At 43.1% G+C, this 115,343-nt stretch carries 102 protein-coding genes and 2 pseudogenes (2 of these 104 only partly in view); 47 read left to right on the top strand and 57 right to left on the bottom strand.

Translation table 11 applies throughout. From position 1 onward, the window contains the following. Together CWD77_RS09960 and CWD77_RS09955 are read left to right on the top strand one after the other, a co-directional pair. Positions 1–1,803: the 3' portion of a cation-translocating P-type ATPase gene (locus tag CWD77_RS09960; protein ID WP_101073410.1), read on the top strand. Its footprint begins 897 nt before the window's first position; the window shows 1,803 of its 2,700 coding nt (coding positions 898–2,700); the start codon falls outside the window, past its left edge; it ends in the stop codon at positions 1,801–1,803. An 80-nt stretch (positions 1,804–1,883) separates the two neighbouring features. Continuing rightward, positions 1,884–2,504: a class I SAM-dependent methyltransferase gene (locus CWD77_RS09955; protein WP_101073409.1), complete on the top strand. Its 621-nt coding sequence runs from the start codon at positions 1,884–1,886 to the stop codon at positions 2,502–2,504. Between the two features lie 162 nt (positions 2,505–2,666). Here CWD77_RS09955 and CWD77_RS09950 read toward each other — a convergent pair whose 3' ends face one another. Continuing rightward, positions 2,667–5,873: a M16 family metallopeptidase gene (locus tag CWD77_RS09950; RefSeq protein WP_101073408.1), complete on the bottom strand. Its 3,207-nt coding sequence runs from the start codon at positions 5,871–5,873 to the stop codon at positions 2,667–2,669. Between the two features lie 305 nt (positions 5,874–6,178). On the opposite strand from CWD77_RS09950, the gene CWD77_RS09945 reads away from it, so the two are divergent. The 3 genes from CWD77_RS09945 to CWD77_RS09935 all read left to right on the top strand — a co-directional run bounded on the left by CWD77_RS09945 (position 6,179) and on the right by CWD77_RS09935 (position 9,117). Beyond that, positions 6,179–6,790 (top strand): phosphoribosyltransferase, encoded by a 612-nt coding sequence (locus CWD77_RS09945; protein ID WP_101073407.1) that lies wholly within the window; start codon positions 6,179–6,181, stop codon positions 6,788–6,790. A 45-nt stretch (positions 6,791–6,835) separates the two neighbouring features. Beyond that, the gene (locus CWD77_RS09940) at positions 6,836–8,245 is read left to right on the top strand and encodes a nicotinate phosphoribosyltransferase (RefSeq protein WP_101073406.1); all 1,410 of its coding nucleotides are present in this window, start codon (positions 6,836–6,838) and stop codon (positions 8,243–8,245) included. A 224-nt stretch (positions 8,246–8,469) separates the two neighbouring features. Beyond that, the gene (locus tag CWD77_RS09935) at positions 8,470–9,117 is read left to right on the top strand and encodes a peroxiredoxin (RefSeq protein WP_101073405.1); all 648 of its coding nucleotides are present in this window, start codon (positions 8,470–8,472) and stop codon (positions 9,115–9,117) included. A gap of 87 nt (positions 9,118–9,204) precedes the next feature. Here the strand turns inward: CWD77_RS09935 and cydC are convergent, their stop codons facing one another. The 6 genes from cydC to CWD77_RS09905 all read right to left on the bottom strand — a co-directional run bounded on the left by cydC (position 9,205) and on the right by CWD77_RS09905 (position 16,607). Next, on the bottom strand, positions 9,205–10,872 hold the full coding sequence (cydC, locus tag CWD77_RS09930; protein WP_101073404.1) for a thiol reductant ABC exporter subunit CydC: 1,668 nt from the start codon (positions 10,870–10,872) through the stop codon (positions 9,205–9,207). After that, positions 10,869–12,623: a thiol reductant ABC exporter subunit CydD gene (gene cydD / locus CWD77_RS09925; protein WP_101073403.1), complete on the bottom strand. Its 1,755-nt coding sequence runs from the start codon at positions 12,621–12,623 to the stop codon at positions 10,869–10,871. Before cydD ends, cydC begins: the two co-directional genes overlap by 4 nt. A gap of 3 nt (positions 12,624–12,626) precedes the next feature. Continuing rightward, positions 12,627–13,640 (bottom strand): cytochrome d ubiquinol oxidase subunit II, encoded by a 1,014-nt coding sequence (cydB, locus tag CWD77_RS09920; protein WP_101073402.1) that lies wholly within the window; start codon positions 13,638–13,640, stop codon positions 12,627–12,629. A 25-nt stretch (positions 13,641–13,665) separates the two neighbouring features. Then, positions 13,666–15,063 carry a cytochrome ubiquinol oxidase subunit I gene (locus CWD77_RS09915; protein WP_101073401.1) on the bottom strand — a complete coding sequence of 466 codons (1,398 nt, stop codon included), beginning with the start codon at positions 15,061–15,063 and terminating at the stop codon, positions 13,666–13,668. Between the two features lie 383 nt (positions 15,064–15,446). Continuing rightward, positions 15,447–16,103: an STING domain-containing protein gene (locus CWD77_RS09910; RefSeq protein WP_101073400.1), complete on the bottom strand. Its 657-nt coding sequence runs from the start codon at positions 16,101–16,103 to the stop codon at positions 15,447–15,449. A gap of 18 nt (positions 16,104–16,121) precedes the next feature. Then, on the bottom strand, positions 16,122–16,607 hold the full coding sequence (locus CWD77_RS09905; RefSeq protein ID WP_101073399.1) for a YybH family protein: 486 nt from the start codon (positions 16,605–16,607) through the stop codon (positions 16,122–16,124). Positions 16,608–16,926: 319 nt separating this feature from the next. On the opposite strand from CWD77_RS09905, the gene CWD77_RS09900 reads away from it, so the two are divergent. Genes CWD77_RS09900 through CWD77_RS15630 form a run of 4 tightly spaced genes read left to right on the top strand, consistent with a single transcriptional unit; the run spans position 16,927 to position 18,601 of the window. Then, entirely contained in the window at positions 16,927–17,532 is a 606-nt protein-coding gene (locus tag CWD77_RS09900; protein WP_101073398.1) for a hypothetical protein, read from the top strand. Positions 17,533–17,538: 6 nt separating this feature from the next. Continuing rightward, a complete protein-coding gene (locus tag CWD77_RS09895) occupies positions 17,539–17,844 on the top strand; it encodes a winged helix-turn-helix domain-containing protein (protein WP_101073397.1) in 306 nt (101 codons plus the stop codon). Continuing rightward, positions 17,841–18,035 (top strand): hypothetical protein, encoded by a 195-nt coding sequence (locus CWD77_RS09890; protein WP_101073396.1) that lies wholly within the window; start codon positions 17,841–17,843, stop codon positions 18,033–18,035. Before CWD77_RS09895 ends, CWD77_RS09890 begins: the two co-directional genes overlap by 4 nt. Positions 18,036–18,040: 5 nt before the next feature. Next, on the top strand, positions 18,041–18,601 hold the full coding sequence (locus CWD77_RS15630; protein ID WP_206017992.1) for a hypothetical protein: 561 nt from the start codon (positions 18,041–18,043) through the stop codon (positions 18,599–18,601). Between the two features lie 102 nt (positions 18,602–18,703). Here CWD77_RS15630 and CWD77_RS09880 read toward each other — a convergent pair whose 3' ends face one another. Further along, the gene (locus CWD77_RS09880; protein ID WP_101073395.1) at positions 18,704–20,500 is read right to left on the bottom strand and encodes a M61 family metallopeptidase; all 1,797 of its coding nucleotides are present in this window, start codon (positions 20,498–20,500) and stop codon (positions 18,704–18,706) included. A 337-nt stretch (positions 20,501–20,837) separates the two neighbouring features. On the opposite strand from CWD77_RS09880, the gene CWD77_RS09875 reads away from it, so the two are divergent. Continuing rightward, entirely contained in the window at positions 20,838–23,054 is a 2,217-nt protein-coding gene (locus CWD77_RS09875) for a carbohydrate binding family 9 domain-containing protein (protein WP_101073394.1), read from the top strand. 332 nt (positions 23,055–23,386) lie between these two features. Further along, a complete protein-coding gene (locus CWD77_RS09870) occupies positions 23,387–24,184 on the top strand; it encodes a dienelactone hydrolase family protein (protein ID WP_101073393.1) in 798 nt (265 codons plus the stop codon). A gap of 109 nt (positions 24,185–24,293) precedes the next feature. Here CWD77_RS09870 and CWD77_RS09865 read toward each other — a convergent pair whose 3' ends face one another. Together CWD77_RS09865 and CWD77_RS09860 are read right to left on the bottom strand one after the other, a co-directional pair. After that, a complete protein-coding gene (locus CWD77_RS09865) occupies positions 24,294–25,571 on the bottom strand; it encodes a dipeptidase (RefSeq protein WP_101073440.1) in 1,278 nt (425 codons plus the stop codon). Positions 25,572–25,646: 75 nt separating this feature from the next. Further along, complete coding sequence (locus CWD77_RS09860; RefSeq protein ID WP_101073392.1) at positions 25,647–26,903, bottom strand: sialidase family protein; 1,257 nt, start codon at positions 26,901–26,903, stop codon at positions 25,647–25,649. Between the two features lie 146 nt (positions 26,904–27,049). Here CWD77_RS09860 and CWD77_RS09855 point away from each other — a divergent pair, with 146 nt between their 5' ends. The 3 genes and pseudogenes from CWD77_RS09855 to tnpA all read left to right on the top strand — a co-directional run bounded on the left by CWD77_RS09855 (position 27,050) and on the right by tnpA (position 30,635). Beyond that, positions 27,050–29,047 (top strand): ABC-F family ATP-binding cassette domain-containing protein, encoded by a 1,998-nt coding sequence (locus CWD77_RS09855; protein WP_101073391.1) that lies wholly within the window; start codon positions 27,050–27,052, stop codon positions 29,045–29,047. Between the two features lie 3 nt (positions 29,048–29,050). Continuing rightward, entirely contained in the window at positions 29,051–29,719 is a 669-nt protein-coding gene (locus tag CWD77_RS09850; RefSeq protein ID WP_101073390.1) for a WbqC family protein, read from the top strand. Positions 29,720–30,171: 452 nt separating this feature from the next. Next, positions 30,172–30,635: pseudogene (tnpA, locus tag CWD77_RS15800) on the top strand (IS200/IS605 family transposase). A gap of 249 nt (positions 30,636–30,884) precedes the next feature. Here tnpA and CWD77_RS09840 read toward each other — a convergent pair. From CWD77_RS09840 to amaB, 4 genes are all read right to left on the bottom strand, one after another. Next, positions 30,885–31,352: a PH domain-containing protein gene (locus CWD77_RS09840; RefSeq protein ID WP_165779126.1), complete on the bottom strand. Its 468-nt coding sequence runs from the start codon at positions 31,350–31,352 to the stop codon at positions 30,885–30,887. Between the two features lie 71 nt (positions 31,353–31,423). Beyond that, positions 31,424–31,840: a DoxX family protein gene (locus tag CWD77_RS09835; protein ID WP_101073388.1), complete on the bottom strand. Its 417-nt coding sequence runs from the start codon at positions 31,838–31,840 to the stop codon at positions 31,424–31,426. A 121-nt stretch (positions 31,841–31,961) separates the two neighbouring features. After that, positions 31,962–34,574, bottom strand: a complete 2,613-nt coding sequence (locus CWD77_RS09830) for a serine/threonine-protein kinase (RefSeq protein WP_101073387.1) — start codon at positions 34,572–34,574, stop codon at positions 31,962–31,964. Between the two features lie 187 nt (positions 34,575–34,761). Continuing rightward, positions 34,762–36,282: an L-piperidine-6-carboxylate dehydrogenase gene (amaB, locus tag CWD77_RS09825; protein WP_101073386.1), complete on the bottom strand. Its 1,521-nt coding sequence runs from the start codon at positions 36,280–36,282 to the stop codon at positions 34,762–34,764. Positions 36,283–36,371: 89 nt separating this feature from the next. On the opposite strand from amaB, the gene CWD77_RS09820 reads away from it, so the two are divergent. Beyond that, complete coding sequence (locus tag CWD77_RS09820) at positions 36,372–37,142, top strand: TrmH family RNA methyltransferase (protein ID WP_101073385.1); 771 nt, start codon at positions 36,372–36,374, stop codon at positions 37,140–37,142. A 144-nt stretch (positions 37,143–37,286) separates the two neighbouring features. After that, complete coding sequence (locus CWD77_RS09815; RefSeq protein WP_101073384.1) at positions 37,287–38,621, top strand: PhoH family protein; 1,335 nt, start codon at positions 37,287–37,289, stop codon at positions 38,619–38,621. Between the two features lie 130 nt (positions 38,622–38,751). Here CWD77_RS09815 and CWD77_RS09810 read toward each other — a convergent pair whose 3' ends face one another. The 6 genes from CWD77_RS09810 to CWD77_RS09785 all read right to left on the bottom strand — a co-directional run bounded on the left by CWD77_RS09810 (position 38,752) and on the right by CWD77_RS09785 (position 45,522). Next, positions 38,752–39,990 carry a BaiN/RdsA family NAD(P)/FAD-dependent oxidoreductase gene (locus tag CWD77_RS09810; RefSeq protein WP_101073383.1) on the bottom strand — a complete coding sequence of 413 codons (1,239 nt, stop codon included), beginning with the start codon at positions 39,988–39,990 and terminating at the stop codon, positions 38,752–38,754. Positions 39,991–40,107: 117 nt separating this feature from the next. Next, complete coding sequence (locus CWD77_RS09805) at positions 40,108–40,863, bottom strand: FecR domain-containing protein (RefSeq protein ID WP_101073382.1); 756 nt, start codon at positions 40,861–40,863, stop codon at positions 40,108–40,110. A 17-nt stretch (positions 40,864–40,880) separates the two neighbouring features. After that, positions 40,881–42,014 (bottom strand): hypothetical protein, encoded by a 1,134-nt coding sequence (locus CWD77_RS09800; RefSeq protein ID WP_101073381.1) that lies wholly within the window; start codon positions 42,012–42,014, stop codon positions 40,881–40,883. 115 nt (positions 42,015–42,129) lie between these two features. Further along, positions 42,130–43,116: an NAD(P)H-quinone oxidoreductase gene (locus CWD77_RS09795; protein WP_101073380.1), complete on the bottom strand. Its 987-nt coding sequence runs from the start codon at positions 43,114–43,116 to the stop codon at positions 42,130–42,132. Continuing rightward, on the bottom strand, positions 43,094–44,593 hold the full coding sequence (locus CWD77_RS09790) for a lipopolysaccharide biosynthesis protein (protein WP_101073379.1): 1,500 nt from the start codon (positions 44,591–44,593) through the stop codon (positions 43,094–43,096). The genes CWD77_RS09795 and CWD77_RS09790 overlap by 23 nt, the downstream gene beginning before the upstream one ends. A gap of 2 nt (positions 44,594–44,595) precedes the next feature. Beyond that, the gene (locus CWD77_RS09785; protein ID WP_133120212.1) at positions 44,596–45,522 is read right to left on the bottom strand and encodes a glycosyltransferase; all 927 of its coding nucleotides are present in this window, start codon (positions 45,520–45,522) and stop codon (positions 44,596–44,598) included. 48 nt (positions 45,523–45,570) lie between these two features. Between CWD77_RS09785 and CWD77_RS09780 the strand changes: the two genes are divergently transcribed. After that, positions 45,571–46,404: a glycosyltransferase family 2 protein gene (locus CWD77_RS09780; RefSeq protein WP_101073377.1), complete on the top strand. Its 834-nt coding sequence runs from the start codon at positions 45,571–45,573 to the stop codon at positions 46,402–46,404. A gap of 39 nt (positions 46,405–46,443) precedes the next feature. Here CWD77_RS09780 and CWD77_RS09775 read toward each other — a convergent pair whose 3' ends face one another. From CWD77_RS09775 to gatC, 5 genes and pseudogenes are all read right to left on the bottom strand, one after another. After that, positions 46,444–46,734: a HigA family addiction module antitoxin gene (locus tag CWD77_RS09775; protein ID WP_101073376.1), complete on the bottom strand. Its 291-nt coding sequence runs from the start codon at positions 46,732–46,734 to the stop codon at positions 46,444–46,446. A gap of 10 nt (positions 46,735–46,744) precedes the next feature. After that, positions 46,745–47,026, bottom strand: a pseudogene (locus CWD77_RS15795) (type II toxin-antitoxin system RelE/ParE family toxin). 72 nt (positions 47,027–47,098) lie between these two features. Then, on the bottom strand, positions 47,099–47,956 hold the full coding sequence (locus CWD77_RS09765; protein ID WP_165779125.1) for an ATP-grasp fold amidoligase family protein: 858 nt from the start codon (positions 47,954–47,956) through the stop codon (positions 47,099–47,101). 8 nt (positions 47,957–47,964) lie between these two features. After that, positions 47,965–50,454 (bottom strand): hypothetical protein, encoded by a 2,490-nt coding sequence (locus tag CWD77_RS09760; RefSeq protein WP_101073374.1) that lies wholly within the window; start codon positions 50,452–50,454, stop codon positions 47,965–47,967. A 50-nt stretch (positions 50,455–50,504) separates the two neighbouring features. Next, on the bottom strand, positions 50,505–50,795 hold the full coding sequence (gatC, locus tag CWD77_RS09755; protein ID WP_101073373.1) for an Asp-tRNA(Asn)/Glu-tRNA(Gln) amidotransferase subunit GatC: 291 nt from the start codon (positions 50,793–50,795) through the stop codon (positions 50,505–50,507). Positions 50,796–50,974: 179 nt separating this feature from the next. Between gatC and CWD77_RS09750 the strand changes: the two genes are divergently transcribed. Further along, positions 50,975–51,466 carry a metallophosphoesterase gene (locus CWD77_RS09750; RefSeq protein WP_101073372.1) on the top strand — a complete coding sequence of 164 codons (492 nt, stop codon included), beginning with the start codon at positions 50,975–50,977 and terminating at the stop codon, positions 51,464–51,466. 69 nt (positions 51,467–51,535) lie between these two features. On the opposite strand, the gene CWD77_RS09745 is transcribed toward CWD77_RS09750, so the two are convergent. The 10 genes from CWD77_RS09745 to CWD77_RS09700 form a co-directional block, all read right to left on the bottom strand. Further along, a complete protein-coding gene (locus CWD77_RS09745; RefSeq protein WP_101073371.1) occupies positions 51,536–52,546 on the bottom strand; it encodes an isocitrate/isopropylmalate dehydrogenase family protein in 1,011 nt (336 codons plus the stop codon). Between the two features lie 79 nt (positions 52,547–52,625). Continuing rightward, the gene (tsaD, locus tag CWD77_RS09740) at positions 52,626–53,612 is read right to left on the bottom strand and encodes a tRNA (adenosine(37)-N6)-threonylcarbamoyltransferase complex transferase subunit TsaD (RefSeq protein WP_101073370.1); all 987 of its coding nucleotides are present in this window, start codon (positions 53,610–53,612) and stop codon (positions 52,626–52,628) included. A 144-nt stretch (positions 53,613–53,756) separates the two neighbouring features. After that, on the bottom strand, positions 53,757–55,685 hold the full coding sequence (dnaK, locus tag CWD77_RS09735; protein ID WP_101073369.1) for a molecular chaperone DnaK: 1,929 nt from the start codon (positions 55,683–55,685) through the stop codon (positions 53,757–53,759). Positions 55,686–55,724: 39 nt separating this feature from the next. Beyond that, on the bottom strand, positions 55,725–56,153 hold the full coding sequence (locus CWD77_RS09730; protein ID WP_101073368.1) for an Hsp20/alpha crystallin family protein: 429 nt from the start codon (positions 56,151–56,153) through the stop codon (positions 55,725–55,727). 120 nt (positions 56,154–56,273) lie between these two features. Then, positions 56,274–57,563 (bottom strand): 3-phosphoshikimate 1-carboxyvinyltransferase, encoded by a 1,290-nt coding sequence (aroA, locus tag CWD77_RS09725; RefSeq protein ID WP_101073367.1) that lies wholly within the window; start codon positions 57,561–57,563, stop codon positions 56,274–56,276. A 2-nt stretch (positions 57,564–57,565) separates the two neighbouring features. Next, positions 57,566–60,553 (bottom strand): tetratricopeptide repeat protein, encoded by a 2,988-nt coding sequence (locus tag CWD77_RS09720; protein WP_101073366.1) that lies wholly within the window; start codon positions 60,551–60,553, stop codon positions 57,566–57,568. Between the two features lie 88 nt (positions 60,554–60,641). Next, positions 60,642–61,355, bottom strand: coding sequence for a CBS domain-containing protein (locus CWD77_RS09715; RefSeq protein ID WP_133120211.1), 714 nt, complete (start codon positions 61,353–61,355; stop codon positions 60,642–60,644). Continuing rightward, positions 61,312–62,598, bottom strand: coding sequence for a GTPase HflX (gene hflX, locus CWD77_RS09710; RefSeq protein ID WP_101073364.1), 1,287 nt, complete (start codon positions 62,596–62,598; stop codon positions 61,312–61,314). Before hflX ends, CWD77_RS09715 begins: the two co-directional genes overlap by 44 nt. Positions 62,599–62,624: 26 nt before the next feature. After that, positions 62,625–63,215 carry a hypothetical protein gene (locus tag CWD77_RS09705; protein ID WP_101073363.1) on the bottom strand — a complete coding sequence of 197 codons (591 nt, stop codon included), beginning with the start codon at positions 63,213–63,215 and terminating at the stop codon, positions 62,625–62,627. A 6-nt stretch (positions 63,216–63,221) separates the two neighbouring features. Next, positions 63,222–65,318, bottom strand: a complete 2,097-nt coding sequence (locus tag CWD77_RS09700; protein WP_101073362.1) for a BatA domain-containing protein — start codon at positions 65,316–65,318, stop codon at positions 63,222–63,224. Between the two features lie 113 nt (positions 65,319–65,431). On the opposite strand from CWD77_RS09700, the gene CWD77_RS09695 reads away from it, so the two are divergent. Then, on the top strand, positions 65,432–68,095 hold the full coding sequence (locus tag CWD77_RS09695) for an FG-GAP repeat domain-containing protein (protein WP_133120210.1): 2,664 nt from the start codon (positions 65,432–65,434) through the stop codon (positions 68,093–68,095). A 5-nt stretch (positions 68,096–68,100) separates the two neighbouring features. Here the strand turns inward: CWD77_RS09695 and CWD77_RS09690 are convergent, their stop codons facing one another. From CWD77_RS09690 to CWD77_RS09635, 12 genes are all read right to left on the bottom strand, one after another. Further along, positions 68,101–69,003 carry a TIGR01777 family oxidoreductase gene (locus CWD77_RS09690; protein ID WP_101073360.1) on the bottom strand — a complete coding sequence of 301 codons (903 nt, stop codon included), beginning with the start codon at positions 69,001–69,003 and terminating at the stop codon, positions 68,101–68,103. 44 nt (positions 69,004–69,047) lie between these two features. Next, a complete protein-coding gene (locus tag CWD77_RS09685) occupies positions 69,048–69,848 on the bottom strand; it encodes a phosphatidate cytidylyltransferase (protein WP_101073359.1) in 801 nt (266 codons plus the stop codon). Further along, positions 69,845–70,129, bottom strand: a complete 285-nt coding sequence (locus CWD77_RS09680; RefSeq protein ID WP_240596750.1) for a putative signal transducing protein — start codon at positions 70,127–70,129, stop codon at positions 69,845–69,847. Before CWD77_RS09680 ends, CWD77_RS09685 begins: the two co-directional genes overlap by 4 nt. Further along, positions 70,130–71,059 carry a CPBP family glutamic-type intramembrane protease gene (locus CWD77_RS09675; protein WP_101073358.1) on the bottom strand — a complete coding sequence of 310 codons (930 nt, stop codon included), beginning with the start codon at positions 71,057–71,059 and terminating at the stop codon, positions 70,130–70,132. 4 nt (positions 71,060–71,063) lie between these two features. Next, a complete protein-coding gene (locus CWD77_RS09670; RefSeq protein WP_101073357.1) occupies positions 71,064–71,645 on the bottom strand; it encodes a DUF4199 domain-containing protein in 582 nt (193 codons plus the stop codon). A gap of 2 nt (positions 71,646–71,647) precedes the next feature. Further along, a complete protein-coding gene (locus tag CWD77_RS09665; RefSeq protein WP_101073356.1) occupies positions 71,648–72,094 on the bottom strand; it encodes a DUF2085 domain-containing protein in 447 nt (148 codons plus the stop codon). Then, positions 72,091–72,531 (bottom strand): acyl-CoA thioesterase, encoded by a 441-nt coding sequence (locus CWD77_RS09660; protein ID WP_101073355.1) that lies wholly within the window; start codon positions 72,529–72,531, stop codon positions 72,091–72,093. Before CWD77_RS09660 ends, CWD77_RS09665 begins: the two co-directional genes overlap by 4 nt. Continuing rightward, positions 72,531–73,502: an acetyl-CoA carboxylase carboxyltransferase subunit alpha gene (locus tag CWD77_RS09655; RefSeq protein ID WP_101073438.1), complete on the bottom strand. Its 972-nt coding sequence runs from the start codon at positions 73,500–73,502 to the stop codon at positions 72,531–72,533. Before CWD77_RS09655 ends, CWD77_RS09660 begins: the two co-directional genes overlap by 1 nt. Positions 73,503–73,568: 66 nt before the next feature. Then, entirely contained in the window at positions 73,569–73,904 is a 336-nt protein-coding gene (gene gldC, locus CWD77_RS09650; RefSeq protein ID WP_101073354.1) for a gliding motility protein GldC, read from the bottom strand. An 8-nt stretch (positions 73,905–73,912) separates the two neighbouring features. Then, a complete protein-coding gene (locus CWD77_RS09645; RefSeq protein ID WP_101073353.1) occupies positions 73,913–74,917 on the bottom strand; it encodes an RluA family pseudouridine synthase in 1,005 nt (334 codons plus the stop codon). Positions 74,918–74,993: 76 nt separating this feature from the next. Further along, positions 74,994–76,130 (bottom strand): S1C family serine protease, encoded by a 1,137-nt coding sequence (locus CWD77_RS09640; RefSeq protein ID WP_101073437.1) that lies wholly within the window; start codon positions 76,128–76,130, stop codon positions 74,994–74,996. A 103-nt stretch (positions 76,131–76,233) separates the two neighbouring features. Next, positions 76,234–77,217: a DHH family phosphoesterase gene (locus tag CWD77_RS09635; protein WP_101073352.1), complete on the bottom strand. Its 984-nt coding sequence runs from the start codon at positions 77,215–77,217 to the stop codon at positions 76,234–76,236. Positions 77,218–77,343: 126 nt separating this feature from the next. Here CWD77_RS09635 and CWD77_RS09630 point away from each other — a divergent pair, with 126 nt between their 5' ends. Together CWD77_RS09630 and CWD77_RS09625 are read left to right on the top strand one after the other, a co-directional pair. After that, positions 77,344–77,970, top strand: coding sequence for a thiamine diphosphokinase (locus CWD77_RS09630; RefSeq protein WP_101073351.1), 627 nt, complete (start codon positions 77,344–77,346; stop codon positions 77,968–77,970). Next, positions 77,970–79,373 (top strand): sodium:solute symporter family protein, encoded by a 1,404-nt coding sequence (locus CWD77_RS09625; RefSeq protein WP_165779124.1) that lies wholly within the window; start codon positions 77,970–77,972, stop codon positions 79,371–79,373. The genes CWD77_RS09630 and CWD77_RS09625 overlap by 1 nt, the downstream gene beginning before the upstream one ends. Here CWD77_RS09625 and CWD77_RS09620 read toward each other — a convergent pair. From CWD77_RS09620 to CWD77_RS09605, 4 genes are all read right to left on the bottom strand, one after another. Then, positions 79,366–79,650 carry a hypothetical protein gene (locus CWD77_RS09620; protein WP_101073349.1) on the bottom strand — a complete coding sequence of 95 codons (285 nt, stop codon included), beginning with the start codon at positions 79,648–79,650 and terminating at the stop codon, positions 79,366–79,368. The genes CWD77_RS09625 and CWD77_RS09620 overlap by 8 nt on opposite strands. Then, positions 79,647–80,066 (bottom strand): tRNA (adenosine(37)-N6)-threonylcarbamoyltransferase complex ATPase subunit type 1 TsaE, encoded by a 420-nt coding sequence (gene tsaE / locus CWD77_RS09615; protein ID WP_101073348.1) that lies wholly within the window; start codon positions 80,064–80,066, stop codon positions 79,647–79,649. Before tsaE ends, CWD77_RS09620 begins: the two co-directional genes overlap by 4 nt. Positions 80,067–80,071: 5 nt before the next feature. Further along, positions 80,072–81,616, bottom strand: coding sequence for a T9SS response regulator signal transducer PorX (porX, locus tag CWD77_RS09610; protein WP_101073347.1), 1,545 nt, complete (start codon positions 81,614–81,616; stop codon positions 80,072–80,074). 116 nt (positions 81,617–81,732) lie between these two features. Next, on the bottom strand, positions 81,733–82,260 hold the full coding sequence (locus CWD77_RS09605; protein WP_101073346.1) for a ComEA family DNA-binding protein: 528 nt from the start codon (positions 82,258–82,260) through the stop codon (positions 81,733–81,735). A gap of 57 nt (positions 82,261–82,317) precedes the next feature. Here CWD77_RS09605 and CWD77_RS09600 point away from each other — a divergent pair, with 57 nt between their 5' ends. Then, positions 82,318–83,154: an alpha/beta fold hydrolase gene (locus CWD77_RS09600; RefSeq protein ID WP_240596748.1), complete on the top strand. Its 837-nt coding sequence runs from the start codon at positions 82,318–82,320 to the stop codon at positions 83,152–83,154. A 6-nt stretch (positions 83,155–83,160) separates the two neighbouring features. Here the strand turns inward: CWD77_RS09600 and CWD77_RS15560 are convergent, their stop codons facing one another. Beyond that, on the bottom strand, positions 83,161–83,331 hold the full coding sequence (locus CWD77_RS15560) for a YegP family protein (RefSeq protein WP_165779123.1): 171 nt from the start codon (positions 83,329–83,331) through the stop codon (positions 83,161–83,163). A gap of 207 nt (positions 83,332–83,538) precedes the next feature. Between CWD77_RS15560 and CWD77_RS09595 the strand changes: the two genes are divergently transcribed. The 3 genes from CWD77_RS09595 to CWD77_RS09585 all read left to right on the top strand — a co-directional run bounded on the left by CWD77_RS09595 (position 83,539) and on the right by CWD77_RS09585 (position 87,580). Beyond that, a complete protein-coding gene (locus CWD77_RS09595; protein ID WP_101073345.1) occupies positions 83,539–84,276 on the top strand; it encodes an NYN domain-containing protein in 738 nt (245 codons plus the stop codon). 194 nt (positions 84,277–84,470) lie between these two features. Then, on the top strand, positions 84,471–86,150 hold the full coding sequence (locus CWD77_RS09590) for an N-acyl-D-amino-acid deacylase family protein (protein ID WP_101073344.1): 1,680 nt from the start codon (positions 84,471–84,473) through the stop codon (positions 86,148–86,150). Positions 86,151–86,299: 149 nt separating this feature from the next. After that, positions 86,300–87,580, top strand: a complete 1,281-nt coding sequence (locus tag CWD77_RS09585; protein WP_101073343.1) for a sensor histidine kinase — start codon at positions 86,300–86,302, stop codon at positions 87,578–87,580. Between the two features lie 111 nt (positions 87,581–87,691). Here CWD77_RS09585 and CWD77_RS09580 read toward each other — a convergent pair whose 3' ends face one another. Further along, positions 87,692–88,924 carry a M48 family metallopeptidase gene (locus CWD77_RS09580; protein WP_101073342.1) on the bottom strand — a complete coding sequence of 411 codons (1,233 nt, stop codon included), beginning with the start codon at positions 88,922–88,924 and terminating at the stop codon, positions 87,692–87,694. Between the two features lie 216 nt (positions 88,925–89,140). Between CWD77_RS09580 and CWD77_RS09575 the strand changes: the two genes are divergently transcribed. Both CWD77_RS09575 and CWD77_RS09570 read left to right on the top strand, forming a co-directional pair. Then, complete coding sequence (locus CWD77_RS09575) at positions 89,141–90,136, top strand: endonuclease/exonuclease/phosphatase family protein (RefSeq protein WP_101073341.1); 996 nt, start codon at positions 89,141–89,143, stop codon at positions 90,134–90,136. A gap of 155 nt (positions 90,137–90,291) precedes the next feature. After that, the gene (locus CWD77_RS09570) at positions 90,292–90,729 is read left to right on the top strand and encodes a hypothetical protein (protein WP_101073340.1); all 438 of its coding nucleotides are present in this window, start codon (positions 90,292–90,294) and stop codon (positions 90,727–90,729) included. Between the two features lie 119 nt (positions 90,730–90,848). Here the strand turns inward: CWD77_RS09570 and CWD77_RS09565 are convergent, their stop codons facing one another. Further along, entirely contained in the window at positions 90,849–91,607 is a 759-nt protein-coding gene (locus CWD77_RS09565; protein ID WP_101073339.1) for a patatin-like phospholipase family protein, read from the bottom strand. 85 nt (positions 91,608–91,692) lie between these two features. On the opposite strand from CWD77_RS09565, the gene CWD77_RS09560 reads away from it, so the two are divergent. The 5 genes from CWD77_RS09560 (at position 91,693) to CWD77_RS09540 (ending at position 96,642) form a co-directional block, all read left to right on the top strand. After that, positions 91,693–92,631: a ring-cleaving dioxygenase gene (locus CWD77_RS09560; RefSeq protein WP_101073338.1), complete on the top strand. Its 939-nt coding sequence runs from the start codon at positions 91,693–91,695 to the stop codon at positions 92,629–92,631. 103 nt (positions 92,632–92,734) lie between these two features. After that, the gene (locus CWD77_RS09555; protein ID WP_101073337.1) at positions 92,735–93,409 is read left to right on the top strand and encodes an alpha/beta hydrolase; all 675 of its coding nucleotides are present in this window, start codon (positions 92,735–92,737) and stop codon (positions 93,407–93,409) included. A 51-nt stretch (positions 93,410–93,460) separates the two neighbouring features. Continuing rightward, complete coding sequence (locus CWD77_RS09550) at positions 93,461–95,044, top strand: cation:proton antiporter family protein (protein ID WP_101073336.1); 1,584 nt, start codon at positions 93,461–93,463, stop codon at positions 95,042–95,044. Then, positions 95,034–95,687: a DsbA family protein gene (locus tag CWD77_RS09545; RefSeq protein WP_101073335.1), complete on the top strand. Its 654-nt coding sequence runs from the start codon at positions 95,034–95,036 to the stop codon at positions 95,685–95,687. The genes CWD77_RS09550 and CWD77_RS09545 overlap by 11 nt, the downstream gene beginning before the upstream one ends. A 55-nt stretch (positions 95,688–95,742) precedes the next feature. Then, on the top strand, positions 95,743–96,642 hold the full coding sequence (locus CWD77_RS09540) for a diacylglycerol/lipid kinase family protein (RefSeq protein ID WP_101073334.1): 900 nt from the start codon (positions 95,743–95,745) through the stop codon (positions 96,640–96,642). On the opposite strand, the gene CWD77_RS09535 is transcribed toward CWD77_RS09540, so the two are convergent. Then, positions 96,636–96,830, bottom strand: a complete 195-nt coding sequence (locus CWD77_RS09535) for a hypothetical protein (protein ID WP_101073333.1) — start codon at positions 96,828–96,830, stop codon at positions 96,636–96,638. The two genes, CWD77_RS09540 and CWD77_RS09535, sit on opposite strands and share 7 nt — an antisense overlap. Before the next feature lie 146 nt (positions 96,831–96,976). On the opposite strand from CWD77_RS09535, the gene CWD77_RS09530 reads away from it, so the two are divergent. The 15 genes from CWD77_RS09530 to CWD77_RS09465 all read left to right on the top strand — a co-directional run bounded on the left by CWD77_RS09530 (position 96,977) and on the right by CWD77_RS09465 (position 114,726). Then, a complete protein-coding gene (locus CWD77_RS09530) occupies positions 96,977–97,885 on the top strand; it encodes an aldo/keto reductase (RefSeq protein WP_101073332.1) in 909 nt (302 codons plus the stop codon). Between the two features lie 165 nt (positions 97,886–98,050). Further along, entirely contained in the window at positions 98,051–99,283 is a 1,233-nt protein-coding gene (locus CWD77_RS09525) for an aminotransferase class I/II-fold pyridoxal phosphate-dependent enzyme (RefSeq protein ID WP_101073331.1), read from the top strand. Between the two features lie 154 nt (positions 99,284–99,437). Further along, positions 99,438–101,528, top strand: a complete 2,091-nt coding sequence (locus tag CWD77_RS09520; RefSeq protein ID WP_101073330.1) for a S9 family peptidase — start codon at positions 99,438–99,440, stop codon at positions 101,526–101,528. Between the two features lie 569 nt (positions 101,529–102,097). Then, entirely contained in the window at positions 102,098–102,595 is a 498-nt protein-coding gene (locus CWD77_RS09515; RefSeq protein ID WP_101073329.1) for a GbsR/MarR family transcriptional regulator, read from the top strand. Beyond that, the gene (locus CWD77_RS15715; protein ID WP_276307518.1) at positions 102,567–102,698 is read left to right on the top strand and encodes a hypothetical protein; all 132 of its coding nucleotides are present in this window, start codon (positions 102,567–102,569) and stop codon (positions 102,696–102,698) included. Before CWD77_RS09515 ends, CWD77_RS15715 begins: the two co-directional genes overlap by 29 nt. 31 nt (positions 102,699–102,729) lie before the next feature. After that, positions 102,730–103,482 (top strand): outer membrane lipoprotein-sorting protein, encoded by a 753-nt coding sequence (locus tag CWD77_RS09510; protein WP_101073328.1) that lies wholly within the window; start codon positions 102,730–102,732, stop codon positions 103,480–103,482. A gap of 108 nt (positions 103,483–103,590) precedes the next feature. Next, positions 103,591–104,004, top strand: coding sequence for an endonuclease domain-containing protein (locus CWD77_RS09505; RefSeq protein WP_101073327.1), 414 nt, complete (start codon positions 103,591–103,593; stop codon positions 104,002–104,004). A 38-nt stretch (positions 104,005–104,042) separates the two neighbouring features. Further along, positions 104,043–105,260 (top strand): ABC transporter permease, encoded by a 1,218-nt coding sequence (locus CWD77_RS09500; RefSeq protein ID WP_101073326.1) that lies wholly within the window; start codon positions 104,043–104,045, stop codon positions 105,258–105,260. Positions 105,261–105,288: 28 nt separating this feature from the next. Then, the gene (locus tag CWD77_RS09495) at positions 105,289–106,509 is read left to right on the top strand and encodes an ABC transporter permease (protein WP_101073325.1); all 1,221 of its coding nucleotides are present in this window, start codon (positions 105,289–105,291) and stop codon (positions 106,507–106,509) included. 79 nt (positions 106,510–106,588) lie between these two features. After that, a complete protein-coding gene (locus tag CWD77_RS09490; RefSeq protein WP_101073324.1) occupies positions 106,589–107,332 on the top strand; it encodes an ABC transporter ATP-binding protein in 744 nt (247 codons plus the stop codon). A 153-nt stretch (positions 107,333–107,485) separates the two neighbouring features. Continuing rightward, the gene (locus CWD77_RS09485; protein WP_101073323.1) at positions 107,486–108,646 is read left to right on the top strand and encodes a hypothetical protein; all 1,161 of its coding nucleotides are present in this window, start codon (positions 107,486–107,488) and stop codon (positions 108,644–108,646) included. A 194-nt stretch (positions 108,647–108,840) separates the two neighbouring features. Next, complete coding sequence (locus CWD77_RS09480) at positions 108,841–109,425, top strand: REP-associated tyrosine transposase (RefSeq protein ID WP_101073322.1); 585 nt, start codon at positions 108,841–108,843, stop codon at positions 109,423–109,425. A 181-nt stretch (positions 109,426–109,606) separates the two neighbouring features. Next, entirely contained in the window at positions 109,607–112,462 is a 2,856-nt protein-coding gene (locus CWD77_RS09475) for a serine/threonine protein kinase (RefSeq protein ID WP_101073321.1), read from the top strand. A gap of 209 nt (positions 112,463–112,671) precedes the next feature. Next, positions 112,672–113,208, top strand: coding sequence for an REP-associated tyrosine transposase (locus CWD77_RS09470; RefSeq protein WP_101073320.1), 537 nt, complete (start codon positions 112,672–112,674; stop codon positions 113,206–113,208). 249 nt (positions 113,209–113,457) lie between these two features. Next, positions 113,458–114,726: a DEAD/DEAH box helicase gene (locus tag CWD77_RS09465; protein WP_101073319.1), complete on the top strand. Its 1,269-nt coding sequence runs from the start codon at positions 113,458–113,460 to the stop codon at positions 114,724–114,726. 162 nt (positions 114,727–114,888) lie between these two features. On the opposite strand, the gene CWD77_RS09460 is transcribed toward CWD77_RS09465, so the two are convergent. Then, the gene (locus tag CWD77_RS09460) at positions 114,889–115,296 is read right to left on the bottom strand and encodes a type II toxin-antitoxin system VapC family toxin (RefSeq protein ID WP_101073318.1); all 408 of its coding nucleotides are present in this window, start codon (positions 115,294–115,296) and stop codon (positions 114,889–114,891) included. Next, on the bottom strand, positions 115,280–115,343 hold the end of the coding sequence (locus tag CWD77_RS09455) for a DUF6364 family protein (protein ID WP_101073317.1). The gene runs 200 nt beyond the window's last position; only the last 64 of its 264 coding nucleotides appear in the window; its start codon lies beyond the right edge, outside the window; its stop codon occupies positions 115,280–115,282. The genes CWD77_RS09460 and CWD77_RS09455 overlap by 17 nt, the downstream gene beginning before the upstream one ends.

Here is a 115,343-nt window from a genome sequence, read left to right as displayed (position 1 = left end):
GCCCGCGGTATGCACCTGCTTGCCAAAAAGAATGCCCTGATCAACAAACTTCAGGCCGTGGAAACACTGGGCGCAACAAGCATCATCTTTACTGATAAAACGGGCACACTTACAGAAAACCATATGAGCATTCATACCATTGCCGCTCCCTCAGGTGAATTCAATTTAGAAAATGAGGAAAACGGTGAGGGTAAAGAAAACCGGGAAGATGAAATTTTAAGACGAATCCTTGAGGTTGGAGTCTTGTGTAATAACGCATCTGTATTGGATGAAGACGACGATCTTATCCCCGAGGAAGAGCAGGGAGATCCAACCGAAGTTGCACTTCTGAGGGCCGGGTTATTGATGAATATAGACCGTGAAAAATTAGTTGAAGAGAAAAAGGAAATCAGAGAGGAGGCCTTCGATTCTGATACCATGATGATGGCGACCTATCACCAAGGTAAAGGTGATATTGAGGTGGCAGTAAAGGGAGCTCCTGAAAAACTGCTTGATGTCTGTTCAACGATAATCGGGACGGATTCCGGTTCGGATACACCACTGACTGAAGAGGACAAGAAAAAGTGGCTGAAACAGTCGGAGAAACTTGCAGAGAACGGATTACGGCTTCTGGCCGTGGCCGACAAAAGAGTGAACAGTAAGGAGGAAGAACCTTACAAAGAGTTGCGATTTCTGGGCCTGATCGGTCTGCTCGATCCGGCAAGGGACGATGTCGGCCCGGCAATCAGTGAATGTCAGTCCGCCGGAATTCGGGTCATTATGGTTACCGGTGATCAGGCCCCGACTGCATCAGCCATAGCCAAGGAAACGGGAATTACGGAAGAGGAAAGTCCTACAGTTGTACACGGCAGAAACTTAAAGGATCCGGATAAAATGTCTGATCCGGAACGCGAGGAGATGATCGGCACAAACATTTTTGCACGAGTGAATCCGACTCAAAAAATGCATCTGATTAATATGATGCAAAAGGAGGGCAATGTTGTGGCCATGACCGGTGACGGAATTAATGACACACCTGCACTGAAAAAAGCAGACATTGGTGTAGCCATGGGGAAACGCGGGACGGATGCTGCACGCCAGATTTCAGATATGGTTCTTCTGGACGATGCCTTCAAAACCATTGTGTCTGCTGTAAAATACGGGCGGATTATTTTTGAAAATATACGTAAGTCGGTCATGTTTATAATGTGTACCAATGTGGCTGAAGTTCTTGTGGTGACCATTGCCACAATCATCGGCGGGTTTCTGTTTTTCCCGCTTCCACTGCTGCCCCTGCAGATTCTCTACCTGAATGTGATCACGGACGTTTTCCCTGCGCTTGCCCTGGGAATGGGCAAAGGAGAACCGGGGATTATGAATCAAAGCCCTCATCAGAAGAATGAACCGGTTCTGACGGATAGACACTGGCTTGCAATCGCTGGGTGGTCGATCATCATATCTGCATCTGTACTTATAGCCCTTGCACTGGCAGTTTATCAGCTGGGCTTTGAACAGGAACAAGCCGTAACCATTTCATTTCTAACCCTTGCCTTCGGAAAACTTTGGTTTGTTTTCAATCTCCGAAGTCCCGGCACCCGGTTTTTTTCAAATGAGATTATAATGAATCGCTACGTGGCCGGATCAATTCTGCTATGTATTGTTCTGCTGCTTGCGGCTGTATACCTGCCCGGTTTATCCGATGTTCTTAAAACTCGTGATCCCGGACGGTCCGGTTGGTTACTTCTGCTTGGAATGAGTCTGGTTCCATTTGTGATCGGACAGGTTATCAGAACGTTTCAGAGAACGCCGGAAACAACAACATGATAAGTTAGAGGCAGGAACCATTAAGTTTCAAAGCATGATTTCAAACACACACTCAACCCATAACTTACAACAAAACATCTATGTCACGATTTGATGATGAAGCCAAAGACTGGGACACTCCGGAAAGTCAGGAGCGTGCAAGAGCCATAGCCAATGCGATCCGTTCTCATGTCCCTCTTTCAACGGATCTATCTGCTTTTGATTACGGCTGCGGAACCGGACAACTCAGCTTTGAACTCCGTGATAAAATAGGCCCCATTACATTAGCGGATAATTCAATCGGAATGCTCGACGTACTGCGCGAAAAAATCAAAGAGAAGTCTATCCATAATATGAAACCCATCCGGCTGGATCTCACCCACGATCCGCTGCCCGGTGAGAAATTTGATCTGGTTTATACATCGATGACTCTCCACCACATCCCCGATACTCGATTCATCCTCAAACAATTTTATGAGTTATTAAATCCCGGCGGCTATCTATGCATCGCCGACCTCGACAAGGAAGATGGATCCTTTCACGGCCACGATGTTGACGATGTTCATAAAGGATTTGACCAAAAAGAGCTCGCAAGCGTAGCCAAAAATGCAGGCTTTACAAACATCAACTTTTCAACAGCCTATACTATGGAAAAAGAGGTGAATGAACAGGGAGATACAAAGCAATTTCCAATTTTTTTGATGTTAGCACGGAAAATATAAAGATGACATTTAAGTCGGACAGACGTACACAGAGACCTGCTTTAACCAAAAAGTGTCGGTTAAAAAGGTTGATGCTCAAACCCCAAAAGGATTGACCGTTTTACTATCGTCTGAATTTTAAGTTCATTTGCCTCTTCTTAGCAAGTCTGGATATAGAGCAAGCTATAATTCCAGAAACTCTTCCACGTCAGTGTCTACCGGTTGCATAATTTGATCTTTGGGACCGCCAATCACAATAATCATATTCTCTGGGTCCAGATATTTTTCAGCCGCCCGGTTTACATCCTCCCATGTCAGATTTTTGAGTGCTTCCAGCTCAGTCTCGGAACCGGCATAATAATTCAGATACTGTGGAGACTGATATGCAAAAATTCCCAGCAATTCGTGGTGAGTAAGACGCTCAGCAATTTTCTGTGGTGTATCGTAGGAGGCCGGTATAAGTCCATCCAGGTATGCCGTGCGGGCGGCTCTGAATTCCTGTTCTGTTACCCCCACCTCTTTCATCACGCGTATTTGCTGAAGCGCCAGCCTCACACCTTCAAGTATCGTATCCGGGTTTCCTCCAAACCGCCACAAATATGGATTAGGAGCACCTAACCCCGGTTCCACCTCACCATATAGTGCCGATGTAATTCCGGTCTGCGTTCTCAGGAGCTCCATCATTCGTGATATAAAACCACCTCCGGCAAGGATATGATGCATTACTTCCAGTGCAGCGTGATCTTCGGGCAATCCTTCAATACCTTTGTGGCCAATCATAACTAAACCCTGGCGAATATCCATGTCTTCGATAACTATTTGATGCCCATCCAGCTCCGGCATTTCCTGAAACTCAGCAACAAACGAGTCCCCCTGCTGTTCAGGCGGAAAGTCAGAAAATCCTGATACGCCTATTGCAGATTCTACATCCTCTCTCTTTACATCACCGGAAACAGCTATAGTTATATTGTCTCCATAAAAGTACTTTTGATACCACTGTTCCACATCCTCAAGCGTAATAGCATTTACTGTTTCTGAGGTAACTTTTCTGCCAAATGGATGCGACTCTCCATAGAGTTCCTGCATAAATAGGTTACGAACTTTTGTAGCTGCATCATCAGCATTTCTGTCAGCACGAATAGCCTCACGATTTTTCTCAGAATCAAATACTTCTATGAAGTCAGGAGAAGACAAAAGAGATCCCAATGCTTCAATAACTTCCGCACCCGATTCAGACGGAGCTACACTGGTGATCTTCGTCAAATTAGGTTCCGATTGAATTTGTAAACTTGCCCCAAGATTATTGAGTCTGTCTGTCAGCTTCTCATCTGCTCCTGCACGTAACAGCTGGGCCGTTAATCGTGCCAGCCCCTGTTTTCCAGCCGGCTCAGCAGATTCCGGTGTTCGCACTAAGACTGAAACCTGAACCACCGGCAGCAGGTCAGAGTCAGCAACAAATACTTGCAGTCCGTTGTCAAGAGATACACGATAATCCTCCGGGGATGGCGGAGTAAACTCAACCGAGTCGAATTCCAATTTACTGAAATGATCTACCGGCATGGGTTCATTGAATGATGATGGACGACGGACAGCCATCCACGGCGGACTATACCAGGGCTGTTCAGCGATTGGCATAATTTCTGTAGCACTTAGATCGGAAAAATCCGTCGACTCTCCATTACCTTCATTTCCATCCTCGGACAAACGCTTTTGTTCATTAACAGTAGTTTCAACTGCAGATGCCGGCTTTTTCGTTATAGAATTGAGATAGAATTCAGCTATCGGTCCGCCAAAAGGCCAGTTACCGGGTCTTATCTCATTCAAACTGCCGGCATTAAATCGTCCCTGAAGCTTTTCAGGTTCGGGCTGACCATTCTGCGCAGTAACGCTTTCTGCCTCCTCTCTCATTAAGTGCCCAACAGTCTGCATGTTCTTGCTGAAGTATTTTGAGATTACTCGGCTGATGTCTTCAGGGGTTACCTCATTCCACAGTTCAGGCAGCCGGTTAAGATGCTCCCAGCCGTAAATCGATTCCATGGAACCGATGGTAACCGCACTTCTGCCTATTGCCTGTAAACTGCCTGCCATATCCATCACCAAACGACTGCGTGCGGCGGTAATATCACTCCTGCTCACACTATCTCTTGCCATCTGATCTAATACCCGGTTGATACCTTGTTCAATTATTTCGAGATCGTCGTTGCTGCGACCGTCCACCCGAATTTCAAAATGAGACGGATATTTTGATGTCCAGCCTGAAGCTCCTGAATTAGTCGCAATATTTTGACTCTTTACGAGCTCACGTGCAAGAAATCCATCTGAGCCGCCAAGCAATTCTGCCAGAATATCAAATACGTGTGCATCAGGGTGACCCACAGCAGGCATTGGAACATTCATCGCAACAGAAGGACCTGCGGCTGCTTCTACAAGCAATCTTTTTTGCCCAACCGGCTCCGGCTCCACGGTTCTTAAACGCGGAGAAGGTCTACCTGTTTCCCAACTTCCCCAGTACTGATCTGCCAGCGCAAAAACTTTTTCAGCCTCTACTTCACCAACAACCACAATTACAGTATTTTGAGGAATGAAATATTTGTAGAAAATCTCCCAGTGATCCTCACGCGTAGCCTGTGTCAAATCACTAAACCAGTGTGCCCAGCCATACGGATGTGCATCGTAAGTAAGTGAACGCATCACCCTGGAGAATTTACCGTCCGGTTGATTATCATATCGGCGAATCTGATCGACAACAACCTCCTTTTCAGGCTCAAAATGACGAAATACCGGATGCTCAACACGGCTGCGTTCGGTCCACATAAACAGTTCCAGTTTGTTCGCAGGCAGATCAATATCGAACTTCATCCAGTCGCGGCCCGTGGATGCAGTAGAGTTTGTACCTCCGGCCGACTGTACCGCCCAATCGTACCAAGTGGTGTGTGCCAGGTTGTTTTGAAATTCGGTTGCGTGATCAAGCTCAGTCTGCAGCGAATCCAGGCGTTCAGTGCGACAGTCATTTTCCAACTCGGCAAATACCGACCGCTGAATATAACAAGGTGCATTTCGATTTTTTTCATCTGTAATCTGCCGCTCCAGTTTTTCAACCCTATGAGCCATCTCTTTTTCTTGTTCCCAACTTTCAGTACCAACCTGGTCTGAACCTTTGAACAGGTGATGCTCAAGCATGTGAGTCAAACCTACCGTTCCGGGACGCTCTGAAGCGACGTCCACTTTGTAAAAAATTCGGGTACCAATTCGCCCGGCCGATTCGCGTTCCCAAACCAGAACAGTTACTCCGTTATCTAATACCTTCTTTTGTACATCTAAGTGAATATCCTGAGCGTAAACCACCGCGGCCGAACATAGGAAAACGGCCAATAGTAACATCTTTTTCATTTATCCTGAATTTGATTATAAATGGAGCTGTTGTGCCATTTAATTAGCTAAAGATCCTCAGATAAGCAACCACCGATATCAAGGCTTTTCGAAACCAACCAGTGTTGTCATCCAGAACAGAGTGAAGGATCTCCAATTCTTCAAAGTCTTCCAAAAGCTCCATACATGTTAGTTAAGAATCTTAAAGTGATGTGTGTCTTCCTTTTATTGAATGAGGACAAAAGTAAACATGTTTGAACAGTAGAGTTCTTCATGTACCTTGAATTAGAAACTAAACCTGTTGGCTTACGAAATCGAAAGAGAAAATGGATAAAGATTTTACTGCAAGAATTGTCGGGCTCTCCGAAGTTTATGAAATGGCTTACAAGATTTCTGATCAAATAACCGAATCCTCTCTTAATTTTGACGTTGTGATTGGTATTGCCAGAGGCGGCTTTCCACCTGCAAGGTTGGTATGCGACTTTCTGAATATTAAAACCCTCACTGCTGTTCAAATAAAACACTATACCGGTGCCAAAGAACACAAGGAGGTCGATATTTCTGATCCGGTCGATATTGATCTGAAGGGTAAAAACGTTCTTATAGTGGATGATGTCAACGATTCCGGAAAAACCCTGATCGCAGCGGTGGACCATGTTAAATCATTAGATGCAGGAGAAATTAGAACAGCTGTATTGCACGAAAAAAGCAACACTTCGATGAAAGCCGATTTTGTAGGAGACTACCTTGATGACTGGAGGTGGCTTATCTACCAGTGGGCGGCAACAGAGGATCTTTTAGAATTTCTAAATGACGATAACATGCTCTCTGCCAAAAATGAAGAGATGCGTCAACATCTTTCAGATCATTACGAGCTCGATGTTTCAACTGATCTGTTGAAGAAAGTACTGGCAATGAAAAGAAATTATCTCAGATAAATATTTTCGCCTGTTTATTATCTATCACTAAATGATTAGCAGCTTATGTTTGATTACACAGCGACCTACACCGATCAATATCAAATAACAATGTCTCAGGTCTATTTCCACAAAGGGATGAAAAATGAGACAGCCATATTTGACTACTTTTTCCGAAAACTTCCCTTTGAAGGAGGGTACACCATATTTGCGGGTTTGGAAGATCTCCTGAAAGCCATTGAAAATCTTCGTTTCGATCAAAAGGATTTAGAGCTGCTGGAAAAAGAAGGAATGGACCAAGAGTTTCTCGATTATTTGGAGGATTTTAAATTCTCGGGAAATATTTATTCAGCCAAAGAGGGTGATCTGATCTTTCCTAATCGGCCGGTACTCAGCGTGGAAGCACCGATCATTGAAGCACAACTGCTCGAGACGTTAACACTCAATACACTCAACTATCAGTCTTTAATTGCTACCAAAGCCAGCAGAATGAGGCTTGCTGCCGGAGATCGAAAATTGGTGGATTTTGGACTGAGGCGTGCACCGGGAACCGGCGGGTATGCAGCCAGTCGTGCAGCAGTCATCGGCGGTTTTAATTCTACGAGTAATGTCCGCAGTGGTCGCGATTACAACATTCCCATATCGGGGACCATGGCGCACTCTTTTGTTCAGCGCTACGATGAAGAGATCGATTCATTTCGGGACTTTGCAGAAGTACGGGCTCATGACTGTGTACTTCTTGTCGATACCTACGACACATTGAAAAGCGGTGTACCCAATGCGATCAAAGTGGGCAAAGAGATGGAAGAGCGAGGTGAAAAACTCAAAGGAATCCGACTCGACAGCGGCGATCTGGCCTGGCTGGCCAAAGAGTCGCGCAGAATGCTGGATGAAGCCGGGTTAGACTATGTGAAAATTGCGGCATCCAACCAGATTGATGAGGAAGTTATCAAGAGTTTACTCAACCAGAATGCACCCATCGACCTGTTCGGAGTGGGAACAAGTTTGGTTACCGGCCGGCCCGATTCTGCCCTTGACGGCGTTTACAAACTCTCCTATGCGAATGAAGAACCTCGTCTTAAGCTTTCTGAAACGGTAAGTAAAATTAACCTGCCCGGCAAAAAACAGGTCTACCGGCTTTTCAATGAAGATGGCTCTTTTTACGGAGGAGAAGTTGTAGCCCTGGCCGATGAAGATGATTTTGATATAATGGTTCATCCATCTGACCCTAAACAGTCACGTATATTGACGGAGTTTACAAAAGAGCCCCTATTGGAGAAAGTTGTTGAAAATGGGAAGCGAATTTCAATACCCAGGGCCACCGATGAGATTGCTGAATTTAGCCGGCAACAGCTTGAAAAACTGCCCAAAGAGTTTAAGCGATTCGACAATCCGCATGCCTATAAGGTTGGATTAACTAAAAAATTGAAAGAGCTGCGTGATAGTTTGGTACATCGTCATAAGGAGAGGGTTTGAAAAATTCTGATTTAAGCTCCTAAACTAACCATAGGTCAAATATATTTTGATAGACTGAGTTAACCATAGAAAATTTTTTATCCTATTTCTCACCAATCTAAAACTTGGAATCATCGGTTTAAATGCCTCATATAGGGAAATTCTATTGGCAAACTGACGTTTAGTTAATTATTATGTACATGTATTAACAAGTAAGTACATACATTAATTAAACTCATACAATCATGAACGATCAACAACCTATAGCAATGCCGAGGCTAAATGAAAAGGCCCCGGATTTTGAAGCAAAAACAACACAGGGAATTAAGTCACTTAAAGACTACGAAGGAAAATGGTTAGTTCTGTTTTCGCATCCGGCAGATTTTACTCCCGTTTGCACTACTGAATTTATTGGATTTGCTGAAAATGCCGATAATTTCAATGAGCTCAACACAGAACTTTTAGGGCTATCCATCGATAGTACTCATTCACACTTAGCTTGGGTTCGAAATATCAAAGAGAAGTTTGGGGTAGAAATTCCTTTCCCGATTATCGAAGATTTATCGATGAAAGTAGCGAATGCATACGGCATGATTCAACCCGGAGCAAGTGATACATCTGCGGTTCGTACTACATTTATTATAGATGATAAGGGGATACTCAGAGCCATGCTCTATTACCCGATGACAAACGGCCGTTCTGTAAAAGAAGTGCTGCGACTCGTTAAATCTCTGCAAACTTCTGATGAGCATAAAATAGCCACACCGGAAGGATGGGAGCCAGGTGATAAAGTAATCGTACCTCCACCGGCAACTGCTGAAGAAGCGGAAAAACGCATCGATGAAGGATATGAATGTGTTGACTGGTATTTTTGCAGAAAAGACCTTAACTAACTTTTGTATGAGGTTTATCATTGAATAAAAAGATAGGGATCACATCCCTATCTTTTTTTATATACTATTATGTATGAAACAGTATTGTTAGATAGGTTCAATGGCTTCTAATTTTATGGCTCCATCAACCATATGATATACTTTATCAGCAGTAAAGAACCTGCTATTTTGATGAGTGATATGTAAAACGGTCTTCTCTTTAATCAATTCATTTAAGGTGAGCATAATCTCTTCAGCCATTTTCCTGTCCAGACTGGAGAGAGGTTCATCCAAAATCCAAATGGGGGCATCTTTGAGAAGGGCTCTTGCCAGAGACACCCGCTGACGTTCACCCCCGCTCAACCGCAGCCCCAATTCACCTACCTGAGTGCTTAAACCTTCAGGTAACCTTCGAAGAGCTTCGCTAAAACCAACCTTTTCCAACGCCATGGCAAGAGCTTCATCCGTTGCATCAGGCCGGGCAATTTTTAAATTATTTCGCAGAGAGGTGTTAAACAGGCGTGTATTCTGACTGACAACCGATATCAATTTGCGAACCTCTTTTCCGCTAAAATCTCCGATATTTTGATCACCTATCATAATTTTACCACGCCAGGGTTCAAACCACTTTACTAAAAGATGAGCAGCTGTACTCTTGCCACATCCTGAAGCTCCTTTCAGAATCACATGCTCTCCCTGTTGAACTTCCAGAGAAAAGCCATTCAAAACCGGGGATGAGTTGTAGCCAAAAAATACATTATCAAAATGTATCGAATAGTGCTTCGGGCTAAATTCGGCAATCTTTAATTCATCACTGTCCTGCTCCTCTTCTCTTGTGACTTCATTGAGACGGCTCGCCGCTTCTTTCGATTCATAAAAATGCTGTAACGCATTCCCCATCGGTTCAAGCGATTCAAAAACCGAAAACAATCCAAGGATAATAGCGGTCATTACAAGCCCGCTAATTGTCCCGTCCACCACGAGCGGCAAAAGTATGAGAAATGAAACCGGAATACTGGCGTGGCTGATAAGTGTAAACAGACCCGACTCCATACTGAAAGCCCTTGCCCGTGTCTTTTGGACTTCTGACAATTCATCTATTACTTCTTCTCCTCTCTTCATCCAATCGGAATACTGGCCTGAAAACATCAGGTCGGCAGATCCGCGAATATGATCACTCATGTACTGGCCTAACCTTGCACTGCTCACAGATAACTCACGCGCAGACTGACCTGCCTTATACCTCACCAGAAATGGCATGAAAGCTGCATTTACTATCATCAGAATAAATACAATAACACTTAACGTTACGGAGTAAATGCTCAGAACGATGGCAGTTACTGTTATAAAAAAGAGAGCTATCAGTGTTGGTGAAACTGTTTTCAGATAAAATTCCTGAAGTTGATCAACATCATCTGAAAATCGGGTTAGCAAATCTGCTGATTTGAAGCGAATGGCTTTCGCAGGCAGCAACGGCTCAACCTTTTGGTAGAAATGAACCCGCAAATTTTTAAGTATTCTGAACGTCAGATCGTGCGAAAATAGGCGTTCAGCGTATCTGAAGGCTGCTCTTGAAATGCCGAAAAACCTCACGGCAACAAGAACGAGAATTAAGTCTAAAATAGGCGGACGAAGTGCTGCCCAGCTAATCAAGTAACCGGAGGCCGCAATCAACCCAACTCCGGTAGTAACGGTCATAATACCTAAAAAGAGAGACAAAGAAACTCTGCCTTTAAATCGGGTAAACTCGATCAGGATCTCTTTCAGATCATTCATCCAAATACCCCCTCAACATTTACTTCAGTATCCCTTGCAGCGATTACTTCACTTGCCGGTCCACTTTCCGTTATTACTCCTTCCTTAAGTATTGAGATACGATCCGAAGCCATCATGGTCTGCTGCTGATGGCTCAAAATGAAAACAATACTGTTCTTAGCCAGTGTTTTGATAGAGCGCATCAAGGCCACTTCCAGCTCCTTATTCAGAGAACTCCCGGGTTCATCCAGAAAATAAATGGGTGATTTTTTTAAGAATGTACGTGCAAGAGCAATTCGCTGCCGTTCACCGCCACTCAAATTTAGTCCGTCTTCACCCAGAACCGTTTGGTATCCGTTGGGGAGTTCAGAAATAAAGGAGTGTGCCTGCGCAAGCCGGGACGCTTCCAATATCTGATCTTCTGTTGCATTCCGGCTTCCCAATCGGATATTGTCTTCAATACTGCCCGGAAAAAAGTGTGAAAATTGAGAGAGGTAAGAGATCTGATTTTTCCAGCGTTTGGCATCCAGCTTAGCGAGGGAACTACCGTTCACGATGATTTCCCCATCCTCATAAGGAATCAGTGTACTTAATATATTCATCAGCGTTGTTTTACCTTCCCCGCTGGCGCCTGCCAAAGTGTGAACTTCATTTGCCTTAAGAGTCAGGTTCACCCCGTTTAAAACATGATTTTCAGAACCGGGATAACGGAAATTCAGATTTTTTATCTGAATCAGTGAGGGGTGATCAGGCACCATTTCCAGGTTATTTTCTCTGTCTCGAAAATCTGTATCTGAATGATCGAATAGTTCAAATAGTCTTGCTCCGGCCTCAGCACCTTCCATACCTGCATGATGGGCGCTCCCAAATGTTCGAAATGGCAGATAAAATTCCGGTGCAAGCAACAGAACAAATAATCCTATCTGAAAACCGACCATCCCTTCGATAAGTCTTACGCCGATCTCTACAGCTACAACGGCCGTACTAACCGAAGCCGCCAACTCAAGAATCATTCCTGAAAGAAATGCAATTTTTAAAACTCTCATGGTGGTAACCCGAAACATTCTGCTCACATTATTGATACTTCTTCCGGCGCTTTTTTCCCTGCCAAAAAGTTTGAGAGTATCCATTCCCTGAATAGTATCCAGAAAGTGTGCATTCATTCGGCGAAAGGTTCCCCACTGCTCTCTGATTTTATCCCCTGCTTTGGTTCCAATCAGGTACATGAAAATGGGGATTAAGGGACCGGTGATCATAAAAACCAGTCCGGACGGCCAGTCTAACCACATTACGACGCCAAATATGATGAGCGGAATTGTTCCCATTCGAATTGCGGCCGGAATATAGAGGCTATAGAAATCATCCAGTTTTTCGATTCCATTAAGCTGAAGCCCTATCAGCTCACCTGTTTTTTCTCCCTTTAAGCGTACGGGGCCAATTTCATGGATCTTTTTAAGCAGCTTTTTTCTGTACCGGGCCTTTTGGTGTATCGACATCTTCATGCCCAACCATTTGTCTGTCCATGCCATAACGGCCCGAACAGCAACAGCCCCCATCAGAATGATAACATAGTGTCCGTAATGTGACGCATTCCATTCTTGCAAGAAAGCGGCATCAATGATTACGCTGAGGCTGTACATCTGAGCCAGAATAACAACCGCAGTTATTACGGCAGCAAACAGTAAACCGGCTATAAAGCCCCTCAGTGAAAGAGCCTCACGGAACAAACGCTTTTGCGCCTGTTCAACTTTATGGGGATGAATGGACCTCATCTATTAATGCGTTGGAATGGAATCGCGGGTCACTCTCTTTCTGAACACATAATAACTGTAAATTTGATAGCCAAGCACCAAAGGCAAAAATATGATGGCTACAACGCTCATGATTGTAAGGGTTAATTCACTTGAAGAAGCGTTATAAATTGTAAGTGACCAGTCCGGATTTAATGTCGACGGCATCAGTACGGGAAACAGGCCCTCAAATGCAACAATGGTGCCCATTACGATTGTTGCGCCGGTGGCCGCAAAAGACCAGCTAAATCGCTCCTTTTTAAGTAAAAAATACCCGGCAATGAATGAAATAATGGTAAGTGCCGGTATGGTTCCCGGAACCAGGCCTAATCCATCAAAAAGAACAGTGTAACGGTAACCGAGAAGTGCAAAAATCATTAGCAGTATCCCTGCCGGAATCCACATTATTCTAGCCACTTTAGCCGCCCGCTCCATAAGAGGTCCCTCTGTTCTCAAAGTTATAAAAAGTGCTCCATGAAGTGTAAAAACAGTTGTTGAAGCGACTCCGCCGAGAATGGCATAGGGTGATAAGAGCCCGAACAATCCGCCGGTAAAGTTCATGTCTTCACCAATAGGCAATCCCATTACGATATTTGTAAGAGCCACACCCCAGATAAATGCCGGTATCAGGCTTCCCCAAAAGATGAAGTGATCTGCGCTTCGCTTCCAGAAAATTTTATTGACCTTTGATCGAAATTCAAATCCAACAGCCCGTAAGATTAATGCCAGAAGTATGAGCAGTAAAGGCAGATAAAACCCACTGAAGAGAGTTGCGTACCAGTGAGGGAAAGCGGCGAACATGGCACCGCCCGCTGTGATAAGCCATACTTCGTTTGCGTCCCAGAACGGACCAATTGTGTTGATACAAACCCGCCGATCCGTATCATCACGGCTGATAAAAGGCATGAGTATTCCCACACCAAAGTCAAAGCCTTCCAGAAAGAAGTAGCCAATAAAAAGGACTGCGATTAGTATGAACCAGATAAGTTGAAAATCCATAATACCCGATAGTTAATGAGAAAAATTAGTAAGCAAATGCATCGGAATGTTCAGACTCTTTACCATCAGAGTCGCCTGATTCTTCCTTCCCTTTTGGAATTCCCGGCTTCGCATATTTTACAATCAGATAGAATGCTACTGCAGCAAGCAGGCCATATACCAGGGTAAATGCCGACATACTAATCCAGATAGAGCTGTCTGCCACGGTAGGAGAAACACCATCTGATGTAAGTAGCAAACCATAAACTACCCAGGGCTGTCGACCCATCTCGGTAACGAGCCAGCCCGCCGAATTCGCTATATATGGAAGAAATAGAACTCCAATGACCGCTTTATGATACCAGGCAGTGGTTTCCAGTCTTCCTTTCCACCACAAATACAAACCGAAGAATGAGGTGAATATAAAAAGCATGCCTAAACCTACCATCACCCGAAAACCCCAATAGACAGTCTTGACCGGCGGAATATAATTCCCCTCGCCATGCTTCTCTTCCATTTCAGCTTGAAGTTCATTCAGCCCTTTTACTTCTGAAGTGGCATTGTTGTGAGCCAGTACACTCAGCATATAGGGTAGGCGTACCTCTCTCATCGAAGTTCGATTTTCTTGGTCAATCAGCGCAAAAAGTGAAAAGCTGGCTGGTTGCTCAGTTTCCCACAAACCTTCCATAGCCGCCATTTTCATTGGCTGGCTCTGCACTGTATCCTGCGCCTGACTGTGACCGGTAGTGGCCGTTAATAATGATGCTACTGCTGTGAAAACCAGTGCGATCTGAGCCGATTTTTTAAATGTCTGTACCTGATTTCCGCGATACATCATCCACGCACTTATACCCAGAACAAAAAGTCCGCCTGTCACAAATCCTGCAATGATTGTGTGTGGCATTTGTACCAAGAGTCGTTCATTTAGCAGAATAGCTACGAAATCCGAAAGTTCTGCTCTGCCTCCAACAATCTCATAGCCAACAGGAACCTGCATCCACGAATTGGCCATTAGAATCCAGATAGCAGATAAATTTGAAGCAATAGCCACTAACCATATAGACAACAAATGGACACCTTTACTGAGTCGATTCCAGCCAAAAAGCCAAAGCCCCAAAAAGGTCGATTCCATAAAAAATGCCATCAACGCTTCGATGGCTAACGGTATTCCAAATATGTCTCCCACAAAACGGGAATATTCACTCCAGTTCATACCAAACTGAAATTCCTGAACTATTCCGGTAACGATTCCAAGTGTAAAGACAATTACAAATAGTTTTCCAAAATACTTCGTGAGATGCTTATACCTTTCATCACCTGTACGGTACCAAAAGGTTTGTATGATTGCTACAAGTACCGAAAGACCCAAAGTTAACGGTACAAAAATAAAGTGGTATACAGTGGTAATACCGAACTGCCAACGAGCTAATTCTAATGCTTCCATGCTGCTTCTATCTTTTTTTTACTACAACTGAGTGCATAATTTTATTTACCAATTTTAAACATCCTCCCTACTTCTCTAACAACTTGTCTTTACATGAACGTACATTTCATTTATGAATACATTATGAAAACAAAAGCGCTGATTTATGAGTTATAAATCGTATTAAACACATCTTTCTAAGCCCCAATCATTTAAGTTTTTTTTCTGAAAGAAAGTTTTTAATCATTGGATTAGTAAAACCTGAATAGAATCATAACTTATGACCGCTTTAGTTATTTATCGCAATTTTTGCAGGGTATACTTTCGCGCTCCATTCTGTTTTGATAGGCATGATTTTTCATAAACTTAGAAGAGGCAACCCGGTTTAATATTCTCAAGGACTATCATATCCGTTCCAGCTTCACCTTTCGCAGTATATAATCCTGACGATTATCTTCCAGCAAATCCTGCAACTCCTCTACAAAACTTTCATAGTACTGTTTGATTTTTTTCGGTTTAGAATGGCCGAGATTAATTTTAACAAACCGCGGAAGTGAAAAGAGAGTACGGGGAAAATCTGCAATCTTCAGTTTATTTCCGTTCACGGCAGCCCTGACCCAGAACGGTGTTCCATCCTTTGCATTGATGATATCAATATTTTGATAAGCTTTTTGATTGTTCAGAACTTCAGAAATCTGAACCAGGCTTTCCGAGTTCATGGGCAAATACACTGTGATCTCAATCTGTTCCAGACCAAAAATTTTGCGCGCGTTTTGAGCCTCACCCCTGAAGTGCACTTCCGTCCGTTTGCTGATATTTCGAGCCAGCGGTTCCAGAAAGTTAATGAAATATCCGGTTGCCAGTATCTCAGCCAATGCTTTCTCCTTTTTACTCAGATTGCTGTGCATAAAAAGCGCGATCAATCCGAAAAGAACTGTCAACCCAATAATGACCGGAATCCATGGCCGTTCGAAATAGGGCAGCGTTCCAATGATAGAAACCAGTGACGGCATCAGTGAAATTCCAAAATCCACCAACGATAAAAACTCTTTCCATTTCATATGATGAATTTTTAACGGTTACTCATCTACAGGTGGATTGTTGAAAAGCATGGATTTTATTCTCCAGCCAACATTCTCAACTTTTTTCCAATGTATCAGTGCGCGGGCATCATACGTCCAATCTTCTCCCTCATTCGAAATCCATTCCACACGGAACGCAGCATATTCAACTGCCATATCGCCGTCGAAATGAAGAGACTCCATTCTGTGCCTGTACGCTATGGGCTGATTTTCTACAAACAGGGAGCTATAAAACTCCTCAATTTCAGTTACTCCTGAGTTGACCCGAAATTCATCCGGAATATTCAGTCCGTCAGCATGATAAATCGATGCGCATGCTGTAGCATCTTCTGATTCCCAGCTTTGGCTAAACTGATTCCAAAGCTCGCGAATCTCCGATTCCGGGTTTTCAACTTCTACGATATCTGAGGCTCGTCCGGTACATGAATGGATGGTCGAAGCGAATACTATCGCAATGATGATGAGAAAAAGTGAACCTCTCATGGCTATTCCATTTTACGTTTATGTTTAATGGCGAAAATAGCACGGTAAGAGTGATATCGGTTATAAAGGGAGAGTGGCTGCAGACATTTCACTAATTAACCGAATTCATGCTATTAAAACAAGAGATTAAACATTAAACATATAGCACTGTAGAAGATGACCGGGAAGAAATATTAAGCTTCACATCAAAGCCCATTGAATGAATTGACTCTCCAGGAATTTAGCCCACATCTGAATCGTATTACATTGGAAAAATTTATTTTCAGCACTATTGCAGATTGAATAATTTCCGTTTACTTTGAAATAAAAAGTACTTTTTATGAAAGAACAGCGGGACTACATTCAAGATATTGCCGAAATACGCTCTATGATGGAGCGATCTTCTAAATTTGCTTCTCTATCAGGATGGGCCGGAATTTTAGCCGGCATCTATGCATTGGGCGGAGCCTTTGCTGCCTACATTCTGTTTGGCTTTAACCCCGATGAACTCAACTACACTTCATCAAATCTGACTAATGTTATTCTGTTGGCCATTGGCGTATTGGGCTTAGCCTTAATTACGGCGATCTATCTCTCCTGGCGAAAAGCCCGAAGCAAAGATGAAAAAGTTTGGAATGCCACTTCAAAACGCCTTTTAATCAGTATGGCAATTCCGCTTGTGTCCGGTGGAGTTTTGATTCTGGTCCTGCTTGCACACGGATTGACCGGATTGGCTGCGCCACTCATGTTAATATTTTACGGACTCGCTCTGGTTAATGCCGGTCACTTCACAATCTCCGAAGTAAAAATCATGGGCATAGTACAGATTACTCTTGGACTTTTAAGTACATGGTTCATTGAATACGGCCTGCTTTTATGGGCGGCAGGTTTCGGTGCCGTTCATATTATTTACGGAATTTATATGCACTTCAGATATGAGCGGTGATTCAGCGTGAATATATCCTTCGATGATTTACATAAAGCGTTTGAGAGCAGGATCAGGTTGGGAATCATGTCTGTCCTTGCAGTGAACGAGTCGCTCGACTTCACTGCACTGAAAGAGTTTCTGGATGTAACAGATGGCAATTTAGCCACACACCTTAAGAAACTGGAAAAAGAGGAGTTTATCAGTGTGGAAAAATCCTTTATCGATAATAAACCAAACACTAAATACTCCATGACTCCCAATGGGAAAGAGGCATTTGATAACCACCTGCAGGCGTTGGAAGCCATCATAAAATCACAGAAAGAGTCATGACATCAGAACGAACTCAAAAACTTAAACTGCAAAAAATCTTCTCGATAGTAATCATCATGCTGGGCATTGCGCTGCTCACATACATGGTCGTTGTGGAGTATGAACCGGGAGCCATTCCACTATTGATGATCGTAGCAGGAACCGGATGGTATTTAATAACAAGATCCAGAATTAAATCGCTACACAGGTAATACAAATGAACAAAGAACGAAACTTAATCCACTCTATAGCTTACCCTGCCGTTGCAACCGGCCTCATCTTATTGATTCCGTTGATTGCCATGCAGTTTTCAAACGAAGTCGTTTGGACACTCTCTGATTTTGTCATAGCCGGAACCCTTCTCTTCGGAACCGGACTGACCTACACCCTTATCACAAGAAAGTCAGGTGAAATTGCATACCGGCTTGCGATCGGCTTTGCGCTTTTTACCGGACTATTTCTCATCTGGGTCAATATGGCAGTGGGAATTATTGGATCTGAAAACAATGATATCAACCTGCTCTACTTCCTGGTGATTTTTACCGGGATTGGCGGGGGTTTCATTTCGCAATTCAAGCCCAAAGGCTTGATGATCACTTTGTTTGCAATGGCCGGTGTTCAAGCGTTGATCGCTGTCGCCGCACTGCTCACAGGTATGGGGGATGCACAGGGAAGTTCTGTATATGAAATTCTTGTCGTTAACGGATTCTTTATCACACTCTTTGTTGTGGCGGCGTCGCTTTTCCGCTACGCAGACCAGGATCAAGCTGACAAATAAACCGAATCAGATTTTCTCCAGCTAATTAAGATTATTGAGGCTCTCAATTCACGAGAGCCTCAAATTATCTAAACGCTTAGTCCATCCGATTGGAGAGCATTATCACATACTTTTTAGCCAACGGCTTCTTTTTTCTGCCAGACGGGATTCAGCTTCTCTATTTACGGATGTTCTGATGGATGGATCGGCAACCAGTTCAACGTCCACAATCCTCTCTTCTCCCGTCCGAACCGTTCGAATTGAGATGGTATCTCCCGGTTGATAGTCTGATAAAATTTCATCAACACTTTCGACCTCAGAGAGCAGAGCCCCTCCGATTTCCAAAATCTCATCATTCCTGTTAATCCCCGCTTCGTATATGGGTGATCCAACAATGGCATTGGTCTGCAATCTGCCAATCCCATTGTTTATCGAAATCGACGTACCCAGAACAGCCCTGCCGGGATTAGCTTCTTCGAACGTTAAACCAATCGAATCAAAAAGCCGCTGATAATCCGGCAACTTGCTATTGTAGATGTAGTTGTCAAAAAAATCATCGGAAAATTCTTTACCGGCATACGCTGACAATTCCGCTCTGATATCCCGGATTGTATATGGAATTTCATCCCTGCCGTAATTTTCCCACATTTGCTTCATGAAATCGTCCAGATTCAAATCTCCATCCAGATCACGAAGTGACAGGTCAAGGGCTAATCCCAAAACGCTCCCGTAGGTGTAGTACGAAATAAAGGTATTCTCTCGGTTGGTTGGGTCCACCGATCGGGCCGCATCAACAAAAGGCGCCTGATAGCTCATTTCAATAGGATTGAAGTAGTTTCTTCCTGTAGAGTTTGCCACAAAATTGATTCCACCCGAAAGTACTTCTACATACTGTTCTTCCGTGATAATTCCTGCTCTTGCAAGTATCAGGCCTGTATAGTAACTGGTAAACCCTTCGGCAAACCAGAGCTCCCCACTCATATTAGCCTCTTCAAAATCGAACGGTTCAAGTGATGCCGGGCGAATCCGCTCTACATTCCAAATGTGAAAAAACTCGTGAGAGATCGTACTGATTCGGTAATCTTCCAATGGCTGATCGATCGGTTTTGTGCCCGACACCACGGTTGAGTTGCGGTGTTCCATCCCGTCTCCGCTGGCATTGGGCGAGTAGCAATTTAAAAATGTGTATTCACCATAGTCGAAATCCGGCAGTTCACCGAAAACATCTCGCTGTTTATGTACAATTGCCATCACCTTTTCAAAATAGGAATCCACCTCTGCCTCAGTGGCGTGGGTGTGGAGAGCCATTCGAATCGTTTGCCCGTCCACATTTTCATCTCGAAGAAAAAAGTCGGCAATCTCAACCGGGCTGTCTAAAAAGTAGTCCAGATCGGGTGCATAGTATCGATTTTCTTCCAGATGCCTCAGCTGTGTTGCCACCTTCCAGTTCAGATCATCCCGAACATTAAACGTCACCTCAATCGGCCGATGTTCATAATTTCTTGCCCAAGCAAAAGTTGCCGGTATGTTCAGGTGAGCATGGGATTCATCAATCTGTGAGTAAGTCCCATCACCGCGGTTTGCAAAGAGTGTATATTCAAATCGAACGGTTCCATTATGACCGCTTACATTCCACTGGTGCGGATTTGGTCGGGTAATCTTGAGTTCATTCCCATCGCCGTCGAACGCTTTTACAGCGTACACATTTTTAGCAAACTCATGAAGTGCGTATCGACCCGGTGATGTTCGGCTCATTCGAACTTCAAGTTCCTTCTCCTCCAAATTCTGAAAGTGAATTGAAATCTCTGCTTCGTGATGAACAGCATTATCAAAAGAGATTTCATATTGTGTGGTAGTTTGAGAAAAACCAACAGAATGAACCAAAAATGTTATAAAAAAGAGAAGTATCGATCGTTTCATAAATAGAACTTTAGAATTATTTGAATACGTTCGGAAGGTAATAAAATTCGAATCCGATTTCTGAGGATTACTCATAGTCATAAATTAGTATCGCGATAATTCGTACACAACACTGTATGCAATTTGTTAAAAATTGTGCCATTTGAGTTCGATATTCAGTGCCTGATTCCACCTGGATTAATACCGGTAATGGGTGAGTAAATTCAGTTTCTATTGAAATTAGAAACTTTCTTTTTTTGCAGTTTGATTGAAACAGCGATCACAACATTTAACACACCCCTTTTTGATCATTTCCCTATATTCAGCTGTTCTCTGAAAAATAAATCAAGCCAACTGAATGAAGTTTTTTACGATCACTGCTCTTATAGCCGTTACTCTTCAATTTCATCTGAACCCGGTGTCTGCCCAAACCACGCAGCCGGTCCCTGCCCCCACAGATTTTGAAGTACATGCCGTTTTTACGGAAACCCCACCATTTATTGACGGAAATCTGGATGACCCGACCTGGCAGGACATTCAGCCCATCACAAATTTAACACAGGTTTGGCCGGAGGATGGTGCACCGGCAACTGAGGACACCGAAGTTCGAATCGCCTACGATCGCGATAACCTCTACTTCGCCTTTCGATTTTATGATGACAATCCGGAACTGATCCGTGCCAAAAACCTGGAGCGCGGTGGGCGCAATAATCGAGACGACCATGCCTACATTGGTATCGATACCTATCTTGACGGACGGAACGCCTACCTTTTTGAAATGAACGCTTTGGGAACACAGGATGATGCTCTCGTCACGGATGAAGTACTCAACTACGACAGTTTTTCATGGGATGCCGTATTCCGAAGTGAAACCGTTATTGATGATGAAGGATGGACGCTGGAAGTAGCCATCCCGTTTCGTCAACTCCGATTCCCAGAGGGTGAAGAGCTGGAGTTTGGCCTGATGGTCTCCCGGATGATCAACCGAAAGAACGAGCGCGTTCTCTGGCCGGCTATCGGAATGGAGTATGGAGGGAGTTTCGGTGTTCTGGCCGCAGCCTCACAATATGGTCGGCTGAAAGGCTTGAAAGGAATTAATCGTGGAAAAAATATTGAGATTAAACCATACCTGATTTCCGGTGCGCAGGAGGTTCGACCCGATCTGCAAAACGAGACGACCGATATTGACTACAATTACGATTTTGGCGGAGACCTGAAATACAGCATCTCCTCCAACATGACATTAGACCTTACCGTTAACACCGATTTTGCTCAAGTTGAAGCAGATAATGTTCAGCTAAATCTGACCCGTTTCAATCTTTTTTTTCCTGAAAAACGTGAATTCTTTCTGGAGCGCGCCGGACTTTTTGAGCACGGGAATACCCGCTCCACACAAACCTTCTTTTCGCGGAATATCGGTCTAACCGATCAGATTCTGACCGGAGCACGGGTAACAGGACAGACCGGACGCTACTCCATCGGTTTGATGAATATTGAAACCGGTGACGGCATGGGAGATCTGTTTGGAGTGAATTCTACCAACAATTCGGTGGCCCGATTTCAGGCTAATGTTTTTCCTCGCGCAACCGTGGGTACGATATTCACGAATGTAGAGCAGCCCGATGGTTACAACCGTGTTCTTGGGTTCGACACCCGATACCGCTTTTGGAGTTCCAGTCAGTTTGATGCCTGGTATACCAACGTTTGGGATGACAACAGTCTGCTGAATGATGCGGCAGGGAATATTTCAATCCAGCTTGAAAACGATATCTTTGAAGGAGGCTCATCATTTACCTCTGTGGGTCAAAACTTCCGTCCGGAGTTGGGTTTTGTTCGTCGCCTGGATTTTCGTCAATACTCTGCAAACGCCGGTTATAAACCCAATGTAGATTTTAGTTCCATTCGAAAACTCTACTTCAGAACTTCGTACGACTACTTTGAAGGACAGGACGGTACACTGCAAACCACGGAATTTTCGGCATCCATTCGATCCGAGTTGGGGAACCGCCAATCTTTTGAAGTAGAATATGAACGACTTTTTGAAAGACTGATCAACAACTTCACACTTCGTCCCGATGCAATCATTCCCGCCGGCGACTATACATTCCATACGCTATCTGCAAAGGGAAGAACGGATGAAGCACGAAATGTATTCGGATCGTTCGATTTTTCCACCGGTCAGTTTTATGACGGTAACCGTACCGATTTTGGTGTCGATTTCGGATTTCGCCAGTCAAAGCACTTTCATATTGAGGGCGGAGTGAATCACACCATCATAAGGCTCCCGTTTGAAAATGGAGATTTTGAAGCCACAACCATCCGGTCATCGTTACTCGGTGCCATCAGCAGAAAGCTGTTTGCCAAAGCCCTGATTCAATACGACAACTTCTCCAGAAATCTACAGTCAAATCTACGAATCAACTGGATTCACAGACCCGGAAGTGACCTTTTTCTCGTATTTAATACAAATTATCACATCACCGGCGATAACGAAGATCTCTTCGGTCCGCGAAAAGACTTCATCCTAAACAGTCGTGCAGGAATCGTTAAATTGACTTACTTGATCATGATTTGATGTTCAAAATCACAGGTCAAAATGAGCTCGGAATAGGCTCTACATACAAGCCGGTCATTCATGGTCGGAAACGTTCTCGCTGAGTTTCGCAGATTACCTCGCAGATTTTCGCAGAGTGATTCTGCATTCTAAATTGAAACTTTCCCTTTCACCTAACATCGATTCGACGCTCACTATCAATCAAAACTTGAGCCCCTTATGGGCTCTATATACGAGCCTGCCTGCGCTGAAGCTTTGGAAGACAGGCCGCTCATTCATGGCCGGCAGGTATATCTGAACGATATCACCGGTTTGTGGCTTTAAACATATACTCTACAACCAATTACAAGTACATGAAATATTTGATACTCACACTGTCCCTCCTATTCGTCAGTCAAACCGTATCTGCTCAGGATTTCGCCCTGCAGCAGCTTGAAGACTCTCCCCGCCATCAGGAGTGGGTGGAGGTGAAAGATGGCGACCGTACCATTCACAGTTTTGTGGTCTATCCCGAAGTTTCAGAAAATGCAATGGCCGTTATAGTAATTCACGAAAATCGAGGACTAACCGATTGGGTACGAAGTTTTGCCGATCAGCTTGCGGCCGAAGGATATATTGCAATTGCACCGGATCTGCTATCTCAGTTTGATGAGAATTACCAGCGAACACGGGATTTTGAGTCAAGTGATGCCGCCCGGGACGCTCTCTACCAGCTCGAACCGCAACGGATTACCCAGGATCTGATGGCTGTTCAAAATTATGTTACCGATTTACCAGCTGCTACCGGTGAAGTTGTTGTGGCGGGATTTTGCTGGGGAGGATCGCAAAGTTTTCGGTATGCCACAAATGCTGATGGATTATCTGCAGCTCTCGTCTTTTACGGAAGTGCTACAACCGATGAAGATCGTATCCGGAACATTTCCAGCCCTGTTTATGGATTTTACGGCGGTGACGATCAGCGCATCAATTCTACCATACCGGAAACCTCTGAACTGATGGAGAAGCATGATAAAACGTATATCTATAACATCTATGAGGGCGCCGGACACGGATATATGAGAACAGGCGATGCCCCTGATGCCGAAAGGGCAAACAAAACCGCACGCGACAGTTCATGGGAGTGGATACGGGATATTTTGAGTGATCTTTGATTTTTCCTGCTCAAGTGCCACCGACAATTATACAACCAGCTTAATATAAAAAGGCGAGCTCTTTAAGCTCGCCTTCTCTATAAATAAAACATTGGATGAAAGATTAGAATCAATCAAAATCGGTAATCAGAGCTTCTGATGGACCTCTTACATTTTGTAATCTTTCAGCTGTTTCCTCAACTCCGCGCATCACACGAAGCATATTTTCACCTGCAATTTTACGCAGATCTTCTTCACTGTATCCTCTTTTGAGCAGTTCTGCAAACAGATTCGGATAAGTTGAAACATCATCCAGTCCGGTTGGAAGTGAAGATATACCGTCGTAATCTCCACCTATTCCAATGTGATCTACACCAACCTGGTCGCGAATATGATCAATATGATCTGCTACCTGCTCCAGAGTAGATTTTGGCATCTCATTCTCGTCTGTCCATTCATCCATCTTTTCCTCGATGATATCGGGTTGACCGGGATAAAGTGATTCCAATTTCGCCATGTACCCGCTTCTTTCGGCATACCATTGACGTAACTCCTCGGATGTAAATGACTCCACAAACGTTACCATCACCAAACCATCTTTCTGAGGCAATAGCTGTAAAACATCATCGGGTACATTTCTCGGATGGTTTGAAATCGCTCGTGCGTTGGAATGAGAAAACATAACAGGTGCTTCAGATACGCGGATGGCATCTTTCATAGTTGCAGGTGTGACGTGTGAAAGGTCAACGGCCATACCCAGTCTGTTCATTTCCCGAACAACCTCTTCGCCAAAAGCACTCAGTCCGTCATGCTTCGGCTCATCACCGGCAGCATCTGCCCAATCGAGTGTTCGGCCGTGGGTCAGAGTCATATATCGTACACCCAGCTCATGAAACATTCGAAGCACTCCAAGAGAATTATTAATGGAGTGACCTCCTTCCATTCCCATCAGGGAAGCGATTTTACCTTCAGCAAAGATTCGTTCCACATCATCAGCGGTATGGGCAATTTCAAATACGTCAGGATATTGCTGAGCCATCCGATGTACAAATTCGACCTGCTCCATCGTTTGTTTTACAGCTTCCGGTTCAGGGAGATTGGCTGAAACATATACCGACCACCACTGAGCGCCAACTCGTCCTTCTCTCAGGCGTTCAATATCAGTGTGCATAGACCGTTCAAGGTGAGTCGTATCGTAGAAGTCGAGTTCACTAAACTTGTAACCCGCACGGTTCCGATATTGAAGAGGAGCATCATTATGGCCATCAAAAAGCGGAACACTTTCCAGAATTTCAATAGCCTGTTCTCTATAATCATCCCGATCTGTTTGTGCAGAAAGAGAAGCACAGCCCATGAGTAAAGCTGAAGTAACTGTAACTGCAATTAATTTTGTAAAGTTATTGAGCATATTATTCAGTTTAATTTTTGTTTCACTTTTAAAAATAAAGGTTCTGAGATTCAAGGCAAGATGAGATACAATCTATTACAATTGAGCTTCCTGCATCGACTCGAAAGGTACAATGGCTGTTCTCACCCGGTACACAGGTTGAGTTTGAGTCCAGGCAAAGAGAAGACCGTCATCTGTTGTTATCATTTGAGGGAAACCACTGCTCCGTGATGGTGATGTAACTCCTACGAGCACTGAATCTTTCGGTTCGCCATTCGGGGTTACTTCTGTCAGCATTACATCGCCAACCTCTCCACGATGACGCATCCAGCTTACATAAATAGTACCGTCACCGATCATTTCAAGGTCTACTCGTCCCATAGATCGATCACCTGCAATTTCAATCGGGTCGGTAAAGGTCTGTCCTCCATTACTCGATCGAATCAGCATTGTGCGGGACTCATTATCCTCCATAGTAAACCAAGCCACCGCCACACGGTCACCATCTGCAACCGCTTTAGGCCCGTTTACAGGACAAGCTCCAATTTGCCAGCCATCATCGTAGACGGCCATCGGCTCACTCCACACTCCGTCTTCCAGATCGTACCTTGAAATATAGATATCACGGATTTCATCGTCGGTTCTGTTTCTGTAAACCGCTAAAAATCCGTTCTCAGTCTGCACCAAATCTGTCTGACAGCAGTCACACACTGCATCATCAATTTCCCGACTCCGGGTAATTTCTCCATCCCTCGTAATTTCTGCAGAGCGAAGTGTCATCGACTTACTCATATCTTCATATTCATCATTAGCCCGGCCTTCCGTGTCTCTGCCATCCAGCCATATTGCCAGCACTCTATCATCCGAAATAGGCTTTATGGTCACAAAACCATGTTCTGTAGCTGTATCATCCAGGTGCGGAGTAATTGCATCTCTCCACCGGAGCCCTTCCTCTTCAGGAAACGCCACTTGTACATTATAGGCATAGGGCCCACCCTCTACTTTCTTCAGCCAGTGAGCTGCCGTTACATCGCCATCAAAACCAACCACAGAAGGGAAATCTGCCCAGTTTATAAAAAAGTCTGCTCCCACTTTTACACTTTGGGGCCGTGTCCAGCGTTCATTATCATATGTTGAATATTGCAAGGCATGCATCTCCTCTTCAATACCTAATATCCAGCTCATGTAGATTTTCCCCTGAGCATCCTTTTGCAGGTATGGATAACGTGCACCGGTATCAGCCGGACTGGATGTTGCGTATTCATAAATCGGTTGTTGAAGTTCGCCGTTATTACAAGCTGAAACCAAAAACAGAATCAAAAGCGCTGTAATAATTTGTATCAAAATCTTCATACGAGAATAATTTAAATCAGATCAGAATGATTGGTATTTTTCAGGCTTAAAATAACTTTGAAAGTTCTAACATCCTAAACCGGTTCAAATTGGATTTAGTCTTTCCTGCATTCACTTTTTTAAGTTTTTGATCTCAAAGATTTTCTATGCTTCAACTTGACGGTATCACACTTCACTTTGGCGAACGACCACTTTTTGACGGTGTTTCTACAACCATCAATCCCGGTGAGCGAATAGGTTTGGTAGGCCCCAATGGTGCCGGCAAGTCTACGCTTTTAAAGATCATAGCGGGAGAACAGGAAGCTGATTCTGGATCCGTCAACATGAGCAATGCTGCCACAGTAGGTTATCTGCCTCAGGATGGTGTGGAACCGGATCCCGACCTGACCATATTTGAGGAGGTTGAACGCGCATTTACAGAAATTCTGGAACTGAGATATCGGCAAACTGAACTTCAGCAGAAACTCGATACACTTGAGCCCGATAGCCCCGACCACAAAAAAGCAGTGGAAGAATTTGGCCAGGTGCAGTATCAGATGGAACATTCCGGCTCCTACACATTAGGCGCAGAGATTGAGCGAGTTTTAATGGGGCTTGGATTTAATGAATCAGACTTTACCCGGTCTACCACTGAGTTTAGCGGGGGATGGCTGATGAGAATTGCACTGGCTAAGCTTCTGCTTAAAAAGCCTACCTATCTGTTACTGGATGAGCCGACAAACCACCTCGATATTGAGTCGCTCCAATGGATAGAATCCTTTTTGAAGAACTATGACGGAGCAGTAATCATTGTTTCTCACGACAGGGCTTTCCTCGATTCAGTAACAACACGAACACTTGCTCTCCGGCGGGGCAATCTGGATGACTATGCCGGCAATTTCAGCTTTTACGAAAAGAAATATGCCGAAGAGCAGGAGCTCCTGAAGAAGCAGTATGAAAATCAGCAGAAGGAGATCAAACAGACGCAGGAATTTATCGATCGCTTTCGGTATAAGGCAACCAAGGCAAAGCAGGTTCAGAGCAGAATCAAGCAGCTCGAGAAAATGGAAGAAATCGAGCTGGATCAGGAGCAATCCGAAATCACGTTCCGTTTCCCATCACCTCAGCGGTCAGGTCAGGTTGTGCTGAAACTGGAGAACCTGGTGAAAAAATATGGAGAGAATACGGTATTCGACGGTATTGATTACGAAATTGAACGGGGTGATAAAATTGCGGTAGTGGGACCAAACGGTGCCGGTAAATCGACGTTGATTCGGATACTTGCCGGTTTAGAGCCTATAACCTCAGGAAAGCGAGAAGTCGGGTATAATGTAACCGTTGGCTATTTTGCACAGCATCAGGCTGAAGAGCTGAACCCGAAAAATAATGCGTTGGACGAAATGCATCTTGCCGGTTCAGGAGAACCTGAAACCAAACTTCGAACTATTCTTGGCTGTTTCCTTTTTGAGGGCGACGATGTTTTTAAAAAAGTAGGCGTGCTTTCTGGCGGTGAGAAAAGCCGTGTGGCTCTCGCCAAGATGCTGCTGAACAGCGGTAATTTCCTTATTTTTGATGAGCCTACCAACCACCTCGACATGCAGTCGAAAAATATTCTGCAGCAGGCACTGCAGCAGTTCGAAGGCACCTTGATGATTGTGTCTCACGACAGGGATTTCCTGGACCCGATTGTAAATAAAACGCTCGAAGTTCAGCCCGGATATATCAAAACCTGGCTGGGGGATGTGAGTTACTATCTGGAAAAAAAATCTGAAGAGAGGGCTGCAGAAGATGAATCGGCAAAATCACAGACAAAAAAGAAAAATCAAACTTCAACAGATCCCACCGAAGGGATGAGCCGAAAAGAACAGCGTCGTTATGAGGCTGAGAAACGAAATGCTCTTTCCAAAAAGATAAAACCTCTGAAAAAACGGCTCGAAGAGCTTGAAAATTCTATCGAAGAGATTGAGTTGAGAAAAGCAGAAATTGAAAAATCGATGGCTGATCCCAATTTTTATGATGATGAAGATCATGTAAAAGAGGTTTCCATTGAGTACGAATCGATTAAAACAGAATCAGCGGAGAAAATGGAGAAGTGGGAACAGATCGCCGGACGAATTGAGCATATTGAAACAAGCTTTGATAAAGAATACAGTTCAGCCAATTAAGCTATGAAACTGGCCATTCTCCAGCCCACCCTGATCCCGGACCTTCATGACCTGGCCACTATGCTGGCAGTTGATACCATTGTCTATCAGGACAGCGAACAGTGGTCACGAAAAGGCCGAACCCACCGTGCACTCATTCGCACACCGGAGGGGACAGATTACATTTCTGTACCTGTTTTAACAACCGATAAAAAAAAGCCGATCAACGAGGCTCGAATTGATCACAGCAGAGACTGGATTAACCCGTTGCTGAGGGCGCTCAAGTTTAACTACAGCAATAGTGTTTATTACGATTTTTATGAGCCCGAAGTACGGGCCGATATTGAGACGGGACACAATTTCGAGTATTTACTCGACTACTCACTTTTCCTGAGGAAACGGCTTTTTCAATTTCTGGAGCTTGAAATCCCGGCCAAAATAAAATTCTCCAGTGGTATGAAAGAGTATTCATCCGATCCGGATAAATTGGCAAAGCGGATGAATGCAGAAATCTATTACCAGGAACATGACGCCCGTCATTATCAGCGGCAAGGCAAACAGCGAAGTGATTTGAATTTTTCACATCCTGAGTACCGGCAGCATTTCGACGGTTTTGAACCTTGGTGCTGTCTATACGATCTGTTGTTTCAGTACGGCCCGGAAAGTTTCAGAATATTTGATGAGCTTGTCTAAAGCCTTGTGGCATACCTCTAAGCCTTAATATTCCATGCCAAAAAGTCCATTAGGTCGCTCCTACGGAGCGAATCTATTTATATTGTTTACAGTTGCTATAAACAGGCGATTCCTACGGAATCAGGTTTAAAAATCCTTTCAAAGAATTTTTCTAATTCAAGTATAGCTATTTCAAAAGACTAAGTTGAACTCTACATTCAGCAAAAAATAAACTCCGAAGGAGTTACCTGTTTGTAGATCGTGGAATTGCCTTAAATTTAACGGCTCCATCGGAGCCTCCTCTATTGCAATTTATTGTGATGAAAAAGAGCGTCCAAAAGGAGTAATACTTTCAATATTTTTCAAGTTGCTAAAAACAGAATATTCATTTTGAATCATTAGTGATATTAAATTTATCTGTAAGGCACAGGTAAATACGGCATCATATAAGTAAAAACTATAATTACTTCGCGATGCCTAATACATATTCACAAATATATTTACATATCATATCATATTTGCTGTTCAATTTAGACAGTACCTAATCCCACAAAAACATAAAGAAGAGCTTCATAAATACTTTACAGGTTTGATATCAAATCGTGGATCAAAAATGTTGGCTATCAACTGTATGCCTAATCATGCTCATCTCTTTATCGGATACAAACCAACAATACCTTTACCAACATTGGTTAAGGAGATTAAAGTGGCAAGCAATCAATTTATTAACAGGAGAAGATGGGTAACGGGAAGATTCAAATGGCAAGAAGGGTATGGGGTGTTCTCGTTCTCACAATCACAAATAAATACCGTCATCAATTACATCAATCAACAAGAGCAGCATCATAAAAAAAGAAGTTTCAAAGATGAATATCTTAGTTTTTTGAACAAATTTGGTGTGGATTACAGAAACGAGTATTTGTTTGATTTTAAATAAGGTCGCTCCTACGGAATCAGTTTTTGATATCGATTGTAAATCATGGTGTTTAATTACATGATGAATATCTTTTTCCCCAGCTGCATCACTGTATTGAGATCAAGCAAACTCCGAAGGAGTTACCTGTTTGTAGATTGTGGAATTGCCATAATTTTACGGCTCCATCGGAGCCTCCTGTTTTGCCAATCACTGTGGTGGATAAGAGCGACTCCTGAGGTATCGTCTTTCTGATTTAGATGTCTTCAAATTTCAAGACGAAAAATAAGGTTCAGAATCAACAGAAAGCTGGCTGTGAATGGCATCCTTAAATCTTTCTGCGCTTTTAAGTCCCTTGATTCTCCTTGTTTGGATACTAATTCCAAAAAGTGTAACGATTCCTTTATCCCAAAGTTTATCTAACCAATTTTGATACAAACTAACGTTATCTACTTTATTTAACGGATACTCCTCTGTTTGCAGATAAAAATACCCGGAAATAATGGCCAATCGCTTATTCGTAAGGACATACTCTTTATACGTCCATTTCAAAAATCCCACGAATGCCCAAATTAATCCGACCACAATAAAAATCACTCCGGCTATATTCATCTCCCCTGAAAAAGTCACGGCGATATTATAGATCAAAAACACCAAGCCGCCATAAAAAATGGACGGGTGTTGATTGCTTCTGAGCAAGATTTCTTCGCCTTCTTTCTTATCGAATTTTTTAGAAATCATGGGATGAATAACATTCATTTTTAAAAAATCTCCGGCGACTTACCACCTTAACAGGTCACGAATAAGAGCTACTACTTACCAAATAACTTTTTATCAAGAGAATATTTCCCCGGGCCTGTCAAAAAAAGAACGACAAAACTGATGAGAAAAAACAGCCCCAACTCTTTATCACTGAATGGATCATCTCCATGAGCAATAAAAACCACTACTGTCATATTGATTATCAAAGGAATTAAAGCTCCACGTGTAAAAAGACCCAACAGAACAAGTGCCGCACAGATTGCCTCAGCAAATGTTACAAGTATCAATGATGCGGTTGGACCAATTCCAATGGGATCACCAAAGCCAAAATCACCCTCCAGAACTCTAAGTAGTTTTGGAATCCCATGTGTCATAATCAGCGCGGCTGCACCGATTCGCAGAATCAATATGGCAACATCCGGGTTTACAAATTCATCTAGACGGGCGGAAGTAAGTTTTTTAATCATAATCTGTTATTTGGGTAAAGGGATTCCGGTTTTACAAGGTACTGACAGCAAGTTTCGGATTTCCCAACACAAATCATGACCGATCTATTCATGTTGGAGAAAAATATTAACCGTTTATCAATCAAACTTCCCGAATTTGCTGTACCAAATCTTCCAACAATTGCCGGTCCGGATGATCCTCTTCCAGATCTAGCGCATCCAGAACTTCTTTAGCAGAAGTCGCATACTCGGCAGCCCGATCCGCATTGCCCTCTTCAAGCTCTAACTCGGCTAAATTGCGAAGGTTATCAGCAACATGCCGATGCTCATTGCCAAGTTCTCTACGATTCATTTCCAATGCCTGTAACAGCAAGCGTTCAGCTTCCTCAGAGTTTCCTTTAACCTGCATGGTTTGACCCAAATTGGCTATAACCAAAGCGATATCGTGGTGAGACTCACCAAAAACCGAACGGTAGATAGACAAGGCCTGCCTCAACCACTCTTCGGCCTGTTCCGTCTCTCCCATGTCTCGTGCTACAACTGCAACAGCATTCAGTATCACCGCTGTGGAGGGATGATCAGGGCCGAGAACCCGGCTGCGGATATCCAGAGCTTCTTCAAGATGAAGACGGGCTTGTGGAAGCTGTCCGCGGCGAGACTGCAGCCAGCCAATCTGGTAGAGTACACTGGCAACTGCAGGGTGATCATCATCGAAAATAATGCGACGCAGACGTAACGCTTCCCGGTAACCGGCTTCTGCTTCTTCAAGCCGATTCATTTGTTCCAGCAATGTTGCCAGATTGGTCATTGAATATGTGGTAGAGGGATGTTCTTCACCAAGAACAGAACGTCGCAATTCCAGGGCATCCCGATAGAGGGGTTCTGCCTCCTCGCGCCGGTCTTGAGCAGCCAGTACCAAAGCCAGGTTATTAAGTGAGGAGGCCAGCTCAGCACTTTCGGGTAGTTCTGCTCTTCGCAGATCAAGTGCCTCCTCCAGCAGTCGCTGCGACTCACTCATCCTTCCCAGTGAAAATGCTGCCAGTCCCAGGTTATTCAAACGCTCTGCAACTGCCGGTTTATTCTCGGGATTGGTCAGTTCCAAGGCCTTGCGGTGAGCCTTTTCTGCATCACCATACCGACCAAGCGAAGACAGGGTGTAGGCTTGCATTGTCCAGGCATTGGCAAGGCTGACTGAATCAGGGGATGCCTGTTCATTCAGAATTGCCAGGGCTCGATTCGAAAGTTGATGAGCAGTTTCATGCTCGGCAAGTGAACGGTGAACCCGGGCTAAAACCATATTCATCTCGGCCTGAACCAAAGGTGCTTCATCCAGTGTTTCAATCCTCTCCCGTCCCTGAGCCAGAAGGTTGCCTACGGTAAGTTCATTATCGCTGCTTGAATAAGGGTCGGACTGTTCAAAAAGTCCCACCACAAACTCACTGACCTTTGCTGTTTTAGCAGTTTCAAGCTCGGCAAGATCGCGTTGGAGCTCTGCCCGGTCGCGTTCTTTACTTATTTCGGTGGTATGGTAGTATAAGCCCGAGATTATGGTAAACAGAAGTACAGCTGCAAAAGATGAGACCATTTTATTACGCTGTACAAATTTACGCGATCTGTAGATGATCCCTGCAGGTCGAGCTGATACCGGCAGGTTATCAAGGTAGCGTTTCAGATCGTCAGCCAACGTCTCGGCTGAAGGGTATCGGCGCTCGGGCGATTTTTCAAGTGCCTTCAAAATAATATTATCCATATCACCCTGAAGCTGCCTGAACTGATCTTTCGACTCCCGAACTATAGAACTCGGTTTCGGTACCGGATCTTCACAAATTTTTCGCTCAAAGTCCCCATAAGTGGTCTGCTCCGTAATTGAATAGGGCAGCGATCCGGTTAACAGTTTATAAAGTAGTACTCCCAAAGAGTAAACATCGGTCAGTGTGTTAACCGGTCGATTTTGGATCTGCTCAGGTGCGGCATATTTCATGGAGAAATATTGATGCCCGGATTGCGTTAATTCAGGCAGCTCCCCATCTTGATCGAGCAGTTTTGCAATGCCAAAATCCAGAAGCTTACATTCACCATCCGGATTAACCAGGATATTTGATGGTTTCAGGTCCCTGTGTATAATCAGGTTCTGATGAGCATACTGTACGGCATGACAAACTGAGATAAATAACTCAATCCTTTGCCTGACCGATAACTGATTTTCTTCTGAGTACGAGGTGATAGGTTTGCCATCCACATATTCCATCACCAGGAATGGGACTCCAAATTCATCGGTACTTGCATCATAGAGTCGTGCAATCGAAGGGTGATCAAGCGACGCCTGGATCTGTTTCTCTCGGTTGAACCTTCTTTTGACCTCACTGTTGTTGAGTTCAGTTCGAACTAACTTAATAGCTACTTTCCGCTCAAATGAGCCATCAGCCCGCTCGGCCAGGTAAACATTACCCATACCGCCTCTGCCAATCGGTTTCAACAACTTGTAGCTGCCAACATTTCGGGGCACGAAGTTTTCTTCTGTTTCCGGAGCTGAATCATCTGCCAGATCCTTGAACAGATTGTTGAGATATTGATCCCGCCCCTCTTCAAGGAAGTTTTGAGAGTCATCAGCAGATTCCAGAAGTTGTTTCAAATCCTTGTAGAGCTGCGGATTCTCTTCCCTTAGAGTTTCTAACCGCTTCTGCTTCTCACTGTCACTAAGATCGATGAATGCATCGAATTCAGCTTCGGTGTGTTTCCACCTTTTCCTATCCATGATTGGCTTAGTACCCGATAAATGTTGTTTTAGTTAATCTGTAACTGTCATCACTAAACAGCCAACACAACAATTAATGGTGAAATTACCTGATAAAACTTCATCAACGGAGCAACTGCGAGTACTTATTTAAATAAGGTCTCAGAAACCTATACCCGCAGTTAATCCGATATGATGAAATCAAAAATTACACGTCAAACTCAATTCCCTGCGCAAGCGGCAGTTCATCACCCCAGTTGATGGTATTGGTTTGACGTCGCATATACGCTTTCCAGGCATCCGATCCGGATTCTCGTCCGCCACCTGTCTCTTTCTCGCCACCGAATGCACCACCAATTTCGGCACCGCTTGTACCAATATTGATATTTGCAATTCCGCAGTCTGATCCGCGATGACTCAGAAAACGCTCCATTTCGCGCATGTTCAGAGTAAACATGGAAGAGCTGAGCCCCTGAACAACTCCATTGTGGAGTTCAAGAGCTTCGTCCAGCTCACTGTATTTGATCAGGTAGAGGATTGGTGCAAATGTTTCGTGCTGAACAATCTCGTAGTGATTTTCCACTTCACAAATGGCCGGCTTAACGTAGTGGCCTTCCATATTCTCCAGAACATCACCGCCACAGACAACATTACCGCCCTCTTCTTCAACTTTCTTAAGGGCGTTTTGCATCATATCCACAGCGTCTTGATCGATCAGCGGTCCTACAAGCGTATCCGAATCTAAAGGATCACCGATTTTAATACTCTTGTAAATATTCACAAGTCGCTCTTTAAGTTGATCATATACATCTTCGTGGATAATCAGTCGCCGGGTACTTGTACACCGCTGTCCTGCAGTACCAACCGCACCAAAAACAATAGCCCGGATAGCCATTTCAAGATCGGCCTCCTTACTGATGATAATGGCATTATTTCCGCCAAGCTCGAGAATTGTTTTACCCAATCGGGCTGCAACGGTCTGACCAACCTGTTTACCCATCGGTATTGATCCTGTGGCAGATATCAAAGGAATTCGTTTATCGGTTGTCATCCACTCACCGGCTTCACGGGCACCGGTAATCAGACTGAAAATTCCCTCAGGAAGATCATTTTCTTCCAACACTTCAGCAATAATATTCTGGACAGCCACACCGCAAAGTGGTGTTTTTTCCGATCCTTTCCAGATTACTGTATTTCCACAAATAGCGGCAATCATTGCGTTCCAGCTATACACTGCAACCGGGAAGTTAAATGCTGAAATAACGCCAACCGGACCCAGCGGATGCCACTGCTCATACATCCTGTGCTGAGGGCGCTCCGAATGCATCGTCTTACCGTAAAGCATTCGGGATTGTCCTACAGCAAAGTCACAAATGTCGATCATCTCCTGCACTTCGCCCAGACCTTCCTGGTAAATTTTCCCCATCTCGAAAGAAACAAGTTTTCCAAGAGGTTCTTTATACTTACGGAGTTTCAGTCCAATCTGTCGCACAATTTCACCGCGCTGCGGAGCAGGCATCATTTGCCAGGTTTTAAACGCCTCCTGAGAAGACTTGATTACCTGTTCGTAATCCTCTTTTGTGGTTTCATAAACCTTAGCAATTTCAGACCCATCTGACGGGGTATGGCTGGTTATGGCTTTGGCAGACTTATTCTCAATAAAGTTACGTCCGGTTGATGTACCGGTGTTTTCTTCTTTTAATCCGAGCGAGCTCAAAAAATCTTTCATATGATGTCACTTTCTTAATTATTAGTTTCTTGGAATATATAGCCTTGAACAGCGAAACCCAATTCATACAAACGAGATAGATAAATTTTATGGAGTTCAAAGAGCCCTCGAACAATCAGCTAAAAAAATGGCGTAAACTGCTTCAGGGAAAATATCGAAAACAGGAAAATCAGTTTCTGGCCGAAGGATTACGCTGTGTAGACCAGATTATTCAGCAGAAAAAAGTGATCGTCACAGAGATCTTGGTTGAAAGAAATTCCGAAGTCATCGGTGCGCTTTCCATAAAAGATATCCCGGTTTATGAGTTGGGGCAAAGTGATTTTGAATCGGTATCGGACACAGAAACTCCGCAGGGTGTCATTGCAGTTTGTAATACACCTGCTGAATCTGATATGGAGAAATTATCAAAAAAAGAAGGTTTAATTGTAGCATTTGATGCTATTCAGGATCCCGGCAATTTGGGAACCATGATCCGGACCTCTTCGTGGTTTGAAGCGTCCGGCCTGTTGATAGGACACGGCACTGTTGACCCGTTTCACCCAAAAGTTGTACGAAGCACAGCCGGAGCCACCGGAGCTATATCGTATCGTAAAGCTGACTTACATTCAGAACTTCTGCAACTTGAAGAGAGCGGCTGGAATATTTCTATTCTGGACGGAAGTGAAAATGCTATTTCACTGAAATCTGCTGATAAAACGGGACGAGATATTCTGGTTATCGGTAATGAAGGAAATGGTGTAAATCCTAAACTTTTGCAAAACCGGCGAGCTGTTAAAATTCCCGGAAACAGTAATAACGTTGAAAGTTTAAATGCCGCAATCGCCTTGAGCATCGCACTTTACCAATTTTCGGGTAAATGAAAATGTTCACCGCATAAGCGTATAACTTACAGCAACCATTAATTCATTATTAAGTTTTTTCGGATTGTTGACTCTATCTGTGCGTTTAGGTATAGTTTAAGTAACATCTTACAGAAAATTCCCATCAACCTGACCCGCTTTGCCATGCCACGCACAAAGAAAGCGAAAAAGATTTTTGTACTCGACACTTCTGTCCTCCTCTACGATTCAGACGCCGTTAAAAATTTTGAAAAGCACGACATAGCTATTCCGATTACGGTTCTTGAAGAGCTTGATTCATTCAAAAAAGGAAATTCCGTCACCAATCTTCATGCCCGGGAGTTTATCCGATACCTGGATAAGATTTCAGATGCCAACATGATCGAAAAGTGGATTCCCCTGAATGGGAAAACTCATGGCAACATACGTGTGGTAAGCGATGAAGGAAGCACTGAAGATGCCTCTAAAGTATTCGGTTCTGTAAAGAATGATCATCGAATTCTGAATGCAGCGCTTCGGCTCAGAGAGGAGCAAACTGACAAGAAAGTGGTTCTGGTTTCAAAGGATATCAACCTGAGGTTGAAAGCCCGGGCTCTAAGACTGGATGCTGAGGATTATGAAACCATCCGGATTAAGGATATCGATCATCTTTACAAGGGTAAAACTGAACTCCAGTTTGATGATAATTCCCCCATCAACGATTTGTATAAAAAGGGGCATATTAACCACGGAAAACTGGAGAAAAGCCAGCCAATCAGCAATCACTACTATATTTTAAAAAATCACTCCAGCTCGGCGCTGGGACACTATAACGCAAACAGTAAGTGTGTTGAGCTCATCAAACCGATGAGCGCTTATGGAGTTTCACCCAGAAACGCCGAACAGACCTTTGCACTTCACGCCATTATGGATCCGGAAATACAACTGGTTACCATCACCGGAGCGGCCGGTACCGGAAAAACCCTTCTCGCATTAGCGGGTGCACTGGAACAGCGCAGTAAATATCGGCAGATCTACCTCGCCCGACCCATTGTTCCGCTGAGTAACCGCGATATCGGATACCTGCCCGGAGATGTAAAATCTAAAATTGATCCTTATATGCAGCCTCTTTGGGACAATCTGAGCATCATTAAAAATCAGTACAAAGAGAACAGCGCCCCCTACAAAAAGATCGATGAGCTGGTTCAAACCGAAAAGCTTTCCATTGAACCGTTGGCGTATATCCGCGGACGAAGCCTGAATAACGTTATTTTCATAATTGATGAGGCTCAAAATCTGACCCCACACGAAATTAAAACCATCATTACACGCGCCGGCGAAAACACGAAGATTATTTTTACCGGAGACATTTTCCAGATCGATACGCCCTACCTGGATACACAAAGCAACGGACTATCCTACCTGGTGGATCGAATTCATAATAATGAGATCTATGCCCACATTAATCTGGAGAAAGGCGAACGGTCCACACTGGCCAACCTGGCAAGTAAATATTTATAGATTTGAGATATGAGATTTGAGTGACCTGTCAGCGTTCAGCGATAGCTGGTACTGACAGCGTCTCAACCAAATCAATTAAACAGTGAACTAACTAGCTGTAAACATTCAGGAATGCATACTTTCTCAAATCTCAAGACTCCCCCAACGCATTGGCTGCCAGCCAGCCGTTTGTCCATGCCGCCTGAAAATTAAAGCCACCGGTTACTCCGTCAATATCCAGTACCTCCCCGACAAAAAAGAGGCCCGGAATTTTTTTACTCTCCAGCGTATCAGGGTTTACTTCGTTTAAGGGGACGCCACCGCAGGTCACAAACTCCTCTTTATAGGTTGTTTTACCCTGAATATTATAGCGACTACGAAACAGAGTCTGAGTCAAATCATGAATCTCTTTATTCGAAAGATCTGCCCAGCGTTTATCCGTTTTGATACCGGACAGTTCCAGAAACCGATCCCACAATCTGTTTGGAAATGGAAAGTGATCCTGTTTCGATACGGTTTTCCGGGCGTTGGATTCGCGCAATTTGATCAATTTTTCACGTACCGCGTGCTCTTTGTCCGGATAAACCCAATTGACCAGTACATCAAACCGATACTCCAGGTCGTGCAGATCCCGGGCAGCCCAGGCAGAAATTTTCAGTACGGCCGGTCCGCTCAAACCCCAGTGTGTTATGAGAACAGGGCCGGCCTCTTCGAATGGTAACTGCTCAATTTGTACATGTGCATTTTCTACAGAAATTCCGGCCAGATCGGTCAATACTTTCTCACGAAAGTTGAATGTAAAAAGCGAGGGAACCGGGGAGTTGATGGAGTGTCCAAGTTTCTTCAACCATCCATATGCTTTCTCGCGATTATAGCCACCGGTTGCTACCACAACGGCATCAAAATGCTCCGGACTGCTCTTGCTGATCGATAGCTCAAAGCCCCCTTCTGCCTTCGGGTTTACGGCTTCCACTTTTGTTTTGGTTCGGATACGCACACCACCCTTTTTCGCTTCATTCAACAAACAATCGATGATGGATTGTGAGTTATCCGAAATTGGAAACATTCGCCCGTCATCTTCAGCTTTCAATTTCACACCCCGATCTTCAAACCAGTCTACTGTGTCTTTGGCCTGAAACTGTTCAAAGCTCCAGCGTAATGTTTTTTCACCTCTGGGGTAGTGCTTCGATAATCGTTCAGGGTCAAAACAGTTGTGTGTTACGTTACACCTTCCACCACCCGATATTCGAACTTTAGAAAGTACCTCCCTCGATTTCTCAAATATGGTAATCTTTAAATCGGGATTGATGAGGGCTGCATTTACAGCTGTAAAAAATCCTGCCGCTCCGCCGCCTATAACCGCTACTGATCGAATCTTTTTGGGTTTCATGGATCAAAAATACAAAAAAGATCTACCCGATTTGAGATAAACTATGAAGTTGCCGAAAACAAAAAACCCCCTTTCCAACGTATTGAAAAGAGGGCTTTTCATCATATCAGGCAGAGTCTATTCGTCTGATGATTCCGATTGCTCAAACACTTTGATTTGCTCTTCCACAGTATCTCCTGCACTGTTTCTGAACTGAATCTTCATATCGCGTTCGATCAAATCACTCTCCAGAATTTGGAATTCATCGGCCAGCTCTGCCAGCTCTTGGTCGGTCAACTCACCGCTATCTACGGTGCCATCTGCTTCCACTTGCAGATACATCTTATTACTCAGTGATCTTATTTCACCGGTCTCTCGTATTGTTACTTCTACTTCTCCCTCTTCTACCCAGATTTTATCGTCTGCTGTTACACCAAAGCGGGTTCCTTTCACAGAAGCTACTGCCCGGGTTGTGGTTATTTCAAACTCACGATCCGGACGGCTCTCTACATCAAGAAACATTCCGCCCAACAGCATTCCGACATGAGTACGTATATTCAGATTTCTTTCAGGGTTGAGTTCACTTCGAATCACCATCTGAGATGATGGACTCACTCTTGCGATCGATTCATCCAGAAACAGAACCATTGCATATCCGCTATTTCCGGTAGTCAATGTATCTCCGGAAATCAGTGCCCTGCCTACTTCCTCCAGTGAGTCTGCATACGACACATTGGTAACTGTAACAGAAGGGACATACCTTCTTACATATGCAACCTCATCATCCGTTTCAACCAGTGCAACACGTTCACTTTCGTCTGTAGAGGTTGAAAAAAGATACACCCCCGCAACTACCAGTACGATAACGATTAATAATCCAACTGTTTTTTTCATCACTGTGTCCTCATTAATTAGCTTGCTATCTTTAGTTTGTTCAATTCCATTTTATCTGCCATTTCTCTTAAGTATAACAGTGCATCCCTTTTTGAGTACGTTTCCCCATCAATCACGATCTGATCTAAAAGCAGTTCATCTTCGATAAATTGTTCTGTTTTCTCCTCACCAAAAAGTTTTATGAGCAATTCCCTCACCTCACCTTCTATCGGGTAGAATGCGGTAAACTCAAGACGGTTGGTATAGGACTGAACCGAACTGTCCTCAACTGTTTTTTTAGTGGTTTGTACTTGCCATGCATAAGTTTTACCGGGCTCAAACAATCCGGCAAACCGATCCGGTATCTGATAGCGCGTTTCGTTGGCTACAACATCCAGGACTACTCCTGCCTGCTCATCGCGGATATCATCTTCAGAGTGTTCACTTTCAAATCTTTCAGAAAACAGGTTATTTGCATTTTGAGCACGGTCGAGATCTACAATGACTAATCGGTAGGGCCGACCCTGATCTCCACTCCAGGCAAATTCAGGAGCTTCTTTTGATACATTTAATCCAATCAGCTCAGCCACCACCTCGCGGTCTGCTTCAATAGCAAGCTCACGTTCATCAAGAGTTGTTTCAAAAGAAACGGACGAACGAGAAATCTCTTCCCGCTCATCCATAATATTTTGAACTAAGATGACATCCAGTGTATACCGGTCATCCGTAATCAGGTACCCTCTTCTCAGGTTTTGAATCAGTTTTCTTCCGTTCGATGAAATCAGCAAATTGAAATCCGGCTCACCTTTAATCTCCAGGTTGGAAATGTCTGATATGCTCAGATTTGAAAAAGTAATTTGTCCGCCGGGATTCAGACTAAAAAAGCCGGATGAAGTTTGTTCGGCTGTGAGGATCGTTCCAAATTTCTCACTTCGTATTACAAAAGTAACCGAGTTATTTCTCATAATTCCGCTGGATTGATTTTCAGCAGAAATCCGAAAGAATTGTGATGAACCGTTCTGCTCAATTACCGCACTTAACATTTCAGAAAGATCGTCTTGAGAAAAATCAGCATCCATACTGATGTTCACTTCCAAATCGGACGGCTGGGCTGTAGCCACGATTGAAAATACAAGTAGTAAAAACGTTGATATGAGTATATTATGAGCCATTTAGGGTATTCAGGTATGTTATCTATCCCTGTCTTAAAGAATAGGAGAACCTATGCATTTATGCCTATAGATCTGATTAACAATCACGGATATTTCGTTAAATCTATCTAACCCGCTACATATTGGTAAGTACAATCTTTCCTGCATTGCGATTCTCATTCATCATTTGGTGAGCTTTTTCCACATCTTTCCAATCAAAAATTGCACTGATTACAGGAGCGAGTTCCTCATTTTCAAAATAATCCTTGGTATTTCTCCAGAATTCATCTGTCAGTTGTTTTTTATACTCAATCGATCGATTGCGCAGAGTTGAACCGCGGACAGTCAGCCTTTTTCTTAAAATGGGCACCAGACTCATCTCTTCAACCTTAGCCCCACCCAACATGGATAGATAAATCAAACGGCCATCAATCGCCAGAGAGCTGATATTTTTCTCCCAATAGGGCGATCCCACAAAATCGACAATCAGATCCACACTGCTCTCGCCAAATCGCTGTTTAATCTTTTCAACAAAATCTTCCTCTTTGTAATTTATCTGGAGTGCAGAGCCCAACGACCGGCAAAGATTCAGTTTCTCTTTACTGCCGGCTGTAACCGCTATTTGAGATTTCCTCAATTTTTTAGCCAATTGGATCGCTGCCGTACCCACTCCGCTCGCGCCTGCATGAATCAAAACCGTCTCCCCATCCTTCAACTCTCCAAGCCAGATCAACGCCTGGTAGGCTGTCAAAAAAACCTCCGGGATGGCCGCAGCCTCTTCAAACGACAGAAAATCGGGCATCTGAATTGCCATCTCTTCATGAATCGTACAATACTCGGCATATCCTCCACCACCAAGCAGACCAAACACACGATCTCCTTTTTTAAACTTTCCGACACCTTTTCCCACAGACTCAACAACGCCGGACATTTCCAATCCTAGTATTGACGATTCACCCTTAGGAACCGGATATTTCCCTCTTTTCTGAAGCAGATCAGCTCTATTCAGTGCTGTGGATTTTACCTTTACCAACAGTTCACGCTCTCCGGGTTTAGGAGTTGGATAATCCCCCATCTCCATTACCGGTTCGTCGGATTGATTATTTATCAGAAGTGCTTTCATGTTGGTTTCTATTTATAAAGTTAGAAATCAATTCATTTATGTCTGCCGACACTTTGAAATAGAGCAGCGGTGCCACAAAAAGTGCTAAGTATATCAAAGACTGAAGCGTTCCGGATATCCATAGGTTCTCAAAACCAAATTCGCTCCATCCCGAAATGTAGAGAGCAGCAGCGCCAAGTAACAATACAATTACTGTTTTGATCGTGAACGGAGTCATGTTCATCCTGACCCGGACATACAAATACTTTACTCCGTTGTATAAAAATATTGCTCCGGCAGAAGCAATCGCTGCGCCTTCAATGCCGTATTGAGGAATCAACAGGTAGTTTGCTAGAATGGTCACCGCAACTAAAATGATATTTGTATAGAAACTAACTCTGTAGTGCTTGGAGTTCAGTAAAATCACACCGTTTGAACCGTTCCCGATATCGATCAATTTACCAATACCGATAATAAACACCACCCATTTTCCATCCCGATATAACTCCGGCAAAAACGAGAAGAGCAAATCCACGTTCAGCCATATAATCCCAAAAATAGTTAGCCCGAGAATAAGTTGATTCAGCGATGTCTTTTTATAAATACTGTCTACTTCATTCCACTTCTTCTGCTTGATAAATTCCGAGATCAACGGAGTTGCGATCTTATCAATAGATCTTTGCGGAACAGCTATTACTGAGCCGATATAAAATGCTATGGCATAAATAGCGGTACTGTCGAGGCCTGCCATAGAACCAAGCATCAACACATCCACATTCCAGACAAGAACCGTTGTTAACCCACCCAGCAGAGAATAGAGACTATAATTGGCCATCCCTTTCACCAAGCTTTTCTTCAAAATCCTGAAGTTGGGTTTAATTCTAAACTCTTTTTTACGGATGATCTGCGCCAAGATGATAAGTGGTTGTGATGCATAACTCAGAACAAACAGAGCTACAAACTGTGCAAAATTGATCCATCCAAAGAAGTAGAAGCCCAGAAATAGAATGGCAAACAACCGCTGTGACACTTCATTAACAATTGAGCCGGTGGTAGAGTCACGAAGTGATCTCAAATAGTTATTGAGTACTTCAAAATAGAGTACAAATAGTGTCAGTGGGAGCAGCCAAAGGTAATAGTCCACAAAAAGCGGTGATCGTTCAGAGTAAACACTGATCAACAGTTCATCAAACAGGAAGAAGAGAATCGTAAAAAGTAAAAAACCACCAAACGGAACAGTCAGTGCCCAAAAAAGAAACCCGTGTTCTTTAGGGGATGCATTCTTAAAAAATGGAAAATAGCGCAGAATCAGATTCTGAAACCCTAAATGCGCAAATTGAGACATGATTAAAGCAGCAGAAACCATAACCCGTGTAAGTCCATATTGGTCGGGATCAAGGATGTGAGGATAGAGAAAGACGGTCAAAACAAAACCGAGACCGATTCCCACATAGATTATCAGACTATTCCAAACACTCTGTTTTGCAATAATTCCCAACTCTACGCCCCTCCCCGATCAGATTTCAAAAAACCGTTCAAGACCCAAATCCTGAATTTCAGGATAAATGAGGCTGCTTTCGCTTTTCCTTTCAAAAGGTATCCGAAACTCAGTATTAAACTCGCGGCAAATTTCACCAGTTCACTTAGCAGTTTTACGGCTTTTTTACCGGGCGAGTGCTGCAAACGAACTTTTTCACTATAACCAATACCCATTGACTGATTTCTCAGATACTCCTTCGTCAATCTTTTTTGCCCGATTCGGTGATACAAACTCATTTCAGGCCAATAATAAAGCTGAAAACCGTGTTCTCTGGCCCGGTCAAAAAAAGCCTTCTCTTCGCTTCCCAAAAGCTCTTTCCCGATTCTGCCCAAATCCGTATCAAATCGCCCAATTGCATCAAAAACCTCTTTTTTGATCAACATATTACCACCTCGCGGAAAGTTAGTTTTGGGATAAACTTTCTCCCGATCTCCCAGGTCATGCAGGCCAAACATCGGCATCAGTTCGGCCGGAATCCAATCGGGTTCGTCCTCATCAAAAGAGACATATATTCGGCCTCCAGCGCATTTAACGTCCGGATTTTCTGCAATTTTGCCAAGAGTCGTTTTTATAAAATCTTTGTCTAAACGCACATCATCATCAATGTAGAGTACCGAATTGAATGTTGCCACATCAATTGCCCTGTTTCTGGCAAACGAGAGGCCCTGGCGGGTTTCTTCAACTGCTCTGAAGTTCAGACGAGAATTCTCTTTCTCAAAATCGGCACAGACTTCCGCCGTTTGATCTGACGAGTTATTATTAATCACCAAAATCTCAAACTGATTTGAATCTGCAGTCTGATCCGATAAATATCTGAGAGTATCACTCAGATAATCTGCCCGGTTGTAGGTACAGATAGCGATCGTTATGGATGTGTGGTTTTTCATATGTATTTTGTCCGGCAACAAATATAACGAAATGGAAGCAGAAGAAAATTGAGCTCAGAAAATCATTCCAAATCCCTTGTTTCAGCAATTATCCCTACGCACAATCGTGCAGAACTTCTGGAACGCGCCATTCAATCCGTTCTGGATCAAACATGGGAAAATATGGAAATTGTTGTTGTAGATGATGCTTCCGGCGATGAAACACCACAATTGCTGGAAGCCCTTTCTGATCAACATAAGAATTTGAAAGTAATTCGGAATAGCACCTCAAAGGGGGCATCCGCCAGCCGAAACATCGCGATCAATCATGCAGAAGGCCAATATATTGCCGGGCTTGATGATGATGATTTTTGGAGGCCCAGACGCATCGAGTTATTAATGGAAGATTTTGATGATAAGTATTCAGCTGTTACATCAAATGACCGAATGGATTTTGGAGAAAAAGAGATTGTATGGAAAAAGAAGCCGGTTATCACACTTCATGATCTTCTTTTTTACAATCAGGTGGGGAATCAGGTTTTAACTAAGAAAGAGTATCTGCAAAAAATCGGCGGGTATGATGAATCACTTCAATCGGCTCAGGACTATGATTTATGGATTCGGCTGGCACATGATTTCGGCCCGATCAAGACAGCATCTCATACTCTGCAGGTTGTCAATATGAGCGAAGACCGGGAAAGCATCACAACGTCCGAAAATCAAATAGATGGGTATATCGCCTGCTTTCAAAAGCATAAGGAAAAGATGAATGCGGAGCAGATTAAGTATCAAAATTACCGGATCCGGGTCACTAAAGGGGAACATACCGGGTGGCTTGAACTCTTTAAAGCAACCCCACGCCATCTATTGGTGAAAGAGATAACCCGGAAGCTTTTTCTCTAAAAGAGATCTATACTGTTTGCACCAACTAAAAAACAATTTTCATACAATAGGTTGTATCTCCTTTTTTAGAGAATCACCAATTTCATCATACGTTTTTTCCAGTTCAAAGCGGTCTTGAAGACGAAGCCAGAATTCCGGTGAGGTATTCAATGCCAATCCGAATCGTATAGCTGTATCTCCTGTAATGGCTCGTTTTCCATTTACTATTTGATTCACTCTGTTGGCAGGTACTTTAATAATACGTGCAAATTCTCTTTGAGAAATATTTATCGGATCTAAAAACTCCTCCTTCAACATTTCTCCGGGGTGTACAGGTTTTAACTTTTCCATATATATTTAGTTAATGATAGTCTACAATTTCAACGTCAAACGCATCCCCTTCTTGCCATTTAAAACAAATCCTCCATTGCTGGTTAATTCGAATACTATGCTGCCCATCCCGATCACCCTTAAGTTTTTCGAGTCGATTCCCCGGCGGCGATTGCAGCTCTTTGAGCTCAGTCATCAGATCAATTTGCAACAGTTTTCGATATGCTCATTGCTGAATCTCTTCAGGAAAATTCTTTGAATAATTACGATGGTAGATCTTTTCAGTCTCTTTATCTGCAAAAGATTTAATCATTGGCACTATGTTACGTTACACGTAACAAAATATTCTTTTAAATTTTATTACCAAATAAAAATATGATTTAATTTACAATTTCAACTTTTTACCTAGCTCAAAGTCAAAACTATCCGGTTGATAGGCTATAAATCCATTTCCGGGAAAATTGGTCAGTTCGCCGAAATAAATTTTGCCATTCACGGAATACAAATCGACTCTGATGAAGTCAAATTCTGAAGCAAGACGTTCAGCCACATCTATCATCTCATCTAAATTCTGTGGTTTTGTGATCTTCTTTTCTGAATTTGGATAGAGGCATTTTACATCGAACAATTGAAAATCACGGTTATATAAATTTCTTCTTTGGTTTTTAAATCTGCCCATATCAACCTGTATCATCTCAACCCGACCGTGAAAGCAGAAAAATTTATAGTCTTCGGGAATCTCATCCTCACTGCTGGTGAGTAATTCTTCAACAACAATTTTTCGAGGTACATCTTTATATACCCATTCTCTCCCAAATTTTGCATAGTCGAAATTGAGCCAACTCTGAGTCAGCTTCTTTATCTCCTCAAATTCCACAGATGATTTATCAAAAATCAGTTTAACCATTCCGCAGCCGTGATTCCCTTTAAGAACAAATCTGCCGGGAAGGGATTCCCAATCGGAAATATTCAGCTCATCCGTTTGCAGCAACAACGGGATTAAATACTCTTCACCTACTTTCTCTCCCACATAGTCTCTAACCTTTAATCGATTTGCGGCTATTTTTCGGGAAGGGTTTCGACTATTTAGCTTTAAATACTGGATTTTCTCTGTCAATGCGGAAGGCTTGCGCAGATCGAGTGGTCTTCCTACATCAAACCAATATCTGATTTTGGCGTACTGACGGTCTGAAAGGATTTTGTGAAAACCGCCCCAAAAAATTTTCCTGGTGACACTTCGCACAATATGTTTTAATCCTGACGGGATATTTCGCCACCTTTTTCTTTTTTAAATTGGATGAGACCAATGGCCAAAATCAAGAACAACATCACAGTACCAATTCGGGATAACCATTTCCCCGTTTCGTACCAGACAGGTTCCATTTTCATGGTCAAAGTGTGTTCGCCGGATGGGATTTCGAAACCTCGAAGCACATAATTTGTACGAATCATGTCAATCGGCTCTCTGTTTAATGTTGTTACCCAGCCTTTGGGATACCAGATTTCACTGAGAACTAAAAACCCACTCTCCTCTGCACTGATTTGCAATTCAATTTCATTTGCATTGTATGTTGATACAGAAACAGACCTATCCGCATCTGAAGGATAGTCACCAATATTTTCAACCGTAAAAGCTACGTCAGATGGATTAAAATCTTCAGATATTTGATTCAGCACATCCGTTTGACCTTCTGATCTTTCTACCCGATCAACAAACCACGCTTTCGGCAGTACATCCTGGTTTTCCATGACAACTCCATCTCCCCCCTGATATACGGGCTCAAACCCGGGGATATTAAATGCACCCTGCGCAGATAGATATTTCACATTCAGCATATTTAAAACGCCCTTATTGACACCATTCACGCCTGAAAAAAGTGCCTCATCGATCAGGTCCTGATAGTATCCGAGTTTGGCTCCGGAATAACCACCCAGCGACGGATAAAAATAGGCTGGTGTTGCATTATTAAACGGATTATCCAGCATCGGTAAAACCCTGTATTTCCAACCTTCATCATTGACAACCCCATCCTTTAACACTCGATCAATTTCTCGCTCCATTCTGTCCAAAACCTGTTCTCGATCCAGATCCTGGCTAACCAATGAACCTTCACTCATATATCGCTGATCCACTCGTATAAAATCAGCAGCCAGCAATACGCAAAACAGCATACCCCCAACAGATAGTGAGAGCTTTTGCATTCCCACAGCAAACAGAATTCCCACTCCCGCAAAAAAGAAAAGGGCGAATCGAAGTGTATCCCCTCGTGCAAGCTCTTCACGCTGGGGTATCATCTCATTCTGTAGGTACCTGTCAACTGCCTGTGAAACTCTGGGATCGTCAACAGGTACTTCATTCTGACTTGCTATCTGTTCTGCAATATTCTGTCGTTCACCCGGTTTTTCGAAGGATAAAAACTGAAACCCAATCAAAACTGCAATTAAACCAACACCTGAGGCGATGTATAAAGGTTTCTTCCATTGAGTTGAATTTTTCTTTTCTCTGATCTTATCAAGCATCCAGTCTAATCCAAAAACGGCCGGAACGGAAAAACAAAAAACAGAGATCATCAACCACATTTCCGGCACTCGAAATTTATCGAATAGGGGAAAATATGCGAACATTACGTTATTGAGTGCACCGAAGTTCTCCCCCAAAGAAAAAAGCAGTGTAGCAATACCCGGCCCTAAAAATACCCATTTTAATTTGTGTGTGGACTTTAATATTCCAACAACTAAAAATAAGAGTGAGAGGGCTCCAAAATAGTGTGGACCACTCGTAAAAGACTTTGGGCCCCAATAAAGCTCCGAACCACCATAAGCTCCAGGAATGATTAATGTCAGCAGTTCACCCCAGCCCTGCGACCAGGCAAATGCATAATCTCTTGCAAGTCCCTCATTTCCGGCAAGTTCTGATCCACCTCTCATGCTAAATGATGAGTACTCTAAAGTACTCCAATAGAGCTGAATAGAAATGAGAACTGCGACGACTGCCGCCCCGACTAACCATCCCGTGTGAATGGCAAATGGTTTAAATTCTTTTGATTGGATGGCTTTTACCAAATCATAAATGAAGAGAGTGCCAAGTGGAAACAGAAAGAAATAAGTTACCTGAGGATGATAGGCGCGCAGATGAAGAGTCAATGCCCAGGCAAACAGAAACATTGCCAGCCATGGATTCACTTTAGACCTCGTTAAAAGAAAATATCCATTATAAAGCCAGGGTATGTAAATGTACGCCAGAAACTTTGCGTTATGACCGGCACCTATGATGATCGGTAAATAGGTGGTCAACCCAATAATAATTGCTCCAAAAACTGCTGACAGTGGTCTTACACCCAAAAGAATAAACATAAGATAGGCGCCACCCAATAAAATCCACATCTCTGCGGCGGGATAGATAAACTGCAGAAATTTTAGAAGTGTGTTATCCAGATTACTGATTTGAGGCGGATGAGAAATGGTAGTAGCCGGCATTCCGGAGAACATATTGGTTGCCCAGTGTGCCGGTTCATCATACTGCTCTTGATGTTCTATCAGTGATTCAGCACCTGCTCTCCATTGTATAACATCGTTTCCCATATACTGCTGCCCGCCAATAACGGTGGAATAAAAAAGAACTACCGGTAGAATAAAAAGAAACCCTAAGCAGTATAGATGTTTCTTTCGATCTGATAACGACTCCCAAAAGTCAGGTTTTTGAACTTTTTTTTCTCTGTTTTTACTCTTTTTGGAAGCCATTTATTAGGATAGAATTGAAATTTGGACTAAAAATCTGATCTTCTAAAAGATTATTCAATCACACGGGGAACACGGAAATAGTCAGAATCAGCATCAGGAGCATTCTTCAGGGCGTCTTCGTGGCTTAACGGTTCTTTCGCTTCGTCCTTTCTAAACTCTGTTGAGATTACTTCAGTCACATGCTCCAACGGCTCAACATCTGATGTATCGAGCTCATTCAGGGTTTCAATGTAGCCCAGTATATTATTCATATCTTTTTGCAAGCCTTCAGCTTCGCTATCATTTAATTGTAAGCGCGCTAGGTTTGCAACATAGTACACATCTTCTTTACTGACTGACATAAACTGATCTTTTATTAATTCAAGTAGATATTTTTCGATTGATAAAGGTAAGAAATCCTGATCAAAAGCTTAAGTCAGGCGAATTATTTCTACAGGGTAAACTACGGTAAGTATTTTGGCTTTATTATTTCCCTGTTTTATGTTTGCTTAATAGAAATATTATAAAAAAGACACACTTTATGCTAATTGGCATCTGTTCAGATACCCACGACCACGTAGAAAACATAAAAAAAGCCGTTCAAAAATTTAAAAAATTCAACGTTGGCAAAGTGATTCATGCAGGTGACTACTGCAGCCCTTTTACAATTCCACTTTTCGAAGGTCTACCTCTACACGGAATCTTTGGCAATAATGATGGAGATAAATTTCTGTTGATGAAAAAATTTGAAGAGATAGGAGCTGTTCTCCATGGTGATTTTTTCAGTTTTCAAGTAGAGAAGTTGAAAATTGCTGTTTACCACGGCACTTATTCCGAAATCACCGAAAGTCTAGAATCGTGTGGAAAATATGATGTGGTTATCTCGGGACATACTCACGAGGCAAAAGTTGGGGCAGCCGGTGATACCATTACAATCAACCCGGGAAGCGTAAACGGTTTTGATCAAGACCCATTGATTGCTCTGTTCGATACGGACAAAAAACAGGTAAGATTTATTGAACTGACCAATTAAAAACAGAAAAGGCCGTATGAAATTCACACGGCCTTTTGTATTGTAATTACGTATCAAAAAAAGAGAGAATTAATCCCTTAAAAGCTTACAGATCGCTTCTGTATAACTTTCTGTATTTCCTTCTCCGCCAATATCCTGTGTACACTCTTTTTTATGTTCCTGGAGTACGGTATAGATAGCCGATCTGATTTTTTCAGCCAGCCTGTCCTCCCCTAAATACTCCAGCATCATAAGTGCTGAAAACAGTAGTGCTGTTGGATTCGCAAGTCCTTTTCCGGCAATATCCGGTGCTGAACCGTGAACTGCTTCAAACATCGCTGCATCATCACCAATATTCGCTGCACCGGTAACACCAAGTCCGCCTACCAGACCTGAAGCCAGATCCGATAGTATGTCGCCAAAGAGGTTTGTAGTCACAATCACGTCAAACTGTTGAGGACGCATAACCATCTGCATTGCCATATTATCCACAATCAGATCTTCAAACTCAATTTCCGGATAGTTTTGGGCAATCTCTTTACCGATTTCCAGGAAAAGTCCGGTCGTCAGTTTCAGAATGTTTGCTTTGTGTACCAGCGTTATTTTTTTCCTTCCACGCTTCTTGGCATATTCAAAAGCAGCCGTAATAATTTTTTCACTCGCCTCGCGTGTTACCACAGCAATACTTTCAGCATGTGTTTCCTCTTTATCCACCCAATGTTCTTTTCCAATGTAAAGCCCCTGAGTGTTTTCTCTGAAAAGAACCAAATCCACACCTTGGAAAGGGCTGTCAATATTTGGGAGCGACCTCGCCGGACGAATGTTGCTATACAAATTAAATTGTTGCCGAAGAGCCACATTGATCGATCTAAAACCTGCCCCAACCGGTGTTGTCAAAGGACCTTTTAAGGCAATTCGATGCTCTTTAACAGCCGCAATTGTCTCTTCCGGTAGTGGAGTCCCCAATTCATCATTTGCTCCTTCTCCTGCTTTACACTCAATCCAATTGATTTTTGCGCCGGCTGTATCTAAAATTTTTGTTACCGATTTCGTAATCTCTTTCCCAATTCCGTCTCCCGGAATCAATACAACATTATGCATAGGTTAGTCAGTTATTTTGATCAATTTTATTTCGTTCCAAGATATGGATTTTAAGACTTAGATTTGAATGAAATCGCTTTTAACTCACTCGCGCAAAGGGTTTCAGGCTCAAGTCATCAAAATCACCAACTCTTGCTTTCAACGCTCCGGTTACGGCAATCATCGCTGCATTATCTGTGCAATATTGAAGAGCGGGGATCATTAAATTCAAATTTTGATCTTCAGCAAATTGAGACATTTTTTTTCTTAACATAGAATTTGCAGATACCCCGCCTGCCAGCATCACATGTTTCACTTTTTTCTTTTTTACGGCTCGTTTCAGCTTTGCTACCAACACATCTGTTATAGCTGCAGAAACGCTGGCACAAATGTCATTCAGATGATTTTGTACAAATTCATCTCCTTTCTCCTGCGTGTAGTAAAGGACACTGGTTTTCAGTCCGGAGAAGCTAAAATCCAACCCTTTGTTGATCATCGATCGCGGAAAGTCATGAAATTTTGGGTCTCCCTCTTTAGCTAATTTATCCACCTCCGGTCCTGCGGGATAAGGCAGACCAAGGAGCTTTCCTATTTTATCAAACGCTTCCCCGGCCGCATCGTCCCGTGTATCTCCCAATAGCTCATGATTGAAAGCTTTATCAACATAAACCAATCGGGTATGTCCGCCGGATACAATCAAACCGACAAAAGGGTAGGTCTCTTCATGCTCAATGAAATTGGCGTACAGATGAGCATCGATGTGGTTGATTCCAATGAGAGGTTTTTTATATGTGAGTGCCAATCCTTTCGCAAAACTCAACCCAACCAACAGAGACCCCATCAAACCGGGACCTTGAGCTACCGCAATTGCATCAATTTCTTCGATTTTCACACCGGATTCTTCCAACGCCTGACTTGTCGTTTTCCAAATTGTTTTGTGGTGAGCCCGCGATGCCAGCTCAGGAACAACTCCCCCAAACTGTTCGTGCACCGCCTGCGAAGCAATCACATTTGATAAAATTTCACCATCTGCCCATACAGATGCGGCCGTTTCATCACAGGACGATTCTATTCCCAATACTTTCATGACAATCTTAACTTTGGCGTCTTTGAAAATTCTTCATTTTATCGGTGCACAATATAAAGCTATTTCACGTATACCCGATAAAAAAGAAGCCCTTCATCCAAATGGAGAAGGGCTTCTGAAATTTGACTTCAAGTTGAGTCCGACTTACTTCTTGTCATCCTCATCTTCGTCTACAACTTCGAAGTCTGCATCTACAGCATCATCACCTTCGGCTGATTCCTCAGCTCCGGCTGCGCCATCCTGTGCAGCTCCTTCGGCTTGTTGTTCAGCTTCAGCCGCTTGATAAATCTCTTGCGAAGCTGCAGCCCAAACCTGATTCAGTTCTTCGATAGCAGGTTCGATCTCGTCCACTTTCTCTTCTTTGTGGAGCTCTTCAAGCTTAGTAAGAGCATCTTCGATCTTGGTTTTATTATCATCCGAGATCTTGTCTTTATGCTCATCCAGCTGCTTGCGGGTTGAGAAGATCAGAGAGTCTGCTTTGTTGAGCGTTTCAATTCTCTCACGGATTTTCTTATCCTCATCCGCGTGCTCTTCTGCAGCATTCTTCATTTTATCGATCTCCTCTTCACTCAGACCGGAAGATGATTCAATTCGGATACTCTGCTCTTTACCTGTGCCTTTATCTTTAGCACTTACATTCAGAACACCGTTGGCATCCAGGTCGAACGTAACCTCAATTTGAGGCACTCCGCGCGGTGCCGGCGGTATTCCATCCAGGTGAAATCGGCCAAGTGTTCGGTTATCCTGAGCTTTGGCACGTTCGCCCTGCAAAATGTGAATTTCAACACTGCTTTGATTATCTGCAGCGGTGGAAAATGTCTCTTTCTTGCTGGTTGGGATTGTCGTGTTTGCTTCAATCAGCTTGGTCATCACGCCACCGAGAGTTTCAATACCCAGTGTAAGCGGAGTTACATCAAGAAGGACAACATCGTCAACATCTCCGGTTAGAACTCCACCCTGAATTGCAGCACCAACGGCAACAACTTCATCCGGGTTCACACCTTTGCTAGGATCTTTTCCGAAGAATTCCTTCACAACTTCCTGAATCTTCGGAATACGTGTTGAACCACCAACCAGAATAACCTGATCGATTTCATTCTTGGTAATTCCGGCATCTTTCAGTGCTTTTTCACACGGTGTAATTGTTTTCTTAACCAAATCATCAACCAGTTGCTCAAATTTTGAGCGTGTTAAATCGATGTTTAAATGCTTCGGTCCGGAATCGGTTGCAGTTATAAACGGAAGATTCACATTTGTTTTTTGTGAACTTGAAAGCTCAATTTTTGCTTTTTCAGCAGCATCCTTTAAGCGCTGCATTGCCATCGGATCTTTTCTCAGATCGATGCCTTCGTCTTTTTTAAACTCATCGGCCAGGAAGTTAATCACACGCTGGTCAAAGTCATCACCACCCAGGTGAGTATCACCGCTGGTAGATTTCACTTCAAATACGCCGTCTCCCAGATCCAGAACAGAAACGTCAAATGTACCACCACCAAGGTCATAGACAATAATCGTCTGATCTTGATCTTTCTTATCGAGACCATATGCCAGCGATGCAGCTGTTGGCTCATTGATAATTCGTTTTACATCCAGTCCCGCAATTTTACCGGCTTCCTGTGTTGCTTTTCTCTGTGCATCGTTGAAGTAAGCAGGAACGGTAATAACCGCTTCTTTCACTTCTTCGCCCAGATACTCTTCAGCCGTCTGCTTCATTTTTTGCAGAACCATTGCTGAAATTTCCTGCGGAGCGTATTTACGGTCATCAATTTCCACTCTGGCGGTTCCATCATCACCTTTTACAACCTTGTATGAAACCTGGTCAATTTCATCTTTTACCTCGCCGAACATACGTCCCATGAAGCGCTTGATAGAAGAAACTGTTTTGTCTGGATTTGTAATAGCCTGACGTTTAGCAGGCGCACCCACTAAGCGCTCTCCATCTTTTGAAAATGCAACTACAGAAGGGGTCGTTCTTCCTCCCTCCGAGTTTTGAATTACAACGGGCTCGCCGCCTTCCATTACGGAAACGCAGGAGTTTGTTGTACCTAAATCTATACCTATGATCTTACCCATAATATTATCCTTGTTTTACTTTTTATTCTGATAAACTGTTTAATTAATTGGAATCGACTGGCTGTCGCCATCCTCTTCCGAAACTTTTTTCGATACTGTTACTTTGAGCACTCCATCATTGAATACTGCATTAACCGATGATGTATCAGAATGCTCAGGAAGAGCAAAAGCTCTCGAGAAGGAGCCTTGTTTGCGTTCACTCTTCACCAACTCTTCACCGTCTTCAAGAAATAATTCTCTATCGCCACTTACGGTAATTACACCATTCTTTAATGTGATGGAGACCTGCTCCTTCTTCATTCCGGGTAAATCCATCACAACCGAATAGTTTTGATCACTCTCTACTACATCACATCGTGGATGAAAACTTGCCGGGCCTTGTGCAGGCACAGCACGTTCTACCAGTTGCTGAATATCTCTGCCGAGTTTTGATAGTTGTTTTTCCAAGTCGATACTGAAGTTGCTCATAATATTTTTCGATTTTACTCTACTATGAGCAACCTCAATGCCAACATTAGTTCACTTGGTTGATCACTGACGTATTGACATAGAGATATGCGGAATTATTTACCGTTGTCAAATTGACAACTACGATTGGGTAAGCTCGTGTAAATGTGTCCAGAATTGTGGATAGGAAATTGATGTGCACTCCGCATCTTCCACTTCGCATGAACCTGATGACCGAGTGGATAGAACAGCTGCCGCCATAGCCATCCTGTGGTCGTGATATGATTTAAATCTTGCCGGCTTTGGAGTAAAATCGGGATTACCATGAATAATCATCCCGTCCTTCTGAAGCTCTATTTCGGCCCCGGCGGATGCTAATATTTCTGCCATCGCAGAGAGCCGGTCTGTCTCCTTATGCCTCAGTTCCTCAGCACCTGTAATCACAGATCGTCCGTCGGCAAAACACATGGCAACCATCAAAACCGGTAGCTCATCAATGCAGTTTGGAATCAACTTGGGATCCAGTTCAATGGGATTCAACTGTGCCGATTTAACGGAAATATCAGAAACCGGTTCTTTGCCGGCAATTGCAGAGTTTGATTGAGTAAATTGGGCTCCCATCTCTTCAAGAATATGATATATACCCGTTCGGGATGGATTCATTCCAACTTTAACAAGATCCAGTTCAGCGCCGCTGTTTATAGATCCGGCAACCAGCCAAAATGCTGCAGCAGAAAAATCACCCGGTACTTCATAATTTTGAGCAGGCAAAACATCACTTCTGCTGCTTCGTATGATTTTTCCGGTTCCAAATGGTTCTGATTTTAAACCCAATAGCCGTTCTGTATGATCCCTGCTGGGTACAGTTTCAATCACTTCAGTGGGTTCATCACCAAAAAGTCCGGCAAGTAGTACGGATGACTTTAACTGCGCACTGGCAATTGGCAAAGGATAGCGTAATGGATTTAATCCGTTGTGAGGTTCAATTCTAATAGGTGCAAACTCCTCATCCCTTCCCGATATATCGCAACCCATTTGCCGTAATGGATCTATGATCCGCTTCATGGTTCGCGACGAGAGTGATTCATCACCAATCAGCTTACATTTTATTCCGGCACCCGCCATAATTCCGGAGAGAAGACGCATCGTTGTACCGGAATTTCCACAATCCAGAGGTGATTCAGGTGGTCGAAAACCATCCCGACCTACACCTTCAATTTCAACGCGATTCCCTTTTTTTTGAATGGAAACGCCCAATTGCCTTAAGCAGGACAATGTGCTTTGGGGATCCGCAGCCGAAGAGTAGTTTTCAATTATACTATTTTCATCACTGATTGCCGCAAATAGAGCCGCCCTGTGCGAAATTGACTTATCGGGTGGCATCACCAACGTCCCTGCCAACTTTTCTGCAGGTTTAGTTTTTTGAATCATAATTAATTTCTATTGAGAAGTGCTTCTGCTTTTTCGGCGCCGGAGGTTCCCGGATATTGTTCTACAATAGATTCCAGCAGTGACATGGCGTCTCCACGGCGGCCTTCTCTTATATGAATTTCTGCTATCTTGTACTGCGCTTCAGCTACCCAAACATCATAAGTTTCAAACAGCACCTGCACCCGGGAAAATGCTTCACGAGCAGATTCGCTGTCTCCGGAGCTAAGATAGGACTCTCCCAATAAATATTGAGCTTCGGCTCCAATATCTGTGGTATTATTTTCAGCAACCAATGAAAAGAACCTTCGGGCTTCTTCTACCCGGTCATCTTCTAATAAAACTTTACCCAAACCAACCCGGGCAGCATCACTGTTTTCATCGATGGAGAGAACTTCCTCAAAATTTTGCCTGGCCTCATTAACATTACCCATTGCGATATTCGCGTTGCCCATACCTAAAATTCCTTCCTGTCGATATCGTGCATCAGCTTCAATAAGCTGCTCATAGCTTTCGTAAGATTCCCGGTAATTTCCTTCATCGTAGTGTAACCGACCTAACTCTGCAAGCGCACTTGCCGTTTGGTCAGAATCAGGAAAATCATTTACCAATGTTTGTAATGCTTCTATAGCCGCTTCCGTGTTATCGGTTCTAACATATGCATCAGCCATATTGATGTATGCATCCGGAACCAACTCTTGGTTATTGGTAATTCTAAGATATTGTCGAAATTCATCTACGGCAGCTTCATAGTCACCCGACTGCATCATATTTTCGGCCTGTCTGAATCGTAATCTATCAGCAGTGGATGAGGTTGGATTATCCGCGAGAAACTCCTCCAGAACTTCCGTGGATGAATCCTCTTCACCGGCTGACAACTGCGCAAACTGGATACCGTTAATGGCTTCGATGATATAGTTACTGCGTGGATAATCCTCTAAAACCTGATTGTAAGCTTCGATCGCCTGATCATAATTTCCGGCATTGTAGTACGAGTCACCAATGTTGTACTGAGCTCGTGCGGCCCACTCTGTTTCGGGATAGCGATTGATCACGGCTTGAAACTCCTCGATTGCCTGATCATAATTTCCTGTATTGAGATATATATAAGCCACGTTGTACTGAGCCTGCTCTCGCAGAGATGAGAATGGATAAATTCTTAATACTCGCCGAAACTGTGAGACGGCTTCAAAATTTTGATTCATGCGATAGTAGCTGTTTGCTACCTGAAACATCGCATAGTCTCCTCCGGGTTCTGCACCAATTGCCATATTGTAATATCTGAGTGCATCTTGATATTCACCCTGCGCATAGAAAGCATCCCCAATTCTCAATTGAGTATCGGTATCGAAAGGAAAAAGGGCTATTGAGGGAGGATCATAGTTCTCCAGAAAATCGATTAATGGAGCCGTTGCATTTTCAAAATCACCCATCATAAAGTACGACCAGCCAAGAGCATATTTTGCAGCTCCTACCAGTTCATGATCCGGATAACGCTCAATAAACTGCGCATACTGCGAAGCTGCAGGGCCATAATTCCGGATCTGATAATGAGCATCTGCACTCCAGAATAGTGCTTCTTTCCCTAGTGTTGACTCAGGTGATTCGTTATGAACTCGCTCAAATTCCGGTTGAGATTGTTCATAGGCCTGATTACTGTATTGCACCCATGCTCTTTGAAAACGAGCCTGACGCTTCACTGCAGGATCTAAATCGGAGATATCCTCAGCAATTTCAAAAGTTTCGAGCGCACGTGTATACTCTCCATTTGCAAAATAGACTTCTCCTAAAAAAGTAATTACCTCACCGGGATTTTCAAGTTCTTCAGCACGCTGCGCCAGGGGTCTCAGAGCCTCAATGGCTTCTCCATAAAAACCAACTTCAAATGCCAAAACTGCCCACTCGAAGTAGGCCTGCTCAATGAATGCTCCCGACTGAAAACGATCCCCGAAATCACGAAACGATGAAATCGCCTGATCTGATCTTCCGGCCATTTTTTCATTCGCTCCTTTATAGTAAAGAGCTTTTCTCGCAAGTTCGTCATCTCCTGTTGCAGCCTCGCCGAATGATCGGGCTGCCCAGTGATAGATTTCCTGCTTATGATATACCCAACCCAATCCATAATGGGCAATTCTTAAATCATCATCCTCTTCAGCCGCATTGATATACTGACGGTAAAATCTTGTTGCATCCTCATACTGGTTCAGGGCATTATAGCTCTCTGCCGTAAGGTAAACTGCTTTTTGACGATTTTCGTGATCCAAATGCGGAAGAGCGTCTTCAAACGCGCGGATTGCCTCTTCAAAATTTCGCTGCTGGTAATACGACTCACCCAGTGCTGTACCAATTCTTCTTGTCATCGCATCAAAAGGATAGCGCTCTCTTAGAAGCTCAAATGCATCAGCTGATTCATCAAACTTCTCCTCTTCAAGGAACAATCGGCCTCTTGCATACAGGGCCTTTGGTGCCCAATCACTTCGGCGATGCTCATCAGATAGTGTTAAAAAATAATTGCGTGCCAATTCGAAGTCGCCATTCTGAGCAGAAGTTTCACCCAAAATGTAGTAGAGCTCGGCTTTATCACTGCCCGACTGTGGATAGCTCAGTGCAGCATCAAGATTCGATATTGCCTCCTCCAAGTCACCGTTTTCTTTATGTAAATGTCCAAGTTCTTTTAATAGTACAGCAGAACGTGTACTCATGGGGTAGGTTTGTACAAATTGATCAACATGGCGCTCTACACCGGATGAATCAATTTTTATATATGCACGAGCATGCAGGAAAGAGGCAGTTTCCCGTGTTACAGAATTTTCTGCACTTGTTTTGGCAGTCTCAAATAGTGGGATTGAAGCTTCATATAAGCCCTTATCAAATAAGTTTAGAGCTTCCTGAAAATCTTTTTGATAAGATTCCTGATGTTGCTGGCCAAACAGAAGTGACGGTACAACAAAAATCAGAGTAGTTAGTAGGTAACGATGAAAAGTTCGACTCATGAAGATTTTGAATAATAGATTCTTTGCAAGGGGTGAAATATACCAATCAGCACTAAATCAAATCATCAAAATATGATGATTTTACAAACTATACATCCAAATACCTTAACAGCTCATCTGCACGGGAAGAAATATCTGTCTGAAAAAGATCATTTCGGTTTTCAGTTGTAGTATGATATCCGTGACGCTGCAGCGACGAAACCACTGCGGAAGTATCAATATGACTGATTTTTATAGATATCCGAATCATTTGGTCTTCAACTCTTGGCTGATCAACGGTTAATCCAAGAATTTTAGCCCCTTCCACTTCTATCAGATGAACTAATTCAGAAATTGTAAAATCCTCCTTGGTAACCTCTACAGTAATTACAGAGCCGGTAGTTGTAATGTTCAACATCCGGGAAAAGGCTTCCAACACATCCTTTTTCTCGATAATCCCTAAATAAACACCGCTTCCATCCACAACCGGTAGCAATCTGACTTCAAATTCCAGCATTTTACGTGCAACTTCAAAAAGATGCTGATCGGAATAAACATAGATAGAATTGTGAAATTCAACTGAACTGATCTCGGCTGATTCATCCGCTTTGTCGGCGATATCTTCGAAAGAAATCATGCCGGCTAATTTTCCGGTAACAGGATCTTTGACCGGGATACGGGTTGTTTGCCACGCATCCATTTTAGCTAATGCAGCAGACAGTTTACTGTCAGGCGCAAGTGGCACGAATTCGGTATTTAAGAGTTCTTTCGCTATCACGTTATTGGGATTTAACCGGTTGAATTTCAGCCAGGATGCTTTCAAAGCGGTCACGTTCTGCCTTTGAAACAGTGCCTTCTATTGTTACGCGATTTCCTTCAAAATGTTCGCGGTCAATCACAGCAACTTCATGCAAATAAGCTACCGCTTTATAATGCGACATTGGCACGTCGTATGCAAATTCCACATAGTCTTCTTCTATCAACAATTTTATTCTTTGTTTCAGTTTATTTAGCCCAATACCTCTGGCCGCTGAGACAAAGACCGCTCCAGGATACTCTTTTTTTAGACCCATTAGTTTTTCAGGTTCCAGACGATCAATTTTATTCAACACCAAAACCATCTTTTTCCCTTCAATCTCTAACTCCTTCAGTGTATCATTTACCACGTCAATGTAGTCTTCCAGAAGCTTACTTGACGAATCCACAACATGAAGCAATATATCTGCATCCCTCACTTCATCCAGTGTGGATTTAAAGCTTTCTATCAAATTATGCGGCAACTTCCTGATAAATCCTACCGTATCAGATAGTAAAATTTCATGATCTTCCAACTCCAGGCGGCGCACCGTTGAATCCAATGTCGCAAAAAGACGATCCTCTGCGAGTACATTTGTATCGGTTAGTGCATTCATCAATGTCGATTTACCGGCGTTGGTATAACCAACTAAAGACACCCGTGCGATTCCTTCCCGGTTTTTACGTTGAGTTGTTCTCTGGCGATCCAGCTTTTCCAATTTCTCTTTAAGGGTCGAAATCCTCTTGCCAATTAACCTTCTATCTGTTTCAATCTGTGTTTCACCGGGACCTTTTGTACCGATACCACCTTTCTGACGCGACAAGTGAGTCCAGAAACGGGTCAATCGTGGAAGTAAGTATTGAAGCTGAGCTAACTCAACTTGAGTTTTTGCAGCTGCAGTTTTTGCCCGGGATGCAAAAATATCCAATATCAAACCGCTGCGGTCCAAAACCTTATTATCTACCGTCTTTTCTATGTTCCTGATCTGTGTGGGGCTCAAGTCATCATCAAAAATGAGAACATCCGCACTTTTTTCTGAGACAAGGGATTTCAGTTCACGAAGTTTACCGGTACCTACAAATGTAGTCGGGTCGGGATGAGGTCTGTTTTGTAATACTTTTTCGACGGTATCTGCACCGGCAGTATCAGCCAGCAGTTCAAGTTCTTCAAGGTACTCCTCAGCAAGCCACCTGGGGGTATCTGCACCATAAATTCCTACTAAAATGGCCCTCTCTTTACTGAGTGACGGTTTACGAATATCTTCTAACAAATTTATCTCTGGGTTTTAATGGGTATTCAATCGAACGCTTTGATATCAAATGAAGCTCCAGGAACAGGAGACATGGTTTTTCCGATCTTCAAAGTGACAAGCTTATCAAATTTTGAGCATTTTTCGTCCGGAACTAATAGTTCGAGTCGTACAAATCGTTTATATCTTGATTCAAAATCTCCTCTGCCATCATAAATAAAAATATAATCCGATCCTTTTTCTGTTGGCTTCTCAACGTAATCCCGTATTTGATGCCAGGCGATGGTTTGTGACGGATCGTTCACATTTTTTACAATTCCATGGTCGGTTACGTATACCTTTGTTGAAAAATAGCTGGCCAAAAACCAACTCATTCCCATCCAGCTGTAACTTCCCAATATGATTTTGTATTGATCCAAACCGGCATACGCAACATAAACGCCAACCAAGACACTGAAAGTTAAGAAAAGTGTTGAAAACAACGGGTATCCAAAAAATTTCCCGCATTTCCAGCTAAGTCTGATGTTTCGTAATCTCCACGCATTAGAAATGGAGTAGGCTGCCAATAGTGTTGCTCCAATAGTAAAGAGAGCAAGCAACAATACAAACAGGCTATATATGTCGGTAGAGATGTTCATTTTTGTTTAAATAGCTTCAATTTTATAGAAACGAGAGATCACCGATTCAGTTATTAATAATATAATCGCAGTTATGATAAACCAAAACCAAATTTCTTTGCCAAAAGAAGCCGACTTCAATTCAGTTAAAAATGATTCCATGTCTTCATTCGCATGAACTGCCTGCACATTTTCAAAGACGGGTTTCATCCTTGCCTCAACTTCTGCACTATTTAACGAATTTAATACTGATTCCATTGCATTTTGATTCATTGAAAATAGCAGTTCCTGATCATTTAATTCTACCGTTCCAAAACCGGGACTCCACTCTCTGCCCAGATACGAAATCTGTGTCCCTTCAAATCGTTGGCGAACATCCGGAACCACTGTTTCACCCTCTTTTTCAATTTCTGCTCTGTCGATCGACTGAGTTACTACAGTTTCAAATGAACTCCCCAAACTAAAGGAATTCAGTTTAGCTCCTTCACCCCTGGTTAAATATTCCACTGTTCTAAAAAACAGTGGAGCAAAAAATGGCTTAACCGGAAAATTTGACCAACCCGGGTCACTTCCTATCGCCGAAAAGATAATCTTTCCATTACCAACCCGATTCTCCACCAGCAAAGGACTGCCTGCTCTGGTTGATAAAACGGGGAATACATCTCGTCCGCTGCCCAGTTCAATCCGGTAGGAGTAAAATATCTCAGGAACATTCAATCGAACTTGTTCGCCCTCATCGATTTCAAAAATGGTGTCAATAATCGGATGTCCTTCCTCCGGTTCTGCCATTCGGTCGATGACCTCAAATGAACCATATGATCCTTCAACTTCCGTATACATTCCTGCACTCCCAAACCCAAGTAACCGGTTGTAACTATTTATGTCTCCATCGGCGGCCGGCATCAAAAGAGCTCCCCCTCCACGTTGAACAACATCCAGCACGGTTTGCGACAAGTAATCAGGAACTGAACGGAGCCCGTCTAAAATTATGGCGTCGTAATTATTCAATTCTTCTGTTTCCAATTCAGAAAAGTTGAAAAACGAGACCGAAAATCTATCTTCATTTTCGGCCATCACCTCAAGAACGGGTACCAGATATGAATCAAAACCGGAGCGATTCCTCTGGTCGGAAATGACTGCAATATCACGCTGTTCCGGTAACTCAATAGCAGCAAAAAATCTGTTATCAAACGTTAATTCATCCCCCTCAATCAATAACTCAGCCGATATATTGGAACTATTGGTTTCAGTCAGAGGAAAAATGAATTCCTGCGATTCACCCGGAGAGATCTGAATGGCCTGCTGACTAACTAATTCTCCATCCACGATAAAGCTGAGAAATTGATTTTGTGCTTCATCTGTACCATAGTTTCTAACTTGGCTCCTCAGTGATAATTCTGTGGATGACGACTCCAGCTCAACATTTTCAATTCCTGTATTGGATGGTTCTGCATTTCCAAGTGTGATGAACTGAATTCTCATATCTTCAAAATTTTCAAATTCAGTTTCTGCAATGGGCTGTAATTGCGATTCCTGTCCATCGGTGATGATGTAAATCCATTTATTGGGTTCCGGTGCCTGCTCCAAACGCTGAATTGCGTCGCGCAATCGATCCTGAATAAAGTTACCTTTATTTTCATTCGACAGATCCGGTAGTCTCGTCAGAACAGCGGATGCAGATTGAAATGGAAGGGAGAGTATTTCGCCGTTTGTGACATTCAGTAAAATTTGATCATCTGAGTCGGACATTGAAATCAGCTCTTCTGCAACCTGCTTAGCCTGATCAAAATAGGGGCCATTCTGGTCTATCTGCTCCATCGAGGGACTGTTATCCAACAAAATAGCGATCGCTTTTGGCGCTTCATCTCCGGCTGTTCCAAATCCTCCGGGAAGCTGAGGTCGGGCAGCCGCAAGAACCAGCATCAGAACAGCCAGTATTCTAACGGCGAGCAGCAGTAATCTTTTTAATTTCAGCCGTTTTAGCGCAGATTGCTTTAAACTGTCAAAAAAGGCAAGAGTTGAGAAAAGGACTTTTTTCGGTTTCCTTACGTTCAACAGATAAATCAACAGCGGAATAGCTGCGGCTACCAACGCTATTAGAAACAGAGGATTTAAAAAGCTCATTACACGAAAAGTTTATACCTTTACAGCCTGCCCATTTGGAACAATTCGAACGAATGGGTAATAAGCTATGGTATTAACCAATCCTGAACAAACATATTATCCCAGACCCGGCAGTGAATAATCAGACAATATTTTCGCGGTTACTCGTCCTCACATTACTCTACTTTTTAATTACCGGATGTTCAAACAGATCGGCAGATCATTGGTCCGATTTGGTATCTGCTGATACTCCATTCATTTTAGTACCGGAGCAGAGTACACCCATCTCCAAACTCCTTGGAGTTTCTTACATCCCTATGCTGGATGATATGACTCCATCCGCAATTCAGTTAATTAACAGAATTGAAGAAGATGCTGAAGCCGGGGTTACCGTTGATGCTGTACTTTTCTATACCGATTCAGCAAATGACTGGCAGCCCATCTGGATCACTCAATCTCTCCCAGACCTATTCGGCACACTTACAGAAAGCCATCAGAAACGGTTTGAACAAAACAGATACCGTTTTAAGGGATTCACAATTGAAAAACTTTTTCTCTCCGATCGTGTACTGTTTGCTTTTGAAATTGGAGATTACTTCATCTTTTCAGAATCGAGTCTTGGAATTGAAAACATGATCCGAACTCTGTCAGGTGAGCAACCCTCCATCCAGCTCACTTCAAATGAGGCAGAACCGGGTTCATTCATAGTCAATACAGAAAGCTTGGATAATTGGGTAGAACAGGTAGCACAGGTAATGTATCGGCCAAATCTACAGCAAGTGCTGAAAGGCGGAAGCCCGGTAACGTTTCTGTTTGATGAACTTGATGACGAAAATCCGGCTTGGCGAATGTCCGGAAAAATGAGCTTGAAAGAGGATCGATCAGAACTTTTAAGAAGCATCAGTCAGGCTCCGTCCGAGTTTACTTTAGATCGATATATTCCTATGAATTCAGCGGCCTTCTCAATACATCGCCTGCAGCCGCGCTCCGTACCGGCCGAAAATTTAGAGCCGCAAACCGATACGGATCAGCATATTGAAAGTAATTTATCTGTTTGGCGAAATATCGCATCTGAACTGGATGATGAATTTGGATTTGCATCATTTGCCGAATCAGGTGCTGAAAGCGCCAGTGAATATGTATTTCTGAGGAAAATCAAGAGTGCAGGCACCATTCGTGAAGAGCTCAACGAATTAGCTCAGGAGGATTTAATTCTGAGAGACGGAAACACCTACTCCATCCAAAGCCGATGGCTGGCAAAACTTTTTGGCAGTGATCTGAATCCAATGATTGATTTCTACATCACCGTATATAATGATGTTGTAGCCCTGGCAAGCAGAAAAGGATTAGCAGAAAGTATTGGTGGTGATGCAAACCGACGGAGAGTAATGTATTACGACGATGATTTTATGAATATCAAAGAGGAATTGCCCTCAGATCTGAGCTCCATTTTTTATATGAACTCATCCCGGTTTGGTACATTTGTACAACCGTGGCTTTACCCACAGAACTACTTAAGTACTCTATTGTCTCCGCTGGATCAACTGGTGATTACAACTGAGCTTTCACCATCCTCAGATGAACTCAGTGTAGCCATGCACTCATTCGAAAGAGAATCAATTGATCAGCCCTACCGCGAACGCTGGATTTACCCGCTGGATGGTGCAGAAATTACCGGAAAATCCGTTTTGGCTGATATAACGGGAAGTGGAAGAGACGAAATCGTATTTTCAACAAACCGGGGCAATGTTTTTGCCTTGGCTGCAGATGGAACTACGGTTATGGAAGTATCTACCGGAAATGATTCGCCCGTTGGCCCACCTCAGGTATATGACTGGTACGGCAACAATCAAAATGTGGTTTTGCAAGCTGCCGGGAATAAGGTTTATGCCTGGAATAACTCCGGAACAGCCTTGCCAAATTTTCCAATCACGCTTAACGAAAGTATTACAACTCCGTTAACCGTGGAAGATATTACAAGAAATGGTGTAGCTGAACTTATTGTAGGAACCAACGACCGTAATATTCATATTTTAGATTCTCGCGGGCAACCCATAAATGGATGGCCTCAAAGCACAAATTCAACAGTATCAGAAAAACCATTTATCGATACGTTTAACGGTCAACGGTCTCTGTTTGTCTACTCAGAAAACACCCTTCATGCATGGGCTATTAATGGACAAAGGCGAAGTGGATTCCCTGTATTCTTGCCCACTCAAATTCACGGGGCACCCTCCAAGTTTAAAGACCACATCATGGGGGCAGGTTACGATGGCAACCTGTACGCAATAGGCATGGATTCTCTTTTTACAGACTCTCTTTCTGTAACTCACTCATCAGATTCCCTCTTTGTACAATCGGTTCAGGTTTCCAATACCTCACTCAATTCTACACCTGAAAGTTATAATCTGATGGTCCGTGTTGATGATGAGTTGGTTCGTGATGATTTTGTTTTAACCCAGGCAGGTAACGGCTCACTCTTCATCTATGATCAAGCCGGAAAACTGATAGCTACCCAAACCATGGGACAGCCTTCATCAGATAGTTTTGGTCCGTTAATTACCGATCTCGATGGTGATCAGCGAATGGACTTAATTGCGCTTGCGAGCTTTGGCAGACTGTACGCATGGGATTTACTTTCTACACGCAGATTACTCGATTTGCCTACAACCGGCATGAACTACCCCATCATTCAAGATATTAACGGCGATGGAAATGTTGAGATCGTAGCACAGACAAGAGACGGGCTTCGTGCGTGGTCTATACTTCAAACCAGGCAAGAAGATGATTCCGAGTGATTTTTCTAAAGAATTTCTCCTAAAGCCATTTCCAGATCGTCAAATTCAAACTCAAATCCTGCCTTCTGCAACACCTTTGGCTGAACATTCAGACTTGATACTACCGGAACTGCGGCTTCGCCCAAGATTATATTCAGAGCAAACTCCGGCACCCGGAAAATTGAAGGCCTGTTCATGACATGGCCCATGGCCGATGCGAACTGATCCATTGTTACCGGTTCAGGTGCAGTAGCGTTAAATACGTCATTGATCTCTTCATGTTCTATTGCAAACACAATTGAGTTACATAGATCTTTCATGTGTATCCAGGACATATACTGAGTGCCGGGACCAATAGCTCCACCTACAAATAGTGAGAAGGGCAGTTTCATTTTTTCAATTACTCCACCACCTTTTTCAAGAACAATTCCAAATCTTGAAATCACAACACGTACACCTAAATCTCTTGCCTGAATTGCTTCGTTTTCCCAATCTTTACAAACTTTCGCAAGAAAATCATTAGCTGCTTTACTCTCTTCTGTGATGACATCATCACCGGCAGGTTCATAGTAGTTGATCCCAGAAGCGGATATAAAAACATCCGGTTTCTTTTCAGAGGCTCTAATTGCATCTACAAGAGAACGGGTTATCAAAATTCGGCTGTCGTAAATTCTCTTTTTAACTGTATCTGTCCACCGCTGGCCGAATAGGTTTTCGCCTGCAAGGTTTATAACTATATCAGTAGAATCCATCACTCCGGAAACCTCCTCAATAGTAATAAACTTTTGATTTTTTGATTCTTCAGATTTGTAAGACTCAGGTGATCGGGTGATTATTGTTAAATAGTGGCCCTGTTTCAGCAGCACATCTCGCAGATAGCCGCCCACAAATCCGGTTCCACCGGTGATAAGTATATTTTTTTCTTTCATAGTAGTGCTATAACACTTTGGGTAAGTAGATCAATCCAATCGTTTTACAGAAGTGCATAAAAATAGAAAAAAATAAACGGTGCGGTTAGAATCGTAGAATCAAAACGATCAAAAAAACCACCGTGACCCGGTAAGATCGAGGACGAATCCTTTACACCCGCAATTCTCTTTATTCGACTCGCAGTAATATCACCCAATGGACCTAAAATGCTAACGATAACAACAGCCGGAACGAGTGCCGTAAGTGCCAATGGATAGGATGCAGAGGAATAGTAGGCAATCAAAAAGCCTGCTGCTGCACCTAAAAATCCAAACCCAAATCCCTCCCATGTTTTCTTTGGGCTGATTTTGGGTGCCAACTTATTTTTTCCGAATGTTTTTCCTCCAAAATATGCAAAGATATCATTGCCCCAGATCATGAGCATGAGAGTCATGGTCAACCAAAAACCTTCGATGGTTGTACCCATTTCACGAATGTTGAGCAACATTATAAACCCAACTGTGGGATAAACCCCGGTAAACAATGTAGTAAGCCATCGTACCGAACTATCAGATTTTCTGCTTAATACCGCTGCCACAGTTATCAGAGTTACCGCCGAAAAAATGGATAAATTCAACCATAGTGGTATAAAAGGAGGGTTCCAAAGCAGTAATACAAAGATGAGAGAAATCGGAAAGTAATCGCCATAACCGGTGTGCTGTATCATTCTGTGTACTTCCCAAACGGTGAGTAACAAAATCGCTAAGATTGTAATCTGAAATGCAGCTCCACCCAACCAAAGCAACCAAATAAAAAGGGCCGCAGCCGGTACACCAACTAAAACTCGTTTTGCTAATTCACTCAAGTGTCGGACTCCTCCTCAGAATTTTCTTCAGCTTCGGGCTCATCAAGCTCTTCAAGGGCATCCCTTGCCTCATCTTCAAACTCTTTGGGAACATATAGATAAACCATAGACATTTCACCAATATTCATACTGTAGGACCGATCCCGCTTGGATAGAATATTGGATGGAATTTCCAAAGAGTTCAAATAGTTTTTTGCCATCTGAACTTCGTACTCTGTTCCTTTCTCAAGGATACAAACCCAGTTCTCAAATTTATTTGGTGTTGGATCTTTTAACATCATCTACTCCATAATGGCTTCCGAGCGATAAATCATCGCGTAAATTACGCCGGCCGTCAATATTATACTGGCCAATAGCAACCAGACCGATGGCAAGGTTTCTGCGCTTACATCTCCAAAGGCGAGTTCCGGATAGGTTGTTGCCATTAACACCGCACCGCCATTATTTACAAAATGCGCTACGATAGCCGGCCACAAACTGCGGCTCAACCAGGTCATAACAGCAAGTAATATTCCTAATGCAGCGAGTGGGAGTAAGTTTGGAACCTGAAGATGAAACATCCCAAACACAAATCCGGATGCAATGATCGCAACCATGATTCCCCAGCTTCTCTGAAAAGCGCGAAAAATGTATCCTCTGAATAAGACCTCTTCGCAAATGGACGGTACCAAAGCGATATGGAATAGGCCAAACCATACAATTCCATCCGTTTTCAAAAACTGTTCAAACATCTCATACTGAGAAACCTGTAGGTCTGACCAGGATTCAGGAATGGGTAAAAGAGAGTTGAAATATCCCAGATAAAGAATGACCGGTTGTACCACAACTACAAGTACGGCTCCCAATAAAATGTAGAAAGGTGTATCCTGTTTCCACCGTATTCTTAAAAAGTTGAATACCCCTTCATCTCTTAGGTGAAGTTTGGAAATAAGGAAGGTAGCCGCACCCAAAAAGAGAATTTGACCTGTTGAGTTACCGATGAAAAGAAGATCCAATCGGTTAAACATCACCTGTTCAACCTCGGCAGCGGAAGTAATCTCACCGTTGAAAAACAATAAGGCGAAGAATATGATACCTGCGGTAAGCTGAAACATAACGAATGCAACGATCAGCCATATTAATGCCACCGCCCAATCCGCAAAGCCATTGCGTTCAGCCCATGATTGAATTTGCAACTTCGAAAAAGATGTCCCTGAAGAGTCTTTTGTCATTGTTTTAGAAACTAATATCGTCTTCTTTTTGAGCAAATAATTTAACTCCAATCATTGCTGTACCCATGTTTAATAATCCCGGCACGGGAATACCTACAAACAGCTGCTTGAAAAACGACTGTCCCTGCATCGATTCTGCCATGGCATCAACCATATCATTTCTGGCATCAGACGGCAGATCCATCGCTTCAACATTCGCAATAGTCGCTTCTATCAGTTTTTCGGTGTATTCAGGATCGATCAAAAGCCAAAGCTCATTCAAAATGGTACTAAAAAGCACAATAGCAGCACCGGTTAAAAATCCAACCAAAGCGCCCTGACCCAGCTTCATTACAGGACTCACCTCTTTCGTGTAGTGCCAAACGGCAAGCAAACCGGCAAAAGCCGTTGCAAGGCAAATCACACCGCTGCTAATCATCACAGGTGAAATAAATGAACCTGATGGTTCCGAATTGATTTGTTGATACCCAAAATAGAGTCCGATTACGAAGCTTACCAGGCTAAATATAGCTCCTACAATAGCAACTGAAGGCCAATAATTGTTAAATGAAAAAGTTTTGTTCTCATTTACCTCTTCCATATCCATAGTTAATCTCGTGTTTGTTTAGGTTGAAACAGATCGGCTACTAAAATAGAACTTCCCAAGCCTAATAGTGTACCGAGCAGAAAACGTGAACTATTTGTGTTTTCCCATAATAAAAAAAAGTTGCCTGAATAATCGATGATTTGAAGTAAGGCTGCAAACAAAAGAAAAAATAAAGGCCATTTTTTTTTAGATGTAAACCTCATTAACAAAGGAATGAGCAACCATCCCGTCCATAAACCGGTAAAAACTCCAAAACAACGAGAGTTCACTGCCATGGGCTCACCCATAAATGTAAAACTTCGTATTGGGATTTGATGACAAACTCCTCTGAATAGTTGCTCGGTCCAATGACCTCCACTGGAACCGCCCCAGAGTCCGCTCCCCAAAGAGAAGAGTACCAATGCCGTTAAAGCCGATAAAACACCAAGATAAAGGCCTCGGTGTTTCATTTACCACTATTTTTTTGAAGCATTTCCAGAAAGTGGCTTGGAGCTTTGCACGGCCTCCGTGTGTCCATTTTTGTAAAACAGAGATTTACCTGGCCATAAACGTGCAGAGAATCCTGGCGGTCTGTAAAGATTTGATAGAATGTTTCCAGACGAACGAGAGGTTCATCATAAACAGCTACTTCTATACGCATTTCCTCATCATAGAATATGGGAGATTTATACTCAATCTGAGAATAGATGACAGGAAGCATTATCCCCTCATCTTCAAGTTTTTTGTAGGAAAATCCTAGCGATCGGATCATCTCGGTTCTGGCAACTTCAAAAAACTCAAGATAACGCCCATAATAGACGTACCCCATTTGATCTGTCTCTCCATATCGGCTGCGGAGAGTATGAACATACTGGATTAACGGATCCTTTTCCGGGATCTCAACCATCAGGATTTATCTTTCTTACCGGATGCCGTTTCCCAAACTCCCATTGAAGCATACTTATCCACCCGTTGATCAATCAGCTTATCAGGCTTCATTTTGTTGAGTTTTTTCAGGCTCTTCAGAATCTGAGCTTTTACTGCTTCTGCCGCTTTTCCATAATCTCGATGTGCACCACCAAGCGGTTCGGGGATAATGCCATCAATCACTTTAAGTTCAAGTAAATCCTTTGCTGTTGGACGAAGTGCTGAAGCAGCTTGTTCTTTGTAGTCCCAGGTTTTCCAGAGAATGGAAGAACACGATTCAGGTGCAATTACTGAATACCAGGTATTTTCCATCATAAATACTTCATTACCCATCCCGATACCAATTGCACCTCCACTGGCTCCTTCGCCGATCACTATAGCAACGATCGGTACTTCAAGGACAGCCATCATTTTTAGATTTCGGGCAATGGCTTCAGCCTGCCCACGCTCTTCAGCTTCAAGACCCGGATATGCCCCCGGTGTATCCAGCAAAGTGACGACCGGAATTTTAAATTTCTCAGCCATCTTCATCAGTCGGTAGGCTTTTCTATATCCCTCCGGATTGGCCATACCAAAATTTCGATACTGCCGACTTTTGGTATCACGACCTTTTTGGTGGCCGATAATCATTACGGACTGATCGTCTATTGTTGCCAATCCGCCCACAATGGCTTTGTCGTCAGAGTGGAATCGATCTCCGTGCAACTCAATAAAATCATCCGTAATTCGCTCAATGTAATCGAGCGTATAAGGGCGTTCCGGATGACGAGCAAGCTGAACTCTCTGCCATCGGGTTAAATTCGTAAAAATGGATTCTCTAAGCTGATCCGCTTTTTTTCGAAGGCGGTCAATTTCCGGTTTCAATACTTTGTCATCGACGGAAATTTCCTGAAGTTCATCAATTTTCTTTTCCAAATCGGCTATCGGCTGTTCAAAATCGAGATATTGCATATTCATTTATTTGAGTTAAACAGACTTCTAATATAATAACAATTCTATAGGGTATCGTACTCTTTCTTACTCAACTATTTCCATTCGTTCCGCAAAATAGTCACAAAAATCGCGCATATCTCCACTTATTCGCGGATCATTTATCGACTTCTCCAAAGTATCGGCCATGGTAACCAGTGTTTGATGGAAGAATATTTTCATTTCGTCTACCGTCATCTCTTTCGTCCAGAGGTCGAGTCTCAGCGTATCTTTGCGTGTATGATCCCAAAGAGCCAAAATCATAGCCCTGCAGGACGCTTCATCATAACCCTGCAGATCTGTAGCATTCCACTGAATATTCTCAGGTACATTATTATCATCGAGTTCTACCTCAATATTGATCTTTTTACTTTTCTCAGACATGTGATTTTTTAAGGTTTACAATTTGTTCGCAGTGTATCCAGCACAAACTGAAAATCCTCAGGCAGTGTGGAATTAAATTCAACATACTTATCGGTTGCGGGGTGAATAAACCCCAATGTTTTGGCATGAAGGGCCTGCCGCTCCAACCTGGCAAACAGGTTATTAAACATTGCTTTCCTCGACCCGGTATTCGGCCCATATCGAACAGAATCTCCACCATAAGTTGGGTCACCAAAAACATAATAATTTTGATGCTGCATATGAACACGAATCTGATGGGTTCTGCCTGTCTCAAGGTTGATTTTTAAAAGCGCCAAGTGATCAAATCTCTCAATGGTTTCAAAGTGAGTTACAGCACTTTTCCCCTTCTTTTCCTTCAGTACTGTCATGATTTTTCTGTCGCGGGGCGACCGGCCAATGTTTCCTTCAATGGTCCCGCTGTCCGGCGGGTTCCCCCAAACAATTGCCCAATACGTTCTCTCTACACTCTTTTCGGCAAATTGAGCAGACAACTTTTTGTGCGCTACTTCATTTTTTGCAACCACCAAAAGTCCGCTGGTGTCTTTATCCAAACGATGTACAATTCCCGGGCGAACTGTCTCTTCATCCTCTTTAGAAAGGGTGTCGGCGTGGTATAGCAAACCGTTGACCATCGTTCCGGTCCAGTTTCCAAATGCCGGGTGAACCACCATACCCTCCTCTTTATTTACAACAATCAGATCGTCATCCTCGTAAATAATATCCAGCGGAATATCTTCAGGCTTGGCTTCAGGTGAAGGTGGTATCGGAAGGCTGATCTCAATTTTATCTCCCGGCTGCATGATATAGGAGGATTTTTCCAACTTCCCATTCACCAACACATGCCCGTCTTTTATCGCCTTTTGGACTTTATTACGGGATGCATTTTGCACAAAAGAGGTAATGTATTTGTCCAGCCTGATGTCGGTACTCTGACCTTCAGGCACATTTAACAAATACTCAGTTTTATTCGGGTTTTCTCGTTCAACTAACATGAGGGCAAAAATACAAAAAATCTCCGTTCGAATTCAGAAAGGCTTTATCCTGCCGGGGATTAAAATAACTGATCACTTAATTTGACGTTGTGTCCTTCACTTTTTGGCGAAGTTTCATCTCGGTTTGATAGAGATCACCTTCCCTGATCAGTTCGATATTCATGTCATCACCCACATCATAATCGCGCAGCAGAGCCCAGGCATGCATTTCACTCATCACACGTTCTTCTCCAATACGTACTATCACATCACCCGGCAAAATACCGCACTCAAAAGCGGGACCATTACGGTTTACACTCGTTACCAGTAAACCCTGAACATACGGTAGCTGGTAGCGGTAGATAAGCTGTTCTGTCATGGAAGTAAACTCCATACCGGGATCATAATCCAACATCACAACCCCACTTGTCAACAGTTGGGAAATAATTTTTTCAATACGATTACTAGGAATGGCAAAGCTGAGTCCAACAAAACCGGCACTTGTGCCTCCGGTGTAAATAAACGTATTCATCCCAATCACTTCTCCGTTGCTGTTTAGTAAGGGGCCACCCGAATTCCCTCTGTTGATTGCAGCATCCGTTTGAATCATATCGATATATACACGCGGGTTGTTCGGGTCAGCCCGGAAATCGCGATTCTTAGCACTTACAACCCCAACGGTTACAGTGGGCTGGCCATCATCAAAAAGTCCAAATGGGTTTCCCAATGCAATAGACCACTCCCCGACAATGACATCATCCGAATCTGTCAAGTCCAAAAACGGAAATGTTGTATCTGATTCAATCCTAATCAATGCGATATCGGTCAGTTCATCAAACCCAACAAGCTGAGCATCATAGGTGGATCCATCACCCATCGAAATCATAATTTCTGATGGATTCGTCCCCACTACGTGTTGATTTGTTACAACCAGCCCATCTTCACTCACAATAAAGCCGGATCCCATACTTGTATTCTCTTGCGGGAACTGATCACCAAAAAAGAAGCGGAAAAACTCATCGCGGGGAGTCTCCTGCCTGCGAACCGGCTCTGTTGCCATAATACTGACTACAGCTTCACTACCCTTCTCAACCGCACGAGTTATCGCGTTAATCCTGCTCGTCTCTATTTCCGGTTCGGATTGTTGAAGGTCAGTCGATTCATTTTCAGAATCAATATCACTGACGGAATCTGAATTTTCTACATAAGCCGCAGAAAATGGGGCTCTTTCCATAGATTGGTTATCATTTCTCTCCCCTCGATTCTGATCTGATTCTCCTGAATGTTGACAGGAGGAGAACAATAATCCGATTCCCAATAGAGCTATATGTAGAAATTTAAGTCGTTTCAATTTGATTCAGTTGTTTTTTGCCAATGGAGATCACATCTTCAATCGTTTTTTCAAGGGGACCGGGATGCCATGCTCCTGCCGCTTTTTGATGTCCGCCGCCGTCCAACTCGCGTGCCCATACATTCACATCGACATTACTTCTGGAGCGCAGGCTCATTTTAACACCCTCCTCTGCCAAATCTTTTAACAGAACTGCTGCTTTCACGCCTGCAATGCTCAGTGGATAGTTTACAAAACCTTCTGTATCACTATTTGTTGTTTGCGTTTCTTCTAACATCTCTTGCGTAACGTACATGGTTGCTATCTGATTGCTTTCATATAGCTGAATGGTACCAAGAGCCAAGCTCAACAACTTATACTGTGATTCTGTTTTAGTTGAAAAGACCTGTTCAGCAACTACATTTGGTTTGAAATCGCCTCGCCTTAGAATATCTGCTACGGCCTCCAGTGTTTTCGGGGTAACACTGTCGAATTGAAGCGACCCCGTATCCGTGATAATTCCGGTGTAAAGTGCCATTGCAGCAGATTTTTCCAGCTGCTCAATATTGCTCTCATTATACAGATTATAAATAAGTTCACACGTGGATGAAGCTCCCGGTACTGAAACCTGCAGATCAAACTCGTCATTTGGATCGGGATGGTGATCAATCATCCAAAAAGGAACATCCAATTCTTTTGTCCAACTCTCGATATGAGAAAACCGGTGCAGTGCGTTTCCATCAACTAAAATGATCAAATCACACTTTTTAATTTTTTCAATGTCTAAAGATTGAATCGGGAAATACTCAGTCAGCCACTCAAGGTTAACCGGAACATCATCATCGTTAAAGGCATCAACCTCAAACCCGTTCTTTTCCAACCAAATTGAGAGGCCCACCTGCGACCCTATACAATCTCCATCCGGACGAATGTGTGATACTACTCCGATACGCTTGTATTTTTTTATCTTTTTGATGAATTCTTTAAACATAATTCTTTATCCTGAATCTCTATTATAAAACGGCGTTTTACTCTGCTTTTAAAAAGATGTTAACGTAGCTGTTATTAGGGTAAAACGTCAAATTAAACTTTTTAACCCGGAAGAACCTCCAATTTGATGAATGTTGTAATTTTATGCGATGGAAATCCTCCAAGGCCTGAACAACTAAAAGAGGCGTTGGAACATTCATCCCTATTTATTGCTGCAGACGGTGGTGCACTGATAGCCAGTCAGATGGGCGTAAAACCCGATGTGATCATCGGAGACCTGGATAGTTATTCGGTAACGGGTAATGAGCACGGTGACGTCATTCACGACCCCGATCAAGAGACGAACGATCTTGAAAAAGCATTGGCGTACGCTTACAAACAGGAATGTGAAAATGTTATTGTTTTCGGAGCCACCGGTAAAAGGCTCGACCACACTCTTAAAAACCTTTCCGTTCTTAAACAGTTTGACGGTCAGTTCAAATCTCTTCAGTTTAAAGACAAATACTCCGTTTTGTTTCTTTTGCCCAAACATTTTGAAATGGAGTTACCGTTACATACAACCGTATCTCTATTTCCACTCTCCGGTAAAGTCGAAGAAATTCACACATCCGGATTAAAGTACGCGCTTACCGACGGTACACTCGAAAATGGAGTTCAGGATGGAAGCTCAAATCTAACTGTCGAAAAAAAGATCGAAATTTTCCATAAAAAGGGAGACCTTCTCATCTTCATTAATCACAAAACCGACAAATAGTGGACTCTATTTTTACCGGACTCGATTGGCTTATTGTTGCAAGTTACTTTGTATTTCTAATTTGGCTCAGCTGGAAGAAAGGCTGGAATTCAGATGACGAAGAGGAATTTCTGCTGAGTGGAAGAAAGGTCACTTTACCGGCTTTTGTGGCTACTCTGGTTTCTACCTGGTACGGTGGAATTCTGGGTGTGGGCGAATGGAGTTATCAATTTGGAATTTCTCAATGGCTTATTCTTGGCGTCCCCTTCTATATTTTCTCCGCCCTGTTCGCTATTTTTCTTGCCGGAAAAATCCGTCTCAATAAAGCCCTGACCATTCCGGAAGCGATTGCCAACCGATATAGTGAAAAAGCAGGCCGCCTGAGTGCACTCCCGATTTTTATCCTGGTAAGTCCTGCACCCTATATTCTGATGTTGGGATTACTGTTTCAATTTCTTTCTGGCGGAGATGCCCCATTCCTCTTTTATGCCTCGTTAGTGGCTCTCTTTTCAGTTTTATATATCACCATTGGCGGATTTGGAGCTGTAATCCGAACTGATATCCTTCAGATCATCCTTATGTTTTCAGGATTTATAATCCTGCTAATTTTTGCCGTTGCTGAATTTGGAGGCTTTGGCACACTTACGAATTCACTGACTGATGTTCACCTGGATATCACCGGTGGAAATTCGATCCAATATATATTGGTTTGGTTTTTCATCGCGCTCTGGACCTTTGTTGATCCAAGTTTTCATCAGCGAGCAGCCGCAGCTGAATCGCCCGAAACAGCTCGTAAAGGAATTTTTGTATCCATAGGGTTCTGGATTGTGTTCGACTTTTTAACCTGTTTTGCAGGGCTTTATGCATTTGCCATTCTGGGTGAAGGACTCGATCAGCCTGTATTAGCCTACCCTATGCTTGCAGAACAGATTTTACCAATCGGTTTAAAAGGTCTTTTCTTCGTATCACTTCTGGCAACCATCATGTCTACACTCGATAGTTACCTTTTTATATCGGGACAAACTCTGGGGCGCGATTATCTGCTCAAATATTTCCCGGATGTAAATCCAAATCTACTCACCAGAATTGGAATTTTAGTCTCCGCGCTGCTTGGAATACTGCTAATCATCATCTACCCAAGCGTCATCGATTTGTGGTACGTGATCGGTTCCGTTTTTATTCCGGGTTTACTAATTCCTGTTTTGGGAATCTATCTCAAACCATTCAAACTGAAAGCCGTTTACGTAATTATTTCAATCATAGGCGCTTCAGCAATATCATTGATATGGCTGATATTAGGCACAACACACCCGGATCAGGCAGTAGGATATGCTTATTTCGGAGTTGAACCTTTCTATCCCGGACTATTTGCAGCAATACTGATCTGGATTATAGGAAAGGATGGTGAGGAGGAAATCAGGTAGATTTCAGCAGGTGACTTAAGTTGAGTTTATGAATAGGGATTAAGTATTTATTCTGAAAAACATCTTTTTGAATACCTAATAGTCCTGTTCCCCTGAAGTCTACTACACAGTAATTATCTTCGGCACTCACTACTTCACCAATACCGTAATACTCCGGCGACGGGCCATAATATACCAAGTCTCCCAATTGGATGGGATTCGTTGCCCGTCGGTGGTATGGATAAATCACCGGAAGCAGGTCAAGTCGATATGATAGCCGTCGGTTTTTCGTGCTCATGGGTTGAAACTAATTTCCCTTTCTTCAGGGCCTGTAGCGGTAATAGTTACACGTTTTGAGTGTGAAGGTAAAATTTCTTCAATTCGTTCAGGCCACTCAATGATACAAATTCCATCACCATATAAATACTCTTCAGCGCCAATCTCAAGGGCTTCCTGAACATTTTCGAGTCTGTAACAGTCAAAATGGTAAATTTCTATCTCCTTTCCATGATACTCATTGATCAGTGCAAAAGTGGGTGATGTTACCGCAGCCTGATCTACACCAAATACGGTAACAAACCCTTTCGTAAAATGTGTTTTTCCGGCACCCAAGTTCCCCTCCAGGCAAATCACGTCACCGGCTTCAACCTGAGAGGCATACTCTTTCGCAATTCTGAAAGTTTCCTCTTCACTTCTGCTGATCTTCTTCTCCATTCACCCTACTTTTTCGACTTCAAAACAGATACCGGGAGAATCATCTCTTCCATAGAGGCCCCCCCATGCTGGAATGTATCCCTATATCGGTTCTGAAACTTGTTGTAGTTATTTGGATAAACAAAGAAGTAGTCTTCTTTTGCGATGATATAACTGTTTGCCGGCGGTTCTACCGGTAACATATACTCTTCAGGTTTATCTATAAAAATTGCCGCACTCTCTTCAGCCTTCAGATTTCTACCATACTTATATCTCAAATTCGTTGCAGCATCTTTGTCGCCGAATACTTTTGTGTCGCGCAGAGCACGAACAGAGCCATGATCACTGGTAACAACTACGGTTACGTCTTCATCAGCCAGCTCTTTAAAAATCCTCAGGAGTGATGAGTGCTGAAACCAGGTTTCGGTCAATGATCGAAATGCCGGAACATCCGGTGCAATTTGCTTCAACACCTCAGAATCCGAACGGCTATGAACCAGCGTATCAACAAAGTTATAGACAATAGCCGTAAGTGGAGTTTGTGTGTAGTTCGAAATTTTTTGAGCAATACGGTTTCCATCTTCAGGATCGATGATTTTCTCATATTTCACCTGATCTGAAAAGTGATTTCTTTGCATATATTTCTTAAGTAGTTCCTCTTCATGTCTGTTCAGCGAAGTTTCATCCTGCCCCATTTCCCAAAGCTGTGGATACCTACGTTTAATCTCCTGAGGATACATTCCGGAGAATATTGAATTCCTGGAATAGGGTGTTGCCGTTGGAAGGATGGAATAATAAAAATCTGTATCAATGGTGTAATACTCGGATAATATCTGTTGAAACAGTAACCACTGATCGTACCGCATGCAGTCAATCAGAATAAAAACAACTTTTTCATCCTCTCTTAAACGTGGGAAAATTTTATCCTTCACCAGAAATGGACTCAGCATCGGCGCGTCATCATTTCCTTTCAACCACCCTTTATACTCCATTTTTATAAATCTGCCAAAGGCTTGATTTGCCTGCTGAAACTGATCCTGTAACACCTGTTGCAGGGCTTCATCACTCGACTCAAGATTCATCTCCCAATGAGTCAGAGTTTTATAAATATCAATCCAACCCTTCCAGCCGGTATCTTCACTGAAACGTGCGGATAGTTCATTAAAATTCTTGAGGTAAGACTGAGCTGCTTTTTCGTTTTGAATTCTCTGTTTATCCAAAATTCGTTTTACGGTGAGCAGTATCTGATTTGGATTGACCGGTTTGATCAGATAATCGGCAATTTTATTCCCGATGGCATCTTCCATGATCGACTCTTCTTCACTCTTGGTAATCATGATTACAGGCAAGGAGGGCTGGATATCCTGTATTTGATCTAGTGTGGCTAAACCATCCATACCCGGCATCTGTTCATCCAAAAATACAATATCAAAAGGTTTGCTCTTAATCAGAGAAACCGCGTCCTCGCCGTTTGTAACCGGAGTAATCTGAAATCCTTTCTCTTCAAGAAAAATGATATGCGCCTTAAGCTGATCGATTTCATCGTCAGCCCACAAAATTCTGTTCGCCATAAATAAGTTTTATTTAGTTTGACTAAAAATAGTGAAAGCGAACGGGTATAGAAAAACCTTCGGGGTATAGAACAGAATATTTAAATGATTTTGCACTATTTAACGGTGAGAGACAATCAAAGAGTTATGAGCGGGCGAATGGTTTCCAGCCTTTTTTCACCGATTCCTTTAATTTCAATCAACTGATCCTTAGAAGTAAATGGCCCGTTTTCGCTACGCCACTCAACAATTCTTGATGCATATGCGGGACCGATCCCGGGCAGCTCCTGCAGCTTATTTTCTGAGGCAGAATTGACATTGATTAACGCAGTGGAATCGGAATTCGTGCCTTGATCCGATGAATCGGGTGGAATTGTATCCCGATAGGTCTCCACTAAACCATTCTCGTTAGAACTGTTTGCTTGTATCTCTTCGGGTTGATATCGCTCTAAAATCATCTCCTTTTCAGCAATAAGGCTGGCACTACGCGCAGAAAAAATAGAATCCGAAATAGAGTAATCAAACTCCGATTTAGATGTCCATATTTCCGGACTTGAATACAGGACTGTGGTGATTACTGTAACGGCCATAAGTATCGAAATGGCAATTCGCTCACTTCGTTTTATTTGAAGGCGTTCAAAAAGATAGAAGAGTTTCCGTTTCATAGTTCTGAAGCTTTATTTAGGTTTTCAAAGGGCTTTTCAATCAATTCTCTTACCTTTATGAAACAGAAAATCGAAATACCTTACAGTTTATCATCTATGGATCTGCAAAATTTTGTCTTTGAGGGAACTCAAACCGCTTGGTATAAGATGGGAAGTGGAAAGCCGCTGCTCATTTTACACGGATGGGGAAGCAGTTCTGCAGTGATGAAACCCATTGCCGAAAAGCTGAAGGACATCAGAACATGTTATCTAATCGATTTTCCTGGATTTGGGCAATCACCAGAACCACCGGCAGCCTGGGATGTTGATCGTTACACAGATCTGACGGAAGCTTTTATTCATCAAATAATTGAGGCTGACTCTGTAGATGTCCTGGTTCACTCTTACGGTAATCGTGTTCTTCTAAAACTTCTGAGCAGAAGTGAAATCAAGCAGAAAATTGATAAAGTCATCATAACGGGGGGCGCCGGATTAAAACCCAAGCGTTCTATGAAGTATTACTTTAGAAAATACACAGCAAAACTGCTAAAAGCTCCATTTTTAATTTTACCAAATCCACTCAGGGATAAGGGACTGAATAGCTTAAGACGTACTAAACTCTGGAAAATGCTTGGTTCTTCGGATTACAAACAGCTTTCAGGAGTTATGAGGGAGACCTTTGTTAAATCTGTTACAGAATATCTGGACGACCTACTCCCGCAAATTGAACATGAAGCGCTTTTAGTCTGGGGGAAAAATGATACAGCAACTCCGTTGGATCAGGCTTATCGAATGGATAAAAGATTAAAGAATGGTGTACTGGTAGAGATTGAAAATGCGGGGCATTATGCTTTTTTAGATCAACCTCAACAATTTACCGCAATATGCCGCGCATACCTCAACCCTGATTCATAAAATGCTTTATAGTGCTAACTTATAAGATGTACAAGGACCATCTTCCTTGCCATTTTTTTCGCACTCTTCACGAGTTTCAAATCCTTTTTTGGAGAACTCAACAATGTCGCCATTCTTTTTTACCTGTCTCCATCTCCATTCTCCTTTCAAATCTTCGTAAATTTCACACTTTGGCATATCTGTCTGTTTGGTTCTAATTTTACATTAAAATAACGCATTACAGCCCTCAATATTTCAAAAAGGCATTTCCATAGTATACCGTAACTGTTTAGCAGTCACAAATATTCATCATACAATGATCAGCCACCTTACTCATGTTTCGTTTTTATTCAACTCTATTCTCATGTACATTATTTGTGTAAGCAACTTAAAATCAAACTACCTATGGATCAGGAAAACACTCGAAAATTAGCTGTTCTCATTGACGCTGATAATGCACAACCTTCTGTGATTGAAAACCTACTGGCCGAAATCGCAAAATACGGCACCGCAAATGTGAAACGTATTTATGGCGACTGGACATTACCGCAGTTAAAAGGATGGAAAGAGGTGTTGTTAAATTTCTCCATTCAACCGATTCAGCAGTTTGGTTACACAAAAGGAAAAAACGCAACAGACAGTGCCCTCATCATCGATGCCATGGATTTACTGTACAGTGAAGAGTTTGACGGTTTTTGCCTGGTTTCCAGTGACAGTGATTTTACAAAGCTTGCCGCACGTATTCGCGAATCCGGCCTTTCTGTTTATGGTTTTGGTGAAAAGAAAACTCCTGAACCGTTTGTAGCCGCCTGTGATAAATTCATCTTCACGGAAGTACTCCGAGACGATGAGGAGGATATCCCCTCCGGAAAACGCATGTCCACTCTTGAGCTCAAACAGGATACTAAATTGGTCAGCCTTTTCCGTCATGCCATCAAAGCCTCATCCGATGATAGCGGGTGGGCACATCTGGCCCCGGTTGGCAGTCATATTGCAAAACAATCTCCGGAGTTTGATCCAAGAAATTATGGGTACTCAAAACTTGGTGAATTAATCAAGGCGATGAAGCTTTTCGAAGTTGAAGAAAGACCTGTGGGACAGGGTCAGTCTAAAGCAATTTATGTAAAAGATAAACGAAGATAATTCTACAGTAAAAGGATCCCAATATCTCCGTTAACCAATTGGCCGGCTTAACAATATCAGGTCATTCATCTCTTGTTAATTAAAATAAATACGTTTAAAAAGCCCTGCGCCCCCGGAAAAATCTTTTTACACTTTTAATAATTCTTCCTTAGTACTTTAGTCTTAGAATTTAAAATTTAATGAGCCCATCTAATATGCTCAAACAATTACTATTCCTGGTTTTCGTAACGTTAATTTTTGCCTCCTGTAAAGCTGAACAATACGATGTGATTATTACCAACGGCATCGTTTACGACGGTACCGGATCATTTCCCACTGAGGCTGATATCGGTATACGGGGAGACAAGATCGTAAAGATTGGTACAATACAGAACCGCTCCGGTGCAAGTGAAGTGATTAATGCCGGAGGCAAAGCAGTATCTCCCGGATTTATCAATATGCTTAGCTGGGGAGCTGGTTCCTTAATGAATGATGGCCGATCCATGAGTGGCATCAAGCAGGGAGTAACTCTCGAACTTTTTGGAGAAGGCAGTTCATTAGGTCCGTTAAGCGATCAGATGCAAAAAGAGCGATGGGGAGATGATCCAAGTAATTATCAATGGAAAACTCTCGGCGAAGCTCTCGACTTTATGGAAAGCGGAGGCATATCTACAAATGTGGGATCTTTTGTTGGAGCAACAACTCTTCGGATTCATCAGGTTGGGAGAACGGATCGGGAGCCCACAGAAGACGAGCTCGAAAATATGCGGTCGCTGACAGATGAAGCGATGCGCGAAGGGGCAATGGGGCTCGGTACTTCACTAATTTACGCGCCTGCATTTTATGCAGAAACCGATGAACTCATAGAAATGGCGAAAGTTGTCGGGGAGTATGACGGAATGTACATCTCCCACCTTCGCAGTGAAGGAAACCGTTTTGTAGAGTCTGTTGAAGAATTAATTACTATTGGACAGGAAGCCGGAGTACATGCAGAAATCCACCACTTAAAAGCTGCCGGTCAGCAGAACTGGCACAAGCTTGATGAAGTGATCGACAGAGTTGAAGAGGTGCGTTCAGAAGGTCAACCCGTAACGGCTAACATGTATACATACGATGCCGCCGCAACAAGTCTTGCCGCCATTTTCCCACCCTGGACGCAGGATGGAGGTCACTCGGCCTGGATTGAACGGTTAAAAGATCCTGAAACTCGGGAAAAGATTATTGAAGAGATTAAAACTCCATCGGATGAATGGGAAAATTTTTATCTGATGGCAGGTGGTGGAGAAGGAATTATCGTTGTGGGTCTCCGAAGTGAAGAACTTCAGAAATATGTGGGCATGACTCTCAGTGAAATTACTGCAGAGCGAGGCGATGATGACGAAGTGCGAACAGCTGTTGATTTAACCGTGGAAGACAACAACCGAATTGGTGCCATCTACTATTTAATGAGCGAAGAGAACGTAAAACGTCAGATTAAGCTGCCCTGGATGAGTTTCGGTTCGGATGGAGGTACATTTGCGGCCGAAGGTGACATCTTAAACCGGCAGATGCATCCCAGAGCCTGGGGTAATTTTGCCCGATTATTGGGTAAATATGTGCGTGATGAGAAATTAATTTCACTTGAAGAAGCTATTTATAAGCTAACCGGGCTACCCGCCACAAACCTCAAGTTAAACCAGCGGGGCTTTTTGAAAGAAGGTTACTACGCCGACATTGTCATTTTTGACCCGGATCAAATCGAGGATCATGCAACATTCGAAAATCCACATCAATATGCTACCGGTGTTGAGCACGTCTTTGTGAATGGTGTTCAGGTACTGAAGAGTAGTGAACACACCGGTGAAATGCCCGGCCGATTTGTAAAGGGTCCGGGTTATTATGCGGCTCAAAATTGATTAGACTGATTCGCTTTCATCATTAAATCAGATACCTCTATCTTTTTTGCCATTTGCAACCATGGTGATTAGATTCACGTCATGAATCATCTTTTTGTTGTGAGTCTGCAATCCACAGTGAAATCTTCAACCCACATTTACGTGGTGATATGATGGCAAAACTATGGGAAAAATATGTATTGAGGGTTCGCCAAAACTGCTTGGCCAATCACACTCGAATGGATGGTCTCCAGTTCTGGCGAAACAGGCTTTTTGCCAGCATTGTCGTATACCTGTTTCCTCTTGGAATTCTCATTCTGATTCCCTCAGCATTTGTTGTCTATTCGTTAAGTCTGCCTGCTCTTACTACAGCATATTTCCTGTTTGGTGTAGCCATAAGCCTGATTTCTCTATATGGTGGTTTTGAACTCAATCATAGAAAATATCTCTTTCTTACACTCGTCTATACCGTAGCGACAGTTTTGATTTTTTTCATGGGCGAACACGGCGCCGGATTGACCTATCTATTTGGCGCCACCATTTTTGCGCTCCTTATCCTGCCGACAAAAGCGGGGGTTCTGACAATTTACATTAATGTAGCAGTTTGTTTGATCCATGCAGGTTTGATCCATTATCAAATGGTTGATTATCCCCTTCGTGAGAGCTACCAGGTTGCATCCTGGCTGGCCATTTCAGCGAATTCGATTTTACTTAGTATTGTATCTGTCATCTTTCTTCCCATGCTCTTTAGGGGCTTACAGGAGACAATTGAATCTCAACAAAATCTAAAACATAATCTTGTTCAGCATCAGCATGAACTCGAAGAGTCCCTGGAAGAGAAAGAAACACTACTAGCTGAAATTCATCATAGGGTAAAAAACAATCTGGCCGTTATTTCAGGAATGCTACATATACAGTCATTCAAGGAGTCTGACAAAGAGATTCAGGAAAAGCTACTAAACAGCACTCTTAGAGTTAAGTCAATGGCAAATATTCATGAGCAGCTTTATCAGTCGAAAAGTTTTTCAAAAATGGAATTTGACCAAGGATTGAAAAAACTGGTTGAAACCATCCTTGATACGATGAATCATTCAAAAGAGATCAACTTGAACTATCATCTCGATCCGGTTCAGTTAACAATTAGTCAAGCTGTTCCCTGTTCTCTGATAGTTAATGAAGTGATCACGAATTGCCTTAAACACGGGTTTCCCAACCGGGAGTCCGGTATGATCGATATTGATTTACAAAAAAAGGACTCCGAAATATTCATGGCCATTTCAGATAATGGAATTGGTATATCTGAAGCAGACTTCAAAAAAGAAAATGAGTCTATCGGCATCGAACTGATTCAAACACTTACCAAGCAGATTAACGGAACCTATACTTACAAGCCACGACAAGACAATAAAGGAACAGAGTTTACAATTCAGTTTTCTTTAAGCGTTAACTAGCGGAGAGCTTTTTTTTAATTACTTCCCGAATTATAAGAGGCTTCATATCGATATCATCTGAATTGAAATATCCGTTAAATCCAGTGTTTTCGAATACTCCTCTGTAGCCTGTCATATCTTGCGCATCGTTTCTACTCTCTTCAGAACCGGTGGATGCGAATAGTTTAGGAATACATAGAATGGATGCGGTGTGAGATTACTCAGATTGTCTTTAGACAATTTTTTCAAAGCATCGATCATAGCCTCCCTTTTTTCGATGGTTGTAGCCGCGTAATGATCCGCCTCATACTCATATTTTCGACTTAATACCTGCATTCCAATTCCGAGAATTGTTTCTACAGGTGAGTAGAGCAGACCAAAGAAAAGAAGTCCGGCATAGACGCTCATTTCATCCATGTAGAATGCATCAAACAGCGCCGGTACCTGTAGAAATATCGATAGCAGGGCAAACATGATTCCGGTTTGGAGGATGGAAATCCCCATATTTTTGATGATATGTTTCTTCTTGTAGTGACCAATCTCATGAGCCAGCACCGCCACCAACTCTTCAGTTGTGTGCTTTTCGATAAGCGTATCAAACAATGCGATTCGTTTGTTTTTGCCAAAACCGGTAAAAAAGGCGTTCGATTTTGAAGATCTCTTCGACCCGTCCATCACATATACTCCCTGCAACGGAAAGTCCACACTTTCGGCATACTCTTCAATGGCTTGACGAAGCTCCCCATCCTCCAGCGGTTCAAACTTATTAAATAGCGGCATGATCCATGTTGGGGCCACGTACTGCATTACGAGAGAAAACGCTGTAACAGCAAGCCACGCGTAAACCCACGCCCATGGCCCGCCATACTCAAAGAATGCAATGATTCCGGCCAGAAGCGGCGCCCCGATCACCAGGGATAGTAACAAGCCCTTTATCCGGTCCATCACAAAAGTACCCGGTGTGGTTTTGTTGAAGCCGAAGCGTTCTTCTATTACAAATGTAGAGTAGATTCCAAACGGCATCGATATTATTATTTTTCCCAGAACCAAAGCCCCGATAAAAATCAACCCTGTTCCGATCACACCAAACTCAAATCCTCTTGCCCATTGATCAAGCCAGTTAAATCCGCCGGCAAACCAGAAAGCAAGTAAGATCAAAACATCAACGGTTCCGGTCAGGAAACCGAACTTTGTTCTCACTTTAGTATACTCCTGGGATTTCGCATAGGTCTCTTCATCGTAGACATCCTCAAACTCATCAGGCAGTGATTTATCAAGAGCTTTTAGGTTGAGCAGATTGGAAGTAATTCCCAGCATGTAATCAATCAGAATGGCCGCCAGGATAATTATGGTAAAAATGTTCATAGAGGATATTAATGCTTCGGGTTAATCAGTGAAAAAGATACGTTTTATTCATTACACTTCATGAATCCTAAATGACACGGTAACCGCAACTTTCAAAATGTTTACAAAAGGATTATCTAAATAGAGTGTCTGCCGGTTTGTTTATAGTTATTTTAGGATGCAATTTTAGTCGTCCAAACTCTGCTAACTCTCTTTATAACTCTCATACTCCATTTTATGATACGCTTTCGTTTTACAATTCTGACAATTCTAGCCCTGACTTTGGGTGCCTGTTCCACATCTGAACATCTCTCACAAACAGCTCCGGAAATTATAAAATGGGAATCTGTTGCCACACCCACATGGTATGATGATAAAGCTCACGACACCATTTCAGTCGTAACATGGAATATTGAACATTTTGTGGATAAATTTGACAGTCCATATATCGACAACGACCGGGAGAATAATCCGCCGGAAGATATGGATGAACGCCGGGAGCTGTTTGCAGAGGCCATCAAAAAAATGGATGCCGATATCGTTGTTTTACAAGAAGTGGAAAGCGCGGCATATATGCAGGTTTTTGCTGAACAACACTTCCCGGACCTCAACTACCGCTATTTTACGGGGCGTGAAAGCAACGACTGGTATATGAATGTTGTGGTGATGAGCCGAATTCCACTCGGCATGCTTTACAGCTACGCCAATCCGGACTCATATATTGTCGATATCATGGACGATGACGGACAAGTTCAGCGACAGAACTTTACAAATAACCGTATGCTTTCTGTAGATGTACTGGTTAATCCGGACTACAGCTTTCTGCTTACTGGCTTACATTTGAAGGCAGGACGTGGCGAACGAAATGAAAACTGGCGAATTGGTCAGATTGATCTGCTTAGAGATCATTTTGAGTACCTGACAACCGTTCATCCCGACATGCGATTTTTAATAGCCGGAGACCTGAATATTTTACCAGGTGACCGCGAATTCCTTCATCTTTTAGGAGATGATGACTCCCCTATATTTATTGATCCGCTTTCAGATGTCGACTCTTTCACTCACACATCTGATAATCCCGTTCGCCAACTTGATCATTTGCTTCCCAACGAAAAGATGATGGAAGATCTCGTGCCGAGATCAGCAGAAATTGCAATGCCTTTTGATCCTGAAGCCATGCGTAAAATCAGTGACCACCTTCCGGTTATTGCCCGTTTTGTAACGACTGAATAAAAAGACGGCAAATACACCCCTTTAATGGATTGGGATCTTTTAATTCAAAATTTCGCCCAATTTATATATTCTCTTACAATTAAGTTATCAGATACGGCTATCTGAATACGTGTTCTTACTCAAAAAAGCTAACTAACAACTATACCCTATCGATTATGAAAAATCTATACGGAATCACTCTATTACTTATTTTTTTTGCTTGTGCCAAGCCCTCAAATGCACAAATTGTATCGTTTAATGCAGGATATATTTCGGAAACAGAAGTTGTCACTATTGGGTTATCTGAGTACTATGTTCCCGGTTTCGAGTTTGATGTTCTATTTGCCAACAATGATGAAGCCGGCGGACTTGGTCTAAGAGGCGGTTACATGATTGGACTTGTGGGAAATGACAGTATTGATTTATACGTTACACCAAGACTTGGATGGCGATATTTAACTTACTCTGACGGTTCTGACCTTGATGAAAACGGTCTTTTATATGAGGCTGCAGTCGGGATTTATCTGTATCCTCTTAACTTTAGTGTAGGCTATGGAAAAGATGATTTAGCTGATACCGAATATACATCTCTCAGGGTGGGAATTGCTTTCTAAAAATTTTTTATTTGATTGAAGTTGTGGCGGATGTTGAAATTACACAGCAAAATTTTCATATCCGTCACTTTACTCTCCTCCCGCTACATTTTCTGGAAATCGAATTCTTGTAATTTACTTTACTCCAATAAATTCATTGCAGCTTCATACCCTTCTTCAATCAATTTCCCTGTCTGACTGGTATCGCTTTTATTATATGCGGATAATTTGGGCTGGATCATAAAGATCTCATCATCCTGAATCTGCTGTTTGATCATGTTGTTCAAGCCTATATCAAACGTATTGACCAATACATCCACGATATCGTCAGGACGCTTGTACTCTCTATTGGTTGTCAAATCCACGGCAATAATGTCTTTGGCTCCCATTTCACGCAGCGGACTGACTGGAATATTTTCGCACAGCACACCATCCACCAGCAGCATATTATCCCACTCTACAGGCACAAACACACCCGGCAGGCATGTACTGGCCATCACTCCTTTATAGAGTGGTCCCTTGTTTAAAACAACTTTCTTCCCGGTCGTAATATCAGTAGAGATCATGCTCAGAGGGATATCGGCATCTTCTATATGCACTTTCCCAATCTGATCGAGTATACTCTTACCTAGTTTTTTATTACTCAATATCCCGAACTTTGAAAGTTTAAAGCCGGTTATATCGAGCCAGTCCAGATCGAGAGCAATCTCTTCCAGTTTTTTTACAGACGTGCCAAATGCAATATGGGCTGCTACAAAAGCACCAATACTCGTCCCTGATATGAATTCCGGCCTGATCCCCTTCTCAAAAAGAGCTCTTAGTATACCCACATGAGCTGCACCGAGTGCAGCGCCTCCACCCAGTGCTATTCCAAGCTTGTCAAATTTTGAGCTTTTCATATCTCAAATTATTTAGTTCAATGTTAAACTATTTTTGGTTATCTTATGTTCAGATTATAAAACAAAAAGAAAATCAGAACTCACTATGGCAGAATCAATCAAAGGTCTCCATCATATCACTGCGGTTTCAGGTCCGCCTCAAGAAAATTTCAACTTCTATAGAAATAAGTTAGGACTTCGATTCATCAAAAAAACCATTAATTTTGATGATCCATTTACCTACCACCTCTATTACGGCAACCACAATGCCGAACCTGGAAGTGCCATTACTTTTTTCCCATGGGAACATGTGGTGGATGGTCAGCCTAATAAAGGTGAAGCTACAGCGGTGCAGTATGCCGTACCGGGAAAATCTCTGAGTTACTGGTTGGAAAGATTCAAAAAACTGAACATCGAGACCGGGGATATTTTCACCCATTTTGGTTTCGACCACCTTCCGCTTGCAGATAGTGACGGGATGAAGATCGAGCTGGTCGCAGATCCTAAAGTCAATAACAATGAAACCAAAGGTTACGGCGGTGTAGAAGACAAACACGCTATTCGCGGTTTCTTCGGCACAACCCTAAGTCTGCCCGATATTGGCCGAACCGGGGAACTGCTAGCTGAGATGGGCTGGAAGAGTAATGGTGAAGAAAATGAACTGACTCGATATTCATCTGAACCCGAAAACAATCTGGGACGTTATGTTGATCTGAAAGCTGAACCGGGTTTAAACGGCCGATTTGGAAAAGGATCGATTCATCACATTGCATTCAGAGTACCTGATGATAAAGCACAGGCTGAATGGAGAGAAAAGATCCGGAAAATGGGATTTCAAATCACACCGGTCAAAAACCGCGACTATTTTCGATCGATCTACTTCCGGGAACCGGGCGGTGTACTGTTTGAAATTGCCACCGACATTCCGGGCTTTGACACGGATGAACCGTTCGATCAGCTTGGGGGAAATCTTAAAATCCCGGCCTGGCATGAAAAACATCGCGAAGAGATTGAAGCACGGCTGCCGGAGTTGAAAACAGATTAAAATAATAACCACGGAAGCACGGAAATACACGGAATATATAACATTGCATTCCGTGCCTCCGTGGCAATAAAATAAAATTGTAAAACAACATCTCACAGCACACATGTTTAAAGCAAGTTCACAAAATCCATTTGAAGGACCGCATCAAAAGAGTAAAACAGTAACGGCCGGGGTGAAACCTGAACAAGCAGATGGAGCCATCGTAATGATTCATGGCAGAGGTGCTACTGCAGAGAGTATCATCCCGTTCGCATATGAGCTTGATGCGGATAACTTTCATTTAATTGCACCACAGGCATCAGGCAATACGTGGTATCCCTACTCTTTCATGGCTCCATCCAATCAAAACGAACCGGGAATCTCATCAGGTCTACAGACAATTTTCAACATTGTATCTGAATTAGAGGAGAAGGGAATTTCAAAAGAGAAAATTGTTATCCTGGGATTCTCTCAGGGCGCCTGCCTGACCACAGAGTTTGTGGCTCGTCATCCGGCCAGATATGGTGGACTCATCGCTTTCAGTGGCGGTATGATTGGTAACGGTGACACTGTTAATCCGGACAACTACAACGGATCCCTTGAAGGCACCCCCTATTTTGTCGGTTGTTCAGACAATGACGTACACATTCCGGTGGAACGCGTTGAAGAGAGTGTGGAAGTAATGAAAAAAATGGGTGCAACCGTCAACAAAAAAATCTATCCCGCCATGGGGCACACCATCATTCGGGATGAAATTGAAGAGGCACAAAAAATAATTGATGCCGTCAAAAACAGTTAACAATTCTTATATTCTGTTTTTAAAAAATAATTGCATACCAAATATTTATAAATGGATATAATCTGGATTGGAGTCGCATTTCTTCTCGGATTTGCTGCATCAAGAATACATCTTCCACCGCTTGTAGGATATCTGGCGGCCGGTTTAACACTTGCAGCATTCGGATATGAAAGCGGGGATATGCTTAAAGAGATCTCTCACCTGGGAGTTCTTTTTCTGTTATTTACTGTGGGACTTCACATCCGATTGAAGAATATTCTCCGATATGACATCCTGGGTATTGGGTTAACCCACTTGATTATATCAACGGCTATTTTCACTCCCATCACTCTCTTTTTTGGATATGGACTGGAAGCAGCCATTATCATCTCTATTGCACTGGGATTTTCCAGTACCGTATTAACCGCGAAAAACCTGGAACGCCGTAATGAGCTTGGAGCTCTCTACGGTAGAGCTGCTATCGGTATTCTGATTATACAGGACCTGATTGCCATTGGTATTATTGCGTACACGGGTGGAGGAGTGCCATCCATCTGGGGTCTCTCAGCTCTAGCACTTCCTCTGTTTCGTCCTCTATTAATTAATCTGCTGGGCGTTATTCGCGACGATGAAGTCTGGATGCTCTTTGGGTTGGCACTGGCACTTGGAGGAGCTTCACTTTTTGAATTCTTTAACCTTTCCGGCGAACTTGGAGCCCTGGCCGCCGGTATGCTGCTGGCATCTGATGAGCGGGCCGATCAAATTGGGAAAAAGATGTGGGGCGTAAAAGAGGCATTCCTGGTCGGCTTTTTCATGGATGTGGGACTCACCGGATTTCCCTCATTCTCCGATTACTACTTCATCATCGTAATACTGCTGATTCTCCCGGTTAAGGCCATTTTGTTCTACTTCTTATTCATGCAGTTTAAATTCCGGGCACGAACCGGCTTTCTGGCATCCATTTCACTAACAGCCTACAGTGAGTTCACTCTTATTGCCGGCGTTGTGGCGAGCCAAAACGGTTATATACCGGAATCCGTCATGGTTATATTGGGTTTGATTGTCGCCATTTCATACGCTATTAACGCGCCGATTACAATCAATGAGGAGAAAATTTGGAAGAGGTGGCAGGACTTCCTTCTCAAGTTTGAGAGAGAAGGACGACACCCGGAACATCAAACGGTTTCCCTCGGGTCTGCAGAATTTTTGATTATCGGAATGGGGAATGCCGGACGAGCCGCCTACGACAAACTGAAAGAGCAGGGCAAGCCTGTAGTTGGAATGGATATTGACCCGGATCGAATTGAACGAAACCTGGAAGCCGGCCGGCGGGTAGTATACGGTGATATTCAGGATACAGATCTATGGACCAATATCGATCTGAGTGACATCAGATCCGTAATGATTGCTATGGGCAACCAGACCGTAAAGGAGAATGCTACAAGAACATTGCGAAAAGCCGGATTTAGTGGACTAATTTATGTACTTACCATGCGTGAAGAGGAAGCAGAAATTATGCAAAGAGCAGGTGCTAGTGCCGTATCTATCCCGATTAAAGAGGCAGGAGAACGCCTGGCAGAGCTAAGCGCAGAGAGCAGTGAAGTTCCAACTCAAATAGATCTAAAGGTGAAAGACCCAAAAGACGATGAACAGTAAAATCACCCTGGTTTACGTTTACGATCCGCTTTGCGGTTGGTGTTACAGTTTCCAGCCGGTCATGCATAAATTGGCTGAACGATTCAAAGATCAGCTCACCATTCGGGTTGTACCCGGTGGCCTTGCCATCGATGAAAACGCACAACCCATTTCTGAGGGATATAAAAATCTCCGGAGTTCGCTGGATATGATTAAAAATAAAACCGGTGCAACGTTTGGCGAACCCTTTGTTCAGCTCGTGGATGAAGGAAGCTACATCTACGACTCTACACCCGGTTGTAAAGCACAAAATACCGTAAATCGACTTGCTCCTGGGCAATCACTGGCGTTTGCAGAAGCGTTGCAGAATGCTTTTTTCAGGGAAGGAAAAAATCTCAATAAGTTGGAGACTTTTTTATCAATCCTGAAAGATTTCCCCGTTGATCCAGCTGAATTTGAAGCTGTATATACGAGTGATGAAATTGAGAAATTCACGCGAGATCAATTCAAGTGGGTTCAACAAAACAATGCCTCGGCGTTTCCGGCACTGCTGCTCGAAATTGGCAACGAAACCGGTTTGATGTCGAAAGGATACCGGCCGTATGATACTCTTGAATCTCATCTTCATCATTTGATCCGCAACATTGAGAGAATGAATGGATAAATAGCCCATTAAAATTCCATTTCTATTTTTTCACGAATTGGCTTAGTATCTCTCTATGAAAAAAAGCCGCTCATCCATCTGTTTTCTAATCAATCCTGCTGCTGGACGAAAAGACCCTGAAATTCTTACCGGGTTGATTCAACAAGAAGCGGAAGCACGGTGGGATTCTTCTGAAGTGATTATCATTCAACCATCGCAATCTGTAGCAGAACTTGCTAAACTTAAAGCTGAAAAATTTGATATCGTTGTAGCCTGCGGTGGAGACGGAACGGTTAATAGTGTGGTAAACGGATTAGCTGAAACGGAGGCTACAATGGGCGTTCTACCTATCGGAACCGGTAATGATTTTGCAAAGGCCATTCACGTTAAACGCTCACTAACTAAAAGTTTTGAAATTTTAGAAAAGGGAAAAGTTGAGGCTGTAGATTTGATCCACTATTCCGGTGACCGTGAAGGCTGGAGCGCCAATACGTTAGGAATAGGCCTGGACGGTCTTGCCAATTTTTATTCCAGATCATACAAATGGCTCACCGGCCCTATCGTGTATATGTTGGGAGCCATTAAAGCCGCCTGGGTTTTCAGAGGATGTGACATCCGTTTAAAAACAGACGATAAAGAAACCACTGAGAAGTTTTTAATGCTTACCGTCTGTAACGGGAAATGGGAAGGCGGAAAGTTTTATCTGGCGCCGGAAGCCATCCTCACGGATGGTTTCGCAAATTTTGTAACCATAAAAAAAATACCTTTCCTGAAGATCCTGTTCTATCTCCCTTTTTTCAGATGGGGACCACGAAAATGGATGAAAGAGCTTAATACCGAACTCTCCCGGCATATCGAAATAAAAAGCAGTTGTGAACTATCAGTTCATGCAGATGGAGAACATGTTGGGTCGAATATTAAAAACCTGATGATAAAAATCGAACCCGGTAAATTGAGAGTCATTACCGGTTACTGAATTTGTAGATATTCTTCATATACATAATTCCAAAGTCCGGCCAAATCTGAACCTTTATTGTGAGGGTTTTTTGATGAAGATGATTTCATTGCATCAATGCAGGCACGTTCACGTGCGTGGTGAATCGCCTTAAGCTGGTGCTTTGTTGGATTTTCAATCATCTCTTCGTACTTATCAACTTCTGCCATAACTAAATGTATTTATTCAAGTGTTCTTTTAAAATGGAAGAAAATGTAAATAAGTCAAACACCACTTAATTCCAATTATTCAACAAGGAAACCGGCAAATTAGTTCAAAATAACCAGTTACTTAAATACTTGATAACCTTTACACAATGAGCTTAATCAAAAAGAAAATTCACCCGAATGGGCCCGAAATGTCTCATCTGATAGCCGGAATGATGAGACTTAATGACTGGAATTTAACTATCACGCAAAGAATTGACTTTATTGAAAAGTGCATTGATTTGGGAATCACCACTTTTGATCATGCTGATATTTACGGCGCTTATACTAATGAAAAGTTATTTGGCGAGGCACTGAAAGAGAGGCCGGATTTAAGAGATCAAATTGAAATGATATCGAAATGTGGAATTTGTCTCACTACAGAAAACAGGGCCGCTCACAAAATTAAACATTATGATACTACTCCGGATCATATAAACTCCAGCGTTGAAAAGTCCCTTCAAAATCTTCAAACCGATTATTTGGATCTTCTGTTGATCCATCGGCCCGATCCACTCATGGATGCAGCTGAATTAGCAGACTGTTTGATGAATTTAATCTCCGATGGAAAAATTCTCCATATTGGCGTCTCTAATTTTACTACTGCTCAATACGAATTATTGCAGTCTAAGCTGGATGTTCCGCTGGTGACCAACCAGATTGAATTTTCACTGCTACACCTCAACCCAATATATGACGGTACTTTCGATCAAGCTCAAAAACTGAACTTTTCTCCTATGATCTGGTCTCCTTTTGCAGGCGGCCGAATATTTCATGAAGAGTCGGGAGTTGCCGGACGGGTAAGACACCATTTGGAGGAAATGCACCAAAAATATCAAGCCGATATTGATCAGATCGCCTTGGCGTGGTTGATGACACACCCATCAAACCCATTACCGGTATTAGGAACCGGAAATGTTGACAGGTTAAAATCTGCGGTTTCAGCAACAGAAATAAATCTGGACAGACAAGACTGGTTCAAACTGCTGAAAGCCTCCAGAGGGCATGATGTTGCCTGAAATTTGGATGAAATCGAAAATTGAACGTTACATTAACTTTTTGAAACGTTTGTTTTCAACACGCAATTTTCATTAGATTCCAAAGGTTATCAATCGCTCAGCAATAATATTATCTACAATTAATTGATTACGGGGCTACAAACTCCCCGATGAAAACTCAGTGTTATGGATCTATTTGACAAATTAGAAAGTCGCCCGGGACCCCTTGGAGAATTTACATCAGACGGTTACGGTTATTACACATTTCCAAAACTTGAAGGTCCCATTGGTCCGGAAATGAAATTTAACGGTAATGACGTAGTGGTTTGGAGCGTAAATGACTACCTGAGTGTTGGGAATCATCCGCATATCCGGGAGGTGGACAAAAATGCCGCAGAGAAATATGGCCTGAGTGCCCCAATGGGTGCCCGATTGATGACCGGGAATTCTGATGAACATGAAGCCCTTGAACGTGAACTGGCCGATTTTGTTCACAAACCAGAAGCTCTGTTGCTGAACTATGGCTATCAGGGTATCATGAGTGTAATTCACGCGCTGGTTGACCGAAATGATTTTTTGATTTATGATGAACTGAGCCACGCCTGTATTGTTGATGGAAAGCAGCTGGCCATGGCTGAGAAATCCGTTTTTAAGCATAACAACCTGGAAAGTCTTGAAAAGCAGCTGAAGCGCGCATCCGGTAAAATGAAGCCTAACTCTTCTATTCTCGTTGTGACGGAGGGCGTATTTGGTATGACCGGAGATCTCGGAAAACTGAAGGAGATCATCGCTCTCAAAGAGAAATACCCATTCAGACTCCTTGTTGATGATGCTCACGGTTTTGGAACATTGGGAGAAGATGGATCGGGTGCAGGAACACAACTCGGTTGCCACGAGGGAATTGATATCTATTTTGGCACATTTGCAAAAGCTGTGGCACTGATTGGTGCGTTCGTTGCTGCTGAACCCAGAGTAATCGAGTTTCTCAAAGCCAATACAAGAAGTCAGATTTTTGCAAAATCACTTCCTATGCCGATTGTGGTTTCTGCTCGTGAACGAATTAAACTGATTCGTCAGAATCCACAGTGGCGCGATCAATTGTGGGAAAACACACGAAAACTTCGAACTGGGCTGATAGACTTGGGATATAATGTGCTGCCGTCAGAGAGCCCGGTTACGCCTGTTTTAACGGAGGGCAGTACAGAACTGGCTCAAACGATCATGCGGGAAATGCGTGAAGAGCACGGAATATTTGTTAGCGGTGTAGCCTACCCCGTTGTTCCAAAAGGTGTTGTTCTCCTTCGGTTGATTCCAATGGCAGGCCATACCGATGAACATATTCAGAAAACCCTGAATGCATTTGAAGCGATTAAACCTATTGTATTTAAAGAGGTTGATGAAGCTGTAACTGCTGAATAATCAATTTTTAAAAATTTAAGGGCGCAATGCATTCTGTGTATTGTGCCTTTTTTATGTAAAAATTTTCGATGCAGAACTATTTAAATGCAAATCCACTTTCTGATACCATTCATTTTTCTATTTTTACATCACTTTAAAATCTAAACCATCTCATATGCGACTACTAAGCTACCTTTTTGTCTCTGCTTTAATGTCAGGTCTACTGTTTACACCGGTTCAATCACAGGATGTACCGGAGAACCTCACTTTTGAGCAGATTTTTCATGAGCCTGTGTTACCGGGAATTCGTCCTTCATTCAGATCTTTCAATGCCACACAGGACTCTCTCTACTTCTCGTGGAATGATTCATCATATTTCGACACAGACTTGTACAAAATGGCTCTTAGCGGCAGTGACCCGGAACCGGTTGATGACGACGATTATACGAGCTTCACAAGATCACCCAACGGTCGCCTCATCTCATACACAAAAGATGGAAATATCTACGTTGCTAACAGTGACTGGAGTAACGAACGCCGGATTATAGCCAGTCAGGAGAATGATATTACGCCGGTTTGGTCGCCCAACAGCCGCAAACTCGCTTTTGTAAGAAGTGGTGATGTCTGGGTAACAGATGTGACCCGACCTGAACTCATCCAGGTAACCAAGCGGGCTTCGGACGCTCCGGGTATTTTTATTCAGGATTGGTCCGGTAATAACAGATTGATTCTGAGACAAACTGACAATTCGGATGCCAGAACCATCTATTTCCCTGAATACGTTGATGAATTCGTAGAACCTGGCGGTTCACAGCGAGGAATTCCATCCGTAGCTTTTTATTCAGCTGATCTCTCTACAATGGATATCGATACCCTCTCCTCCGGAGTACAAAGAAGTTCCGCGGCCGGTAGTTTTTCAGGAAATTTCTCTGTGAAAGATTCCAGTGATGCAGCTTTAAAGCATAGAAAAGTCATTGTATATGATCATCGAAATGAGAGTCGCTCTGTCATTTTTGAAGAGGAAACAGACGGATGGCTTTCGGGTACTTCCATATCATTTGCTCCCCGAACAGATCGGTTGATGATCCGTTCTGAACAGTCAGGATGGAATCATATCTACATCGCAAATCTAGCCACCGGTGCAGTTGAACAGTTGACTGAGGGAGATTTTGAAATCACATGGGCAAACTGGCTGGACGATCAGACCATCATTTATGCAAATAACGAAGCAGATTATGGAGAACGACACATATTCATTCATAATCTTCGTGATGGCTCTGTTGAACAGCTGACTTCCGATGAAGCATACCGATATCAGTTCAGGCTGTCTGATGACAATACCAAGCTGGTTTATGCAAAAACCTACTTTAATGAACCTTATGATCTTTATATGATCGACCTGGAAAATCCGGGAGAGGAAATACAGCTTACCCAATCCGTTCCGGACTCATTTTATGATTACAACTGGCAGCAGGAAGAGTATGTACGATTTACCGGAAGGGATGGTGAAACCGAACTTTCCATGTCTGTCTTATACCCGAAAAACTTTGATACAAACCGTCAATATCCTATGGTTGTCTTTGCACACGGAGCAGGATCCCTCCAAAATGTCTACAAAGGATGGTCTAATAATTACTGGCGCGAATACATGTTTCATCAATATTTGCTTAATCAAGGCTATGTGGTTGTGGAGGTTGATTTCCGCCACAGTACCGGCTACGGACGTAAATTCCGTGAGGATGTAACCGACTGGATGGGTAAATACGAAGTAGAAGATATTGTAGACGGACTCGATTGGGTTCAGGAGAAAACCAACGGAGCTCTCGATCTTGATAACGTTGGAATCTACGGTGGAAGTTATGGCGGTTTCATGGCACTCTATGCCGTTTCTGATGCTCCCGACCGTTTCCACGCTGCAGCAGCACTTCGGAAAGTTTCCAATTGGAGAAATTACTATTACGCGAATCCCTGGTATACCCTGCCAAGACTTGGTGACCCCGAGGAAGTTCCTGAACATTACGATCGTAGTTCACCGCTCACCTACGCGCCGGACCTGGAACGACCTGTTATTTTACTTCACGGTTTGATTGACGATAACGTAGGTGCTCAGGATGCATTCCAATATGCCGATGAGCTGATTCAAAACGGCAATACCAATTTCGAGATGATGATTTATCCATCCGAACGTCACGGATTCACCAGCCCGAACTCCTGGCATGATGAATACCTCCGCATTTTTGAATTCTTCGAGAAGCATTTGAAGTAAATCAATCTTACGCAGATCACTTGATTTTCAAAATCCGCAAGGTCGAAAGGCTTTGCGGATTTTTTTTTATTTGCTATGTTCAAAAAACATATGACACGACTTAGAGCCTTGCAATGAATGATAGTTTCAATCCAAAAATCCATCTAATCCGGTGCTCTGTTTAATTCGTAATTCAATAGAATCCCAAATATGATTGATGTTTTTCAGATGACAACGCTCACGATTGATTATTTGATTATCTCATAGCTTCAAAAACTCCGGAGGAGTTTTCTGTTTTTAGCATTCAAATGGAATGATAACATCAAAGCTCCTTTAGGTGCTTCCTTAATCATGGACAATCTCCAGAATAATTATACAGGACGCTCCGATGGAGCGGGCATTAATCGGGCTTAGTTTACCTATAATCAGGTTATTCCTACGGAATAGGGAGACATTCATCCATTTCACCGTTGGTGTTCATTTTGGAAGTCTTGTGTTTTAAAGCAGTCAAAGTACGTCCCGAGCAAATGCATACACTTATTTGGTTCATTAATTTTTGAACTAAATAAACTTCTCTGTAACTTTTTAGTATGGATAACGAAAAACTGATGTATATCGAAGAGTGCGGACTTCTATTCGACAAGCTTGGACTGACTCGAATGGCCGGTCGTGCTTTCGGTTATCTGGTGGTTTGTGATGAAGACCATGTCTCATTCGACCAGATCAGGGAAGCCCTGAAAGCGAGTAAGGGCAGTATTAGCGGAACCATGAAACAGTTGGTTCAAACAGGAATGGCTGAAGCTCTCAGCTTACCCGGTGATCGAAAAACCTATTACCGGATCAGCAAAGTAAAAATTGGGGATTTGATTCGTCAGCGAATAGGTCAGTTTACAGAACTGGCTGAAATTTTACAGAAAGGAGATGATCTGAAAGAAAGAGATGATGACACCTCAGACTGGCTGACTGAAGCTTCAATATTTCATTACTGGATCGGTGATCAGCTTGATGGGATCATCAAACAGTGGGAAAACGATAAGCAGAAAATTATCCATCAGTACAATGAAAACAGAAAAGAGCATTCAACATAGCAAAACCGAAAAGAATGTATCGCTGTTTAAACAGATTGACCTGAAAATTGAACTTTGGGTTCAGCATCTGGTAGAACAGATCGAATACGCCAAATCAAACTAAGACTCCCAATTCATTTAGCCGGAGAGATTTTATGGATCTTTTTAAAAAAGCGCTTCCAATTCTTCTGCTGCCCTTCGCTGTATCCGTTTCCCACGCTCAAACGGCCGATGAGATCATCAACCGTATGGAAGATGTAATGCGTGGAGAATCGAGCTACGCTGAGATGACGATGACGATTGAACGCCCCCGATATGAGCGGGAAATGAGCATGAAGGCATGGGCACTGGGTGAAGATTTCTCTCTGATTCTGATCACCGATCCGGCCCGCGACCGTGGAACTGCTTTTCTAAAGCGTGAAAATGAAATCTGGAATTACGTACCAAATATCGATCGTACCATCAAAATGCCGCCGTCCATGATGTCTCAATCCTGGATGGGTTCTGATTTTACTAACGATGACCTGGTGCGTGAAAGCTCAACCATTGATGATTATGATCACTCCATCCTGCGGGAAGAGACATTGGATGACAGAGAAACCTGGGTGCTGGAACTGATCCCCAAACCGGAATCGGCCATTGTATGGGGAAAGGTCCTAATATGGGTAGATCAGGAGCACTACATCATGCTGAAAGAGGAGAATTACAATCAGCGGGATGAGCTGGCTAACACGCTTGATTTTACAGAAATCGAAGAGATGGATGGGCGTGTATTTCCAACCAGAATGACGTTGACCCCCGCCAATAAACCCAATCAAAGAACGATTATGAAATATAACCACCTGGAGTTCGATATTGATGTCGATCGATCATTTTTTACACAACAGAATATGAGGAGAGTGAGATGATCAGTGTTCAGTGTGTCAGTGGCAACAGGTTTTAAAATCTTAGCCTGATTTAGAAGCCTCCCCCTTCGAAGGGGGCCGGGGGGATGATCTAATACATGGGGAGAATAAATGAACAGTTCAAACTATTACTACAACAAAAACCTCAAAGAATTTGCCCGAAAGCTTAGAAAGCAATCAACAAAAGCAGAAATTAAACTTTGGAATGAAGTTCTGCGAAGTAAACAAATGCACGGGTTTACTTTTTTAAGGCAACGTCCCGTAGATTCTTTTATCGCAGATTTTATGTGCAAAAAGTTGATGCTGATCATTGAAGTTGACGGATACTCTCATGAATTTGAAGAGAAGTGGATACTAGATCAAGAACGCCAGCAAAAACTTGAAGGGCTAGGATTTACAATTTTAAGATTTACAGATGAAGAAGTTTTAAAAGATATTCAAAATGTAGAACGTGTAATTGAGGGTTGGATATTGGATCATCCCCCTGTCCCCCTTCAAAGGGGGAACGTCAACCACAAATCCTGAAAACTGTTGGCACTGTATAACTGACACACTGAAAAATAATGTACCTAAAACTTGCGTGGCGGAATTTATGGAGGAATCGACGGCGGACGCTGATCACCGTCAGTTCGATCATGTTTGCCGTTGTTGCTGCTCTGCTAATGGAGTCGATTGGAGCGGGAACACGCAGCCAGTTGCTGGATAACATGACCAGTTTTCAAACCGGATATATCCAAATTCAGGATTACCGTTACGAGGATGAACCCTCGCCCGACAATGCTTTCCTTTACAATGAAGAGCTGGAACAAAAAATCCTCTCTTCAGATGACGACATAGACTTTCTGATTCCCCGAATCGAAACCTTTATGCTGTCTGCCGGTGAGGAGATTACCCGAGGCGCCATAGTGATGGGCGTTAATATCGATAAAGAGGATCGGTTCAATCAACTTCGCGAACGACTGGAGATTGGTGAATTTGGCAAAGCCGGGAGTAATCAGGCTGTTATAGGCCGGGGGTTGGGGGATCGTCTGAATATTGCCGTTGGTGACACCCTGGTGTTGCTGGGGCAAGGGCGTTTCGGTATGACTGCGTCGGGGCTGTTTGAAGTTAGCGGTTTGATCCAATACCCGCTACGGGAGCTGGACAATCAAATCGTTTATCTACCCCTCGAAGACATGCAGTGGATGCTCTCTGCAGAGGATCATATCACAAATCTGGTCGTAGCTCCGGAGCATACCGGCCAGGTAGATAAGCTTGCACAGTCACTTTCTCAAACTGTTTCTGGTGATGATCTGAAAGTACTCACCTGGAAAGAGATGATGCCGGAACTGATTGAAGCACTGAAATTTGATGAGCTCTCCGGCCGGCTGATGCTCTGGATTCTCTACGTTGTCATTGGATTTGGAATTTTTGGCACTGTACTAACGATGACGCTGGAGCGAAAACGGGAGTTTGGCATCCTTCTCTCAGTTGGGATGTACCGAACAAAACTGGCTCTTGTCGTTTTTATTGAAACATTTTTTATCAGCATCCTGGGAGTTCTTTCCGGTTTTGTTTTCGGGTCAATTGTGCTGCTCTACTTCTATTTTAATCCCATTGAATTTACCGGAGACATGGCCGAACTAATGATCGACTTCGGCTTCGAACCGATTATGGTATTCTCACTTTCACCTAAAGTATTCCTGCTTCAGGGTGCAGCCATTTTTATCATCACAACATTTATCTGCCTCTACCCCACACTGAAAATCGCTAGAATGAATATACTTGAATCCAAAAAATGAATAATCATACAATCAACCATCGATCACAATGAAAATGCTCTTATCCATAGCATGGCGTAACATCTGGAGACATCCCGGAAGAAGCGGTGTATTGATTGGATCCATCGTAGCCGGAATGTGGGCCGGTATTATGGTCTCCTCCTGGGCGAACGGATTGATTGAGCAGAGAGTCAATAATGTGATCAATGAAGAGCTGACGCATGTGCAGATTCATCATCCCGAATTTTTGGCTGAACGGGAACCCGGAATGCATATTGAAGAGCATGATGAGATCGTATCATTTTTAGAAAATCACTCAGAAATAAGATCCTTCACCTCTCGCATACTTCTGGACGGGATGATTCAGTCGTCTGCCACAACCTCCGGAGTTCGCATCATTGGAGTGGATAAAGAGAATGAGAGGGAAACCACAACATTTCACCATAATTTAACAGAGGGCGATTATCTGAGCTCTGACCTTCGATATCCGGTCATTCTGGGAGAGAAATTAATTAACAAATTAAATGCTCAAATGGGTGACCGGATTGTTCTGACCTTTCAGAATTTGGAGAACGAGATCACATCCGGGGCATTTGTTGTGAGTGGAGTTTTCAGAACCGGTCAAACCCTTTATGATGAACAGACTGTGTATGTAAATCAGGGTGACTTAACGGAGTTAATCGCCGATCAATCGATATTTCACGAAATAGCCATTATGCTGGAAGATGGCGATGACGGTGAACAATTGGTTTCAGAAATCAACGATAAGTTCAGTTCGGTCACGGCAGAAACGTGGGTGGACTTGTCACCGGAAATGCGATATATGACTGAAGCAAGCGGCAGTTACATGTTTTATATCATGATTGTAATTCTGTTTGCTCTCGCCTTCGGAATTTTGAACACGATGACGATGGCTATTTTTGAGAGGATGCGGGAACTGGGAATGCTGATGGCCATTGGAATGAATAAGGTGAGAATTTTCACCATGATTATGCTGGAGTCGGTCATGTTAACACTCAGTGGGGCTGCACTTGGGATGTTTCTGGGATATCTGACTGTAAACTACTTTAACAGAAACGGCTTGGATCTTACCGCTGTAGGCGGTGATTCGTTTGAAATCTGGGGATACGGTGCGTTGGTCTATCCCTACGTTACACCGCAGGAGTATTTCTATGTAACGCTGCTGGTTATTGCAACAGCCTTGCTGGCCGCCGTCTATCCCGCACTGAAAGCACTCAAACTGGTTCCGGGAGAAGTTGTAAGGGACTAAACTAAATAATGTGTCAAATTAGTTTTAAAGAAAAAAATTTACACGCTGTAGAACTGTTGACACTGTAATACTGAAAACTATGCCAATAATTACCACACATAATCTCTCTAAAGTCTATAATCCGGATACGGTACCGGTGCATGCGCTCCGGGATGTAAACCTAGAGTTTGAAGAAGGAGAGTTCACAACCGTTCGTGGTCCCTCGGGGTCTGGCAAAACCACTCTGCTCAATATGATTGGCGGACTCGACAAACCGACTGAAGGACATGTTCAAATTGAGAATACGCGAATTACCGGAATGAAGGAGAGCAAACTGATCGAGTTCAGGTTGAAAAACATCGGGTTTGTTTTCCAGGCGTACAACCTGATTCCGGTTTTTACAGCCTACGAAAATGTGACCTTCATCATGCTGCTTCAAAAACGAAGCAAAAAAGAGATGAATGAGCGAGCCCGGGAATTGCTCTCTGCAATGGGCCTGGAAAATAAAACCGATTCTCGCCCTAAGGAACTCTCGGGTGGCGAACAGCAACGGGTTGCCGTTGCACGCGCATTGGCATCCCGGCCAAAATTCATCCTCGCTGATGAACCCACCGCAAATTTAGACACGGCCTCCGCCATGAACTTGCTGGATATCATGGAGAGGATGAATCGGGAGGAGAATGTCACATTTATCTTCTCAACTCATGATCAGCGTGTGATAGATCGAGCCAGAAGAGTGATCACCATGGTTGATGGAGCGATAGATAAGGATGAGAAAAAAAATCCCCCTTCGAAGGGGGAAAGCGAGCGGAGCGAGAAGGGGGATGATTCAGATGAAAGCTAATAGTAAGAAAGTCTCCTTTTTTTGAAATAATCGAGAACTTTTCATCCCCCTGTCCCCCTTCAAAGGGGGAACTCATTATTGAAAATAGAATAACGCTTACTGAACACCCCTCCCCACAAGGAGAGATTTTACTAACAAAATTATAACTATAAATTGAAATACCTGATCCTCATATCGACTTTTTTCCTTTGTTCAGAAAATGCTGTTGCGCAATTTCAATCGGATGATTTTGAAATCTCCGGATACATTCAGGGAATGCCGGTGTGGATTAATGCAGACCTGCCACCTCCTTTTGAAAAAGATTCATTCTGGGAATACCGGCTTCAAAATCGTCTCAATCTTCAATGGTACCTCTCATCAGATCTTACCTTTAACTGGGAGATGCGTACACGGTTATTTGCCGGTGATCTCGTACAGGACATTCCGTTTTATGCCGAGGCAATTGATCAGGATGACGGACTTGTGAATCTATCCTGGCTCATTGCGGATCAGGAAAAATGGCTCCTTCACTACATCCCCGACCGTCTCAACCTCGACTGGTACAGCGGAAACTGGAGGATTACAGCCGGGCGGCAGCGAGTCAATTGGGGAATTAATACGATCTCTAACCCAAACGATCTCTTTAACATCTACTCCTTTTACGACTTTGACTATCCCGAACGGCCGGGGTCTGATGCCGTCCGTATTCAGTATTTTCTGGATTGGGCTTCCCGGGTTGAATTAGCCTATCGGCCCGCCCGCGATGTGAAAAATTCAGTAGCTGCCATGCTTTACGGTTTCAACACAAGTGGCTATGATATTCAGTTAATCACCGGATATTATCAGAATCGATGGGCGGTTGGCGGTGGATGGGCCGGTAGCATTCGTCAGACCGGTTTCAAGGGGGAAATGATGTTCTTTACAGACCTTGAAGACCAACCCGGACAAAAACCATTGAATTTTATTGCCGCAATATCGGCTGACCACATGTTTGAAAACAGCCTCTTTTTGATAGTTGAAGCCCTCTACAATAAAAATGGCGGAGGTGAAAATTTCCTGCTTTTGGGTGAACCTCTCTCCGCAGACAATCCATCTTTTTCACGTTTTCAATTTTCCGCACAGGGCTCTTACCCTTTCTCTCCTATTTTAAACGGTTCCCTTGCAGCCATTACCTACCCTGATGAGGAAGCACTGTTTATTTCACCAACTGTAACCTGGTCTGCCATGCAGGACCTCGATGTGAACCTGCTTGCCCAAATTTTCATAGGAAGTGATGACTCCGCCTTTTCATCTGCCGGGAGTGTTGTAGCCGGATCCATCAAGTGGAATTTCTAAAACTTGCCAGCAGAGCTAGCCTCTGTCGTCTGGGAGCGGAGCTCCCGACGAGGCTCCTCGTCCACAGCTCCGCTGTGAGACGACATCTCGGCAGCTCTGCTGCCACACAGATCCCGGATCAAAAAAATTTGTAAGGAACTCTAGATTCCAGGTTCATACCCATATACCATCAACTATTCAGTAATATTTGAATTATGGGACGATCAAGATACCGGGTTTACGATTCTTCCTACCCTTATTTTATCACGAGCAGTTTAGTGGAAGGATATCCGATTTTCTCAAATCCACTTGCTGCACAGGTTATTCTGGATGCTCTCGAATTTATTCAAAACAAGAGAAGCACAACTCTTTATGCTTACGTCATCATGGAAAATCATATACATATGATTGTTCAGAATGATAAACTTCCACAGCTAATACAGGCTTTTAAATCCTGGACGGCGAGAGCCATAGTTGATCTCTTTTCTGAAAACGGGCACACCTTCCAGTTATACAAAATGAGAAAATCCAAAAATCCATCTCATAACGATTCAGTACATCAGCTATGGCAGGAGGGATATTATCCCAAGCAAATATTCAATGATGAGATGATGATTCAGAAAATTGAGTATATCCATAATAATCCCGTTAAACGGGGATTTGTAGATCACCAGGAAGATTGGAGATATTCCTCAATGCGTAATTATCTGGGAATGGAGTCATTAATACCGGTTACGCTATTTGAACTTTGCCAGCAGAGCTGTCCGCTTTTCGTCTGGGAGCGGAGCTTCCGACGATGATCTTTCAATCACTCACTGCACTTTAAACAGGAACCACCTAAGTAAATGTGAAAAATCTCGTGCCGGATTATATATTATTCACTTAAATTTACGGCATCATCAAACAGCGCATTTGTGAAATCGCAAGTTGGTTTCACAACTTTATGCCAAAATTTCTGGCGTACAAAAAATCCATTTTTGCATGAGTTTAGATTGGGAAAAAGTTGAATCCATTGTTGATCGGGCAATCAGTCTGCCAATAGAAGAACGAGAAGCATTCATCAAAAAGGAATGTGAAACATCCGCTGAGCTTCTAAACGAGGTAAGGAGTATGCTGGAATCCATTCAACATTCTGAAGGGTGGATGGATGAACCTGACCTTTTAAAGGAACAATTCCTTACAGATATTAAAAATGAAAAAAATGATTTCCTGGATGAATCGGCTGTCGGATCAGTTGTAGATAAGTACAAGCTTATCGATATCATCGGGCGGGGTGGTATGGGAACCGTCTATCTCGCTGAACGGCATGATGATTCATACAAGAACAGGGTCGCTATAAAAATACTTCGCCGGGGTCTCGACAGCGAAGATATGTTGAGTCGGTTCCGAATTGAGCAGCAGATTCTTGCACAGCTCAATCACCCAAACATTACCCACATCCTGGATGCCGGCGTCACCGAAAACGGACGCCCTTACTATGTAATGGAGTATGTTGAAGGCAGCCCAATTACACAATACTGTAAAGACCATAACCTCTCCACAAATGAGCGAATGGAGCTTTTTTTACAAATATGTAATGCATTAACGTTCGCTCACCAAAAATTGGTGATCCACAGGGATCTCAAACCTGCCAATATTCTCGTCACAAAGAATGGGATAGTAAAGCTTCTCGATTTTGGAATTGCCAAAATCTTGTCTGATGATTTTATGGGTGAGAAATCACCCGATATCACAAAAAAGCATGAACCCATTTTCACCATCACCTATGCAAGCCCTGAACAGATTGCCGGAAAACGAATTGGAACTGCTTCTGATATCTACACTCTTTCGATCGTACTCTTTCAACTATTGACCGGTGACCATCCATACGCTGCTTCAGGAATTGAACCTCACGAAATCAGAACCGAGCTTGAAAATACGGCCATCAAAAGCCCTCGTTCGGTTGTTCGAAAAAGTGAGAAACCGGAAGTACCCATTCAGCAACTCAGGGATGAAATTGATGACATCGTTCTGAAGGGTTTGCACTATGAACCGGAGCTTCGCTACAGCTCCATTGAGGAGTTCAGTCGCGACATCCAGAACTACCTGTCGAACCGACCGGTCTCTGCAAAGAAGCCATCCAAATCATATCGTTTCAAAAAGTTTGTTCAGAGAAACCGTAATCTGGTAGTGCTAGGCACGGCGGCTTCCATCCTGTTAATTTTCAGTTTTACCGCAACCTTATGGCAGGCGAATCAAACCCGAATAGAAGCCGAAAGGGCACTTGCAGCCTCGGAGCGTGTGGTTGCTGTAAAAGATTTTTTAATCAGTATGATTACTGCCGGGAACCCCTGGGCAAACCCTGAACAACCTTTAACTGCACGAGATTTGATCGATCAGGGAGCTTTTGCTGCCGAGAATGAGCTTAACGACAAACCGGATCTTGCCGCTGAACTTTTTGGGGTGATTGGAGCCAGTTACCAGGGAATGCGGGAAGATGCCCTTGCAGAAGAGTACTTGACCAAAGCAATGGAATTGATCAACCAGGGAGTAGATCTCGACCCATTGGTGGAAGCGGATATTAAAGCAAAGTACTCCGGGTCCATGCTGCGAGCCGGACGACCGGACGAAGCCGAATCTGTTTCAAATAGGGCACTCGAGTCGATCCAAAATTTGGAAGGCAGAGACATCACGCTTATGGAGAGTGAACTTCTCTATATGCTAGCTAATGCTTTCAGTCTAAAGGGTAACACCCCAAAGGCCATTGAAACAGTCAGGCAATCGGCAGAGCTGACCTGTAACCGCCCGGAACAGTATACACTGCAGTGTATTGACTACCTAACAGCCCTAAAAAACTTAGAGGAATGGGGTGGCAACTACGAAGCGGGACTTGAGGCTGCTGAAAGAGCCTATGATCTTGCCCGTGAGTATGAGTCGTCTTTATCAAATCAGATGAAGCTTGCCGTTGTTGGAACGTATGGCAATGCACTTTCCTACAATGCACAGGCAAATGAAGCAATCCCTCTGCTTGAGCAAAATGCGGAGCTTGCAAAAAACCAGCATGGCGACCAAAGTTATCGATATGCTAGAGCTCTTTATGATCTCTCCACAGCCTATGAATTTTCCGGACGTACAGTTGATGCACTTCTGGTTGCAGAACAAGTTCTGGAGATTCAGGCTGTAAATCAGATGGGAAATCCGATGAACTCCTATTGGCTCTACAGAGCTTTTAGAATGGCTATAGATCTGCAGCAACCGGAATATGCACAAAAAATTTACGACCAATTTTTCCACACTCTGCCGAATCAGATGACCACTCACTACGTTGACGGATTTCAATTGGAAAATCTGAGGCTCAATATACTTCAGAATTCAGATTCGCAGTCGTTGAGGGAAGAAGTATTCCGGCTTTATGACTCCTTTAAGGAGAAGAAATCTGCTCATACGGCTACAGCTGCTCTGGTTGCTGCCGAACAGGCCATTCAAAACGGTAATTCTGAAGCTGCCGAACAGTATGTTTCAGAGTATGAATCGGCGGAGATCTCCACATCAAAAAGTGATGTTCGCCCGGCTCAAAGCCTTTTGATAAAATCAACCATCTCACTACAAAGGGAAGAATTAGATCAGGCAAAAGTGAACAGTCAAGAAGCAATAAGGCTGCTACGTGATATTGGACATGAAGAGAGTCCATACATAGCGCAAGCTAACCAATTACTTGGGGAGATTAACTGCAGATCCGGTGATAATGCATCAGCAAGAGATCACCTAAACAGTTCTAAATCTTATTGGGAAAGGGTCACCGGTATTGGCTCAGGCTTTACAACTCCGTCTGGTTCTACGGAGAATTGCAACATGTAACCGGTATCAACATAACAGCAGTGCTGTCCGCTTTCGTCGGGGAACAGAGCTCCCGACGAGTGTTTATCCTCGTTCATAGCTCCGCTATGTAACGACCCTTCCGGCAGCTCTGCTGCCACACACAGAGCCCAGTTCAAAAAATTATGTAAGGAACCACCAATTCCTGTTTCATACTCATATACCTTCAAGTTTTTGAATTATTTTAAACCATGCCGCCATCAAGATACCGTGTATACAATACAAACTATCCATATTTCATCACGAGCAGTTTAGTGGAAGGGTATCCAATTTTCTCAAATCCCCTGGCAGCACAGGTTATTCTGGATGCTCTCGAATTTATTCAAAACAAAAGAAGCACAACCGTTTATGCATATGTAATTATGGAGAATCATATACATATGATTGTTCAGAATGATAAACTCCCACAGCAAATACAGGCTTTTAAATCCTGGACGGCAAGAGCCATTGTTGATCTCTTTTCAGTAAACAGACATACCTTTCAACTCTACAAACTTAGAAAATCCAAAAATCCTTCTCATACCGATTCAGTACATCAGTTATGGCAGAAGGGTTTTTGTCCCAAGCAAATATTCAGTGATGAAATGATGATTCAGAAAATTGAGTATATCCATAATAACCCCGTAAAACGGGGATTTGTAGATAATCCTGAAGATTGGAGGTATTCATCAATGCGTAACTATCTGGGATTGGAGTCATTAATACCGGTTACTCTATTTGAACTTTGACAGCAGAGCTGTCCGCTTTCGTCGGGGAGCAGAGCTCCCGACGAGGATCACTCTCTCGTTCACAGCTCACCACACTCCCTCGTTCACAGCTCCGCTGTGTAACGACCACCCGGCAGCTCCGCTGCCCCGCCTCCTCCGCGTTCATCGGCCAAAACAAGGAAATCCCCTATTAATTCCGTACCTTGCAGTTCACATTTTTTAAGCCCGGCTTTTAATTTGAAAGCGGGCTTTTTTCATTTTATACCCTATATGACATTTAATTCACTGAATCTAACAGATCCAGTCCTCAGATCTTTAAAAGAAGAAGGATACACGAACCCCACTCCCATTCAATCACAAGCCATTCCCGTCGCACTCAAAGGAACCGACCTATTAGCATGCGCACAAACGGGAACCGGCAAAACAGCCGCTTTTGCTGTTCCAATCCTGGAAATCCTAAGCAAGAACCAAAGCAGGGATCGTAACAGAAAAATCAGAAGCCTGATTGTTACGCCAACACGTGAACTGGCCATCCAGATTGATGAAAGTTTTCAAAACTATGGCCGATATACCGGCCTGAATACTGCCGTTATTTTTGGCGGTGTAAATCAAAAAAGCCAGGTAAAGAAACTTAAACAGGGCGTTGATATTTTAACCGCCACACCCGGACGACTGCTGGACCTGATGAACCAGGGATTTATCTCTCTGTCCAATATTGAAATTTTTGTACTGGATGAGGCCGACCGCATGCTCGACATGGGGTTTATTCACGATATCAAAAAAATGCTGGCCGTTCTTCCCAAAAAACGACAGAACCTTTTCTTTTCGGCAACCATGCCAAATGAAATTATCAAACTGTCGAACTCAATCCTTCACAACCCAACAAAAATTGAGGTCACTCCCGAATCTCCCACCGTGGATGCTATTCAGCAGGGACTCTATTTTGTGGATAAAGGCAACAAGAAAAATCTGTTGATTGATGTGCTTCAGGATGATGAGATCAAATCAGCCCTGGTGTTTACACGTACCAAGCATGGAGCTAATAAAGTTGTAAAGCTTCTGAATGGCAGGAATATCCAGGCTGAAGCTATTCACGGCAATAAGTCGCAGTCTGCACGGCAGAAAGCATTGGGAAATTTCAAGGATCAGCGGACCCGGGTTCTGGTCGCCACCGATATTGCCGCACGCGGTATTGACGTGGATGAACTTCATTACGTGATTAACTATGAGATACCAAACATTCCTGAAACCTATGTTCACCGTATCGGCCGTACCGGTCGCGCAGGATCAGACGGAACTGCACTCTCTTTTTGTGATGCCGTAGAGAAAGAGTATCTGCGAGACATTGAAAAGCTGATTGGCAAAAAGATTCCTGTCATTGACGAGCACGATTTCCCGCTGCAGGATAACAATCCTCCACAGCCGGCAAAACAGCAGTCACGCCAATCCCATAAAAATCGTGGCAAAAGCAATGCCAATGGAAACAGCAAACGAAAGAAAAGCAGCAACAGCAGAAAGAGAGTCAGGCGTCATCATTAAGCACTGATTTCTACATCTGCTATCAAAATTAAGATCTTATCTCAAGGAATTCATGAAAGCATACAATGCTCTTTGTGAATTCCTTTTTTTGTTGTCTTTAATAAGCTGAATGATTATTGAAAAAATACTTACATAAAGTGCAGTTAGATGATACAGGTAGTTTCAAAGTTGCTCTATCAATTCGAAAGGAGTAAACACCTGAAGCTTAGCTTTTTTATAGTCTCTCAGATTTCTCGTTATAATCGCCTCGCATGATGAATCAATTGCGTAAAAATGTTGGATGGCATCTTCAAAATCACTCCATCCTGCATTCAATGCCTGGTCAATTACAGAACCATTTAAGTTAGCCACCTCAACTAGTGAGCGCATTCCATTTAGTTTTGTAATTATGTGTTCTGAAGTATAGAATTTGCGAAGCACATAAAATATGTTTGAAAATGACTCCGGGCTCACAACTGCATCCAATTGATTATTTTCAGCCTTCCAGAATAATTTCTGAGAATACATAAAATGTGGTGCTCTGCCTGTCAGAAAATCGATACAGACATCGCTGTCAATCAGAATCTTCATCAACAGTGTATTTTTTTTGCAATTCTTCTGCTAAGATCTCTTTGTAA

It is taken from the genome of Rhodohalobacter barkolensis (assembly GCF_002834295.1).
Classification (GTDB): Bacteria; Bacteroidota; Rhodothermia; order Balneolales; family Balneolaceae; genus Rhodohalobacter; species Rhodohalobacter barkolensis.
This window is presented reverse-complemented; position numbering and strand designations above follow the sequence as displayed.

What these genes read in the sequence shown, in the direction of transcription:
- dnaK (WP_101073369.1), bottom strand. Translation starts at nt 55,685, where the DNA reads ATGGGTAAGATCATAGGTATAGATTTAGGTACAACAAACTCCTGCGTT.
- CWD77_RS09580 (WP_101073342.1), bottom strand. Translation starts at nt 88,924, where the DNA reads ATGAACATTTTTACCATAATTATCCTGGCGGCCATTCTGATTGATTAC.
- gatC (WP_101073373.1), bottom strand. Translation starts at nt 50,795, where the DNA reads ATGTCAGTCAGTAAAGAAGATGTGTACTATGTTGCAAACCTAGCGCGC.
- CWD77_RS09520 (WP_101073330.1), top strand. Translation starts at nt 99,438, where the DNA reads ATGCGACTACTAAGCTACCTTTTTGTCTCTGCTTTAATGTCAGGTCTA.
- tsaD (WP_101073370.1), bottom strand. Translation starts at nt 53,612, where the DNA reads ATGAAAGTATTGGGAATAGAATCGTCCTGTGATGAAACGGCCGCATCT.
- porX (WP_101073347.1), bottom strand. Translation starts at nt 81,616, where the DNA reads ATGGCGAACAGAATTTTGTGGGCTGACGATGAAATCGATCAGCTTAAG.
- CWD77_RS09540 (WP_101073334.1), top strand. Translation starts at nt 95,743, where the DNA reads ATGAAAAAAAGCCGCTCATCCATCTGTTTTCTAATCAATCCTGCTGCT.
- CWD77_RS09805 (WP_101073382.1), bottom strand. Translation starts at nt 40,863, where the DNA reads ATGAAAAAAACAGTTGGATTATTAATCGTTATCGTACTGGTAGTTGCG.
- CWD77_RS09810 (WP_101073383.1), bottom strand. Translation starts at nt 39,990, where the DNA reads ATGAAACCCAAAAAGATTCGATCAGTAGCGGTTATAGGCGGCGGAGCG.
- CWD77_RS09890 (WP_101073396.1), top strand. Translation starts at nt 17,841, where the DNA reads ATGACATCAGAACGAACTCAAAAACTTAAACTGCAAAAAATCTTCTCG.
- CWD77_RS09865 (WP_101073440.1), bottom strand. Translation starts at nt 25,571, where the DNA reads ATGCTCAATAACTTTACAAAATTAATTGCAGTTACAGTTACTTCAGCT.
- CWD77_RS09570 (WP_101073340.1), top strand. Translation starts at nt 90,292, where the DNA reads ATGAAAAATCTATACGGAATCACTCTATTACTTATTTTTTTTGCTTGT.
- gldC (WP_101073354.1), bottom strand. Translation starts at nt 73,904, where the DNA reads ATGTCTGAGAAAAGTAAAAAGATCAATATTGAGGTAGAACTCGATGAT.
- CWD77_RS09560 (WP_101073338.1), top strand. Translation starts at nt 91,693, where the DNA reads ATGGCAGAATCAATCAAAGGTCTCCATCATATCACTGCGGTTTCAGGT.
- CWD77_RS09655 (WP_101073438.1), bottom strand. Translation starts at nt 73,502, where the DNA reads ATGCAATATCTCGATTTTGAACAGCCGATAGCCGATTTGGAAAAGAAA.
- CWD77_RS15630 (WP_206017992.1), top strand. Translation starts at nt 18,041, where the DNA reads ATGAACAAAGAACGAAACTTAATCCACTCTATAGCTTACCCTGCCGTT.
- CWD77_RS09530 (WP_101073332.1), top strand. Translation starts at nt 96,977, where the DNA reads ATGAGCTTAATCAAAAAGAAAATTCACCCGAATGGGCCCGAAATGTCT.
- CWD77_RS09705 (WP_101073363.1), bottom strand. Translation starts at nt 63,215, where the DNA reads ATGAACATCTCTACCGACATATATAGCCTGTTTGTATTGTTGCTTGCT.
- cydC (WP_101073404.1), bottom strand. Translation starts at nt 10,872, where the DNA reads ATGAATGATCTGAAAGAGATCCTGATCGAGTTTACCCGATTTAAAGGC.
- CWD77_RS09880 (WP_101073395.1), bottom strand. Translation starts at nt 20,500, where the DNA reads ATGAAACGATCGATACTTCTCTTTTTTATAACATTTTTGGTTCATTCT.
- CWD77_RS09815 (WP_101073384.1), top strand. Translation starts at nt 37,287, where the DNA reads ATGCCACGCACAAAGAAAGCGAAAAAGATTTTTGTACTCGACACTTCT.
- CWD77_RS09775 (WP_101073376.1), bottom strand. Translation starts at nt 46,734, where the DNA reads ATGGAAAAGTTAAAACCTGTACACCCCGGAGAAATGTTGAAGGAGGAG.
- CWD77_RS09900 (WP_101073398.1), top strand. Translation starts at nt 16,927, where the DNA reads ATGAAAGAACAGCGGGACTACATTCAAGATATTGCCGAAATACGCTCT.
- CWD77_RS09575 (WP_101073341.1), top strand. Translation starts at nt 89,141, where the DNA reads ATGATACGCTTTCGTTTTACAATTCTGACAATTCTAGCCCTGACTTTG.
- CWD77_RS09675 (WP_101073358.1), bottom strand. Translation starts at nt 71,059, where the DNA reads ATGACAAAAGACTCTTCAGGGACATCTTTTTCGAAGTTGCAAATTCAA.
- CWD77_RS09640 (WP_101073437.1), bottom strand. Translation starts at nt 76,130, where the DNA reads ATGGAAAGAGCCCCATTTTCTGCGGCTTATGTAGAAAATTCAGATTCC.
- CWD77_RS09690 (WP_101073360.1), bottom strand. Translation starts at nt 69,003, where the DNA reads ATGAAAGAAAAAAATATACTTATCACCGGTGGAACCGGATTTGTGGGC.
- CWD77_RS09600 (WP_240596748.1), top strand. Translation starts at nt 82,318, where the DNA reads ATGAAACAGAAAATCGAAATACCTTACAGTTTATCATCTATGGATCTG.
- CWD77_RS09850 (WP_101073390.1), top strand. Translation starts at nt 29,051, where the DNA reads ATGAAACTGGCCATTCTCCAGCCCACCCTGATCCCGGACCTTCATGAC.
- CWD77_RS09945 (WP_101073407.1), top strand. Translation starts at nt 6,179, where the DNA reads ATGGATAAAGATTTTACTGCAAGAATTGTCGGGCTCTCCGAAGTTTAT.
- CWD77_RS09550 (WP_101073336.1), top strand. Translation starts at nt 93,461, where the DNA reads ATGGATATAATCTGGATTGGAGTCGCATTTCTTCTCGGATTTGCTGCA.
- CWD77_RS09730 (WP_101073368.1), bottom strand. Translation starts at nt 56,153, where the DNA reads ATGAGCAACTTCAGTATCGACTTGGAAAAACAACTATCAAAACTCGGC.
- CWD77_RS09525 (WP_101073331.1), top strand. Translation starts at nt 98,051, where the DNA reads ATGGATCTATTTGACAAATTAGAAAGTCGCCCGGGACCCCTTGGAGAA.
- CWD77_RS09700 (WP_101073362.1), bottom strand. Translation starts at nt 65,318, where the DNA reads ATGAGCTTTTTAAATCCTCTGTTTCTAATAGCGTTGGTAGCCGCAGCT.
- CWD77_RS09590 (WP_101073344.1), top strand. Translation starts at nt 84,471, where the DNA reads ATGCTCAAACAATTACTATTCCTGGTTTTCGTAACGTTAATTTTTGCC.
- CWD77_RS15715 (WP_276307518.1), top strand. Translation starts at nt 102,567, where the DNA reads ATGAAAACAGAAAAGAGCATTCAACATAGCAAAACCGAAAAGAATGTA.
- CWD77_RS09465 (WP_101073319.1), top strand. Translation starts at nt 113,458, where the DNA reads ATGACATTTAATTCACTGAATCTAACAGATCCAGTCCTCAGATCTTTA.
- CWD77_RS09905 (WP_101073399.1), bottom strand. Translation starts at nt 16,607, where the DNA reads ATGAGAGGTTCACTTTTTCTCATCATCATTGCGATAGTATTCGCTTCG.
- cydD (WP_101073403.1), bottom strand. Translation starts at nt 12,623, where the DNA reads ATGAGGTCCATTCATCCCCATAAAGTTGAACAGGCGCAAAAGCGTTTG.
- CWD77_RS09840 (WP_165779126.1), bottom strand. Translation starts at nt 31,352, where the DNA reads ATGATTTCTAAAAAATTCGATAAGAAAGAAGGCGAAGAAATCTTGCTC.
- CWD77_RS09670 (WP_101073357.1), bottom strand. Translation starts at nt 71,645, where the DNA reads ATGGATATGGAAGAGGTAAATGAGAACAAAACTTTTTCATTTAACAAT.
- CWD77_RS09555 (WP_101073337.1), top strand. Translation starts at nt 92,735, where the DNA reads ATGTTTAAAGCAAGTTCACAAAATCCATTTGAAGGACCGCATCAAAAG.
- CWD77_RS09545 (WP_101073335.1), top strand. Translation starts at nt 95,034, where the DNA reads ATGAACAGTAAAATCACCCTGGTTTACGTTTACGATCCGCTTTGCGGT.
- CWD77_RS09760 (WP_101073374.1), bottom strand. Translation starts at nt 50,454, where the DNA reads ATGGCTTCCAAAAAGAGTAAAAACAGAGAAAAAAAAGTTCAAAAACCT.
- cydB (WP_101073402.1), bottom strand. Translation starts at nt 13,640, where the DNA reads ATGGATTTTCAACTTATCTGGTTCATACTAATCGCAGTCCTTTTTATT.
- CWD77_RS09910 (WP_101073400.1), bottom strand. Translation starts at nt 16,103, where the DNA reads ATGAAATGGAAAGAGTTTTTATCGTTGGTGGATTTTGGAATTTCACTG.
- CWD77_RS09460 (WP_101073318.1), bottom strand. Translation starts at nt 115,296, where the DNA reads ATGAAGATTCTGATTGACAGCGATGTCTGTATCGATTTTCTGACAGGC.
- CWD77_RS09750 (WP_101073372.1), top strand. Translation starts at nt 50,975, where the DNA reads ATGCTAATTGGCATCTGTTCAGATACCCACGACCACGTAGAAAACATA.
- CWD77_RS09795 (WP_101073380.1), bottom strand. Translation starts at nt 43,116, where the DNA reads ATGAAAGCACTTCTGATAAATAATCAATCCGACGAACCGGTAATGGAG.
- CWD77_RS09935 (WP_101073405.1), top strand. Translation starts at nt 8,470, where the DNA reads ATGAACGATCAACAACCTATAGCAATGCCGAGGCTAAATGAAAAGGCC.
- CWD77_RS09660 (WP_101073355.1), bottom strand. Translation starts at nt 72,531, where the DNA reads ATGGTTGAGATCCCGGAAAAGGATCCGTTAATCCAGTATGTTCATACT.
- CWD77_RS09915 (WP_101073401.1), bottom strand. Translation starts at nt 15,063, where the DNA reads ATGGAAGCATTAGAATTAGCTCGTTGGCAGTTCGGTATTACCACTGTA.
- CWD77_RS09875 (WP_101073394.1), top strand. Translation starts at nt 20,838, where the DNA reads ATGAAGTTTTTTACGATCACTGCTCTTATAGCCGTTACTCTTCAATTT.
- CWD77_RS09515 (WP_101073329.1), top strand. Translation starts at nt 102,098, where the DNA reads ATGGATAACGAAAAACTGATGTATATCGAAGAGTGCGGACTTCTATTC.
- aroA (WP_101073367.1), bottom strand. Translation starts at nt 57,563, where the DNA reads ATGATTCAAAAAACTAAACCTGCAGAAAAGTTGGCAGGGACGTTGGTG.
- CWD77_RS09620 (WP_101073349.1), bottom strand. Translation starts at nt 79,650, where the DNA reads ATGAGCACGAAAAACCGACGGCTATCATATCGACTTGACCTGCTTCCG.
- CWD77_RS09630 (WP_101073351.1), top strand. Translation starts at nt 77,344, where the DNA reads ATGAATGTTGTAATTTTATGCGATGGAAATCCTCCAAGGCCTGAACAA.
- CWD77_RS09860 (WP_101073392.1), bottom strand. Translation starts at nt 26,903, where the DNA reads ATGAAGATTTTGATACAAATTATTACAGCGCTTTTGATTCTGTTTTTG.
- CWD77_RS09870 (WP_101073393.1), top strand. Translation starts at nt 23,387, where the DNA reads ATGAAATATTTGATACTCACACTGTCCCTCCTATTCGTCAGTCAAACC.
- CWD77_RS09490 (WP_101073324.1), top strand. Translation starts at nt 106,589, where the DNA reads ATGCCAATAATTACCACACATAATCTCTCTAAAGTCTATAATCCGGAT.
- CWD77_RS09535 (WP_101073333.1), bottom strand. Translation starts at nt 96,830, where the DNA reads ATGGCAGAAGTTGATAAGTACGAAGAGATGATTGAAAATCCAACAAAG.
- CWD77_RS09800 (WP_101073381.1), bottom strand. Translation starts at nt 42,014, where the DNA reads ATGGCTCATAATATACTCATATCAACGTTTTTACTACTTGTATTTTCA.
- CWD77_RS09480 (WP_101073322.1), top strand. Translation starts at nt 108,841, where the DNA reads ATGGGACGATCAAGATACCGGGTTTACGATTCTTCCTACCCTTATTTT.
- tsaE (WP_101073348.1), bottom strand. Translation starts at nt 80,066, where the DNA reads ATGGAGAAGAAGATCAGCAGAAGTGAAGAGGAAACTTTCAGAATTGCG.
- CWD77_RS09940 (WP_101073406.1), top strand. Translation starts at nt 6,836, where the DNA reads ATGTTTGATTACACAGCGACCTACACCGATCAATATCAAATAACAATG.
- CWD77_RS09855 (WP_101073391.1), top strand. Translation starts at nt 27,050, where the DNA reads ATGCTTCAACTTGACGGTATCACACTTCACTTTGGCGAACGACCACTT.
- CWD77_RS09565 (WP_101073339.1), bottom strand. Translation starts at nt 91,607, where the DNA reads ATGAAAAGCTCAAAATTTGACAAGCTTGGAATAGCACTGGGTGGAGGC.
- CWD77_RS09645 (WP_101073353.1), bottom strand. Translation starts at nt 74,917, where the DNA reads ATGTTAGTTGAACGAGAAAACCCGAATAAAACTGAGTATTTGTTAAAT.
- CWD77_RS09680 (WP_240596750.1), bottom strand. Translation starts at nt 70,129, where the DNA reads ATGATGTTAAAAGATCCAACACCAAATAAATTTGAGAACTGGGTTTGT.
- CWD77_RS09785 (WP_133120212.1), bottom strand. Translation starts at nt 45,522, where the DNA reads ATGAAAAACCACACATCCATAACGATCGCTATCTGTACCTACAACCGG.
- CWD77_RS09495 (WP_101073325.1), top strand. Translation starts at nt 105,289, where the DNA reads ATGAAAATGCTCTTATCCATAGCATGGCGTAACATCTGGAGACATCCC.
- CWD77_RS09745 (WP_101073371.1), bottom strand. Translation starts at nt 52,546, where the DNA reads ATGCATAATGTTGTATTGATTCCGGGAGACGGAATTGGGAAAGAGATT.
- CWD77_RS15560 (WP_165779123.1), bottom strand. Translation starts at nt 83,331, where the DNA reads ATGCCAAAGTGTGAAATTTACGAAGATTTGAAAGGAGAATGGAGATGG.
- CWD77_RS09505 (WP_101073327.1), top strand. Translation starts at nt 103,591, where the DNA reads ATGAACAGTTCAAACTATTACTACAACAAAAACCTCAAAGAATTTGCC.
- CWD77_RS09475 (WP_101073321.1), top strand. Translation starts at nt 109,607, where the DNA reads ATGAGTTTAGATTGGGAAAAAGTTGAATCCATTGTTGATCGGGCAATC.
- CWD77_RS09595 (WP_101073345.1), top strand. Translation starts at nt 83,539, where the DNA reads ATGGATCAGGAAAACACTCGAAAATTAGCTGTTCTCATTGACGCTGAT.
- CWD77_RS09950 (WP_101073408.1), bottom strand. Translation starts at nt 5,873, where the DNA reads ATGAAAAAGATGTTACTATTGGCCGTTTTCCTATGTTCGGCCGCGGTG.
- CWD77_RS09585 (WP_101073343.1), top strand. Translation starts at nt 86,300, where the DNA reads ATGATGGCAAAACTATGGGAAAAATATGTATTGAGGGTTCGCCAAAAC.
- CWD77_RS09510 (WP_101073328.1), top strand. Translation starts at nt 102,730, where the DNA reads ATGGATCTTTTTAAAAAAGCGCTTCCAATTCTTCTGCTGCCCTTCGCT.
- CWD77_RS09720 (WP_101073366.1), bottom strand. Translation starts at nt 60,553, where the DNA reads ATGAGTCGAACTTTTCATCGTTACCTACTAACTACTCTGATTTTTGTT.
- CWD77_RS09500 (WP_101073326.1), top strand. Translation starts at nt 104,043, where the DNA reads ATGTACCTAAAACTTGCGTGGCGGAATTTATGGAGGAATCGACGGCGG.
- amaB (WP_101073386.1), bottom strand. Translation starts at nt 36,282, where the DNA reads ATGAAAGATTTTTTGAGCTCGCTCGGATTAAAAGAAGAAAACACCGGT.
- CWD77_RS09470 (WP_101073320.1), top strand. Translation starts at nt 112,672, where the DNA reads ATGCCGCCATCAAGATACCGTGTATACAATACAAACTATCCATATTTC.
- CWD77_RS09820 (WP_101073385.1), top strand. Translation starts at nt 36,372, where the DNA reads ATGGAGTTCAAAGAGCCCTCGAACAATCAGCTAAAAAAATGGCGTAAA.
- CWD77_RS09605 (WP_101073346.1), bottom strand. Translation starts at nt 82,260, where the DNA reads ATGAAACGGAAACTCTTCTATCTTTTTGAACGCCTTCAAATAAAACGA.
- CWD77_RS09635 (WP_101073352.1), bottom strand. Translation starts at nt 77,217, where the DNA reads ATGTTTAAAGAATTCATCAAAAAGATAAAAAAATACAAGCGTATCGGA.
- CWD77_RS09955 (WP_101073409.1), top strand. Translation starts at nt 1,884, where the DNA reads ATGTCACGATTTGATGATGAAGCCAAAGACTGGGACACTCCGGAAAGT.
- CWD77_RS09830 (WP_101073387.1), bottom strand. Translation starts at nt 34,574, where the DNA reads ATGGATAGGAAAAGGTGGAAACACACCGAAGCTGAATTCGATGCATTC.
- CWD77_RS09835 (WP_101073388.1), bottom strand. Translation starts at nt 31,840, where the DNA reads ATGATTAAAAAACTTACTTCCGCCCGTCTAGATGAATTTGTAAACCCG.
- CWD77_RS09665 (WP_101073356.1), bottom strand. Translation starts at nt 72,094, where the DNA reads ATGAAACACCGAGGCCTTTATCTTGGTGTTTTATCGGCTTTAACGGCA.